This is a genomic window from Paenibacillus sp. 1_12 (assembly GCF_900114475.1).
GTDB lineage: Bacteria > Bacillota > Bacilli > Paenibacillales > NBRC-103111 > Paenibacillus_S.
Genome location: NZ_FOTE01000014.1, coordinates 76,153 through 164,599 on the forward strand (window position 1 = coordinate 76,153; position 88,447 = coordinate 164,599).

Sequence of the window (88,447 nt, forward strand, 5' to 3'; positions counted from 1 at the left end):
GAAGAGCTGCAGATGAAGCCAGCGGTTGAATCGATCCAACGCGAGTCGGAAGGTGGAGAGCTCGAGGAAGAAGAACTGCAGATGAAACCTGCTGGTGATGGTTTTGATGTGACGCCTTCCATTGAGCAGCGTATACAGGCCAAAAGCGGCAGCGGTTCGAAAATGGATGGAAATACCTTATCAGGCATGGAGCAGGCTTTTGGGGCTGATTTTGGGGATGTTTCGATCCATAATGATTCAGAATCAGGTGATATTAGCAAATCGATTGGAGCTCAGGCATTTACACAGGGCAAAGACGTATTTTTTGCAAACGGGAAGTATGACCCCGGCAGTCAAAGCGGCCAGGAATTGTTGGCTCACGAGCTGACGCATGTCGTTCAACAAACGGGTGGGAGCAAATCGTAATGGATGAAATATAAAGCTTGGCCAATAAATCATACCCAAGCAATAAGCAAAGGGCGCTTTTGAGTTAACTACGGTCGTTAACTCAAAAGCGCCTATTTGAGCATTAATAAATGTTTCACAAAGCTGAACTACCCTTATCTCGAAAGAAAAAAGTTTCCTCCTATACACGGATGTATCTTTGTCGTGTGGGCTCCGATCAAGAGCTTTTCTTGATTGAAGTCTAACGTAGACTTGTGCAATATCGACTTCCTTCCAGCAGCTTTTGTTCCGTAGACGAGTAGCGAGTTGGCTGAATGCCAGCACTAGTAAGGGTTCGTCTCCTATTGCTGTGGATATGAATTCATCGATGACGATTGTGCTTGCGTATTCGTTTGGGACGCTTGAATTAATCCGTTCATTTGCTGAATCGTTTGGTCAATTCGCTGTTGAGTTTCAGAAAGACGTCTTTTTTGGGCATCGAGCTGGATATCGATTTGGGATTGAGCTTTCTGTAGATCGTCTTGAACTTGCATCAACTGTTGTTGGGTTTGCCTGATTTGCTGTGTGAAATTACTTAAACCTGATGAGGTTAACGCTTGCTGTGCTTGCTGTGCCTGCTGCATCTGCTGCATTTGCTGGTCCTGTAAAAATTGCTGATAAGATGGATTCATTGGAGCCATGAATGGCAACCTCCCTGTAAAGTACTGTTTGTTTACCTGAATCTGCTTCTAGTGACAATTCGCTCTAATAGGTTGTGATAAAAGAATGTACTTTATACAAGCAGAGTAGTTAAGATTGTTCGTATGTATAAATATGGAGCTTTAGACTTACGAGCTTTGTCGGTTATTGACAATTCAAGAGTCATCTAAGTAGCTAGAGATTTTACATCAGATGCATTCAAATGAAGTAAAGGAGCTTATCCCAAACACGGATAGGCTCCTTTGCTTGTTACCATAACAACGAACATAAGTTAGTCTAATCGATGTCCAGATAGCTTTAGACAGATAGCTGCAGATAAACGTGAGCCACCTTTACAAAAGCGGATGAACCGATAATTGTTATCTACAGCCGCATGGAATTTGTCTGATAGGTGAAACTCGGGGATGGCGTTTTTTTACTGCGCGCCGCCGACAATCGAGACAATCTCTTACACAGCGACCGCGACCACTGCTGAATTGGCTGCATACATTTGCACAGAAGTTATCGCATCTTCTAGTTCTTGTTGTTCCGGCACGTCTTGTCTTATAGTTCATGGCTATCACTCCTCTCTGTATAAATTATGTTATTCATAGGGAGGAGGCGTGGACGATCAACATGATAGGGGTGTCCAAATCTGCTTCGGATTGTTTTTATGGACATTAAATAAAGGCTTACAGGTACTGGTTGTTGCATCATTAAGCTATTATTTTTGCTTAATGTGTCATAAAACTCCAATTGTGGTAATAGGTTTTAAGTTTGTAGTAGATATTCACAAGGATGGGGGTGTACAATGATTGAATTTCGTAATGTAAACAAGCATTATGGAAAATTTCAAGTGTTGAAGGAAATTAACTTATCTATAGAAGCAGGAGAGGTCGTTGTGATTATAGGGCCGTCAGGCTCAGGTAAAAGCACGTTGCTTCGCTGTATCAATCGGCTGGAAACGATCACCGACGGACAATTAATTGTGAATGAAACCCAGTTGCATGACAAACGGGCAGATGTCAATAAGCTGAGACGACATATTGGGATGGTGTTTCAGCATTTTAATCTATATCCCCATATGACCGTTATTGATAATATAACGCTCGCACCGATCAAGGTGACAGGAGTCAGCAAGCAGGAAGCATTGCAAACGGCAATGCATTACTTGGACAAAGTGGGTATACCTGAGAAGGCGAATTCATTTCCATCTCAGTTATCCGGGGGTCAGCAGCAGCGGGTCGCTATTGCGAGAGGACTTGCCATGAAACCGCAAATTATGTTGTTTGACGAGCCTACCTCCGCTTTGGATCCTGAGATGATTGGGGAAGTATTGGATGTTATGAAAGGTCTGGTTCATGAAGGGATGACGATGGTTGTAGTTACCCATGAGATGGGATTCGCTCGTGAAGTAGCAGATCGAGTCGTATTCATGGACCAAGGGCAGATTGTGGAGGAAGCATCACCGAACGAATTTTTCTCCAATCCTCAGGAAGAACGGGCGCAGCTCTTCCTAAGTCGATTACTCCAACATCACTAACGAAATAAGGGGGATTATGGAATGATGATGAAAAAGAGCTGGATGACGTTTACATTAATGCTTGGTTTGGCCGGTATGGTGATTACAGGCTGTGGAACGAAGACGGATATTCCAACAAATCAAGGCTCGACTCCGACTGCACCGACTGCGCCGGCTGGCGAATCTAAAGCAACAGGAAGCAAAACATTGGATGACATTCAAAAACGCGGGAAGCTGGTCGTTGGCGTCAAATATGATACGAAGCTGTTTGGTTTGAAGGACCCCGGAAGCGGCAAAGTGGAAGGTTTTGATATTGATATTGCCAAAGCATTAGCCAAAAAGATTCTCGGTGACGAGACGAAGCTGGAGCTTAAGGAAGTGACCTCGAAGACACGAATTCCTCTGTTGAAAAACGGTGACATCGATATGATTATCGCAACCATGACGATTACCGAGGAGCGTAAGCAGGAGGTAGAGTTTTCCGATGTTTATTTTAAAGCGGGACAATCGCTCTTGGTCAAAAAGGGCAGTCCGATTCAAAGTGTGGCAGATGTGAAAAAAGGCGTGAAGGTGCTGGCGGTCAAAGGCTCCACATCTACAGATAATATTAGAGCCAAGTCGCCAGAGGCAACCGTATTGGAATTTGAGAATTATCAGGATGCGTTCACAGCCTTGAAGGCCGGGCAGGGAGATACGCTGACAACCGATAATGCAATTCTATATGGAATGGTGAAGCAGGATCCAAATTACCAGGTAGTGGGCGGGACGTTCACAGATGAGCCGTATGGGATGGCCATTCGAAAAGGCGATACGGGTTACGTTACTTATGTGAATGACTTTCTTAAGGCAATGAAAGCAAGCGGAGACTACGATAAGCTGTATGAGCAGTGGATCGGTGAAAAGCCAAGTAAATAAAGGTTGTTTGGCGATAGGATGAGCGGCCTAAATGGATGGCTGTTCATCCTATTCCATTTCGCTTCAAGGAAGGGGGCTGGACGATGGACAAATTCCTTAGCTTTAGCATTTTGGTAAAGTATTGGGGCATGTACCTGGAAGGCTTTTTGAATACGCTTCAGGTAAGCCTGATAGCCTTGGTTGGCAGCTTTATTCTCGGCACGCTACTTGCCGTTATGCGGATATCTCCGGTGAAGCCACTTAATTGGATCAGTACGGCTTTTGTTGAATTTATCCGTAATATTCCACTCATTCTAATTGTCTTTTTGTTTTTTCTCGGCCCTTCCTCATTGGGTGTTCCGATGAGCGGTTTCGTTGCTGGAACATTGGGCCTTACGATTTACACCGCAGTCTTTATTGCAGAAGCTGTTCGTGCAGGGATTCAGGCAGTCCCAAAGGGGCAGACGGAGGCGGCACGTGCTTCTGGTCTAACCTATGCACAAACGATGCGGTTTATCGTGCTGCCACAGGCAATGAAAATCGTCATTCCTCCGATTGGAAACCAGTTTTTGAATCTGGTTAAAAATTCATCGGTACTTAGTGTCGTCGCAGGCCTGGATTTGATGTATTATGCTGACCTGATCTCTACTAAGACATTTGTGGTGTTCAGTGTTTACATATTTGTTGCCTTATTTTATCTGGTCATTACGATTCCTTTAAGCTTGGGACTCGCTTATGTGGAGCGTAGATTAGCGAAATCCCATTAAATAGATGATGTACGATGGAGGTGAACGCAAATGAACTTTACCGGTGCTTATACTTGGGAGCATGTTCATTTTATGCTTGCAGGGCTTGGAATTACTTTACAAGTAGCGGTTATTGCCATTATATTCAGCTTTATTATTGGCTGTCTCTTAGGGACGATTCGGTACACGAAACTCCCTGTTATTTCTCAGCTGACTGCAGCGGTAGTTGAAATCATCCGTAATTTACCGCTGCTGCTCATCATATTTTTCACTTTCTTTGCTTTGCCGGAGGTTGGAATTAAGCTAAGTGTAATGAATGCGGCGATTGTCGCGTTGACTGTGTTTGAGGCTGCCATGATCTCGGAGATCGTTCGCAGTGGTTTGATTTCGATTGATAAGGGTCAAATCGAGGCGGCCCGTTCGTCAGGTTTAACTTACTTACAAACGCTGCGTTACATCGTATTACCCCAAGCTTTGCGTCGTATGGTGCCTCCGATGGTCAGTCAATTTATCTCATTGTTAAAGGATACGTCGCTAGCCGTCGTGATTTCGCTTGGAGAGCTGATGCATAATGCCCAAATTATTAACGGGCAGGATGTCAATTTCGTAGTTCCGATTTTACTTCTTGCCGCTGTTATGTATTTTATCGTGAACTTTGCACTGTCCCTGCTGGCACGCCGTTTGGAGGCTCGTCAGGTTTGAGAGTGCATTAGCAATAAGCTATCTCCACTCCCACATAATAAAAGAAACAGCCATGGAAGGTTTCTGTGCCCGTAACCAGTGGCTGTTTTTGCTGCATGTCCAAATCAGGCCATATTCCTTAAACCCATGCCCCGCGGCGAAACAGTGGTTCCCGAATTCCATCGGCCGTTTCGCCGTCAATGTCGAGCACAGCAGAGCCGATCATAAAATCGACATGGGTCATGCTGCTGTTGGCCCCGTGAGCCGAGAGTTCCTCCTTACTCATCATCGTACCTTCCTGGATACAGAGCGGATAGGCACTGCCGATAGCCAAGTGGGAGGAAGCATTTTCGTCAAATGCTGTATTGTAGAAAATGACGTTCATCGCAGAAATCGGCGATCCATGAGGAACCAGAGCAATTTCGCCCAGGTAGTGGGAGCCTTCATCGGTTTCAATCAATTGCTTCAGCGTTTCGTAGCCTTCTTCTGCGGTAAAATTGACGATTCTGCCTTTCTCGAAGGTCAGCGAAAAACGGTCAATCAAATTACCGTTTACGTTCAGTGGCATCGTACTGCTCACTGTGCCATGAACTCCCTCTTTTAACGGCAGTGTGAACACTTCCTCGGTCGGCAGATTCGGAACGAAGAAAGCGCCTCGCTCGTTATGAACTCCACCTGCAACCCATTGATGCGATTCGGGAAGCTCGACCGTTAGATCGGTACCGGGAGCTGAGTAAAAAAGCTTTCGGTAATTTTTATTGTTTAAGAAAGCCATACGTTCTTGAAGCTGCCGTATATGTTCCCCCCAAGCGCTAATCGGATCCTCGCGGTCCAGACGTGTGGCTTGAAAGATATATCCCCACAATTTATTTATGGCTTCATCTGTCGGCAGCTCCGGAAATACTTTGGAAGCCCACGACGGCGTTGGGACCGAGACGATCGACCAGCTGACTTTACCCGCTTGAAGGAATGTACGATATTCCTTCATTTCATTCATCTGTGTTTTACTGGCCAACGCAATCTTGCCGGGATCGATATCCTTTAGCAGCTCGGGATTCGGAGCATATACCGTTAAGAACGCCGCGTCCTGACGGGCCATTTCGGCAAAGCCCTCCGCTTTCCAGGTTGGAAATTGCTGAAAGGACTCATCCCGTGCATGCAAAAAGCGGATCCGCCGCAGCGCCTCGTCATCCCATTCCACCAAGACCTGCCATACTCCCGCCTGATAGGCTTTTTGTGCGATTGTCCTTACAAAATCAACTGCTGCAATCGGGGCGAAAACAACGAGTGTCTGCCCCTCGTGTATATTTAAGCCTACCTTTATAGCTAATTCAGCATACTTTTCCAGCTGAGCTCTAAAATCTCTCATTCTCAATCAACCTCCTCAGGACCAACCAAACGCTATACCTAATTATACGGTATGTGGCGCTGCAATTACGAATCCAACAACGGCATACGATCTGGAGAGCGTCTATTCTGCATGAGATCAGGAGTGTCTACCACTACTAATAAATGGTAATATAGAAGTAGAATCAGAGTGTCAAGTTGAATCTGCCGCATATCCATTGAGGGGGAGTAGCATGATTGGCAATGTACATAAAGCATTATGGGTGTGCTCTAGCGGTGCGCCTATATTAATCGCTTTTTCGGCTGCTTGGTTATTGGGAAAATCGACATATACGATTCCAGTTATCTTTCTGTCGGTCGCTGTATTGCTCATTGTACTGGCATTGATTTCATTCTATGCGATGGAAAACAGATTGGCTGTGATAGCGGTCAGAGTGAAGAAAGTCACACCCAATGATAAAATCATGATCCAATATGCGCTTTCCTATGTATTGCCGTTCACCAGTATCGTATGGGATAAAATCAATCCTTTTATGTCGCTCATCGTTTCGGCTGTCGTGTTAATGGTACTTCTTCTTGCTCATTCGCCAACCGCAAATCCGCTGCTGTATGGTATGGGATATCACTTTTATGAGGTGGAGACTGAGAATGGAATTGGCAGCTATACGGTCATATCCAAAAGGGCTATTCGCAATAAAGATGAGCTGACAACGGTCATTCGGATTACAGAATACTTATTGCTTGATCGATCGGGGGGAAGATGAATGTTTGAAAGTCAGTCTCTTTTTGTTATGCTCCAGCAGGAGGATGAATCACTACAGGTTTATCGAATCGAGACCACACAGCAGGCTCAAAAGGAAATTGGAACATTATTGAGCAAAGCTGCCTCTGTTTTCGTTAACCATAAGCAGCCGATCACTTTCGACGGCGGCTACAAGCCTGAGCTAGATGAAATGCTCGTAATTCCTGGATTCAAGCTATGTCCGCAAATTGTACAGGCCTTGAGAGACCCTATCGGAGTAGCGGCATTCATTCCTGATTCGAAGCAGCAGCCAGTGATCAAAGCTATTTTTACGGGCAGGTATTCCAACCTTAATGGGAAAGAGCAGCTTGTGGTTGCATTTCAAAAATTCCGCAAGGAGCAGTACATCACAACGAGGAAAGGCATTAGTCTGTTTCATAGTCAAGATACTTTTACAGTCGAGGAACGGTTCGGTATTTGTATTTCGGATGTTGTAGATTGTGTCGTTGTCAACGATGAGCTTCGCTTCTCATCCTTCTTCTTCGCCCGCCAGGTGTTTGACCTTTCCGAATATTTTCGAGAAGCCACAGATACAGATGTGGAGAGCTTTATGAATCACTCGAAAATTAACGTGGAAGACGCCAGCATCTTTAAAATAAACGCGGATTCCTGGGTGCGGCGGAAAATCGCCGTCATTGATGAATCCCGCATTCTCGACAAGTATAAGGTGACAGAAATTAAACATAAAGCACAAGCGTTTGGGTTGACCATCACCGCTGTTAAAAATAAAATTCATTTCCCCAACGATAAAAAAGAACTGAAAAATATTTTAAAATTTTTGGATGACGAAATTTATAAAGGTGTGTTCTCTGAACAAATTTTACAAACAAACTCTAAGCGTAAAGCTGAAATTTAACATTCAATCGATTCAACCTTCAATCCTTTGCATTCAAAATAATGTCAATTGCACGGGTTCTGCACATTCAGCGGTTTTATCAGGAGTCATAGCTGCTTTGGATGAGGTCGGAGTGAATTTATGATTGTTCAGCTTATGCTTCAGAAGCCAGGTATCAATCTTGCGCATAATCGGATCGCGGTAAGAGGAAGGCGCGTAGGCAGAGCTGTGATATAGCTGTGCGTAACGCTCGGCCAGCTGCGGATAATGCTGCCGAAGGGTTTGAAAGAACCATACCTTGACTGAAGAAGTGCTTAGTCGCAAATAAGAAGGCATGATGAACTGCGCCCCTGCTCGTGCTGCTGCAGCAATCAGCTCTTGTAATTCTGTCTCATCGTCGGTTATATAGGGCAGGATCGGAGCGACGAAAACGCCAGTGGGTATTCCCTCGGAAGACAGTCTCTCGACCGTTTGCAGGCGCTTGACAGGAGACGGAGTTGACGGCTCAAACTGCCGCCAGATCGTGTTGCTCTGGGTGCTGATACTTATGTTAATGGAAATAATGGGAAGCTTACGCAGCAGATCAAGATCTCTTAGGATTAAAGGAGAGCGTGTAGTAATCGATACAGGAATTTGAAACTCAGCCAATACCTCGAGACAGCCGCGAGTCAGCATGGCCTTGCTTTCGATTTGCTGATAAGGATCAGTAGCCGTGCCGATAGCAATCGGCTCCCATTCGACAGCTCGTTTGCTGCCGCGCAGGCGTTTTTCAATTTGTGCTCTGAGCACAGCTGGGGCATCTGATTTCATGAAAATATGGTTCTGAAACGTGTCATCTGCCGCAATGCCAAGGAAGGAGTGGGTCGAGCGCGCATAGCAAAAGCTGCAGCCATGCTGGCAGCCGCGATACGGATTAATGGACCAGTCGAATGGCATAGACGGAGCTTTAACCGGATTGAGTATGGTTTTGGCCTGAAGCGGCTCATAACGGACTTTGGAAGGTTCGGTTGTAGACATTTTAGAGAATCACCTCTATAAAAGGGAATGTATGTTCTTGTTTTATCCTAACAGACAGCATCTGGGAAAGCAAGTCTGCAAGAATATACTCATGGACCCTGCGGGAAGAGGCAGGCACGCTCCAATATGGTATACTGGGGCCATGGTATATTCGTAAATGACGGAGGTAACAAGGTAGAATGGAATTTACCAAGGTGTTCTTTATTAATATTTGTATACTCACCACGCTCGCCTATATGGCGATGCTTGTTCATAAATATGTGCTTGCAGAAGCCTCGGGATCTTTAAAATATGGACTGTCTGTGCTGGCAGCAATTGGAGCCGGCTGGGCAACGATGATCTTTGGACTTAATATCGGGCAAGATACAATATTCGATTTGCGATTTATGCCTCTCATTATATGCACGTTGGCTTACTCCCAGCCTATAACGCTGCTGATCATTGGAGCCGGGATTGGAGCTGCCAGACTATCTTTCGGATTAAGCGAAGCAGCCTGGGCTGGTTTCTGGAACATTCTCATATTAGGTTTACTATGTATGCTGATGAATATTATGATGAAACGGGTATGTTGGAGCTACCTAACGAAGATGATGATCGTGATTATTACCGTAAATGTGGTGTATTGTATCAATATCGGGATGCTAGGTGTGATTCCGGCATTTCAGTATTTCTCGGTTACGTTTCCGTTGACGTTTCCAGTCAGCTTGCTGCTAAGCTTTTTTTTCGCGTTTATGCTGTATGATTTTCAAGTTGAAAGACGCAGAGTCGTAGATATTCAAGTCGCAAATTCGTCGCTTCAAAGACAGACAGACGAATTGTTACAGACGCGTTTGGATGTTGAGCATAAGGCGAAGCAACTGCTGCTGGCATCCCAATACAAATCGGAGTTTTTGGTGAATATGTCCCATGAGCTGCGAACGCCATTGAATAGCATTATTTCATTATCCCAGATGATTCGTGATGAAGAGAAGCGCAAAGAGGAGCATGAAACCGCTGATTACGCCGAGATCATTAATGGCTCTGGACAGGAACTGCTGCAGCTGATCGATGATATTCTGGATTTGTCTAAGGTTGAAGCCGGCCGGATGGAGATAATGGCTGAGGATGTTATCGTCAGTGAAATTGCGTATGTGCTGCAGTTCCATTTCCGCCATATTGCCGAGCAAAAGGGACTGGATTTTACGATTTACATGGCACCCGATGTCCCGGCAGTCATTCGTACAGATGCACTACGACTGCAGCAAATTCTTCGAAACCTGTTGTCCAATGCCTTTAAATTTACGGCCGTAGGTCGTGTGCTGCTCGATATCCGCAAGGCGGTATGTTCGAATGATGATACTGCCGGAGAATGGATTGCTTTTACGGTTTGTGATACAGGGATTGGGATCAAGGAAAGCGTGCAAGCAGCGATTTTTGAAGCATTCCAGCAGGCAGACGGTTCTATCAGCCGTAAGTATGGAGGAACCGGATTAGGATTGTCGATCAGCCGCGCGATGACAGAACTGCTAGGAGGCAGTTTAAGCGTAGACAGTAGGGAGAGTGAAGGAAGCGCCTTTACTTTATATTTACCTATCCGTGGAGATCAATAAGAAACGGTTTCAATCTGCGATATACTTAAAGTAAAACAGACTCTATTTCACGCAAATAGGGTCTGTTTGCTTGTGGGAAGAGAAAGAGATCCCGCTTTTTTACGCAACTGGTAGCTATGAAATATCCGTATATGTGTGGGGAGCTAACCGTATAATTGTACCAAATCATCCGATACTGAACAGGTGGAGGTGGTTTGGCTATGGCGTTTTTAATAGGAGCAGCAGTCATTGTGATCCCAATATTTATGTTCTCGACAGTCAAATGGAATCGTGGCTACGGAGTTGGGCTTAGCTTCGATATGCTGGCTATCGTCAGTGGCTGGGTGATCGGGATTATGGCCGCAGTAAACATTTATGAAATTAATCGTGATCAAGAAGTGATGATGACGACAATCCATAAGCTGTTTGCCGATGAGCGCTTTCTGGCGAGCGGCGCTTATCTGGGCAGTTATATCATGTATAGACTGATCGAGGTTGCCTGGGAATCGTATCAGGATATGAAGCTGCGCCGCAGCTCATAGAGAGCCGGGAGCCAAGGAGTTAGGGAAGTAAAATATGTAAAAGGCACCGGAGACGTTCATCATCTGCGGTGCCTTCTTATGCTGCTCCAAGCTGCTTATTGCATAAAGGGCTTCTTTTCCTTTTGCTCATAGGGCATTGCATCGGGTTGAGTCTGGAGAATCCATTGATCATAGGAGTCTTTAAATACATCGCAGGTGAACTCATAAACGACAGATTCGGCAGGTGAGATCGTAACCCCGTAGGTCGTTTTGATAGCCTTGGAAACGGTGAAGCCAGCTTCGAATTTGATTTTGGCGGAGCTGTTGTCACTGCTCATCACGATATCCTTAATGATCATATCGTTCTTTTTGATTCCATCACCAGCTGTAAGGGTAACGACGCGTTGAACGAAGCTGCTGCTTTGTGTGACACTTTCAATCAGCTTTCGGATCCTCTTTTGCGGTGTGCTATCAAAGCTGATTTGCACCGAGCGTTCGGTTTCATCCCAAGCCACATCAGCTCCTGCGGCTTCACTGACAAATCGCAAGGGCATGAAGGTGCTGCCGCCCTGTATAACCGGAGACACCTCAAGAAGGTAAGTCGTTTTATTCACGATTGCGGTTGCTTTATTAATGGTTAACATAATGGTGAGTCCACCCTTGGTTGCTGTTGCCATCTGCTTGTCCATATCCCAAGATACGGTGTAACCAAGCTTTTCGAATAAGGCACGCATGGGCACCATGGTATTACCCTGTAAAATAAAAGGCTGCTGCTCCCATTGCTGCTTTTCCTGCGATATATAGATGGGTATCTGCGGGTTGTTCTGGGCACTAGCCGTTAAGGGTGTAAGCAGCATCATGTACAGACATAGACCCATAGATATCCAATGTAAGCTTTTTAACCTAAGCATCTCGATATTCCTCCTGACTGAAACTATAAGTAGTACGATTCGGCTTATGCACGGTTACCTTTAAGCTCCTGTTGGGCATTTTGTAGAGCTTGGATGATCTCGGCCAACTCCTGTTCGCTCCAGTGAAATGTTATATAACTTGGGACGAACCCGCCGCTGCTCACCTCAAGCATAGCCACTTGCTTATCATCGTCCACAATTAGCGATAACTGCTCGCTCTCATAAATTGGTTTCCATGCCATCGTGCATTTCCTCCCGTACACCTAATTTATACATCTAAACACAATTCGACACAAGCGACACAAATCCTTTTGGTTTAAATAGACATTATACGGATGAGAGCGGGAATGGTTTCCCTTTTCGCTGAATTTTTGGTATCTTGGGAGTAGCGGCTTTGTATGGAACTGTACCATTTGGGGAGGAGATAGGCAGGATGGAAGGGTTGGACAGGCATCATTCTAAAGAAGGAACGCCGCTCATATCTGTCATTATTCCAACGTATAATCGAGCAGATTACGTTAGTGAGCTGGTGGAGTCCTTGTGGAGACAGACCTATCGTCATTTGCAAATTATTATCGTGAATGATGCAGGAGAACCGGTTGATTTTCTGCGTACACTCTATCCCGAGCTGGAGTTGAATATCGTCAATATGGAGCGCAATTCCAAGCATGTTCATGCTCGAAACCTTGGTCTTACGCTGGTTCATGGTGAATATATTCTGCTGTGCGACGATGATGATCTGCTGCTGCCAACACATATCGAGCGGATGTTGAAGGAAATTGAAGGCTTTGATATGGTCTATTCGGATGTGGAGATCTTTGATTATATCGTGGAAAAGCGGACACGACGGGCGACAAAACGGTTCGTATTTGCTTATGAGCATGATGTAGCGGCGATGCGCAGGTTCTCAACTTTCGTCTCGTCAGGCTGTTTGTATCGTGCGGCGATGCATGAGCGGTTAGGATGTTTTGATGAAGAGATGTATCATTATTGGGATTGGGATTTCTTTTTAAGAGCGGTTGAGCATTATCGGGTTAAAAGAGTGCCAGTAGCAAGCGCATTGTACGCATTTTCGGAGATAGGCGGCAATATGTCGGGTCAGCATGAGGACATGCGGCCCTATCTGGACAAGCTGTCGGCCAAGCACGGATTAGGCGAGCTTCCAACCAAAAACTTCCTTGTACTATTGGAGGAGCCGGAGGTGCTGAGTCGCAAAGCAAAGACAGAAGTACTGTGGGATGGAGAGCCCATCGTATCCAGACGTGCGCTGCAATCGGTGATATGCGTAGAGGACGGCTTAAAGAGCTTATGAAGCAAGGGGGAACATGATGTGATAGGCACGATGGAGCAGGCGGAAACGCTGCTGAAGACATATTACGGCTACGGTTCCTTCCGTGACGGGCAAAAACAAGTGATTTCCAGTATTCTAAATAAACAGGATACGCTTGGCATTATGCCAACAGGCGGTGGGAAGTCGATCTGCTATCAAGTTCCAGCTATGCTGCTAGAGGGGACAACGATAGTTGTATCCCCGTTGATTTCACTGATGAAGGATCAGGTCGATGGCTTGGACAGCATCGGGGTATCGGCAGCTTACATTAACAGTTCACTTTCGTACGCCCAGGTGGAGACACGTATTCGAAAGGCACGCCTTGGCGAGTACAAGCTGCTATATGTAGCGCCAGAGCGGCTGGAATCGGAACGTTTTATCGAGCTGCTCGCCAATCTGGAGGTGCCGATGGTTGCCATAGATGAGGCGCATTGTGTCTCGCAATGGGGCCATGATTTTCGCCCAAGCTACATGGCAATCAGCCGGCTCGTTACGCTGCTGCCGAAGCGGCCGATTGTCGCTGCCTTTACAGCTACGGCTACGGATCAGGTACGTGAAGACATCGTCAAGCACCTGCAGCTGCGTACGCCCGAAGTGTTCGTGACTGGCTTTGCGCGTGAAAATTTGGCCTTGTCGGTTATCAAAGGCGAGAACAAGCGGGATGTGCTGCTTGGCTATATTCATGAGCATGAGGATGAGGTCGGCATTATTTATGCGGCAACACGCAAGGAAGTTGACAATTTATACGAGCTGCTGCGCAAGCAGCGAATTCCGGTTGGCAAATATCATGCAGGGATGACCGATAAAGAACGAGCCGAGGCTCAGGAGCAATTCCTGTATGATGAAATTCGCGTTATGGTAGCTAGCAACGCATTCGGAATGGGTATCGATAAATCAAACGTACGCTATGTCATCCATTACAATATGCCGAAAAATATGGAGGCTTATTACCAGGAGGCTGGACGTGCGGGACGTGACGGTGAACCGAGCGAGTGCATGCTGCTGTTCAGCCCACAGGACATTCACATTCAGAAGTTTTTGATCGAGCAGTCGATTGGTGATCCGGAGCGGCAGGCTCAGGAGTATCGTCGACTCCAGCAGATGGCGGATTACTGCCACACCTCACAATGCCTGCAGCGTTATATTGTGCGCTATTTCGGTGATGAGGGCGAGGATTGTGGTCGGTGCAGCTCCTGCAGTACCGAACGGCAAATGACGGACATTACGATAGAAGCCCAAAAGATCTTTTCTTGTGTACGGCGGATGAAGGAACGCTTCGGTGCGACTACGGTTGCATCAGTGCTGAAGGGCTCGCGCAATAAGAAAGTATTGGAGATGGGCTTTGATAGCCTGACAACCTATGGACTGCTGAAGGAACGCACGGAAAAAGAAATTGTCGATCTGATCCAGCTGCTTGTAGCTGAGGGCTATTTGCTTATTACCGATGGCAAATTCCCAGTACTCCGTTTACACGCTAAAGCACAAGCAGTCTTGGCAGGCGAGGAGCGGGTTGAGCAAAAAATGCGCATTCGACAGGCTCCTGTGGCCCGCGAGGTCGAGGCTGATCTGTTCGACGAGCTGCGGCAGCTGCGCATGACGATTGCGAAAAGGGAGGGCATCCCACCTTACATCGTATTTCCGGATAGTACACTTCGGGAGATGTGCGGAATCAAACCGACGAATCCGGCAGCTATGCTGAAGATCAAGGGTGTCGGGGAAGCCAAATTTTTCAAATACGGGGCCTACTTCATCGATTTTTTCAAAAGCTATCCAGGATAGCAGGACATTGAATTATAAACGGGATCTATCATCATAATCATAGTAATGAAGTACAATCTTCATCATATTCATATTCAGCGTTTTTAACGGTTATCTTTATATAAGTAAGAAGGTTATCATTCATGATTTGAACGATTATTTTTGTAGAAGGTGAGCTTGTCTATGGCAAAGCAAAAATATTATGTAGTGTGGGAAGGGAAAGTGCCGGGAATTTACGAGACTTGGGCTGAGTGCCAGCAGCAGACGAACGGTTATCCGCAGGCCAAATTCAAGGCCTATGAGAGTGCGGGTGATGCTCAGGCAGCACTTGCCCGAGGCTGGAAGTCTTCGTTTGCAGCGGCCAAAGCTGGGACTGGCGGAGCGGTCAGCTCCAGCAGCAGTACGAAGAAGGCAGGGGCGAAGTCCGCAGCGATTAGTGGGCTACCTCAACAGGTCGTGCTCGACAGTATCTCCGTAGATGTCGGCAGCAAGGGGAATCCAGGTATTGTGGAGTACAAGGGAGTCAGCACAAGAACTGGTGAGGTTATCTTTGAGCATCCGCCGATTGCCAAGGGAACGAATAATCTGGGTGAATTTTTGGCGATTGTCCATGCGTTGGCTTATCTAAAGCAGCGAGGCAGCACGATGACGGTGTACAGCGATTCAATGACAGCGATGAGTTGGATTCGCAAAAAGGCTGTCGCCACAACATTACCACGCGACGCTTCAACCGAGGAAATCTGGACGCTCGTTGACCGTGCGCTTTCTTGGCTGCATACGAATACCTACAGCAATCCGATTCTCAAATGGGATACGAAGGCATGGGGAGAAATTAAAGCCGATTACGGCCGCAAGTAGGGTTGGAAGGTAGAGATACTACGGACGAACTGTACATCATATAATCAGGACCAAAGGGACTGTTCCTCTAGTAGCATTGTCTACTAAGGAAACAGTCCCTTGGTTCGTTACTGATATTATTTATTTGTACTATGCTGCTTATTAGACAGCCTGTCGCTTGGTGTCCCTTTACCCTGATGCTTTTTATTGGCCTCGGCTTTTTTCTGCGTGTCGTGTAACTTCTCTACAAAATCATGCGTGTTCTCCATGAATGATTAAGCCTCCCTTGATTGTAAAATCCATTGTTACTGTATCCCATTGATCTTCAAAACATGCATGGTCCGCAACAAGTAGTCTACATGGGCGATTAACACCTATCTGCCGAGCATTCGCGGAGAATTCTCCGAATCCTGGTATTCATCGCAGCAGTGGATATGGCTTTAGCCTAAAGCCTGTGTACGCAGCGTGATTCTGCCAGCAGCAAGCCGTTGCTATCTGTCACCGCGTTCAATGTGCAAACGCGGCTTTGTATTAGCCGTTGTATCCCTATACATCTCCTGCTCCTGGCTTTCAAGCGGTAGACTGACGAGCTTCCATTCGGTTTGTCCCATTACAGGATCATAGGGGAATTCGTCTCCTCGCTTTAACGTTTCTTCACGCCCCCACTCGTTTTCATAAATGCCGTCGGTCTCCACTTCATGTCCGGAAACCGGCTCCATGCTTTTGTCCTCAGCCATGTTTACCTTATGCCTCCTAAATCATAGTGATTTCGTTCGTTAGTATGCGCGCGTTTCCTGCAGCCTAAACACACTATGCATATTCCGGCGAAACGTTTATAATCAAAAACAGTGATCATCGGACCCGGCAATCCTGAGAGTGGAGCGCTTATTTGAAATGAATAGGGAGAGGATTTATTTTGTTTGTGCAGCAGCTTAGACAAGGTTTCTTTGGCAATGTCCGCAATGATGTATTATCCGGTATTACAGTAGCGCTCGCTTTGATTCCTGAGGCGATTGCTTTCTCCATTATGGCTGGTGTAGACCCGATGGTAGGCCTGTACGCATCCTTTACCATCGCGGTCACGATCTCGATTGTAGGAGGCAGACCCGGTATGATTTCGGCGGCTACCGGAGCTATGGCTTCATTAATGGGGCCGATTATTGTGAAGTATGGTTTGGACTATTTATTCGCGGCAACGGTGCTGACGGGCTTGATCCAGCTAATTCTTGGTGTTTTTAAAGTAGGGCGGTTTATTACCTTTGTTCCACATTCGGTCATTATCGGATTTGTGAATGCATTGGCGATTATTATTTTCATGGCGCAGCTGCCCAATTTTGTCGGAGAGTCGTGGCCAATGTACGCGATGGTAGCAGGGACACTGGCGATCATTTATGTGCTTCCACTTCTAACTAAAGTAGTGCCATCCGCTTTGGTGGCGATTATTGTGATGACGATTGCTGCGATTGTACTGAAACTTGATATTCGTACGGTAGGCGATATGGGTGAAATTCGTCAGGCGCTGCCTTTATTGCATATTCCACAAATTTCGTGGTCTTGGCATACACTGCTGATTCTGCTGCCTTATTCTCTGGCTTTGGCGATTGTTGGATTGACCGAATCGCTGCTGACTGCAACGATCGTCGATGAAATGACCGAAACCGGCAGTGACAAAAACCGCGAAGTTCGTGGACAAGGGATTGCCAATATGATCAATGGATTGTTTGGTGGAATGGCTGGCTGTGCCATGATCGGGCAAACCGTCATTAACATCAAATCGGGTGGCAGGACGCGGCTGTCAACGCTGGTTTCAGGTCTGTTTCTCTTATTCCTGATCCTTGTGCTTGGGGATATTGTGAAGCAAATTCCGATGGCGGCGCTTGTGGGCGTGATGTTCATGGTATCGATCGGAACCTTTGATTGGGGAGCGGTTCGGACTCTCGGGAAAATCCCACGCAGCGATGCGGTGGTGATGGTGCTGACCGTGGCTATCGTCGTAGCTACTTCGAATCTGGCGATTGGCGTCGTCTCGGGCGTGGTGCTTAGCGCGCTCAATTTTGGCTGGAGAATGGCTAAGCTGAACTGTCAAATAATCCTTCGCGATGAGCAAAATCTATTATATCCAGGTGATGTGTATAAGGAGTATGTGATAGGAGGGCCATTGTTTTTTGGTACGATGACCCACTTTATAGAGCTATTCGAGCCGCATACAGACCCGGAGCGTATCGTAATTAACCTTAAGGGTTCGCATATTTGGGATCACTCGGCAGTAACGGCAATCACCAAGGTTAGCGAGAAATATAGGGCTTTGGGCAAAAAAATGACGATCACCGGAATCAACCCGCAGAGCCGCCAATTGATGGAAGCGTATCGAAAAATAGAGATATTATGAACATCCTATTTATACCATTGACAGCTAATAATTGTTGGTGGTAGAGTTAAGACCAAGTAAAAGAGTAGGATTTACAAAAAGAGTAGGATAGGATTTACAAAAGATGTAGGGGGAATTATAGTCATGAATAAAATTAAACAAAGCATAGCCTTACTGCTCGTGCTGATTCTGTCAGTAAGCTTGGCCGCATGCGGAGCCAAACCGGAAGCTAAAGCACCGGATGCTGCGAACGGTACAGCGAGTACAGGTTCTGTTTCATTAGAGAATAAGAAAATTGCATTAATTATGCAGATCAACCTGGGCACGTTCTCGGCTCAATATATAGAAGGCGTTAAAGAGCAGGTCGAAAAGCTGGGCGGTAAAGTAACTGTATATACAGCTGAAGGCGATCTGTCCAAAATGTCCTCCAATCTGGATGCAGCAATCAATCAAAAGATGGATGGTATCCTGATCGACCACGGTACAGCAGAAGCTTTAGAAGCTGGCGTGAAAAAAGCTTTGGAGAAAAAGATTCCGGTTATTGCCTTTGATGCCGACATTAAGCTTCCTGGCGTAACGGTATTAGAGCAAGGCGATCAAAAGATGGCTGAGCTTACGCTCGACAAAATGGGCAAGGATATGGATAACAAAGGAAATATCGTGAAAATCTGGGTGGCCGGCTTCGCGCCAATGGAACGCAGACAAGTTGCTTACAAAGCATTTATGGATAAAAATACAGGAATTAAAGAAGTAGCGGCATTCGGAGCAGCTTCGCAAAATACAGCACTGGATACTCAAGCACAAATGGAAGCTATTCTTAAGAAATACCCGAACAAAGGCGACATTACAGCCGTATGGGCTGCATGGGATGAGTTCGCCAAGGGCGCTGCCCGTGCAATTCAACAAGCGGGACGTAACGAAATCAAGATTTATGGTATCGATATGAGTGACGAGGATTTACAGATGATTCAAGATACGAAGAGCCCATGGGTTGCTTCTGCAGCTGTAGATCCAAAGGATATCGGACGCATTCAAGTACGTTTCTTATATCAAAAGCTGCATGGTGACCAAACACCTGATAAAATCGTGTTAGACCCGGTTTTCGTATCGAGAGACCAATTGCCGGCTTCGCAAATTTCCACAGCACAATTGAGCGAGCATGTTAAAGGCTGGGGCAAGAGCGAGCAAGGCTACACCGATTGGTTGAAGCAGGCTGAAAAGCCTGTAAAGAAATAATAGAATTTACCCAAACAGAGTCTGCTTACAAGCAGACTCGTAAGATATTTAGTATCCCATCGATCTGGATCGATGGGATTTTCCATTGAAATGAGGAGCGTGATGCCAGGATGACGAATTCCATCACCTTATTGCAAATGAGTCACATATCCAAATCGTTTCCCGGAGTGAAGGCGCTGCAGCAGGTCGATTTTGCAGTTCGTGGAGGCGAAATTCATGCACTGCTTGGAGCTAACGGAGCAGGGAAAAGCACATTGATCAAAGTGATGTCCGGTGCATATTTGCCGGATGAGGGCGAGATTGCGATTGATGGCAAACCGCTTGCGATCAGCGGACCAAGCGATGCAATTCAGAGCGGTATTCAATGCGTTTATCAGGAAGTAGATACAGCTCTTGTGCCTAAGCTTACCGTTGCGGAAAATATTATGCTGGACCGGATGACGCACGGCAGTGGCTGGTTAAGCTGGAGGCAGATCGAGCGGGAAGCTGCTCGTATCTTAAGCGACATTGGACTTGCGGTTGATGTGAGAAGGCAGGCGGGTGAGCTGAGCATCGCGCAAAAGCAAATGGTGCTTATAGCTCGTGCATTGGCGCAAAAGGCCAAATTCATCATCTTTGATGAGCCCACAGCACCACTCAGTACGGAGGAAGCCGATCAGCTATTCCGGATTATGGAGCGGCTTAAAGCGGATGGTGTTGGCTGTATTTTTATTTCGCATCGTTTGAATGAAGTGTTCCGAATCAGTGACAAGGTAACCGTGATGCGTGACGGACGGATTATTGCGACACAGCCTGCGGCTGACACGAGCGTAAAGGTTGTAATCGAGCAAATGCTGGGCAGAACTTTTGAAGAGGAATTTCCCAAGGTAGAGGTTCCGATTGGCGGACCACTGCTGGTTGCCAAGGATCTGACTCTGGGAACCAAGGTACGGGGTGTAAATGTATCAGTGCACAGCGGCGAAATTGTCGGGATCGTTGGTTTGGTGGGTGCGGGTAAGACGGAGCTGTCGCGTCTGTTGTTTGGAGCCGATCCGCTCGAGCGGGGAGAAATTGAGTTGAAGGGGAAGCGACTGAAGCTCGGCAGTCCAAACGATGCGGTGCGTGAAGGTATTGCACTGATCCCTGAAGAGCGCCGTAAGCAAGGTATTCTGGTAGAGCAGTCGGTCAAACATAATTTGTCTCTTCCATTGCTTAAGCTGTTCAGCCGCTTCGGGTTTGTTCAGCAATCACAGGAAGCTGCCAATGCGCAGGCGATGATCCAGCAATTGGGCGTGCATCCGCCGAATATGGAGCAGTTGGTGAAGTATTTGAGCGGAGGCAACCAGCAGAAGGTTGCAGTCGGCAAATGGCTGCCTACCGATGCGCAAATTTATATTTTCGATGAGCCGACCAAGGGCGTAGATATTGGAGCCAAAAGCGATATTTTCCGTTTAATAGGTCGTCTTGCGGGGGAAGGTAAAGGGATTATTTATTGCTCCTGCGAAATTTCTGAGATATTAGGAATAGCGGATCGGATTCTCGTTATGAGCTATGGCCAAATCGTAAAAGAGCTGCGTCGGGATGAAGCCACGCAGGAACAAATTTTGTACTACGCAAGCGCTGGGGAGGCTACGTTTCAGTGAAAGATAAATTTCTGGATTACTCATATAAATATGGGGCATTGGTGATTATTGCCCTAGTCATCGTCTTGTTTTCACTCAGCAATGAAAACTTCTTGTCCTATGACAATTTGGCTGATATTTTGCGTTCGATATCGATCGTTACCTTTGTAGCGATAGGTGTGACCTTCTCGCAAATTGTCGATGGCTTCGATCTTTCCGTAGGCTCAACAGTTTCGCTGACGACTGTAGTCGTGGCTTCTATGATGGTATTTTATCAGCTGCCACTCATCGTGGTGTTAACCGTTCCTTTATTGATCGGCATCCTGATCGGTTTGTTGAATGCACTGTTGATTGTTAAGGTTCGCATCCCTGATCTGTTAGCGACGCTCGCGGTCATGTATATTATCGGCGGCGTACACAAGACGTACACCAAGGGATTTTCCATTTATAACAACATGCAATTACCTGACGGTACGAAGGCACCGGGCAAATTCACAGAGTCCTTTCTCTGGATCGGCCAAGGCAAGCTGTTCGGTTTACCCGTCCCCGTGCTGTTGATGATTATTGCGGTTGTGCTTGTGCACATCTTTTTGACCTATACACGCTGGGGACGTCAATTGTATGTAACCGGAGGCAATCAGGAAGCAGCGCGTCTGTCAGGTATTCAGGTCAATCGAGTACGTACCATGGCTTATGTGCTATCGGGTGTATTTGCCGCTATGGGTGGCTTGCTGTTCGCAGCCCGTGTCGGCTCTGGCCAAATTGATGCGGGTGCTCCCGTCCTGATGGAGTCGGTAGCTGCCGTATTCGTCGGATATTCGGTGCTTGGAGCAGGGAAGCCGAATGTGATTGGTACCTTCTTTGGAGCTGTTCTTATCGGAGTGCTGCTGAATGGATTAACGATGCTTAATTTGCCATACTATGCGTTCGATATTATTAAAGGTCTGGTACTCGTACTTGCGCTCGCGATCACATTTATCCATTTAACACGCCGACGCTCTGCGTAATCGGTTATAATGTGATCAGATCACAAATCCGAGCTTTGCTCGATTTGAACAACTAGATCATGCAAACTAACAGGAACAGGCATGATGAACGAGAGGGCATAGACGATATGGCGTTATGGGGGACGATCATTAATGCGGCGGCAATCCTGGTCGGCGGGCTGCTGGGATTGATGCTTAATCGCATGAGTGAAGGCATCCGCAGTACGGTGATGCAGGGGATAGGACTGGCCTTGGTAGTACTGGGTTTGTCTATGACGCTGAAGTCGACAAATTTTTTGCTTATTGTCGGATGTTTGGTGCTCGGCGGGGTACTTGGTGAGCTGCTTCGTGTGGAGCGCAATCTGGAGGCGCTTGGTCGGCAACTGGAGCGTGGGGTTCATACGTTGACCCGCTTGGCCAACCGCCGCTCGATTAACAATGCAGCCAGTGATAAGAGTCGGACATCGGCTGAAGGAATGCCGACAGCAGCAGATGTTAAAATGCACGATGAGCCGCAGGTGCAAGGCAAGATTGCGGTTGGGTTTGTCAACACCACATTGATCTACTGTGTTGGAGCAATGGCGATACTGGGGTCGCTTGACAGCGGGCTGCGCGGACAGCATGATATTTTATATACAAAGGCAATGCTGGATGGCTTTTTAGCGATCATATTTGCATCTACGATGGGCGTTGGCGTGTTATTCTCAGCGATCCCCGTGTTTTTGTATCAGGGTGCGATGGCGCTCACCGCTTCGGGCATCGCCTCCTTTGTCGACAAGGCGATGTTGGATGAGATCATTGTGCAAATGACAGCAGTCGGCGGAGTTTTGATTATGGGTATCGGGATCAATTTGCTGGAGCTGCGCAAAATTAACGTCGCCAACCTGCTGCCCTCTGTGCTCATAGCTGCTTTTGCGGTTCCTCTTGTTCATTGGATATCGAACTGGTAGGATACGGTGACTATCATCGCAGTAATCTAATGCTATAATGTTCTATTATAGAAGATGAAATCATGAATCATACCGCAGCACTGGCAATTGTTGTCGGTGCTTTTTGTAATCGAGCTCCCGACCTTGAATGCCAAGCTGACGGTTCCGGGTATATCACTATTGAAGGGAGAACAGGGTCATGTTTTATTCATTGAAAAATCGCTTGATTGCCTCCTTCGTTGTGCTGCTCGTACTTTCTTTTGGAACCGTTTCCTTTTTGCTGTTCAATGAATCCCGTTCGATTGTCAGATCGTATATTGAATCGTCCGCACTGGAGAAAATGGACGAATACGGCTCCTATATCAATATGGCGCTTAATCAAATCTATGATTTATCTTCCCTTGTCTATAACAATGACCTAACTAAAAATTGGGACATCGCCTTATCCGATCCTTCCCTGTCTCCAGGAGAGAAGATGCTTTACAATCTGGACCTCAGCCGCTTTTTGACCCAGACGACCAACAATTATTCTGGCGTTTCCTCAGTATCGATTTATCGTCCGGAGGGCTTGTGGGTTAGTATCGGCAATCAGGTGGTTGCGGATACAACATTTCTGGATGAGCCCTGGTACAAGGATTTTATGCAGAACGGGAATCATTGGGTATCCGCGCACAGAGATCAGGTCGAATCGAGTCAATCGAAGCCTTATCAGGTAGTGAGCTTGCTGCTGCCCATCGGTACCTTCGAGCCGTCCCTGTACAAAAGCGTGATGAAGGTCAATGTCAGCGTCGATTTTTTTCTGGAGCCGCTCAAGCGGATTCACTTAGGAGACAGCGGCACGATCTTTTTGCTGGATCAAAACGGTCATCCGATTCTGTCACAAAATGAATACGCATCCGATCCCGAAACGATCAGAAACGTAGAAGCTGTCCGGGCTGTACGTGCACGCCAAGGCGTCTTGTATTTACCGAATGATCGGGGTATGAACGATATTGTGGTTTACAAAAAGTTGAATCCATGGCTGCTGGTTGGTGTCGTATCGGAACAGGATTTGTACGCCAAGCTGTACACCCTTCGCAATAGCATCATTCTGTTTACTACTTTGCTGCTGCTTTGTGCGATCCTTGTGGCCACATGGCTTTCACATGGAATTACAAAGCCATTGTCGCGACTCGCCTCAGCGATGCGTTCCGTACAAAAAGGCGATTTTGCCAATGCGGAAAGCCGTATTCCTGCTGATCAGATCGTCCGCAATGAGGTCGGCTACGTCACTTCGACATTTCGCAATATGGTGGCGCAGCTGAGGCATCATATCCAAACCGAGTTTGAGCTGAAGCTGCTTCGCCAGCAGGCCGAATATAAAGCGCTGCTGCTGCAAATCAACCCGCATTTTTTGTTCAATACGTTGGAATTGATGAGCAGCCTGTCCATGCAGCGACGTACCAATGATACCGTTAAAGTGATCGAATCGTTAGGCAAAATGATGCGGTTTTCGCTCCGAATCAGCGAGGATCTGGTTCCGCTGCAGGAGGAATTAACCTACCTGAAGCATTATGTCTCCATCTTGCAAATCCGCTTCGCGGAGCGTCTTCATATTTCAATAGAAGAAGAGGGAAACATGGACAGCAGGCAAATGGTGAAGTTTATTTTGCAGCCATTGGTCGAAAATGCGGTCAAATACAGCTTTCTTCATCAAACGATTGCCAAGGTAGTGATCCGGATTTACAGCGAGTCAGAGCAGGTGCGCCTAATAGTTGAAGATAACGGACCCGGCATAGCTGAGGAATTGATTCAGCGGCTGTATGCGGAATCACTATCCTCCCAGTTCGATCATATCTTGAACACGGGGGCCAGACAGATCGGATTGCGCAATGTGCTTGCGCGCTGCCAGCTCTATTATGGGGGGCGCTTTAGCTTTACAATAGAATCGCCGCAGGGTCAGGGAACCCGAATCGAGCTGATCCTGCCTGTACAGCAACTCATTATGAAGTGAGTTTTACTAAAAAAATTGTAGGAGGTGACCCCTCTCATGTACCGAGTGATGATCGTGGATGATGAGCCGGAAATCCGGCTTGGATTAAAACTGAAGGCGGATTGGGACAGCTTGGGATTGGCGGTTGTCGCCGAGGCCTCCAATGGTATTGAAGCATTGGAACGGTTAGCTGCCGAAGCTATCGATCTGGTTATTACCGATATGAATATGCCCGTGATGAACGGAATTTCTTTTCTGGAAAGCAGCCACGAGCAGTATCCGGGACTCAAGATCATCGTGATTACCGGATACGAGGATTTTCATTATGCCAGAGCGGCAGTACGCAATCAGGCTCGTGATTATTTGCTTAAGCCTGTTGCTCAGGATGAGCTGATGGCTGCTCTGAGCAAGGTGACGCAAGAGCTGAATGAGGAGAGAAGCCTCCAAAATGAGCAGGCAGAGGTGCGTTGGCGGTTATCTCAATATTATATTGAGATGAAGGAGCATTTTATCGTTCATCTGGTCAAGGAGGAGCTTAAGCGAGGGCAGGCGGAGCAGGAACGCGCAGAGCTATTTCTACTACGTGAGTGGAATGAGCGGATTGTCCGCTTCTTGACCGTAGGCTTTAGGGAGCGTAAGACCGGTCCAGTTGGCCCAACGAACCAAGATGACAAACGCACACCGGACAAGCTCCGTCTGCCGTTCGAAATGATTTGTCAAGAGTTTGCCCAGCTTCACACGAGTCAGCCTCAAGTTTTTCGTGACCCCAATTACCCAGGGTTGATGCATTTCATCATTGACCATGATGATGATGCGGCTGCTTCGTTTGTTGAAGAGCTGCGTAACAGCATAGCCGGATATTTATCCTTTGAGCCTTCAATCAGCATCGGGCAGACGACTCGAGGCTTTAACAAGTGGAAGGAAGGTTATATGTCATCTCTGATCGCCTGGAATTTACTCAACAGTGAAATAGGCGGTACAGCCAAGGAATATGGGGATGGCAGACCCGCATTAACCGAGGATGTAGCTAAAATCATTCAAAGGCAGCTGGCCCGTGGCGAATTGGAGCTGTTCACACAGACCGTCCATAAGGAGCTGACGGAAGCTTTTGTCGAATCACAGGTACAGTTCGTCAAGCTGGTGCTTCAGCTCTATTTATTGCTTGACTCCATGGCCTATACGGCGGGAGTGCAGCTGGATACAGGCGAGCAGCTGTGGGTAAGACCAGATATGGTGCTGGCGTTGGACACAATAGACAAAGCACAAAGTTTTCTAGCCCATTTGGGTGAGAAAATCGATCATAAAACGAAGGCTGATATGGAAGACCCGGAGCAATCGATGATACAGGCTGCTTTGCAGTTTATCGACAGCAATTATATGTACGAGATTAATTTGACGATGCTTGCCGATCGGTTCAGCTATAATTCCTCCTATTTCTCGGAGCTGTTTAAATCCAAGGTAGGTAAAACCTTCATTCAATATGTGACTGAGGTGCGTATGGCCCAGGCAATGCGGTTGTTGGTGGATACCCCGCTCAGCTTGTGGGATATTGCCGAATTGACGGGTTTTTCCAACGCCAGCTACTTTTCCTCTAAATTTAAACGTATGTATGGGATGACCCCGTCTGACTTTCGCCAAAGTCCACCTGAAAAATTTAATAATGAACTGCCGAAGAAATAGAATTCATAACAAGTCCTCCGGTCTGTATGATAAGGTTATCGTTCTTAACTACACTAGGATCATTTCCATGGATCAGGATTAGGAGGCCACTATGCAATCTTCACGCAAATCACCCCGATACCGACAGAATCGTACAGCATATTTGTTTTTGCTGCCGTGGCTGATCGGTTTTTTCTGTCTGACGCTGGGCCCAATGCTCGGTTCGTTATATTTGTCTTTGACTAAGTACAACCTGCTGTCTTCACCACGTTGGCTGGGATTCGACAATTATGTGCAGATTTTTACGGATGACAGTATGTTTTACCATTCCTTGAAATTAACGTTTCAGTATGTTCTATTCTCGGTTCCGCTGCGGCTCATATTCGCTTTATTGGTAGCAATGGCGCTCAACAAAGGAATTCGGGCACTCGGGATTTACCGGACTGTTTATTACATTCCTTCACTGCTTGGCGGCAGTGTGGCGATCGCGATTGTTTGGCGTAAAATGTTCGACGGTAACGGTCTTTTCAATCACTTTCTCAGCTGGTTCGGGATTGAAGGACCGTCCTGGATTGCTAATCCAAACTTTGTGCTGTATACGATTGTCACGTTGTCTGTATGGCAGTTTGGATCGGCCATGGTCATTTTTTTGGCTGGCTTAAAGCAAATACCTGCCGATCTGTACGAAGCGTCCCAAGTGGATGGTGCCGGCAAAATCCGCCAGTTTTTTCAAATCACGCTGCCACTGCTGTCACCCGTACTGTTTTTCAACCTCGTCATGACGATTATTAATTCATTTCAGGTGTTTACACCGGGCTTTGTGATCGGGGATGGACGCGGCGGGCCGATGGACTCCACGATGTTTTACACCTTGTATTTATATTTAAAGGGTTTTTCCTTTTTCGATATGGGTTATGCGTCCGCACTGGCTTGGATCATGCTGGTCATTATCGGCGGCTTAACGGCAATTGTTTTTGCAACCTCCAGGTACTGGGTGTTTTATGGAGACGGAAAGGAAGAGAAGGGGTGACGATATGACAACCAAAACGATTTATACAAACGGAGTCAAGCATCTCATCATTATTGCGATTGGACTTGTGATGATGTACCCTGTGCTGTGGCTGCTCAGCAGCTCCTTTAAGCCGAATAACCTGATTTTCTCTGACACGACGCTGTGGCCCAAGGAATTTACTTTGACAAACTACATGAATGGCTGGAAAGGACTGCAAGGGATATCGTTTCTTCGCTTCTTCACTAACTCGGCGCAGATTTCCGTCATGTCCGTATTGGGTAATGTGATTACGTGCTCGTTGGCGGCTTTTGCTTTTGCCCGGCTCGATTTCAAATATAAGAAGCTGTGGTTCAGTATGATGCTCGTGACGATCATGCTCCCCTATCACGTTACACTGGTGCCGCAATATATTTTGTACAAAAATTTTGAATGGATCAACACCTATTTGCCGCTGATCGTTCCTAAATGGTTGGCCCACGACTCGTTCTTTATACTGCTTATGGTGCAGTTTATCCGCGGTATTCCTAAGGAGCTCGATGAGAGCGCAACGATAGACGGCTGTGGACAAGGTCAAATATACTGGAAAATCATACTACCGCTTCTGGTACCCGCGCTGATTACGACCGCAATCTTTACGTTCATCTGGACGTGGGATGATTTTTTCAGCCAAATGATTTATTTAAACAACGTCAAGCTGTTCACGGTACAGCTGGGTATCCGCTCACTGTTTGACCCTGCCGGAGAGTCGGATTGGGGTGCGCTGCTGGCGATGTCGGTGCTGTCGCTGATTCCGATTATGACCATCTTCCTTACGTTCCAAAGATACTTTCTGGATGGCATTGCGACCACGGGCATCAAGTAATCATCAAGTAACCCGAAAAAATTAATAGTGAAGTGCCGAAGGAAACCGATTCATCAAGAAAGCGTTATCCTTTATGATCAAGATACAAGCTTCCATCATCATTTAAGGGGGATTACAGAAATGAAAAAAAGTATGTCATTTGCTACTATAGCAGCATTGATGGCCGTCACTTCGGCTTGCGGAGGCAGTACACCGACAGGTGCTGCAGATAGTACGGTTAAGGATGCGGCCAAAAAAGAGCCCGTTGAGCTGCGCATTATGTGGTGGGGAGATCAGAAGCGTGCGGACCGGACGAATGAGGCTCTGCGCAATTTTGAAAAGAAGAATCCGAATATTAAAATTGTTGGCGAATTCGCGCCAAGCACAGGTTATTTCGATAAATTAAACACACAGCTGGCTTCAGGAACGGCGCCGGATGTATTTTTCCTCGGAGGCAATGTCGTCGATTATGCCAATAAGGGCGTATTGCTGGATATCGGTTCTTATGTCGGCAAGGAGCTGAACCTGGCCGATATGGACAAGTCGATGATCGAATACGGTACGATTAAAGGCAAGCTGCTGCACGTATCGGCTGGGGCGAATGCTCGAGGTATTCTTGTGAACACAGAGCTGTTCAAGAAGGCTGGCGTCGAGCTTCCGAAGGATAGCTGGACATGGGATGATTTCAGCCGTATAGCCAAGGAGCTGTCGCAGAAGCTGGGCAAGGATTCCTATGGTACCTATGACTATACGGTTGACGGCATGGACATCTATTTGAAGCAAAACGGCAAGCAGCTGTACGATATGGACGGCGGCAAGCTCGGCTTCGACCAAAAGGATGTCGAGCCGTGGTTCGCTTACTGGGATAAGCTGCGTAAGGAAGGCGGTGTTGTAACCCCTGAGCTGCAGGTGTCCAACCCTCCTGGCGATACGAGCAAGTCGCTAATTGTAACGGGTAAAGTCGCGATGAGCCTTGTTGCGTCCAATGCATTGGGTGCACACCAAAATCTGATCAAGGACAGCCTGACACTGGTACCACTGCCACGCGGTCCCAAAGGCACTGCCGTCATTTTTGAATCCAGCCAAGGGATGTCAGGCTATAACAAAACGAAATATCCGAAGGAAGTTGCGCAGTTGATGAGCTACTGGATCAACGATCCGGAAGCTGCCAAAATCCTCGGCAACGACCGTGGTGTTCCAGTAACAACGCCAATGCGCGATCTGCTGAAGAAAGAGTCGACGCCTATCGACCAGATCATCTACGATTACACGAGCAAGGTGTCGGAGGCGGCCAAGAAAGAACCGGTCAAAGTCAGCTACAACCCTCCGGGCTTTACGGAATATTCCAAGCTGGCGGATACGACTGTTCAGGAAATCGGCTTTGGCAAAAAGGATGTTAAAAAAGCGGTCGACGATTTCTATAACGGTGTTGTGAAAATATTCAATAACAATAAGTAAACTGATTAGCAAGGAATGGGCAGTTACTCGAACATTCGGGTGCTGCCTGTTTTTAATGTACAAGTAAATACGAACAGGAAGAGGCGGGAATGATGAGTGATTCGATCATAGAACGGCTGCGTCAAATCGATACGGACGACAAGGGGGGGGTTTTAAAAAAATCGTCCGATGCGGAAGTACTGGCCGAGTGGGAGCGTTCGGGAGTCCGTTTTGCAGCATCCTCTGCTCGGTTTGAGGGCGTATATGACAACGCTTTACGCAAGCTGTTAGATTGTATCGTGCCAACAGGACAGGGAGGCAGTGATTCCGATCATGGCGCATCTAATGACGCTGCTCATAGTAAAGTGGACCATAGAATTGGGAGTTCATCAAGCAAGGGCAGTAGAAGGCCGATCCTGCACGAGGGCGGCGTTTATCTTGGCTGCTGGCTGGAGAGCACGGGTACGATCAATGCGGAATTATTGTCGAGGTTCATTCCATCGGTATCCGAGGCTTCCTATGAAAGTTTTGCTGATTTCCAGTGCGAGGACGGCCAGCTGCCCTATAAAATAACGGAGCACGGTGCCGCCTACCGGCAAATCCAGATGGTCACGCCGCTCGCTAGAAGCGTCTGGAATCACTACATGCTGAATGGGCGAAGCCAACCATTTCTGCGTAAAATGTACAACGCGATGCAGCGTTTTGACGAATGGCTGACTACGTATCGCAATACGCGGGGAAGCGGCTGCGTAGAAGCTTTTTGCACCTTTGATACGGGACATGATTTATCTCCACGCTTCTGGCATGTTCCCGATACGCCGCATGGAGATGATGCACGTTACTGCAATCCAGACTCGCCGATCCTTCCTTTTCTAGCTCCAGACTTGACAGCCAATGTATATTGTCAGCGTCTCTACTTGCAGCGGATGGCTGAAGAGCTGGGTGAAACCGGTACGGATTGGAAGGCCAAAGCGGAGGAAAGCCTGAACAGCTTATTCAAATATTGCTATGATGAAAAGGATGAATTTTTCTACGATCTCGACCGTAATGACGAGTGGGTCAAGGTACAATCCGATGTGCTGCTGAGAGTCATGGCCTGTGAGGTAGGTGACCGTGATTTCTTCGATAAGATGCTGCGTCGCTATTTATTGAATACGAGCAAATTTTTTGCTAAATACCCGTTTACCTCGCTGTCGATGGATGATCCGCGGTTTGATCCCTCTTCAAGCTATAACAGCTGGGGCGGGACATCGAATTTTTTAAGCTTGATCCGTACCCCGCATGCTTTTGAGCACCATGGACGTTATGTGGAGCTGACATGGGTGATCATTCCGATCCTCTCTGCATTTTTGAATGTGGAACGGTTTGCCCAATGCTTAAGCCCATGGACGGGCGATGAAGGCTACACAGAGACGTATTCGCCGGCGATTTTGTGTCTGCTTGATTATGTAGAACGCTTGAGCGGCATCCTGCCGATGCCAGAAGGCCAGCTGTGGTTTACAGGCTTAGTTCCGTATACGGTTGACCACGGGGAAGAGGTTGCCAATCAAACGGCCTACAGCCGTACGGTGGAAGATAATGATTTTGAGCTGGTGAATACACGCGAGCTAGCGGTTGTTTATCGTAACGGAGAGGCATACTTGCAATTTCCGAATGGCATTCGGGCTGTAACTGACCGCCAGGGCGGTTTGAATTCGATTATCGGGATGTCGGTTCGTACAGTCGAGGGTGAGCTTCGATATGAGGGCAAGGCTTACTCGATCGCGATCAAGGGGAATGAAATACAGCAATTTGCAGATGGAAAATTTACAAGTGTATCGGATCCTGGTGTGGTCATGCCGACCTACAGGTAAGTACTACCAGTAAGGATGAATGCATAGAATTAACGAATGCATAGAAATATAAAGCCACCTCCAAAATCACTTTTATAGTGGTATTGGAGGTGGTTTCGATTTAGAACGTCCACACGTGATTCAGAGGAATAATTTGTTTTAAACATAATTTCCGATGTCCGAATCACCAATTTATGGTATGGTAGATGGACGAATTGAGCACAAGTAAGGAGGAATTGGCGTGACGTTTGTAAAAAAGCTTTCTTGGTTTTTTCAACAGCAGGGGGCTAAATACATAATGGCCATTATACTCATGGCTACGGTGAACCTGTTAAGTATTATTCCGCCCAAAATGATCGGTAACGTCATCGACCAAATCCGTACAGGGGGGCTGACCGAAGCCGAGCTGTACCGAAACGTTATGTTACTGGCAGGTCTGGCAGTCATCATTTATGTCATTGTCTATATATGGATCACCACCTTATTTGGCAATTCAATCCTGCTGGAGAAGCTGCTCAGAGGCAGATTGCTGCAGCATATGACACGGATGTCGCCTTCCTTCTTCCAACGTAATACGACAGGGGAGCTTATGGCACTTGCCACGAATGATGTGCTGGCTATCGGCCAAACAGCGGGTTACGGGGTGATGACGCTGGTCAATACATTGGTTGGAACAGCTGTTGTACTCATAACGATGGTATCGCTGATCAGCTACAAGCTGATGCTGGCCGCTCTTATTCCGCTGCCATTCCTGACGCTTGTCATCAGTATGCTGGGGAAGCGCATGCGTAAGCGGTTCGTTGCGGCGCAAGCCTCTTTCGGACAAATGAATGATCGTGCGCTCGAGTCTATATCGGGGATGCGTGTTATTCGATCCTATGTGCAGGAGGAGCACGATATCGCCAAATTCGATGTGGTTACGAAGGACGTCATGACCAAAAATATGAAGGTCGCCGCAATCAATGCTTTGTTCCATCCGTCCATAGCGACTATTGTTGGATTAAGCTATGCGATTGGGATCGGTTATGGTTCTTATATGGTATTTCATAATCAAATATCGCTTGGACAGCTCGTTTCCTTCAATATATATTTGGGAATGCTGATTTGGCCGATGATTGCGTTCGGTGAATTTATTAATATTTTACAGCGTGGAACGGCATCTGTGGATCGGTTATCGGCAAGCTTTGCTCAAACCGCTGACGTACAGGATCAAGAGCCGGTAATTGCTGTCGAGCAGCCAGGTCGGATTGAACTGCAAGGTTTAAGCTTTCGTTACCCGGGAGCCGCGCATGACAGCTTGAAAGGTATTTCACTGCAGCTTGAACGCGGACAGACGCTTGGGATCGTCGGACGAACCGGCAGCGGGAAAAGCACATTGCTGAAGCAGATGCTTAGACAGTATCCAATTGAGCCGCAAAAGCTGTTGATCTCTGGCATTCCCTTGGAGAGGATTTCACTTTCGCAGGTTCGCGGCTGGATGGGCTACGTGCCGCAGGAGCATCTGCTGCTGTCAAAGCCGATACGAGATAATATCGCCCTTGGCAAGCCGGAAGCATTAGAAGAGGACATTCGCAAGGCTGTCGAAATGGCTTCCTTTACCCAGGATTTGGAGCAGCTGCCGGAAGGCTTGGATACGATTGTTGGCGAGAACGGAGTGATGCTCTCAGGAGGGCAAAAGCAGCGCGTAAGTATCGCGCGTGCTTTGCTGGTAAACCCGGAGATATTAATACTGGATGATTCGCTATCTGCCGTCGATGCACGAACCGAGAGCATGATCCTGAATAATCTTCGCAGGGAACGCTCTGGCAAAACCACGCTCATCGCGACACATCGGCTTTCTGCGGTGATGCATGCCGATTGGATACTTGTACTTGATGATGGGCGAACCATCGAAGAAGGCACGCATGAACAGCTGATGCTGTATGGGGGCTGGTATAAGGAGCAGTTTGACCGCCAACAAATGGAGGCGACATTGGCAGGTTGACTTGTTAAATAAACAACGCGAAGCGTGAAAGGAATGGAATCATGGCATCCCAACAAACGGTAGTTCGAAGGCTGGCTTCCTATGCAATGATTTATAAGATGCGTATTATAGCCGCGCTGCTTGTACTGTGCTGTGCGGTAGGAGCGGAGCTGGGCGGTCCTTTTATTGCAAAAACAATTATTGATAAACATATAAGCAGCGTACAGCTGCCTTGGTACGAAGCAAAGGAATATCCGGCTCTTGCGCTGGCAATGAAGACTGTTAAAATAAACGGTCTTATTTATTACCGCAGTGATTGGCTGCATCCTGACCAGTCAGAAGCAAGGAAGCAAGCGACCCGCTTAGGCTGGAAGGAAGTCCGCTTTATGCAGCTGGAGAGCGGTATGTACCTGATCAACACCGCCGAGCAATTCGAAGGTAATTGGTCGATTCAGCCGAATACGCCAGATCAGGTGAAGGGGGTCGTACCGGAAGCAGAGCAGGTAACCGTGCAGGTAGTCCGTAACGGAGCAGCGCCTGAACTGTACTCAGCACGCAAACTTACTACTTCAGAGGTAGCCGCACTTTATCAATTCGAGGTGAGCCCTGTCCTGGGATGGCTTGGATTATTCATTGCCCTGCTGGTGGTTGCAAGTACGCTGCACTATATTCAGGCGTACACGCTGCAATCTACAGCGCTTCGTATTATTCAGCGAATGCGGATGGATCTGATGCGACATATTCAAAAGATACCGCTGCGTTTTTTTGACAATACGCCGATCGGTCAGGTTGTCTCCCGTGTTGCTAATGATACGGAGGCGATCCGTGATCTTTTTATGAGCTTTATGGCAACGTTCGTGGTTAGTACGATTAATGTTGTTGGCATTTATGTAGCTTTATTTTTACTGAATGTCCAATTGGCGTTGGTTACATTGATATTAATACCGCTCTTTATTGCCGTGATGTGGGTACACTTAAAATTTTCCAAGGGTTATATTGCTATTATGCGTGCTCGATTAAGCGATATGAACGCAATGATCAGCGAATCGATTGCCGTAATGCCGATTATTCAAGCTTTTCGACAAGAGAAGGCACGCTTGAAGGAATTTGAAGTTTTGAATGAAGACCGATACCGCAGCAATCAAAAGCAATTGCGTGTATTTTCATTATCCTCCAGAAATTTCACCGGACTGGTCGGATCGCTATTCACAGCTGGAACCATCTGGTATTTTGGGGGGCAATCGCTGCAGACTGCAATATCTTTTGGCGTGTTTTATGCTTTTATCGATTATCTGGGTCGGTTTTTTCAGCCGATCATCGGAATTTTCGATCAACTGACGAATGCTCAGCGGGCGGTAGTATCTGCAGAAAAAGTATTTTATATCCTTGATCTCGAAGGTGTTGAGCTGGAAAACGCGATGGGGCTAGCCAAGCCTGAGGGACATGTCGCTTTCGATCACGTAACCTTTGCCTACAATGAAGGGGAACCTGTACTGCGGGACATTACATTCGAGGCCAAGAAAGGCGAGACGGTTGCACTTGTTGGCCATACCGGATCAGGCAAAAGCTCCATTATGAACCTGCTGTTGGGCTTTTACGAGCCATCGAGCGGTGAAATTCGAATTGATGGGAACAATATTGCGGGAATATCCAAGCAGGCGCTGCGCAAGCATATGGGTATTGTTCTTCAGGATCCGTTTCTGTTCGCTGGCGATATTAAATTTAATGTAGGCTTGTATAATGAAGCGATTGATGAGCAGAAGGTCAAGCAGGCGTTGGCCGATGTGGGTGCAGCTGGTTTCATCGAAAAACTCCCTGGTGGCTATGATGAGCCGGTAGTTGAGCGCGGCAGTACGCTGTCAGCTGGCCAGAGGCAGCTCATTTCCTTTGCTCGAGCGCTTGCCTTTGATCCCTCGATTCTGATTTTGGATGAAGCGACAGCAAGCATCGATAGTGAAACTGAGGGCTTGATCCAAAAAGCTCTCCAAATCGTTAGTGAAGGCCGAACGACTTTTGTGATTGCGCACCGATTGTCGACGATTCGAAATGCCGATCTGATTCTGGTTTTGAATCATGGTGAAATTGTAGAGCGCGGTAACCATGAGCAGCTGATGGAGCTGCAGGGACGTTATTACCGAATGTATCAGCTGCAAAAAGGCGGGGAGAACAGTCGGGAGGAGAAGCCTCATATTCAGTCAACACCAGCAACTACGAGTCTTCAAGGATAAAGTATCGTTATAAGCGGATAATTCTTGAATTTTGTGCTTTGTGCATGACATTCAGATTAGCCGCTCGGTACAGTGGGTATTAAGAAAGAAGACCTATTTTAGGGTCAATGATCAATGAGAGAAGCTTCACAGTTCAATAGAGAATAGAGGTACACTTATTAAAAAGCATGAGCAGCGGAAAAGACTTTTGCCGTCTGCAGCATGCTTTTTTAGGCCGACCACCTTTCATATGCTTACTTGAGCAAATCCCAGCTTTAGTAAAAATTACGAATTTGTATTGAAGTGTTGGCTTCAAAGGAAAAAAGTGTCGTTTTGCGTCACGTTGTGGAAACAGCTATAGTAAAGAAAAGACGTCAAGCGGGAGGGAAGACGATGAAGGGGAAACGTTTTGAAAATATGAATGGAGTTCGCCACGGCAAGGTTCTTAAGGATTTACGTCAATGGCGTAAGGAGCGTAAGGAAAAAATTAAGGACTTATCTTATATAGTGCCTACCTGTGAACAGAAGGAAGTCGATTTCCTAAGGAGTAACCGGGAGAGTACGACGATAACCTGGATCGGACATTCAACCTTTCTTATTCAAATGGGTGGTATGAACCTGCTGACAGATCCGGTATGGTCGGAGCGAATGGGACTGGAGAAACGACTGGCACCACCAGGCTTACGTATGCAGGAGCTGCCTCGTATCGATGCTGTGCTAATATCACACAGTCATTATGATCATATGGATATGCGTACATTACGCGCGTTCAAGGATACACCTTTATATGTGCCTGAGGGACTGAGCGGCAAGCTGCGGGCTAGAGGGTATGCTCATGTAACCGAGCTGAGCTGGTGGGGTCAAGTACAGCTCGATGGTATCGAGCTGCACTTTGTGCCTGCGCAGCACTGGACGCGCCGGACGCCTTTTGATATTAATCGCTCGCATTGGGGCGGTTGGGTGATTCAGCCGGTGACACGTACAGATGTGGAGCGTGAAGCTGTGTATTTTGCCGGGGACAGCGGCTACTTTCCCGGCTTCCAGCAAATCGGCGAAAGGTATGCGATCCGCTATGCGCTGCTTCCGATTGGAGCTTATGAGCCAGAATGGTTTATGTCCTTGCAGCATGTTTCGCCTGAGCAGGCGATACAAGCTTTCATCGATGTGCAGGCGGAGCAGTTTATCCCTATGCATTATGGAGCCTTTCGATTGGCAGACGATACACCTCGCGAAGCATTAGATCGTTTGTATGCGGAGTGGAGCAGGAGAGAGCTGCCCGTAGAGAAGCTGCGGATACTGAAGCATGGTGAAACGTTAATAAAGCAATAAATAATAGGATACATCAATACGAATGTAAGACGAATAACCCTTCAAATCACTCTATAAGTGAATTAGAGGGTTATTTCGTCTGAAACCAAACCTATGATCGGATCTATTTTTAAGACCTACGAGTCATTTGCTGCCAAACGGAGCCTTCTGCCGCGTGTCCGCCTTCGATGCGCTCTATCGCCATTTTGATCTGCATACGGACCTCAAATTCAGGATCATCTTCGGCTGGACGCAGCGCTGCTAGTGCTTGTTGATCTCCGACTTCGTACAGGAATCGCGCTGCCCGCCAACGAACCAGCTTATTCGGATCCTGCAGTGCTTTCATCATCATAGGAACAGCTCCTGGATCGCCAATATCCGACAGTGTGTCACCTGCTGTACGGCGTACCGAAGCCGTTGAATCTTCAAGTGCAGGCTGCAAATAAGGCAGCACATCCAACATGTCCTTCAGGTCACCTATATAAACAGCTGCTAGACGTCGTATTGATGATTTTTCATCCTTAAGTGCATGCGTCAATAAAGGCAGCGTTTCGACGGATGGTTTTATTTGCTGTAAAGCTGCATAACGCTGCTTCCAATCAGCGGAGGCTAATTGCAGCTGAAGCTCCTCTTTGGAAAGGGTGGCGCGTCCTGCAGAGCTTACAGCTGCCGCACCTTCTACCGTCTTACCACCTTGCTGCTGAGCCTGCTCAATAAGAGATTGAAGGCGGGACTCATCATAAGCCGCATCGATTTCCTGAATAATCTCCTCAAGCACTTCCTTAAGCTCGCCATACCGAATACCCCAATCCTCCAAGGACCGTTCCTTGATCAAATTGGGAGAAGCAGAGGCAGCTTGGATGGCGGCTTCACTAAAGCGTTGTGGCAGTCCAGCCCGCTGCTGCTCCATTCCACTCGTTACTCGAATCTGAAGGGGAATGCCGCGAAAGTGCTGCAGCAGCACCTGAACCTCCCCGAATGAGGAAATGCTGCTTGGATCAGGCGCATCTGCTGCAGGTTGCAGCTTATCCAAGGCTGAGGGGGCACCGCCTAATGCTTCGTGGATTTGTGCCAATATCGGCTGCCAATCTGTGCTTCCAATTCGATCGACAGCTAGAAAGTCGGCAGTGTGATAAACACTTTTGACTCCGTGGATCGCGAACAGCTTGGCGATAAATGATGGAGCTTGATCGATATTTGCTTTGGAATAAGTCGTACGTATACCATCTGGAATACGCTCGTCTAACTGGATTTTCATGGAATTCGGGCTTGGCGTTGGTTCGATGGATACAATGTGCAAATGAATTGCCACCTTTCTATGCAAAAATTAACGGCTTCACCGCCTCGTACAAAAGGGACAAGGCATCATAATGAGTCGGCTCCGCTGAAAACGTATCAATTCTAATATTACAAAAAAAGACCGTTTGCGCATGTCCGCGCAAGCATCGGTCTTTAAGTATGTGCTGTTGAGCCTAGTCCTTATCAACTAGATTACGGTGCAAGTAGTTGTCGTCCAAAGTCTTGGTCAAATCGAATACGGTATGAGCCAAATCGAGATTTTCGAAAATATGCTCGCACTGCTCTTTGTAGGCCATCTCTTCATCGTAATGGGCTGTGGACTTCTCAATGCTGTCTGCGGAATAGCCGCGCAGCTCCTCGCGTTTGATAATGGTTTGCCGATCCGTATAGATGAATATACGAACTGCCTTTCGTCCATAAAGCTTCTTCACGGTATCCGCACCTTGCCGGTTCAGAACCAGATAAATGACCCCATGCGCTTGCAGGGAATTAGCCAGATCCTGCTCCAGAACGCCATACCGATTTCCATCTAATTCAATGACTTCAATAAATTCGTTGTTCTGCTGTGCCTTTGTAAAAGCTTCAGAAGTTACAAAATGATAATCCAGTCCGTCCTCTTCTCCAGATCGGGGTGCTCTTGTTGTGTGCGAAAGAACTTGTTTCATGCCAAGCGTATCTCCCAACATTTGTGCTACGGTTTTGCGACCGGCACCATTGGGGCCTGTAAAAATGAAAATAATATCATGGTCCTTTAATTCGTACATAGAAGCCCCTCCTTGAGTTGAGAAGATCTTGCGTAACCTTTATTTTACATGGTTTCGCTCTCACGGTAAAGGCTTCATTCTGTATTTATGTTCGATAAATCAAGGTTTTAGCGTCCGCTGCGACCTCTTGGTCCGCTTCCTTTGCTGCCTGGACGTGCAGCACGGCTAGCGGGTGCAGAGCCTCTTTTGGCTGAAGCAGATTGTGGATTCCGATCCTGACGTCCACCATTTGGTGCAGCGGAACGATCACTGCCGCGAGCACCCGCAGCTCCACGGCCTGTGCTTGCCTTTGCCCGCTGCTGCGCATCACGTTTGCTTGTCCATTCTCCACCATCGCGTGCAGTTCCTGCAGCTCCGCTATTGGTACGGCCTGCACCAGCACCGTATCGGGATGAGCCTGCTCCGGCACGGCTATTTGTGGATTCAGCACTTTCACGCGCAGGTCTTTCTGAGCGGGCAGCGCCTCCTGATCGGCTGTGTGAACCGTATTCGCGATCACGATTTCGATTCGGAGCTCCGGGTTTACCGAAGATCCCGCCTAAGCCTCTTTCTTCACCGCCACCGCGCACACGTTCGGCATCGCCGCTTGCGTCTCCACGTCGCGCGCCACTCTGCGCTGCACGTGCACCGCTTGCATTTGGCCGCGCTTCGCCACGTGGCGCACGCTCCTCGCCGCTGCGATCGCGCCAGCCGCCTGCATCCGCACCGCGTCCGCCGCCGGCTGCGCCTGGGCGTCCACGCCCGCTTGGCGTGTTGCCGCCGAAGCCGCTGCGGCTTCGGCGCGGCCCATCGCTTGCGCCCGCAGCTCCGCGACGCGCTCCGCCTCGCTCCCCGCGTCCACGCACACCATCGCGCTCCGTTCGCTCTGTGCTCATGCTCACGCGATCCTTATCGCCGCTGCGGACAGCACGGCTGCGCCCGCTGGTTTGCTCCGCGCTCAGCTCGCCGTCAGCATGCATCGTGCGAATCGGCAGCTGTGCGTTAATGCCTTGCTCGATTTCAGCGAGCGTCTTCATATCACGCTGAGTTAGCAGCGTAATCGCCATCCCACGCTGACCCGCCCGTCCGGTCCGACCGATTCGGTGAATATAAGCCTCGGTATCATGCGGCATATCGTAGTTAAATACATGGGTAATGCCTTCCACATCAAGGCCTCGCGAGGCAATATCCGTCACGACCAAAAATTGAATTTTGGCATCACGGAACCTTTTCATCACTTGCTCGCGCTTCCCTTGGGTTAGGTCGCCGTGCAGCTCATCGGATACATAGCCCATTTCCTGCAAAGCCTGATTCAATTCAGCGGCCCTAAGCTTGGTTCGACAGAAAATCATAGCCAAATAAGGACGTAATTCTTCCATTAAATGAACAAGAGCATCCTGTTTTCCGCGATCTGTTGTTTTGATAGCAATTTGCTCGATTTCTGTGAGCGTGATTTGTCTGGATTTGACCTTAACTTCCTGTGGTGATCTCATATAACCTTTGGCGAGATTGCGGATCGGTGTCGGCATCGTTGCGGAGAAAAGCAGAGTTTGTCGTTTAACCGGTGTTTGCATGATGATTTCCTCAACGTCCTTGAGAAAGCCCATATGCAGCATTTGATCGGCTTCATCAAGCACAAGGGTAGATAGCTTGTTCAACTGAACGGTTTCGCGGCGAATATGGTCCAGCAGTCGTCCGGGCGTCGCAATGATCAAATGAATGGTACCAGCGAGCTTTTTCAGCTGTCGTTCGACATCTTGTCCGCCGTAGGCAGCCAGTACATTCATGCCTTTAAGCGGAGCCCATTTTTGCACCTCAGCTGTAATTTGGATAGCCAGCTCGCGTGTTGGCGTCAGAATCATAGCCTGCGTATAATTTTTGACAGGATCGAAATTTTCCAGAATCGGCAGCACAAAAGCTAGAGTCTTACCTGTTCCTGTTTGTGCTTGAGCGATAATGTCCTTACCCGTCAATACAATCGGAATGGCTTCCTTTTGGATGGGCGTCGGTTCTGTATAGCCTTGCTGTGCTAGTGCTTCCGCAACTTCTTCACTAACACCAAGTGCGGTGAACATATTGGATTTCATTGTTTGTTATCTCCTTCATCTATCGGTTCATTCCTTGATCACATCTTGCAACTGCAGGGTATACGTGCAAACAGGCTCACTATTCAAACCACTAATGTGTAAGTATTTCAAGGCGCTTACCTTGCATTCTACAGGAATCGGTAGGAAAAAGAAACCAGCCATCCCCGCAATTCGCGACAAAAACCCCTCTCTGTTTCTTCATATATATTAATGAAGGGAAACTTTGAGGGGCTGTTGACAGGTTTATTGCTCGGACTGGGTCGGAATTGTAGGTTGTGTGCCAAAAATACGTTCAGACAAAGCATCGAATTCCGGCAAATAAGGCTTCAAATCATGACCACTCCAGGCCTCCTGGGCTAATCGGTTTAATTCATTCACGTAGTCACGGTTTGCGGATATATACACGTCAGATACTTGCGGTTGCAGCATGCGGATTTTTTCAGCAATTTTTTGCTTGAACAAATGGGTAATTTGGTCGTGATATCGGACGGTTTCATAATTATTGTTGCCGTTCGTCAGCAGGTTAGGGTCCATGTAATCATTAAATGGTTTTGCCGGATTGTACAAACCCCTTATGGTTCCCGCATTATTCGTTTCAAGCGGACCGCTTTTTGTTCCTGATGCCGTATTATCAATCAAGATAGCGACATAAGCCGTTTTATCAGCCATCATCACGATACAGCTGTTAACGCCATTCATAGCTGCGACCTTATCGGCCAAAGCCTGATTCAATTCCAGTGTGGAATGGTGATGGGATACGATTGAATTTTGCTGCTCAGTCTGATAAGCACGTGTTGTGTTCTGTGGAGCATTTCCAGTCCGGCTTCCATAATTCGTAGCACTGTTCTGATCATAGATGCTGAAGCAGCCGCACAGACCCAGCATGGAGCTGATACAAAGAAAGGTTAGGCCAAGACGCAGGTTTTGCATATGCATAAAGTCCTCCTTGAGCTTATTTACTTATAAAAAGGATGTTCAAAAAGTTACCTTCTTGAACTCGCACTATTGTAGTAGCATTCATCAAAGAAACAGAATTATGCGTGGAAGTTCAAAACAAACCCATGCATAAAATACCTTTAACAAGGGTATAAAATCAGAGAGGCATATTTAGAAAAAAGCGGGCAGCGGCGCAGGTTGAGAACAATTTGTGAACTTCTTCAGATTGATTGACAAAAAAGAGGTACGAATTTATAGTTAATATGGTAAATAGGCTCATTGACAATATGTGACCTTTTGTTCGAAAAATATTTGCTTTAGAGGTGGGATTAATTAGATGAATCGATGGCAGAATCTGTGGCGTTACATCCCTCTTGTCGGGTTAATGTTGCTATTATCGGGCTGTGGGAGCGACACGCTTTCAGCGTTGAAGCCAAGAGGTCCGGTAGCTAGAGATCAGCTGTTTTTGATGGAGCTGAGTCTGGGCATCATGGTCTTGGTAACCGTGGTTGTATTTGCGATTTACATTTATGTGCTCGTACGCTTTCGGAAGAAAAAAGGCGATAAAGATATTATTCCGAAGCAAGTGGAAGGCAGTCACGTTCTAGAAATTATATGGACGGTAGTGCCTATTATTTTGCTGCTCATTCTGGCTGTGCCAACCGTGAGCTACACCGTTAAGCTTGCTGATAATCATATTGGCAACAAGGATGCGGTTCATGTAAAAGTAACGGCGCATCAATTCTGGTGGCAGTTTGAATATCCAGAGTTGGGAATTTCAACAGCACAGGATTTGGTTATTCCAAAAGGTAAGAAAATTGCCTTTGAAATTACTTCCGCAGACGTATTGCATGCCTTCTGGGTGCCTTCACTTGCAGGTAAACAGGATACCAATCCAGGCATGACTAACACGATGTATTTTGAAGCTGATGATGCCGATGTATTTTTGGGTAAGTGTGCGGAGCTCTGTGGAGCGTCACATGCATTGATGGACTTCAAGGTAGTATCGAAGACCGAAGCCGATTTTACCAAATGGGTAGATAAAATGAAAGCTCCTGCTGCAATTTCTGCAGATGCACGGAATGGTGAACAAGTGTTTAAAGATAACTGTCTCGCCTGTCACGCGGTCAGTCCCGAAGGCCTTGGGATGGGACCTAACCTGAACGGTTTTGCATCACGTGAAATGATTGCAGGTGTGTTGGCTCGTAAAGATAAAGATGGTAAAGACGTCAGTGATAAGGCGTTACATGATTGGATTAGTGATCCTCAGTCTGTTAAACCGGGTAATAAAATGCCTGCTTTTGGTCCTACAGGATCGAAACCGCTTCAGGATCAACAGATCAACGATGTTATTAAATATTTGAATGCTCTGAAATAAGGACGATTTTGGTAAAAAGGAGGTAAAATACGTTGGCAAACTCTCATCCAGTAAAGCACTACAGTGGAATTATGGATTGGTTAACTACGGTTGACCACAAAAAGATCGGTATTTTGTATTTAATCGCAGGCGGCTTCTTCTTCTTGCTGGGCGGCTTGGAAGCTATTTTGATCCGGATTCAGCTCGCGTTTCCTAATCAGCATATTTTTGTCGGCGATTCGTTTAATGCTCTGACAACGATGCATGGTACAACCATGATTTTCTTTGCCGCGATGCCGATTATATTTGCATTTATGAATGCGATTGTTCCACTCCAGATTGGAGCACGAGATGTTGCGTTCCCGTTTGTTAATGCACTTGGTTTATGGTTGTTCTTCTTTGGTGGTGTGATGCTGAATGTGAGCTGGTTTCTGGGTGGTGCTCCTACCGCCGGTTGGACAGCTTACGCTCCATTATCAACAATCATTGATACCACTTCCGGTTATCATGGCGTCGACTTTTATGTGCTAGGTCTGCAAATTGCAGGTTTGGGTACACTAATCGGGGGGATTAACTTCCTCGTTACGATCATTAATATGCGTGCACCAGGCATGACTTACATGAGAATGCCGATGTTTACATGGACAGCTTTTATTACTTCCGCTTTGATCCTGTTCGCTTTCCCAGCGATCACGGTTGGTTTGGTTGAGCTGATGTTTGACCGTTTGTTCGGTGGTGCTTTCTTCGAAATTTCCAAGGGTGGGAATTCTGTACTTTGGGAGCATTTGTTCTGGATTTTCGGGCATCCCGAAGTATACATTTTGATTCTTCCTGCTTTCGGAATTATTTCCGAAATCGTCAGTACGTTTTCCAAAAAGCGTCTTTTCGGATACAGCTCCATGGTATTCGCAACAGCGCTGATCGGTTTCCTCGGCTTCATGGTTTGGGTTCACCATATGTTTACAGCGGGTATTGGACCCATCGGTAATGCAATCTTTGCGATTGCGACTATGGCCATTGCTGTACCTACAGGCGTTAAGATCTTTAACTGGCTGTTTACCTTGTGGGGCGGTCAAATTACGTTCTCGACAGCAAATATATTTGCAACAGCATTCATTCCAACCTTCGTTATGGGTGGTGTGACTGGGGTTATGCTAGCCATTCCTCCGGCGGATTATCAGTATCATGATACTTACTTTGTTGTAGCGCATTTCCATTACGTTATCGTTGGTGGACTTGTATTGGGCTTATTTTCAGGTCTTTACTACTGGTGGCCTAAAATGTTCGGTCGCATGCTTAGCGAATCGCTTGGTAAGATTCACTTCTGGACGTTCTTTATCGGGTTCCATCTGACTTTCTTCCCGCAGCATTTCTTAGGGCTTATGGGGATGCCTCGCCGCGTATTTACATACCAGCCTGGCGTAGGGCTTGAAGAAGGTAACCTTGTTAGTACGATTGGTGCTTTCCTGATGGGTATAGGTACTATCGTATTCCTGATCAATGTGATCGTGGCAGCAAGCAAACCGAAAAATGCACCTGCAGATCCTTGGGATGGTCGTACCCTGGAGTGGTCGATTCCTTCACCTGCACCTGAATATAACTTTAAACAAACACCGTTGGTTCGTGGTTTGGATGCATTGTGGAAAGAAAAAATGGCCGGCAACAAGGAAATGACTCCTGCCGAACCAATTGGCTCGATTCATATGCCATCTGCTTCGATCCTGCCTTTAGTGTTCTCGATCGGATTCTTTATTGCAGGTTTTGGTTTTATGTATCACACGTATTCTGTCGCGATTATCGGTGGAGGCATCATGCTGGCTTGTATGTTCCTTCGTTCCGTATATGATGACAAGGGCTTTCATATTGAGCCGGAAGAACTTGAAGATAAGGGGGCTAAGGCATGAGTGCGCATCATGAAGTAGGCGGTGCACTGCCACCTCACGCGGAAACCGCGACATTGGAAGGCAAAAATAAAGTCACAGGCTTTTGGCTCTTCCTTGGCGGAGAGTGCGTATTGTTCGGTACGTTGTTTGCAACGTTCATCGCTTTGCGCAATCAGGTTCCTGACGGTCCTACTGGACAAGAAATTTTCAACCTGACAACGGTTGGAATTTCCACTTTTATTTTGTTAACGAGTTCCTTGACAAGTGTATTTGCAACAATGGCTATGCATCGTAATGATTTGAAAAAGCTGAATTTGTGGATGGCTGTTACCGTATTGCTCGGACTAGGATTCCTTGGTCTAGAAATTTACGAATTCATGGAATATGTTCATGAAGGCCATGTCTTTACGAAGAGTGCATTTGCCACTTCCTTCTATACACTCGTTGGCTTCCATGGAGCGCACGTCGCGTTCGGTGTACTGTGGATCACCTTGTTGATAATATCTTCGTTCAAAAAAGGACTGACAGTCGTAACTGCCCCTAAGTATTACGTTGCCGGACTTTATTGGCACTTTATCGACGTAGTATGGGTATTTATCTTCACCGTAGTGTACTTATTGGGGAAGGTGGGACCGTAAATGAGCAGCCAACAGCATGCAACACCAGCGGCTAAGCGCCATAAAGCGGAAAGCCCTAAGAACCATTACTTGTCTTATATTGTATCGATTCTTTTAACAATGCTGGCCTTTGCCGCTGTACTCTATGGCGGTTTGGACCGTTGGTTTCTTATTCTTTTCCTGGTTGGTCTTGGAATCGTTCAAGCGATTTTCCAGTTAGCCTATTGGATGCACATGAAAGAAAGAGGACACCTGTTTCCAATTGTAGGGATTATTTTTGGATTTATCGTAGCTTTAACTGCAGTAGCGGCAGCCGTATACTGGACTTGGTGGTAAGTAGGGGGAGGCTTTTAGAAATAAAAGCCTCTTCTTCTTTATACTAAGTATGCACTATTTTTCACAAAGTAAGGACAGCAGGAAATTAAGGTAGTGAGAAAGGAGAATCATCATGAACATGGAAGCAATGGGTCATATGGAGCACACGACAGGTAGTAGTATCATGTCAGCAGGTTTTGCTAATCTGTGGAGTCCGGGGTTGCTCCTCATAGTTGTCATCATCGGTTGGCTGTACGGTTTGACTGTAACTCGTTGGCGCCATCGTTTTGCGGATACCGCACCTGTGAAGGGGAGTCAACAAGTATACTTTTATCTGGGGTTGCTGATGTACTACGTGGCAGAGGGGTCTCCTCTCAGCTTGTATTCGCATCTCTACAGCTTTAGCGCTCATATGCTGCAGCAATCGTTTCTTTATTTAATTGTACCTCCACTGCTGCTGTTAGGCTCGCCTGGCTGGCTGCTGCGACCTCTATTGAAACCGAGAGCAATGAAGGCTTTTATGCAGGTTTTCACAGCGCCATTGATTTCTTTGTTCGTGTTCAATATGGTGTTCTCCTTTTATCATATTCCGATCATTATGGATACTTTAATGGCGAACATGCCACTTCACGAGCTGTACAAAGCGATTTTTCTATTGGCCGCTTTCCAGTTGTGGTTTCCTGTGTTTTGTCCGTTGCCCGAATATAATCGCATGTCCGAGCTTAAGAAGATGGGATATATCTTTGTTAACGGTATCTTGTTGACACCGGCTTGTGCATTAATCATATTTGCAGGGTCACCGATGTATCAAGCCTATGCTAACGTTCCTGAGCAGTATTTGTTCATGTCCATTCTTGATGACCAGCAGCTTGGCGGGGTCATTATGAAAATTGTTCAGGAGATTGTGTACGGAATCGCACTTGCGTATACCTTCTTCGGTTGGTATCGGAGAGAACGCAAAATAGAAGCGGAGGAAGATCTGAAGAATGAGTCTTTAGGTCAACATCAACAAGCCCAGCCTTCTATTCAAATGAATCGAGCTTAAATTATGATGGGTTAGGTGGGACTCAGTATGCCTATTTTACCAACGATCAGCACCAGCTTTATTGTGATCAGTGCGATCTTTGTCGCCTGTGGATGGTACCAGATTGTGAAAGGAAATCGTAAGACACATGAAAAGCTGATGGTGTGGGGTGCGGTGTTCGCACTAGCATTTTTTATTATTTATTTATCGAGAACTTTGTTCGTCGGCAATACGAGCTTTGGGGGTCCCGAGTATTTAAAGCTTCCCTATCATTTATTTTTATTTTTTCACATTACCTTGGCTACGACAGGCGGCGTATTCGGTATTGTTACCCTGCTGCTTGCCTACAAGCAAAGATTCGCCAAACATCGCAAAATCGGGCGTTGGACAGCCGTTATTTGGCTTTTAACAGCACCTACAGGTGTAGCCGTATTCATTCTTCTGTATGTGATGTATCCAGGTGGAGATACCAAGCCGATGATCGATGCGATCTTTGGCATATAATAAAAAAGCAGATGGTCGTCCAAAAGATGGACGAGCACCTGCTTTTTTTTTATTTCAGACTTTCAACCGCTGCGCGGCGCTACTAATGAATGAATCAGGTGCTTGTTTCTTAAAGAGCGCTTCCGCCGAATATGAAGCGGTATTCCCAATGTTTGCCTTCGATATTATCGATACGGACTCCACCGGAATCCTTGGAATAGGTATGCAATATTTTACCATCACCTAAATAGATGCCTGCATGTGAAATACGCTGGTTGGCTGTATTGCTTGGATATGCGGATTTGCTTACTCCTTTGTAATCCATGAAAAACATCAGGTCGCCTACCTTCAGGTTTTTCCAATTGGTTGTGGTTTTACCGATTTTACGGACGTAGTCACCCTGCTGTCTGGAGTCGCTTGGCAGCGTGATCTTCGCACCATCTATAAAAGCCTGGCGTACAAAATCAGAGCAGTCGAAAGTACTAGTGTTGGAACGATCGGATCCATACTCATAAGGAGTACCCAAATAGGATTTGCCTGCTTGGATAACACTATTAATAATGTTACCCGTGTTGGTGCTGCCTCCGTTATTATTTCCGCTTCCACTGTTGCCACCACCACTGTTGCTACCGCCGCCGCTGCTGCCGCCCGAAGAGGACACCTTTATGTACTGGCTGCTGGTGGTTACATAACCAGTAACTCCTTTGGAATCACTGACTTTGTACCAAAAATCATTGACAGTGGACAAAATTTTGACTGTTTCTCCAGCTTTCAAAAATCTTATGCTGCTTGAATCCGTTGATGCTCCAGTTCTGAAATTAACGCTGCTGACTATGACGGCCGATGAAGCATCGATGGTGCCGTTGCCACCAGAAGAGGACTCCTTTATGTATTGACTGCTAGTTGATACATAGCCGGTTTCTCCTTTGGAATCACGGACTTGGTACCAGTAGTCATTGATTTTAGATAAAATTTCAACAGTTTCTCCGGCTTTCAAAAATCCTTTGCTGCTTGAATCGACGGACGCTCCAGTTCTGAAGTTAACGCTGCTGACAATGACGGCTGATGAAGCATCGGCTTGGTTGGGGACGAGTAGACCGACGCTTGTTGTGAGAGTAGTGGCTAACAGCAATGTCGCAAGATGTTTTTTCAAAATGTAATACCTCCAGTTGATGTTTTCAAACCTTATGTATATAAACATTCTCAATGCTTATAAGCAAGAGAACGAGGTTTGCGGGGCAATTGATAAAAAAAGCTGTAATTGGCTATCGAAATTGTTGATTTGACATCGAACCCTTTTGAAAGCCACAATGGGATAAGTAGCCAATGGATAGCTATGCTAAAGGACTGCACCGCTTCATAAGCTTCGTGGCTTGTCCATGGATTTGGCGGGGTACCCATTATATCGACGGCTAAATAGCCATAGTTTAGTGGTAATTGTTGCCATGGTTTTCGAAATATTTTATGCATAATCAAAATTTAGCATTGTAACTAAAAAGACACCATGATATGATAGAAAAAACGGTATTTTGAACTAAGTTCATTATAATGAACAAAAGGAGGATTTTATGGCAAATACAAGTATCATTTTACGGGTGGAATTAGCGCATGATCAGGTTTCTTTTGGGGATGTCGCTTCAGTAATTAGTCAGGTAGGTGGGGATGTTACCTCGATTGACGTTATTCGTGTAGGCAAGGAATCTTCGGTTAGGGATATCACAGTAGATGTGCAGGATTCGGTAGAAGCTGAAGTCGTTCAAGCGATTAAAGAACTGAAGGGTATCACACTTATCAATGTATCAGACCGTACCTTTCTTGCTCATCTAGGCGGTAAAATTTCAGTTCAACCGAGTATGCCGATCAAAAATCGCGATGATTTGTCCCGTGTGTATACACCAGGGGTAGCCCGCGTTTGCACCGCTATTCATGAAAATCCGCTTAAGGCTTATTCCTTAACGATAAAAAGAAATACAGTAGCCGTCATAACGGATGGCACAGCTGTTCTGGGACTCGGTGATATTGGGCCGCAGGCTGCAGCTCCGGTGATGGAAGGGAAAGCGATGCTGTTCAAGCAGCTGGCTGGTGTGGATGCGTTCCCGATTTGCTTGGACACGAAGGATACAGAGGAAATTATTCGTACTGTGAAGGCGATCAGTCCTATCTTTGGGGGTATTAATCTGGAGGATATCAGCTCGCCGCGCTGCTTCGAGATTGAATCCCGTCTGGAGGAAGAGCTCGACATTCCGGTATTTCATGATGATCAGCATGGAACTGCTGTAGTTATGATGGCGGGACTCATTAATGCGCTGAAGGTAGTGGACAAGCCGATCGAATCCATACGTGTTGTAGTCAACGGGATTGGGGCTGCTGGTGTATCGGTTTGCAAAATGCTGCTAGCGGCAGGGGTTAAGCGGCTTGTGCCGGTTGATCGTGACGGTGCGATTGTCCGCGGTCAAACTTATGATCAACCTATGTGGCAGTGGCTCGCTGAACAACCGCAGGTTGATGACATTGCGGGAGGCTTGGATCAGGTCATTCATGGTGCTGATGTATTCATTGGGGTGTCTCGTGCCGGATTACTGAAGGTTGAGCATGTGCAGTCAATGGCTCGTGATGCGATCGTGTTTGCACTTGCTAATCCGCAGCCGGAGATCGATCCTGAAATTGCCCAAGCACATGTTCGGGTGCTAGCTACAGGGCGCAGTGATTATCCGAACCAGATCAACAATGTTTTGTGCTTCCCGGGAATTTTTAGAGGGGCATTGGATTGCAGAGCACGCCGAATTCATGAGGAAATGAAGCTGGCTGCTGCGCGTGCCATTGCATCTGTCGTGAGCGAGGATGAGCTGAATGAGCTTTATATTATCCCAAGTATATTTAACGAGCAGGTCGTAACTAATGTTCGTCATGCTGTGATCGAGGCCGCCATTCGTACGGGTGTTGCTCGCAGAATCCCACCTGATTTTCGTTAATAGCTAATGTTGAAATAGACCAAAGCAGCCGGAAACTACCGGCTGCTTTTTTGTGTCTTATAATGGATAAGTGTGACATCAGCACATGCAAAAAAGCAGGCTGCCGAAGCACCTGCCCTTTCATATGAGCTTATAAATGGATTAGTCGGAGTGATGATTAGTAGGCATAGCTTCCGGGGAAGTCAGCTTATCGTAGAACTCAACATATTTATCCTTATCCGCACTTGAACGCAGAGCCATACCAGCACGTGGATGCTCGTTCAATACGCCAGCAACCATGTAAGGGATAATATAGCCCCACTCCACTTTTTCACGCATTGGAATCAAATGTCTTTCGATCAAATCCAATACAGGACGAATCTCGTATCTCGGATTTTTCAGGTAGCTTACCAACAGCTCAGTTGGGCAGTTACCAGCGGCGCGGCCCATACCGAAGACAGAAGCATCTAGAAACTCAACGCCTTTGGAAGCACCTACCAGTGTGTTAGCGAACGCAAGCTGCATATTGTTGTGCATATGAAGACCAAGCTTCTTGTTAGGAAGCAGATTTTGGAATTTGGTCACCATGTAATCGACATCGCGGTTGTCCATGCTGCCGTAGGAATCGACTACATAAACGACATCTACTGGGCTTTTAGCAATATCCTCGAAAGCTTCGGTTAATTCGTTTTCCATAACATGAGAAAGAGCCATAATGTTAATGCTCGTCTCATAGCCATAGCTATTGAACTTATTGACCAGCTCCAGTGCCTTGTCCACATCCTTGATATAAGTAGCTACACGGATCATATCCAAATGGCTTTGCTCGCGCGGCAAAATATCATTCTCATCTACACGACCGATATCGACTAAAGCAGACAGCTTCGTATCGGTTTTGGTTTTGATAACTTCTTTCAGGAAATCCTCATTCAAAAAACGCCAAGGCCCGGCATCTGCACCCTTTAACAGCTTGGCCGAATTTTTATAACCAACTTCCATATATTCAACACCGGCTTCACTTAAGCCCGCATACATATCCTGAACCATTTTTACGCTGAAATCCCAGTTATTGACGAGTCCCCCGTCACGAATCGTGCAATCCAAAATTTTGTGGTTAAGATCCTTTGTCATCTGAATTTGCTCCTTTTCTGTCAGTACTCCGTTAGTCAGACCGCAGCGGTCTGCTTTATCATTCTTTAACGCTTTTTTGCTTTTAAGCGGTAAAGTGAATTTTATATATATAATATGCCATAGTATAAGCATTATTGTCAATAAAAACAATCCGACTTCACAAAGAAGTCGGATTGTTCATACATTCATTATAGGTTCTATGGTGTTTTGATCAGCGTATATTTACCGATCAGAGGCAAAGGCTTTAATTGACCATTCGCTGCATTAATAATACCCAAAATCGTTAATACAAGGGTTCCCAGATTGGCAATAGGCAGCAGAATCCAGCCAATAATCGGTATAGCTCCCAAGACAATATTGCAAGCTAAGCAGACTATCAGCAACAATAAGCCTTGATTTGCATGGTACATGGCGAATCGTGATTGCTTGGCAACGATGAGGGGCAGGAAGAAAATAATGTAGGCAACAATTCCAATAACTTTGTTCTCAGCGGCATCCGCTGGATCAACAGTAAGCTGATTAGATGTTTGATACGGATCTTCGGACTGGGAAGACAATATATCCACCTCTTCTCATAAATGTTGTACACTGTTTGCTACTGTTTTGTAACCATCGTATGCTAGATTGAAACAGCATATGTTCATTTTATTTGGAATATCTTCTTTTTTCAAGGGAAATAATAGCAGGTATGGTTAAAAGCTGCTTTGATCAACAAATGACATATAATTAATGGCTGGCAAGTAGGGACAAACGTTCCGGCAAGTGAGCTTTGGTGAAAAAGATTTGCCTTGGAAAACAAAGTTGTGCTTTACCTATTTTTCGTTGTTAGGGTAACACTGTTTCTCTAGACCCACACAAGAATCGTTTGCTATGATTGAAATATAGATAACGAACATGTTTCATCATGGTCTGGAGGAGAGTCAGAAGTGAACGCATATGATAATCTGAAGCAGGGAGAGAAGGGCGCATGGGTAAGTATTGGTGCGTACATTCTTTTATCCATATTCAAAATCAGCATGGGCTATATTACGGGCTCTAAAGCGCTAACGGCTGACGGTATCAACAACACAACAGATATCATTGTGTCTCTGGCTGTGCTGATTGGTCTGCGCATTTCCCGTAAGCCGCCTGATCACGATCATCCGTATGGTCATATGAGAGCGGAAACGATTGCTTCGCTGGTTGCTTCATTCATTATGTTTGCTGCCGGTATACAGGTTATTATTCAATCTGCGCAAAGCTTGATGTCTTCAGAACGACACGCTCCAGATATGCTCGCAGCATGGGTTGCCCTTTTCTCAGCTGTTTTTATGTGGGGCGTCTATATGTATAACAGTAAGCTCGCCAAACGTATAAACAATCATTCTTTAATGGCCGCGGCAATGGATAACCGTTCAGATGCATTTGTCAGCATAGGAGCAGCGGTTGGTATTATAGGGTCAAGATTCGGTTATCCGATATTGGATGCCATAGCGGCATTTGCCGTCGGTTTGATCATCTGCAAGACAGCATGGAACATATTCTCTGATGCTACGCATGCATTGACAGACGGCTTTGATGATAAACGATTGAAGGTGCTCAAGGAAACTGTACGTGACACTCCCGGTGTGAAAAGCATCAAGGATATTCGGGCAAGAGTCCACGGAAGCAGTGTGCTGCTTGATGTGGTGGTAGAGGTGAGTGCTGAACTGAGCGTAGAGCAAAGTCACCATATAAGCGACGAGATCGAGCAGCGTATGCATCAACAGCATAGTATTGATAATGTGCATGTACACGTGGAACCTTACTCCAATATAAAAGAGGAAAGCTAGTACCTTTTAAGGGCGCCGTTCGGAAATACACAAAGAGCTTCAGCAGGATCCGATCAGATCCGGTTGAAGCTCTTTGTATGTAATACATATATTAAGGAATATATTGCTGTACGATTTTAACAATTTCTCCGTTTGTAATAGTCAAATGGTATGGATATTCATGCAAAACCGTATCTGTGCTCCATATCGTTTTGAATTTGTTTAGGGTTATCGGTTCATTCCAAATAATTTGGTTATCCTCCGGATGACCGGTTCGATCGTATATTTGCATCAGCACGGCTGCATCGCTCTGAATTTCAAAAGTTTGCAGTTTAGTGCTATCATTAATAATATAATAACCGCTGGGTGCACCCATTTGTCCGAATTCAGGCTCTCTTTGTACAAAAACAGCATCAGCCTCTTTACCTTCGTACCATTCGATATTATCAACGACCAAGTAAGTTTTTCCATGATACGTATACATATCCTGAATATAAGCGGGGTGGGTATCGCTGCTTTTGGCAACGGGAACATAGCTGCCATCTGTTTGTGCAGAAGTAAGTCCCGACATGATTAGTGATAATAAAGAGGTAATCAGAATCGTTCGCCACATTTTCTTCATTATTATTCCCCTTTGCACACTGGTTACTTATCATTAACACTAAAATAGGCGAGTTGAAACGTGAAAGCCTTAATCAGAGAGGAATCAGAGCCATGCTTTTTTATGTGATTGCTGCTGTTGTAGTTCTTATAGACCAAGGGTCAAAGCGCTTGATCAGCTTATACATGGAGCTTGGGGAGTCGTTTCCCATCCATCGTCTTTTACAATTCACTTATATTGAAAATGATGGTATGGCACGCGGCTTATTTCCAGGATATGCCCGCTTGTTTGCTTTGGTTGCCATCATATTTGTTGCAGGAATCCTGTATTACCGCAAAAAAGGTGAGCTTCGTGGAACGCTCATGGATATAGGCACTGGATTCCTCGTTGGGGGCGCTATTGGCAACGCGATTGATCGCATCGTGCTGGGCACAGTCACTGATTTTTTGGCATTTGGCTCAGGCCGAGGTGTGATGAATATTGCCGATTTGGCTATCAATATAGGGGTACTCTTTATGATAATAGCGATGATTCAAAATTATGTCTCACAAAAAGTAAAGCCTGAGCATGCGGAGGAGAGCTAGAAATGCGATTAAGCATAAGCGGAGCGACCAAATTATTTTAAAAAAGTGTCAGTATTCGTAAGGTTATTTGGCCGCAGCGAGGCTTATTCACCGAGCTTCTAAATCCTTTGTAAGGACTGTGATGCATGGGTTCCAGCTGTATGTCCTGTAGCAAAGGCAGCCGAAATATTATAGCCTCCCGTGTAACCGTGGATATCTAGAATCTCACCGCAAAAATACAGTCCATTCATTAACTTTGACTCCATAGTTTTCGGATCTAGCTGCTTGAGGTTAATACCTCCTCCTGTAACAAACGCTTCTTCAATAGACAGCGTCCCGTTGGCTTGAATGGGAAAAGCCTTAATAAACTTGCATAGCTCAAGCCATTGCTGTTTGGGGATATTGTCATAAGTCGTATCTTCCTTGAGCTCCGACTTGTGCAGCAAGAGAGGAATAAGCCGTTCAGGCAAAGCAGCCTTTAACACATTTTTGATCGCTTTTTTGGCATCTGTCCGGGCTAAACCTAATGTATAGTCGTAAACCTCTTGAAGAGACTGCTCTGGAAGAAGATCTATCGTTAGTGTAATCGTCGGCGTCCCGAATTGCTTGAGCGCTTTAACAACAAATTGGCTGCAACGTAACACGATGGGTCCGGATATGCCAAAATGCGTAAAGATCATATCGCCCTCATGCTCTATGAGTTTTTTTTCCTTAGGGTTCCACACGGATAATGTGACGTTACGCAAGGAAAGTCCTTGCAGCTCCTTGCTCTTAATGAAAGGATCTTTGGAGGTGATAGGCACCTCGGTAGGAAAAAGCTCGGATATCGAGTGTCCCGCATGCTCCGCCCAAGGGTATCCATCACCGGTTGAGCCTGTATGTGGCACTGATTTGCCGCCTGTAGCCACAATGACGCATGCTGCATGAATGATCGTTCCCGATTGCAGCCGTACACCTGCTGTCCGTCCATCCTTGTAGAGGACCTCTGCAACAGGAGAATTTGTCTGAATATGGACGCCTTGGCGCTTCACCTGATTGATCAGAGCATCGACGACATTTTTAGCCTTATCGGTAACAGGAAACATTCGTCCCCGATCCTCTTCCTTCAGTTTAATACCGAGCCCCTCAAAGAAAGCGATAATTTCCTTGCTGCCAAAATGGGTGAATGCACTATACAAAAAACGCCCGTTACCTGGAATGTTTTTGATCAGTTCATCAATTTCTTTATTATTCGTTACATTGCAGCGTCCGCCACCGGAAATTCCGAGCTTACGCCCCAGCTTGTCACCCTTGTCAATCAATAATACTTTTGCTCCGTTTGCACTTGCCGCAATACTTGCCATAAGACCGGCCGAACCGCCGCCGATAACGATCACATCGAACTTCATGAATCTAATCTCCCTTTAGTTAACAATCTCCGTTGTCTTTTCCATATTCTAATTATGATATATATGATCAGAGCGATTACAGGCAGCCACAACAGCTGTAATCCGTATCGATGCACCAAAAGTGCTAATTGAGGTACATGATCACCAGCTTCATAGCCTATTGTAAAGAAAATCAGTGTCCAGACTAAACCAGTTGAGTAAGAGATGAGCGCATAACGTTGGAAGGACATTTTGTTCAATCCCACAAGATAAGGAATGATATGGCGAACTACCGGTAAAAAGTAACTGATTGCCAAAGCATAAGAACCATAACGGGCCACCAACCGTTCTGACTTTTCTACATATATGGCCAGCTTCTTTTTACGACGCATTCGGTTCAATGCTGGTGTTCCGATCCATCTCCCGATCACATAGCCGAGCGTCAGTCCCGATACTACTCCCAAATAAGTCAGAAGAAAGGCAGGAATCAGCTTGAGCATACCACTTGCGGTCACAGCTCCACCAGTCATCACAATGCCTTCGTCTGGAACTGGCATCCCGATAATCCCCAGCCACAAAGCAAAAAACAATGCCGCATATCCATATTGTCCAATCATCGCTATCAGTGCTTCATAAGTCATACTTAAACTCCGTTTCTCCATTAGGCTCAAATTTAATATACCAATAAAAACCTCTAACAGCAAAAGTGGCAATCACCGGGGTGTATTATTTGTGTAGGTAATTCATAGCAAGGGAACCAATAATCGTACAGCCTGCGGTAGCCCGTCTACGAACATAATAATCGTATGGGAGGACTGCTATGAAATACTTATTTCTCGCGATAAGGACGACGATCTGCTGTATCATCTGGGCTGTGGTTATTCTACAGACGGACAGTTTGCCCTTGCCCAATCAGTTAGGTCCAAATCATAGTGCAGATAATCTGAATAATCATGAGGATAATCTCGTTCTGTCTGCACGAGTGTCTGAGCATGAATCTGGCCGTGATTTTAGCCTAAATCTATCTCGATGGGGAGTTGGAAAGCTGGTATCCGCATCACTGTTTCCCCCATCTGCCGCAACTATCAGCTCATCAAATAAGATTGCTTACTTAACTTTTGACGATGGTCCTTCGAAAAGCACTTCACGTATACTAGATATTTTGGAGGAAAATGGGGTTAAGGCTACCTTTTTTGTTACAGGAAAAACCTCAGATTACAGCAAGCAGATGCTGCATCAAATTGTAGATCAGGGGCATACGCTCGGCAATCACACATATTCGCATGATTATAATCGCATTTATGCCTCGGTCGGGGCGTTTAAAGCTGATGTAGATCGTCTGAACCGGCTATTGGAAGAAACGGTAGGGGTCAAGCCGAATATTTTACGCTATCCTGGAGGGTCGAATAATCATTTAAGCTGGCGTTCTGGTGGGCGTCATATTATGAGTTCTATTACACGAGAGATGTCGGCACTTGGCTATCAGTATTTTGATTGGAATGTGAGCTCAACGGATGCAGCTGCCGTCACACAAAGCAAGGATGCGATTGTTGAATCCGTTAAGGGCAACAGCAGCGGCAAAAAACAAATCATAGTGCTGATGCATGATATGGATGTGAAGACGACTACAGTTGAAGCCTTGCCGGAAATTATTGCCTATTTGAAACAGGAGCGTTACCAATTTGATGTGCTGGGCAAGGATTCTTTCACTTTTCAATTTTTACGACAGGGAAGCAGCTAACAAAAAATTAGAGTCGCGGCGCAAAGAACCTTTGCTTTCCAACCTTGCCGATGTATAATGGAAGATAGAATAGTTTTTATATCATTATGTTGGTAAAGGAGATGAGCTAAAATGTCGATGTCATTTGAATCGTACATGAAAGATATGGTCCAACCGATGAGAGATGATTTAACCCGAATCGGAATTACAGAGCTGCGCACGCCGGAGGAAGTTGTTGAAAACCTCGCAGACGTTAAAGGAACAGCTCTTGTTGTTATCAATTCCGTATGCGGATGTGCAGCTGGTCAATGCAGACCAGGTGTTGCCAAAGCACTTCAAAACGAGGTGAAGCCGGACCATCTGTTCACGGTATTTGCCGGTCAGGATAAAGAAGCAACTGCCAAAGCTCGTGAGTATTTGGCGCCGTATCCTCCATCATCACCATCGATCGCTTTGTTCAAGGATGGACAGCTTGTTCATTTTATTCAACGCCATCAAATTGAGGATCGTTCCGCAGATTTAATTGCCAACGACCTGACAAGCGCTTTTGAAAACTACTGTAAGTAGGAAGCTGTTTACTCGATAAACGCTTCCGATATACGAAGACTCCCCCGGCCTAAGGGTTTCCCTCGGCTGCTGCGGGAGTTTTTTTGTAAAATAGGGTAAGGAGAGGTGGAGAGTCATGAGTTTACAGCAGGAAATAATCGCCAAGCTGGGCGTAAAGCAGACGATTCAAGTCGAGGAGGAAATCCGCAAACGGGTTGATTTTTTGAAGCAATACATAGAGAAGGCAGGTGTCGATGGGCTGCTTATTGCCATTAGTGGAGGCATTGACAGCGCCGTGGCAGCTGGACTGTGTAAGCAGGCAACTGATGAATTAACGGTGGAGAAAGGCAGGGAGTACAGAACCTTAGGCGTGTTTCAGCCTTATGGTGAGCAGTCGGATATCACTGATAGCTATGCGGTAGCTGAAGCGTTTGGATTCACCTATAAAATGGAAACCAATATTGAAGAAACCGTCAATGAAATTGCGCTTGAAGCTGAGTATGGGCTTAAATCAATTGGTATTCATCGTCATATAAGTCGTGCAGGCAAAGGCAACGTAAAGGCAAGAACCCGGATGGTGCTGCAGTATGCATTGGCATTCGATTTAAATTTGCTCGTTGTTGGAACTGATCATGCTTCTGAAGCGATCACCGGATTTTTCACGAAGTATGGAGACGGTGCTGTGGATATTACACCGCTCAGCACGTTGAACAAGCGACAAGTGCGACAACTGGCGGCCGCATTGGGCGTTCCGCAAAGTGTATTGGATAAAGCGCCGACTGCGGGGTTGTGGGAAGGACAGACAGACGAATCGGAGCTTGGCATCACCTATGAAGCCAACAGCGATTACCTTGAGGGCAAAGAAATCGATCCTGCAGCCAAGGATAAGCTGGAGAAGCAGTATCGGAAGACCGAGCATAAGCGAGTGACCATTCCGGGCGTATAAAAGTGCGATGAATAAGCTCTGCTGCACGGCCAAAGGACTCTTACGTTTGCCGTTGTTCAAGGATTTCTTTATTGTGTAATGTCTAATACATATAGCAGTAGAAATTCTTGAACAAAGGTCCTTCATAGAAAGCATGGAAGAAGGTTAAGATTCAATGATTATAGGAATTGGAATTGATTTAGTCGATATCGCCAGAGTGAATAAAATTATGGAAGGCATTGCAGGAGAACGATTTGCTATCCGCGTATTAACGCCAGGCGAGCGGGAGCTGGCTGCCAAGCGGCAAGGACGATTGGCAGAATTTATTGCTGGTCGCTTTGCTGCCAAAGAGGCGGTTAGCAAGGCGCTTGGCTGTGGAATTGGCAAGCAGGTATCTCTGCAGCATATTGAGGTGCTGCCAGATGAACGCGGCAAGCCGATTTGCACGGTAGACAATGAAGCTTTACAGCGGCTGGAGTTGGATCCAGCTCATACAGTCATTCACCTCAGCATTACACATACCCATTCCACGGCAATGGCTTATGTGATGGTTGAGAACAGAGCTGTATAGCTGTAAAGACCCAACAGCGATCAAGTTAAAGAAGCCTGCGCGTTACATAGAGGCTACAGATTTTATACTAACGTTTGGTGGATAGCCACTCTGCCAAGGCCTGTGTTTCCTCGGGCTTCAACTTGCTTCCAAAAGCGGGCATTCCGTTGCCGCCGCCAGTAATTTGCTTTTCAATTTGCTCTTTGCTTAACCGTGCCCCGACTTGCTGCAAATTCGTTTTGGGCCCTACACGTCCTTCAAGGCCGCCGCCGTGACAGGAAAGGCAGCTTTGCTTATAAAGCGATTGAACCTGTTCGGGCGCACCGACCAACCCATCGTTTTGCGAAGCATTTTTTGCACCTCCAAAGGGCTCCTTGCCGCTATTTTGTGTATTGCTGCCGCAGCCAGATACGACACCAAAGGCTAGAAGTATAATAGCTGTTATTATTAATCGGGTCCTTGTATTCATTAGATAGCCCCCTCTGATTGTTTACTTCCTATGTATAGCAACCACCCTAAACCAAGCATACTCAGTCCACCAGCCCCTCCAAGCACAACCGAAGCCAAGCCCAAATATTGAATCGCAACCACAACAGTCAGCACAAACTGCCATATGCCGATATAGAGGATCGGTCTTCCGAGCCACGCCCCTAATTGAGCGAGTGATGCGGCTATAATGAATGATTTCAACAAGGCTATAAAGAATGGATTTGCAGCTTGCACATACCAATGCGTCCAAATGGCTCCTATGATGATGATAATAGACACGGCAGATAGACCTCCAGATATCGTGAATCTGGGTAAGGCACCAAGACGGATCTTTCTCCATAAAACGACAGCACTTGCAGCAAGTGCGATCCATAAAGGCAGCGGCTGCCAAGGATCTACATTCACCCATTGTCCGATAAATTCCAATGTGGAGGCGGTCACGGACTGGAAACCCCAAATTATCAGCCATATGAGATATGGACGTGAGCCTTGAATGTTCTGCCGTATAGCCTGCTTTGAGCTAACGGTTTCAACCGATTTCATCAATCATCACACCTTTTCTATAAATCAATTGCGATCTGCCGATGTAACAAAACGATGCTTTTTGGCATAGTCACGTGGAGATACGCCAGTCACTTTTTTGAAAATGCGGCTGAAATAAAATTCATCCGTGTAACCCACGCTGCTTGCGATCGATTTTAAACGGTAATCGGACAACATTAACAGCTCCTTGGCACGGTCAACACGGAGATGCGTCAAATAATCGATCGGGCTGTAGCCGATATATTTTTTGAATAATCGGGAGTAATGGCTTATACTCAAGCCAGCCATTTGCGCGAGCCCCTCAAGAGTCAAAGGCTCCTGATAATGGCCTACCATATAATCCTGGGTTAACTCTATGGCTGCTGTTGTATTTCCGGCCACCTTTTGCGCGCGGAAATCCTGAATTAATGTCATGAAAAACTCCAACAGCAATATTTTACGACGCATGGCCGTCATATGCCCCCGACGCTTCCATAATATGTCCAATTGCTCGAACAAATAAATAAGCTGGGGTGTGTTGTGTACGGTGTACATGCCCTCCAACGGAAATGGCGACTCTTCGGAGCTTCGGGAAATCCACTGTTCCTTCTCGTCGAAAGTTTCCGTATAATGAAAGCGAAAGAAATAGTATTCCAGTGGCTGCTCGGGATCGGTTTGCCTTTCTACTTCCATACCGGGACTGAAGGAGAAGAACTTACCAGGGTCTGCGGGATAATGGGTTCCATTAATAGTAAAGCTGCCTTTTCCTTTAATAATGAGCCAAATCGAATGATGCCGGATCGTTCGAGGCAGCTGCCGCCATTCAGGACTGCATTTTTGATGGCCGACTAGCAGCAGGGAAATTACTAGTTTGTTCAGTCTGGCAGCCAGTTCACCTGGAGTCAGCATGGGTCCCACTCCTTCATTAAAAGCTGCCATTTATTATACCACAATATGTATCACCAGAAGGAGAACTCATGGACACGACACATAAACAACAATACTTTTCAAATGAGCTGCTGGCCTGGTATCTTCGTCACCGACGTGATTTGCCATGGCGTCGAAGCCGCAACCCTTATTATATCTGGATTTCTGAGGTCATGCTGCAGCAAACGCGCGTAGATACCGTCATCCCTTATTTTCATCGCTTTATCGAACGGTTTCCGACTGTAGAAGCATTGGCTGAAGCACCGGAAGAGGACGTATTGAAGCTGTGGGAAGGTCTTGGCTACTATTCACGGGCGCGTAATTTGCAAGGGGCCGTCAGGGAGGTACATGAACGATATGGAGGTAAAGTTCCTGAGAGTAAAGAAGAAATTTCCTCACTTAAAGGTGTGGGGCCATACACTTCAGGCGCAATTCTGAGTATTGCCTATAATAAGCCGGAGCCTGCTGTTGATGGCAATGTGATGCGGGTATTATCGAGATATTTTTTGATTGAAGAAGATATAATGAAACCAAGCACGAGAGGATTAATGGAAAAGCTGGCGAAGGCATTAATTCCCGAAGGAGCTGCAGGGGATTTTAATCAAGGCTTGATGGAGCTTGGAGCTATGGTTTGTAAGCCGCGTTCACCAAACTGCCTGACATGTCCGGTAATGGAGCATTGTTCAGCACGTGAAGCGGGGATGGAGGAGCAGCTGCCAATTAAGAAAAAAGCGAAGCCCCCTCGTCCTGAGCAGCGGGTAGCGGCGTTAATTATAGGAAGCGGCGATCATGATGGCAAAGTTCTGATTCGTCAGAGGCCACAGGAGGGGCTGCTGGCTCGGATGTGGGAGCTGCCTCATATTGAGGTTCCGTACGCCTATACAGCCTCGATTTCGCCCTCGCCGGAACTCATACCTGAATCGTTCAAGCTGTTGACGGATCAACTGGCGGAGGAAACGATCGGTATTATTCCGGTGCAATGGTACATGCATGCCGAGCATACCTTTAGCCATATTCATTGGAACATGGAAATTATTTCATGCAATTTGGAGCCGGGGGTCATTCCAAGTCAATCTGGTATGCTGCTGCCTTCACATTACCAATGGGTAGAACCATCGACAATGGAAAATTATGCATTCCCGAACGTGTTTTTGAAAATATTGAATGCCTATTTTGCTGCCTGTACCAAGTAATAAGCTATAAGGGGAGAAGTCTTTTCATGGCTTCCATTTTTTTGATGTAGATCATTTTTTTCTCGATCGAAATGATCTGATCCTCCTGCAGCTCCTGCAGCACCTTGGTAACAGATTCCCTGACTGTGCCAGCCAGATTGGCAATCTGCTGGTGAGTCAGCTTCATGTTGATCATCAGCGTTCCTTGTTTAATGATGCCGTGGTCCTGGGCTAGTCTACACACCACTTTGATAATGCGCATCCGGACGTCAAGAAAGGTAAGATCATAAATTTGCTCATTCGCTTTACGAAGTCTCTCCATGGTGACCTCAAGAAGTCTCAGACTTAACTTAGGCGTTTGTTCGAGGAATTGATAAAATTCTGAACGCATCAAAGTGTAGATTTTACAATTTTCCAAAGTTTCGGCTGTTGCGGAACGGGTCAGGCCCTTTTGTATCAGCGACATTTCTCCGAAAAAGTCTCCATCACGGAATAGCGCTAGAATAATTTCCTTTGCATAATCAATCCGGTAAATTTTGACGACACCTGATTGAATAAGGAAAAATTCCTCTCCGAGATCCGCTTCGAAAAATAAAATCGTACCTTTTTTAAAATCACGCTCGACAAACAGAGGGGCGATTATTTCTAGGTCACTAACCGCCAAATCTTGGAATAGGGGTACATTTTGTAACAACGGGATTAAGCTTTTCATGAAAGAATTCATCTCTTTTCCATTCTTAATGAACGAGTGTATCCTCTCCGATACGATAAATCATGATGTGTAGATGACAGAATCATATTATCTCCTTCGGATGATGACTCAACTGCTCGTCCTGCGTAAAGTTCCAAATTCTTACCACAGGCCGCTGCTTGAACGGCGGGTTGATTTTGAATACAATGGCCGGATTGACCGGTGCTTAAACGAACGCTGAGGCCGACTGGATAAATGGCCACCTTATATCGGAAATATTCCACCTTACTCTTATCATACAACGTTCCAGCCTTTGTGGAAAGATTTTCTATATATGATCTAGTGGCAGGAAAGCCAGATAAGTTTGTAGAATGGTTATCCGGTTTTGGCGTCCAGTAATCCGACCCTTAGAGGCAACCAGATGTACGTTTGTAGAGGGTTGTCTAAGTTAGTAGTCACATAAAAAAACCGGAACTGGAGGGTATCCAGTGCCGATTTTTGGTTGCATGGTTATGATTAGACTATTATTTACCGACAGCTGCTGTGTAACGTTTGCCAACTTCATCCCAGTTAACAACGTTCCAGAAAGCTGAAATATAATCAGGACGTTTGTTTTGATATTTCAAGTAGTAAGCATGCTCCCATACATCCAGTCCGAGGATTGGTGTGTTGCCTTCGGAGATAGGGCTGTCTTGGTTAGGCGTGCTGCTTACAACCAATTTACCAGCTGGAGTTACGGAAAGCCAAGCCCAGCCGCTGCCGAAACGAGTAGCGCCAGCTTTAGCAAGATCTTCTTTGAACTTGTCGAATCCGCCAAGCTCTGCATTAATAGCATCAGCTAATGAGCCAGTTGGTGCGCCGCCGCCGTTAGGTCCAATGATTTCCCAGAACAAGGAGTGGTTGGCATGCCCGCCACCGTTGTTACGAACTGCTGCACGAATGCCTTCCGGGATGCTGTCCAAATTCGAAATCAATTCTTCAATGGATTTGGATTGAAGATCAGGATGAGCTTCCAAAGCCGCATTCAGGTTAGTTACATATGCGTTGTGGTGACGATCGTGGTGGATCATCATCGTAGTCTCGTCGATGTGTGGTTCCAAAGCGTTGTTTGCATAAGGAAGAGCTGGTAATTGATGTGCCATTCGTAAATACCTCCTAATAGTTATGTAGATTCCAATTCAATCCTATTATCGCCTATATTCCATATAAAAGCAACATGTATGTATATTAAGTATCCACCATGCTGTTCTCATCGGATTCAGACGCTAAGTCGTATTATTTCGAAAGTCCTACATAATTATCCACCTGGGGAACTATATTATTATCCATTATTTCAATAAATAAAGGTTGAAATGAATGTAAACGCTTTATATACAGCGCTTTCAGCAGATTGTGGATCATTTGTAAAGTTTTTTGGGTATTTTTAAATAAATAAGAAGGAATTTCGCAGGATTTGTCGTATTTTATACCAGATAGAAATAAACAAATCATGCCGTGGGGAGAGTTCCATTGATGCTTGTTCGTTCCTTTCAATTGTCCGACTATGTTTCTGTTACTGAATTATTCAAGCACGTATTAAGCGAAGCCTGTTATGAGGAAACTATGGAAGCTTTTGCAAGGCAACTTTCTTGGGATAGCGAGCTTGTACTGGTAGCTACCCAGAATGAACAAATCGTGGGTGTGATCGTAGGAACGATCGATAATCACAACGGCTATTTTTACCGTATAGCAGTTAGTACGGAATATCAGCGTCGTGGTTTCGGAAAAGCATTAATTGAATCGATGAGACAGCGTTTTGTACAACGTAAAGTCCGCAAGATTATGATTACTGTGGACGTTCATAACGAGATGGTTATACCTGTGTATGAATCAGCTGGTTACCAAGCTGCCGATTTCTCACGTTCGTCACACCGCTTGAGCATCGTAAACGGATAGTCTTTCGTTTCCTTAACAATACGGAGTGTTTATAACGGGCACGGTCTGTTCGCTAACAACGGAGGCTGTGTTTTTTTGTATTGACAAAACTGTTTTCCATTAACCAGATGTGTTATCATTTACGCAGGAACGTGTAGTTTTATGACCACAGACGGATTGTAGATGATCGCTCTACAAGCAGTTCAAAAGCTAGAACCAACCGATATCGTACGAGGCGATTAAAAAAGAGTGGACTCACATCATTCACCTTGGAGAAAGCCTGCTGAAGTCTTCGTTGGTCTTATGTTACATATAGAAGGGTATGGACCTCATGGCGACTTTTTCCACGCATATCATCAAAAGCTTTAAGCATGACGGACACTTGCACCGGATGTGGGTCGAGAATGCTTTGGTACCGGAATCGCTGCATCATGAATCTCACAGAGCGGAATCAATGATGATCCTTATCAATAGTCAGACGAAAATTATTGAAGCTGACGGGAAAGAGTGGGTAAGCCGGATTCCCGGTGTTTCTTTTTTTATCCCTAAGCAATGGTTTAATGTTGTCGCTCTTTTGGAAGAAACGGGTGTACGTTATTATTGTAATGTTGCTTCACCGCCTTATTTGAGCGGCAATGTGATTACATATATCGATTATGACCTGGATGTGATCCGGATGCCGGATGGAGCTGTGCATGTTGTGGATCAGGATGAGTATGAACAGCACAAGCTAATGTATCATTACTCTGCAATTGTAGAGGGAAAAGTGAAGCAGGGACTGAATGATTTATTAAGCCGTATTCAACTGGGGCAAGCGCCTTTTCAGGATGAATGGGTGCATTATTATCACCGAGAGTGGGAAAAGTGGAAAGGTTAAGTAAAGAACGGAGGCGGAGAATGGGCTTCTTTACTACCAAAAAATCGGAAGAACCGCTGCCAGCAGACATGTTGGTCGCCGATCATTCAGCCGGGCTTTTGACAGAGGTATGGAGTTGGACCAAATCTATTCTTATTGCATTATTGATTGTGGCGTTGGTCCATCAATATGGATTTCACCTTTCTACAGTAAAAGGAGCTTCCATGCAGCCTACTCTTGAAGAAAATGAGTTGTTATTTATCAATAAGACCGTTCATTTCCTTGGGAGTCCCAGCCGTGGGGATGTCGTAGTCGTTAAGGAGCCTGAAAGCAGCGAGCCCCAGTCTATATTTCTTGTCAAGCGCGTTGTAGCTGTGGCTGGAGATGAAGTCCGGATTCAGCAGGGAAAGCTGTATGTCAACGGTTTGTTTGCGACGGAGAGCTACACGGATTCACTCATTGAAGATGGTAGTCTGGAGCCTTATACGATACCACAGGGATCGTTGTTTGTAATGGGTGATAACCGTCATCGTCTTGCAAGCTATGATAGCAGGAGCTTTGGAGCTGTGTCTGTAGACAAAATTGAAGGGCGGGCGGAGTTCATTGTGTGGCCTCTGTCCAAGCTCAGAATGTTATAATTCCCAAACGAGGTGATGCAGAACATGACGGAGGCTGTGAACAAAAGTAACCGCATGGACTGGCATCGGTTGAAGCAAGACATGCTTGAGGCTGCTTCCGCGCTCGGTATTGATAAGATTGGGATTTCCAGCGCGGAGCCTTTTGTGGAATTAAAATCGATCCTGCTGCAGCATCGCGCCAAAGGCTATGAATCGGGCTTTGAGGAGAAGGATCTTGATAAACGGACAGAGCCTGCACTCAGCTTGGCAGAACCCCGATCGATCATTTCCATCGCTGTAGCCTACCCATCCAAGCTGTCCAATGCGCCACGCTCGGAGCGGGGTGCATACCGGGGTATCTTTTCACGCTCGGCTTGGGGTCTCGACTATCATCAGGTGCTGCGTAACCGACTGCAGCGGCTAGAGGCCTGGATTCGCGAACGAGTTCCTGAGGCTCGGATGGAAAGTATGGTAGATACAGGAGTCTTGGTAGATCGAGCAGTTGCGGAGCGGGCAGGACTTGGTTTTATCGGGAAGAACTGTTCAGTGATTACTCCCGAATTCGGTTCATGGGTATATTTAGGTGAAATGATTACGAATTTGCCTCTGCCCTTTGATGTACCCGTCACAGAAAGCTGCGGCGACTGTACCCTGTGTATAGATGCCTGTCCAACTGGAGCTTTGGTTGGCCCCGGACAGCTGAATGCCCCTCGCTGTATTTCCTATGTAACCCAAACCAAGGGGCATGTAGAAGATGATGAGATGAAAGAAAAGATCGGAAACCGTCTATATGGCTGCGATACGTGCCAGATTGTGTGCCCGAAGAACAAGGGGAAGAACTGGACGCATCATCCCGAGCTTCAGCCGGATGCAGAACAGGTTAAGCCGCTGCTGCTTCCACTCTTGAAGATGAGCAATCGTGAATTCAAAGAGCGTTTTGGTACAAGCTCTGCTGCGTGGCGCGGCAGGAAGCCTATTCAACGCAATGCAATTTATGCGTTAGGACATTTTAAAGATCAAACAGCTGTGCCCGTTCTTCACGAATTGCTTATGACAGATGAGAGGCCGGAAATCAGAGCTTCCGCTGCATGGGCATTAGGAAGAATCGGAGGCAAGCAGGCCGAAATGGCCATAGAAGAAGCACGTGGCAAAGAACGGCAAGAAACGGTTCTTATGGAGCTGGATAAAGCAATTCAATCCTTCAAGCTATGAAATAATTGATTTCACTATCAGACTACGGTATGGAATTGGAAGGACAGAACATAGGCTTTGTCAAATCAAATATGGACGTGTTACACACGATTTCAACAGCTATTTTGAGCCGTCAACACGTTCGGAACGGAGACCCAATGAGATACGTACACATTGATAATGTAGAGCCAGGGCAGCATTTGGGGAGGACGATTTTTTCCGGTAACGGTGCCGTTTTATTATCGGATGGGGTGCAGCTTACAGTTTATATGATAAATACGCTGAACCGCATAGGGGTTACGATGGTTTATATTAAAGATCCGCTGTTTGAGGATATCGAGATTGTGGATATTGTTTCCGAAGAGACGAAGCGGGCGGTGATGCAGCGGATGGGACAAACCTTTGATTCCATTCGCTCTGGTAAAGACTTCAATACACGTAACATTAACGGAAGCATTGATAATTTGCTGGATGAAATTATGAAAAATAAAGATGTGCTGGTCCAGCTGTCTGATATCCGCACGAAGGATAATGAAATGTATGTTCATGCGCTTAATGTCAGCATGATGTCTGCATTGATCGGAATTCAAATGGAGCTGTCCATGAACCAACTGAGGGAGCTCGTTATCGGTGCGATGCTTCATGATATCGGGAAGGTTGAGTTGATCACGGACGATACGTCCGAGGATTTAAAGAAGCACCACACCTGGCGAGGGTTTGAGATGTTGAAGAACAAACGTGAGCTAAGCCTGCTAATTGCCCATGTTGCTTTTCAGCATCATGAGAAGATGAACGGGAGCGGCTTGCCAAGAGAGATGCAGGGAGATCAAATCCACCTGTATGCACGAATTGTAGCTGTTGCGAACACCTACGATAATCTGCTGTTTGATTCTTCACAGGGTCGGCGTTTGCTGCCGCATGAAGCCTGTGAACATATGATGGTCTTGGCAGGCGAGGAGCTTGACAGGGAGATTGTCATTCAGTTTCTGCGAACGATTTCTGTCTATCCTACCGGTACTTCTGTTAAGCTGTCTTCTAGGGAAACAGGTGTAGTAGTGGGGCAGCACAGAGGGCTTCCAGGACGTCCTGTCGTCAGAGTCGTTAAGTCAGAATCAGGAACGGATCTGGAGGTCATAGAGGTCGATCTTGCCAAGCATACAACCGTATTTATCGATAGTGTGCTGCAGTAAGAAACAGGAAATCCTTTGTGAACATTATTAATAAAAGTGAGTTGTGCCCAATCCTCTTATTTGTTAAGATACAGTAATGATCAATAGTAGTGAGGTGAATGAGCAACGATGTGGAACTATATCATTCCAATAATAACTTTGCTTTTGGGGGGAGTCGGTGGTTTCTTTGCAGGTGTGTATTATTTGCGCAGGCAACTTGAAAAGATGCAGAGCAATCCCGAAATGCTACAGGAAATGGCCAAGAAAATGGGCTACAATCTGGACAAGAAGCAGCTTGGCAAAGCACAGCAAATGATGAAAAATCGGAAATTTCGTCCTTAACCATAGAGAGGTGGAACCGAGTCATGCCAGCCAAAGATTATAGAAATACGAGTGTAATTAATAACCGTGCACTAATCGAAGGGCATGTCCGCGAAATTTTGCGGTTGATTGGTGAAGATGTGGATCGGGAGGGGCTGCAGGAAACACCAGCGAGAGTAACCCGAATGTATGAAGAAATCTTCGCAGGCTATGAGGCGGATTACAAGGATATATTAGGTGTAACCTTTGACGAGAAGCACGAAGAGCTTGTTATTATAAAAGATATCATCTATTACAGTCAGTGTGAGCACCATATGGCGCCATTTTTTGGCAGCATTCATATTGGTTACATTCCCAGCGGGAAAATTGCCGGACTCAGTAAATTTGCCCGATTGGTTGATGCGGTAACCCGCAAGCTTCAGGTACAGGAGCGCATTACGTCCGATTTGGCGAATATTTTGGAAGAGGAATTGGCTCCACATGGCTGTATGGTTGTTGTTGAAGGCGAACACTTGTGTATGTGCTCCAGAGGCGTGAAGAAAACAGGCAGTAAGACAGTAACTTCAGCAGTGCGCGGTACGTTCCGTACGAATGAGGCGCTCCGTTCAGAGTTTTTATCCTTAATCAGGCATTAAACCAATAAACAGGCTAACGTCCCTCTAATGAAGGATGCAAGCCTGTTTTTTTAAGAAAGATCCGCATTTATAGTTTTTGAGCGTTGCAGAACGATACTTATCTCGCAATGAAACGACTGCCCAAACATGGCTGTAGATTCGACGGATGATCTCTGACTCTCAGTGCTTCTTATTATTTTCCACTGTCAGCAGAGAGAATCGGTTGGGCACTCATCCCCTTAAGGAACCCCATCGCCACGGATAGATAGGTTCTTTTTTGTGCTTTGAATATTAGCTCATGCGTATCATTAGGCAGCAGCCACAGCTGTGCGTTGGAGCTGGCAGATTGATTGCGGAAAATGTCCTGAACCATTTCATAAGGGGCACGTTGGTCCTGTTTGCCATGGATAAATAAAATGGGCATCGGATATTGTGCTTCCTTGACCTGAGTATAAGGAATTTGATTCAGACTAACTCCATTAATTAACGGGAAAAATAAATGAACGAGAGCCAGTGAAGGGAACTTCGGCAGGTTCGCTATTTGTTTCATATTGTGATACATCGTTTCAGGCTCCAGAATGAAGGTGCTGTCCAGAATCATCCCGTCAATATCTTTAGTCTGTAGCGCCGCCTGCAGAGCCGTACCTGCCCCCATAGAGAAGCCCCATATATATACGGACTCTGAACCTTTATCTTTGGCATATTTGACGGCACCAAGCAATTCCTGGGACTCGCGAATTCCGCCGGTTGCGCTGATCTTGGGTTGTACATATCCGTAGTCGAACATCAGCACGTTGTAATTTTGCTTATGAAGCTCTTGTGCCAAGCTGTACAAAGGTACCCAGATCTCCTCTCTATTACCGCCGTAGCCATGGGAGAATATAACGGTTTTGCTATGGGAAGAGGGAGCTACTGCTGGGATATACCAGCCTGATAAAATGGTGCTGTCGTTCAAGCTCGGAAATGTAATGTCTTCATAAGCAGCTCCGAACGACAAGCTTGGATTAGAGCGCAATGGATCGATATGGGGCCTTGCCAATGTCCAGGCAATATAGGCGTGGAATGCCATAACCAGACTAAATAAGAGGAGTAGTAAGGAAATGAGTGCAATCAGCACCTGTTTAACTCTTCGTTTAATCTGTATCGGTCGATTGAGAGCGGTTTCTAATTGGGCTGTAGTGATTTGAACGGATGGCAAAGGGTTTGTTTCCATCGAAATCCCTCCTAGTTGACTAAAATAACATGTTGTTGAGAATGCACAGCGGATGGCTATTTGCTTAGATAATAGGATTACGATGATAGGTTAATAGTTAACTCGTAATTCGTACTCATTCATCTTAATACTTCTTATAGTAAGACCGGAATCGGGTATCGTCAATCAACGGGGAGAAATGTAAACATGCTGTAATATACATGTAACAGTAGCAGCCCAGCAATGAATTAAAGTCAATAAACACTTTGCGGTAAATGCGGACTTGAGTTATACTATATGTAACAGGGTTTCACCAAGTGAAACGAAAAATCGGGGGAAATTGTGATGGAGGACGGCAAATTGACTGTGCGTGCGGTTGAGCGCGCTTTGGATATACTGCTTTGCTTTACGGATGAACCTGATCTGAGCTTGACGGAAATTGCCGTCCGCGTTTCTCTGCATAAAAGCACAGTGCATCGCTTATTAGCTTCACTGGAGGGAAAGGGCTTTATATTGCGTGATTTTGCAACGGATAAGTATCGATTGGGCTTTCGTATTTGGGAGCTGTCTGCCAATATGGTGCATAGCGATGATCCTGCAATGATTCTGCTGCCGGATATGGAACGATTGCGTGATCAGTTGGATGAGACGATTAGCCTCTACGTATGTGACGGCTTGGAGCGTGTACGCGTACAGGCGGTTGAGAGCAATCAAGCGATAAGGCGCGTGGCGCCTATTGGTGCAAGGCTGCCTTTGTATGTCGGTGCGTCCAGCAAGATTCTGGTAGCCTTCGCCGATCCACAGCTGCTGGAGTCACTACTGAAAGCTGATAATCTGCCAACGGCAATGGAACGTACTGTATTTCTTCGGCAGCTGGCTGAGGCTAAGGAGCTTGGTTATGCAACTAGTGTCGAAGAACGGGAGCTCGGCACAGCAGCTGTAGCTGTACCTATCTACAATCAGGCACAGCAGCTGGTGGCTTCACTAGCGGTGAGCGGACCTTCCAATCGATTGACATTAGCAAAGATGAAGGAGCACGCTCCTGTATTGATCGAAGCTGCTCGCCGAATGGGCAAGATGCTCAGATGAGTGAATCGCATAAAAGATCCTAACACAGCTTACCGGTCGATCGGGTGGGCTGTGTTATTTTTAAAAACTATCCTAATTCTACGCCTTCAATTAGAGACTTGTGAAATCAATTGAAAAGCCTCATGAACCATTGATTATGGTTTATGAGGCATAAGGATGACGGATCTTGTCCTTCCACTGAATCTATGGCTTATGGGGTAACAGGTTCTGGTTTTTGCTTATCCAGCTTGACGGTAAGTGTAATCGTCCCGCCCTTTTTATTAATGATTGACGTGTTCCTCTGCTGTGTACGGAGTCCAACTGTCTGGACTCCGTTAACATCAATGGTCATGGGGAATAATTCCTGTTTGTACAAGGTGGCTTTACCGCCAATATTCACTATTAGATCGACCATTTCTGTTTTATCTTGGCTAGCCAGATTAATAGTGAGGTATCTATAGTCCTGCGGAATAACGGCTGTGTCAATCTCGCCATCTTTCTTCACGTTCTTAGCCAATGAACCCTGATCGTTACTAGGTCCTTGCAGTTTAAAGTAATCGCGTACCTTGACGGTTGTGGGGTTGGAGCTGCTGCCTTCTGTCGTGCCTCCATAACCACCGTAGCCATTTCCAATAGAGCCTGCTAAGCCGCCGCTGACGCCTTGATCTCCAGTATTGGCTTGCTCAAGGCTAATGTTGGTGTAATCAGGCAGCCAATAATTTTTCTTGAGAAAGTTATATATACGATTTAGGATCGTTACAGCTTCTGCTCTCGTGACTTTGTCCAAAGGACGAAAGTATCCATCCGCGGTTGCCGTCATGATCCCGGAAGCCTGCAGGCTGGCCAAGCTACTTGCCTGGGCATTGGAGAATCCATCTGTTCCAAAACCGCAGTCGACTGCATCTGTTCCGAGAAATAACGAGGGCAAAACCCCATTACTGGTCGTGATCTGTACGTTGACGGTTTCCAATCTTCTATCCGCTTTTACAGCAGCATCATAATCTTCTTTATTTTTATAAAATTTCACAGGAACATCCTTGAGACTGGCTACAACAGAACATACATCATTAGGACTTAAACGTCGATCAATCAAGCGAGTATCAAAAAAAGAATATAGCATGTTAGACAGCTCAAGTCGACTTAGTTCTGTATCAGGCAAGAAAGTAAGCCGTCCGCTCGGATCAACCCCGTACACACCCCATTGGAACGATTGGTTGTAAATCTCCGAAATAGGCTTATAGGCCCAATGTTGAGGAGTTACATCGGAAAATCCATCAATCTTTTGTTGTCCTGACGCAGTCAAATTAGGTCGGTACGTATTAAATAGCTTGTAAATCATTTGGGTCCATTCCGCTTTGGTAATCGTCTTATCCGGTCGGAAAGTACCATCCGTATAACCGGTCAGCACCTGTTTTTCTGCCATTACATAAATCGAGCTCACAGCCCATGCCTTCTGTTGCATATCGATATCGCTGAAGGAAACCTCGGCTTTTGCGGAAGGTCCGGGCACTATCAAAGCAACAGCCAATAGTAAGACAATCGACTTCATCTTTTTAACATATGTACCTATCATTCTTCAAACCTCCAATCTCATCCCTTATATCATCGGTATTACGTGTGTAAAAGTTGATATTTACGAGTAAATTGAACCGATTTCCACCTGTCTATAAGGTTGAGCACGATTGAAGCGCTGAAAATCGCTCTATATGGAACTTTTTTCAGTGATCATTAAAAAAAACTCGCCATCAAGCCGATATAATAATCATAGTCTAGTGGAGAAATTCTGTTTTAGGCAAATAATGCTAGTGGGGTTTAAGAATAGGGCGGTGGTTGTGAAGAGAGTGTAAGAAAGTTTGGGCCAAATCATAATTCATAATTAAGGAGCGATTGCATTGAAATACTTGAAACACATGAAGAAAATAATAAATATAACGCTAATGCTGGCTTTGTTGGTATCGATAATTCCGTTGCCTAACGCTATTGCTGCAACATCTGCAAATTTCTTCCTTCCCGACGATGCAAAATTGCGTGAAACTGGAAATATGGACATTACTACAACAGCTATTCCACCTTCACTTACAGCACCTGGTAATTTAAATCGTAATACTGCAAAAATCTCCAATGCCAGCACAATCTCCATTGCAGGTACGTTCCAACAGGTAACTGGAACTACATTGTCAGTTACGGTTGAACAAATTACCTCGATTAATGGAAGTGCTTGGACGCCTCAAGTAGGCAGAATCTTCAATACGTCCGTGGGTGCTACGAACAACCGTTTTCAGGTAGCCAACGTACAGTTATTTCCTGGTTATAACCGGGTAACCTTTACTGGTGCACAGGGCGCAAGCAATAAATCCGATGTGTTCTATGTGCTATATGATTCCGCTCCGCTCATTAATAAATTGCAAATTACAGCAGGCGGTAGCTATGACTTGAATGAAAGTGCAGATCTGGTTCTGACCTCAAACTCTGCGTACATTCAAGGGGAAGCAAGTAATGCTAAAACGGTTACTGTGAACGGGCAAAATGCGACTGTATTACCTAATGGACTATTTTACTCTCCAGCGATTACTCTAACACCAGGGCTGAACAAGTTTGCTATTGTCTTAGCGAATGATACGGATTCTGTTAGCGTAAAGCGTCAAGTGTATTACTATGATAGCACCAAACCGTTTAATGGAGTCGATGTTACACTCGGAACCGAAACTCAATCCATTATTAATCAAACAGTAACACCTACTTTTACAGGTGCAGGAACTACAGCAGAGCTAAGATTGGATTTCCTGGTTCCTTATCAGTCAACAAAATTTGATAATGGACATGCTGACATTTTTATAAATGGTGATAAGGTTAAGATTAAAAGTATACTCGCACCAATACCGACAGATCCTTTAATAGAAGTAGTAAATGAGACCGTCATTAATAACACATACGGCACTCCAGCATACAAAAAGGTAATTCTAACGACAGAGCCTTATAACTTACAAAAATCTGGCGTAGTTGTAAACCCCACACAGAATGTGTTCATCAGTGTCGATTATCCGAAGAATGATCCACTTAACCCTCAAATGGTACCTTCTCCTTCAGGAGGAACATTTACGTACAAATTGGCAGCGAATCAAACCTTGGTGAAGAATGTAACTATATTGACTGGATATGATGGTATCTCTGCTATCGATGATAATACACCAAGTGCGCCTTTTGATGGCTCACAGGTATCAGGACCGGAATTCTATGTGCTGGTAGATGCCTCAAAGCCAATAGCGCCTGTTGTTGCACCGACTGCAGATAATCTAAGAGTCAATATTCAGCCTGCAGGCACTGCCACACTGGGTGTTGAACAGCTAACAGATCTAACTGATCCGGCTGCACCTACAGGTCCTGCTATCACGGGGACAAAGAGTGGGCAGCAGCTTTATAAAATTACCGGATTACCTGAAGGTGCTCAAACACTTGCATTTTCTGTACTTAATGGACCTGTTACCTTTACAGGTAAAATCACATACGTATCCAAAATTTATGTAGATCTGGAGAACCTCTATGACGAACAGGTTTTTCCGATAAACTCCATTTCGGGCGGGCAAAAAGTAGTATTAAAAGGTAAGCTTCTTGGTTTCGGTGTTAATAAAATCAATGAACAATTGATTATTAATAATGTACCAAGTTCTGCATTGACCACATCGATACCATTTACACTTAGTACGATGAACGCAGACGGATCATATGATTTTGGACCCATCGACTTGCCGATTGATGTATCTGGGCCCCTTTTCACTGGGCGCAACACGATTAAGATATTGGTTGATTATAGCGATCCTACCGTACCAGGAGGAATTCTGCGTAAATATGTTAAAACAGTCACCTTCTATGTAGTAGACAGCAACACGCCTACTATTAAAGACGTTCGACCGCTCACGCCACCATCTGCTTCAGTTGGACATGTGAACAATTTAGGCAGTACGAATGCATCAGATTATTTGCCTGCTTCACCAGAGTTTACTTTTAATAATTCTTTAAATATATATACAACGACACTGTCTAAATTCGACTTATACATTAACGGTTCCGGTGCGGACGCGGTGACCGTTAGAGACGGATCGACATCGCCAATCTTTATTGCAGACCCCACCGCACCGTTTACAACATTGCCGGGAACTGCTGGAATCTATGAATCGGCGGACTTCAGCGGTAATAGAAGTGATTTCAGGATTCGACTGAATAATGTTGTCATCACAGCAGGTTCACCACGCGTTTACACTATCGATTTTACTAATGCCAGTGGAGCGAAGGTAACGCAAACTCTTACCGTTCAGAGCCAAAGTGTTCCATATACGGTGCTTGCACCTAAGGCCAATACGGGCAATGCGATCATTGTAAATAGAAACTTTGTATTGTTTGATGTAGAGGCTGTTGGAGCCACTGACGTACAAATTAATGGGAAGTCTGCTACATTACGATCGGATATTCCTAATCGTTATGTATATACTCTGACCGGCTTGAAAGGTGATACGGAAAATAAAATATCATTAGTAGTCAAAGGTAAGACTGCAGACGCTAAAGAAACAATTACAGTAAAGTATGTAACCAACCCGGCTGTTGGTTCGATGTTCATGGAGCCGATGGGGACTAAGCACACTGTATTCAATAAAATGGTTCAGCTTTCTTTCCCTAAAGGAAACGCGCTTAGGCGTGTTGTTGATGGGAAGATTGAACCTCAAGTTAATCTGTTGTTCGGAATAGCTGATCCTAAGAATGGTAATACGGATTTGGTTAACGACTATAATCAAGTCGTTGGTACTGAAATTGATTATCGAACAGCAAATACTAGCGCAGAACCAAAAACAAAGATTCAGCAGTCTACTATTCAAATTGTAGCTCCGTTATTGACCCAATTTGCGAATGGGTTTGGAAGTCATTTCACTCAGATTTCTGATTATTATTGGATTTCTGCAGGACTTGGGGAGAAAGGTAAGGTAGGTGAAACTGCATACAAACCAGCAACCGGCGGTTTACCACCTTATTCAGCAGAAGCGGTCGATTATATGTATACACGCTACGACACAAGCAGATTAGTAGCACCAAGCGACCGTGGAACCTTGACTTTAAAATACAATGCAGATGTTGTTGATCAAGCTGCTCCAGAAGTTACCGTTTATTATTTAGGAAATGACGGGATCTGGAAAAATCTTGGTGGAGAGGTTAATGTTAAGGCGAGTACGATAACAGTGCCTTTTGACAATTTTGGTTACTACGTGGTAGGCAAACTGAAATACGGCTATGAAGATATATCTAACCATCAATGGGCGCGTAATATTTTGCAGTCTCTGTTAGCTAAAGGTTATATGGCTGCGCTCCGCAGTAATGAATTCGGAACTTCTGATTTTGTGAGTAGAGGCGAATTTGCATCCTTGCTTGTTCGTGCTTTAGGAATGAGAATTAACGCTGAGGGGCAAGGTAGCTTTATCGATGTGCCGTTAAATTACAATGCCAATGCCGTTACTTGGACTTCTGCGGAAATCGAAACGGCTGCTCGAGCAGGTATTGTTCAAGGCCTTAATGATCAGGTATTCGGGGTCAATAATGATTTAACTCGTCAGGACGCAGCGGTTATGATCTCACGTGCATTGAATGTGAAGCTTGCGGTCAATGATGACAAGTTATTAGCCAAGATTGAGAAAGCTTTTTCCGATAGCGATAGCATTAACATCTACGCTCGACCTGCAATTGATGCATTAAACTCGGCAGGTATCATGGTCGGTAGTAATGTTATTTCTCCGATTCCAACGAAAAACAAACCGCTTGTTAACTTTAACCCTTTGTCCAGAATGACAAGAGCTGAAGCTGGACAAGTTGCTGTACGTCTATTGCAAAAATATCTGAAGGCTCTGCCAGCCAACCTATAGGGAAAGCTGCGTTGAGTATGTAGCCATAAATAACTGCAATAAAGGAATCAAACAAAAGGCTGTCCCCAGTAGATATTTACTTAAGGGACAGCTTTTTTGTTTGGTTCAGTTCGATTAATTATTGATGTAAACAGATTTAATGAATAAGAGGCTGGCCCTTTGAAGTATTACACTTCGGGCACAGCCTCTTATCTATACAGTCGTTCCTTAGGACGATAATACTTGTATACTTATTCCGCGATCATTTGGCGCAGTACAGTTTGCAGAATACCGCCATTACGATAGTAATCGATATCAACCGAGCTATCCAAACGGACAACCACTTCAAAGCTGAAGTTGGTTCCGTCTTGACGGGTAGCGGTCACCGTTACATCTTGGCCTGGCTGCACATTGTTGTTCAAGCCAGTAATATCAAAGGTTTCAGTACCTGTAATACCAAGTGCACTCCAACCATGACCTGCTTTGAATTGAAGAGGAAGCACGCCCATACCTACCAAGTTAGAGCGGTGAATACGCTCAAAGCTTTCAGCAATTACAGCTTTTACGCCTAATAGGAATGTACCCTTAGCCGCCCAGTCACGGGAGCTGCCTGTACCGTATTCTTTACCTGCAATTACGACAAGATTCGTGTCTTGATCTTGATACTTCATGGAAGCATCATAAATCGATTCGACTTCTCCTGTTGGAAGGTAGGTCGTAACGCCGCCTTCGGTTCCAGGTGCTACCTGATTACGAATCCGGATATTAGCGAACGTTCCGCGCATCATGACTTCATGGTGTCCGCGGCGTGATCCGTAGGAGTTGAAATCTTCTTTCTTTACGCCATGCTCCATCAAGAACTTACCAGCAGGGCTGTCAGCCTTAATGTTACCGGCAGGAGAGATATGGTCAGTTGTTACCGAATCGCCAAGCAGTGCCAAAGTTTTTGCTCCGTGGATATCAGCCATATCGGCGATACCATCACCCAAACGTTCGAAGAATGGAGGGTTTGCGATATAAGTCGATTTTTCATCCCACTCATACAGATCGCCTTCCGGCACTTCAATCGCATTCCAACGCTCATTGGCACGGAATACATTGGAGTATTTTTCGCGGTAAATGCTTGGGCTCATTGCCGTTGCAATAGCTTCTTGAATCTCTGCGTTGGAAGGCCAAATATCTTTTAAATAAACAGGTTGATTCGCTTGGTCGTAACCGATAGGATCATTAGCCAAATCAATGTTCACTGTTCCAGCCAAGGCGTAGGCAACAACTAACGGCGGAGATGCCAAATAGTTGGCTTTGACTTGAGCATGTACACGACCTTCAAAGTTCCGGTTACCGGATAACACGGCAGCTACTGTCATATCATTATCCGTGATTGCCTGACTCACTTCATCTGGCAAAGGACCGGAGTTTCCGATACAGGTGGCACAGCCGTAACCTGCAACGAAGAAGCCAAGAGCTTCAAGGGATTCCAGCAAACCTGCATTTCTTAAATAATCAGTTACAACCAGTGAACCTGGAGTCAAGCTGCTTTTAACGTAAGCAGGCTTTCTTAGGCCGCGGGCAACTGCTTTTTTGGCAACCAATCCAGCACCGAGCATAACGCTTGGGTTGGAAGTGTTGGTGCAGCTAGTGATAGCGGCAATAACAACAGCGCCTGTGCCCATTTTGCTAACATCGCCATTGGCATGCTGCACATCAATAACTTCTTCGATTTTGGCGTCACTTAAGCCGTAGCCGCCTTTTTCGATTGGTGTGCGGACAATATCATGGAATGCTTGTTTCATGGAAGTTAATTCAACACGATCCTGTGGACGTTTCGGGCCAGCCAAGCTTGGTACGACGGCTGACATATCCAGTTCAATAACATCACTGAAGGTTGGGTCCGGCGTATCATCAGTACGGAACATGCCTTGTGCTTTATAGTAAGCCTCAACCAGAGCGATTTGATCATCCTCACGGCCTGTTCCTCTTAAATAATTAAGCGACTCGGAGTCAACAGGGAAAAATCCTACAGTTGCGCCGTACTCTGGAGCCATATTGGCAACTGTTGCACGGTCAGCCAGACTAATATTGCTAAGACCAGGTCCATAAAATTCAACGAATTTACCGACTACTCCTTTTTTGCGAAGCATTTGGGTAACGGTAAGAGCCAAATCAGTAGCGGTCGAACCTTCTGGAAGATTGCCGGTTAATTTAAAACCAATAACCTCAGGTGTGACAAAATATAAAGGTTGTCCAAGCATACCTGCTTCAGCCTCGATGCCGCCAACTCCCCAGCCTACGATACCAAGACCATTGATCATCGTTGTATGGGAATCCGTACCTACCAGCGAATCTGGATATACTTCGGTTTCGCCATCAACGACTTTAGTTGCCGCTACGGAAGCCAGATACTCCAGGTTAACCTGATGGACGATACCTGTAGCAGGTGGAACAGCACGGAAATTGTCAAATGCAGTTTGTGCCCAGCGAAGGAAACGATAGCGTTCTTCATTACGCTCGAATTCGATATTCATATTCGTTTCGAGAGCATCCTTGGTGCCAAAAGCATCAACCATAACCGAGTGGTCAATTACTAAATCAACAGGTACAAGTGGATTGATCTGCTTCGGATTTCCGCCTGCAAGCTTAACAGTATCTCTCATAGCAGCCAGATCGACAACGACAGGAACGCCTGTGAAATCCTGCAAAACAATACGTGCTGGGATAAAAGGAATTTCTTTGTCGTTTCTTTCCTCAGTCCAGGTTGCGATTTGTTTTACGTGTTCTGCTGTGATAGCTCTGCCGTCAAACTGACGAACAGCTGCTTCCAGAAGCACCTTAATCGAGAAAGGCAGCGCGGAGATGTTGCCGTGTCCTTGTTCTTGAAGTCCAGGTAAGCTGTAGTAATGGTACGTCTTTCCATTAACCTCGAGAGGCTTGCGGACGGAGTATTGATCTTTTTTTGTCATGTGTGAATGTCCTCCTTTGAATGATAAGTCTGTAGTTCAGGATGAGCCATTTTCCAAAACAACTTCTGTTTCATAGAATGAAACAAGATTTCATAATTGTTATATGTTAAGTATACATGCTGCGGAAGGCTACGTAAAGGTTAAATTGAATCATTATAAGACGTGTTCCTTCATATATTGGAATCATTAAGAAGTATGCTTGAGCTTGTCCTGACTGTTATACAAATTGGATGAAAATCGGTCATTTGATATCAATGGAGGTAGACCGCATGTCATGGAAAATGATGCTTTATGAATATGTTCATCATAAAAACCAAATGAATCTGGATTATTCAATTGAGCCGCTGCTCCCATTTGTCACCGATATTCCATTCCTGCAAGCACAAATCAAGCGTTTGGCACGAACCTCGCAAAACGATCAGGATCGGCGCTATTCCCCTGTAAAAAACGAAACAAGACTTAAGATTATGCAAACGAATGAACAGCCTACATATGTGACCGCAGAAATCAGACTTAGGCAGTCCATGGTCGGAATCATTGGAGTGACAGAGCTTGAAGAGCAGCGGTTGGAAAGTGAGCAGCTGACCTTTGAGGAGCAAGAAGGAAAATGGGTGATTATTAATATTCAATCTACTAGTAATGAGCTGCTTGAGCCTTCACAGCGGGTGGTTATGAATCCTTCATCAGCATCAGTCTCCCCTAACGACGATCAAGGGTCAGTGAGACTATCCTCGATGCCGTTTTTAAATTATGAAGTTCTTCCTTATTTGGAGCCGGGACCTAGAAAAATATACTACGATCGTCATAAATCAGTTCAGTATGCCGAGCAATGGTGGGATCAAGCGAATCCGGCCTACCTGGAGTTTGAAGTAGACTGTAGTAACTATATATCCCAATGCCTCTTTGCAGGTGAAGCCCCGATGCACTATACTGGAAAAAGGGATTCTGGCTGGTGGTATAAAGGACGCCATAACAGTCAGGAGCTATGGAGCTTCAGCTGGGCTGTAGCACAGAGCCTCCAAGGATATATGACATCGAATGATCATGGACTGCGGGCGAAAGAAGTCCATAAGGCCGAATTACTTGAGTTGGGAGATGTCATTAGCTACGATTGGAATGGTGACGGACGTTATCGCCACAGCGCGATTGTGACTGCTAAAGATGCCAATGGAATGCCCTTGGTCAATGCACATACGACAAATAGCAAGCATAGATACTGGAGCTACAAAGATTCGTATGCTTGGACTGAACGGACAAAGTATCGGTTTCTGCATGTGGTCGACCAAGACTAATAGTTCGACATGCTCTTAGCTTACGGGAATTAGTAAGTTACTATTCACATCTAACAATTCATTTTCGGAGGTTATTATGAACGACAAAATTCGCATTGGCTTAATTTACGGAGGAAAGTCTGGAGAGCATGAAGTGTCGCTTCAAACCGCGCTTGCCGTAACAGCAGCCATTGACATGAGTAAATATGAAATCATACCTTTTTACATAACCAAACAAGGCGAATGGCGTTCAGGCTTGCAGCTGCAAGGGCCGCCGGAGCATATTGCGGAGCTTCAATTTGAACAGGCTGCTAACCCTGATAAAGCATTTTCCATTCAGCCGATCTTTAATTCGCTGCAGCATGCAGGTTCGAGTGCGGCTAATGATGCGGACTCAATAAAACAAATTGATGTCGTTTTACCTTTATTACATGGTACTTTCGGAGAAGATGGTACGATTCAGGGCTTATTGGAAATGGCGAATATCGCTTACGTAGGTGCAGGTGTTCTGGCTTCGTCGGTCGGTATGGACAAGGTCATGATGAAAAGGGTTTTTGAGCAGGAAGGCTTGCCGCAATGTATATTCCGTCACTTTACAAGAACACAATGGGAGAAGGACAATGCTTACTTTGTCATGGAGATTGAAGTGGCTATCGGCTATCCTTGCTTTGTTAAACCAGCCAATCTCGGGTCAAGTGTAGGAATTAGCAAAGCCAAAAATCGTGAGGAGCTGATCGAAGCTATTCATAGTGCCTTCCTATATGACCGTAAAGTCATTGTAGAAGAGAATGTGAATGCTCGTGAGGTCGAGGTGGCGATTCTGGGTAATGATGAGCCTGAAGCTTCTGTGGTGGGCGAAGTAGTTTCCTCCAACGAGTTTTACGATTATAAAGCCAAATATGTAGATGGCACTTCCTCCATGATCATACCAGCTGAAATTTCCGAAGAGCTGTCTGATCGAATTAGAGAGCTTGCGGTACGTGCGTACCAGGCAGTGGACGGATCTGGGTTATCCCGAATTGACTTCTTTGTAAGAAGAGAAGACAATCACATATTCATTAATGAAATAAATACGATGCCCGGATTTACGCCTTTCAGCATGTATCCTTTGCTATGGAAGGAAACCGGCAAGCCTTATGCTCAATTGCTGGATGAACTGATTGTGCTCGCACTAAAGCGTCATCAAGACAAGCAGCGGCTGCAATATTCGTTTGAGGTATAAATGGAAATTAGCTTAGCAATACATGTCTCTTATGATGATTAACAAATTAAAGGTGAGAGAAAGGGGTATATCAATGGGGTTTCAAACTGAGTTCAATTCCGTATGCAAGTTTAAATCCGAGCAGGAGCTCTATGAATTGTTGGAGTATGGCCGGAGTAAAATGGTTAAAAGCGGATTTCGTGTGTTCCCTACAGGTCAAATGGTTATTGCATACAGCTTGGATAACAAAGCGGTTGCCATTGTCAAAATTTTGGTGTCGATCGCCGAAATTAATTTTCAAGGGGAAGAAATAACCCAAGTGGAGATGGAGCTTGTTCGCCGATTGACAGATGAAGAAGCACGTATTCAGACGGCATTGGCTGATGAAATGTTTTTTAGTATTGCTTCAAAATGATAAATGAATAAGGTAAAGCTGAATCACATCGAACAGTCTGCGCAGATAACAGCCGCAGGTTGTTCTTTTTTTTGTAATCATGATTGGATAAAGTCTTTCTTTATAGAGCTTGTCTTTAAAGGGTATCCTATCGTATATCTGAAAACTGGAGCTGATTTGCTACTATGATCGTACGTCTTGGTTATGTCGCGATGTCCATGCAGGTATCTAATGCGTCTCCTTCCAAAACAATGACAGTCACCAGCTTTGATAAATTGAATAATCGGGCTGCAGCTGTACGCAAGCTGGAGCGTATAGCTATGGAGAATATACACAACACGCTGCGCATTCTTAAGCATAATCGGGCTCACGATATAGAATTGTTTCGCTGCTCCTCCAAGCTGATCCCTCTACGTGGGCATGAGATGCTGAATGACTGGGATCCGATGAAGGTGCTCACAGAAGCTTTTGCAGAACTCGGCAGCTATGCTATCCAAAATGAGATGAGACTCAGCTTTCATCCTGATCATTTTACCGTTCTAAGTACTCCGCGTGCAGAAGTGCTTTCAAGCTCGCTTAGGGATCTGGAATCCCACGTCACCATGCTGGAGGCGATGGGGCTGGATGAGTCAGCCAAATGCAACATCCATATAGGAGGCATGTACGGAGACAAAAAGGCGGCTTCACAGCGTTTTATTGATCGTTTCAAGGCATTGCCGGAGCGGATACGCAATCGAATGACACTTGAAAACGACGATAAAACATTTACTGCGTCCGAGACATTGGACGTATGCGAATTAACGAATACACCAATGGTACTCGATATTCATCATCATGAAGTGAATCATGAGGAAGACAAGACGGATTGTGCGGAACTGTGGCCGCGTATTCTGCAAACATGGACAGGGCAGACCGAACAAGGAAGTGATCAGGAGCTTCCGCCCAAAATTCATGTATCCAGTCCGAAAAGTGAAAAAGATGCACGAAGTCATGCTGACTATATAGATCCCGGTCCATTATTGACATTTTTACGATCCGTTGCCCCGGAAACGCCAAGATTGGATGTAATGATTGAAGCCAAAAAGAAAGATGATGCTTTATTCCAATTAATGAAGGATGTCAGTACAGATGCTGGATTAAAGGTTTTAAGCCAAGCCTCCTTCCGGGTGTGAGTGCGAACTTGACCCTAAAGAGACTTTCAAAGGAAAAAGTTGTTTATTGCTTGAATATTTTGTTCAAATGAAGTAACTTGAGAAAGGAGTGATAACGAACGTATTACAATGTGGAGAGGGGAATTTTTTAGTATGAGTGGACTTTTATCCGGTAAAAATATACTTGTTATGGGTGTTGCCAATGATCGCAGCATCGCATGGGCTATCGCCCAATCCTTATCTGCACAAGGAGCAACGCTTGCATTTACGTTTGAGAACGAGCGTGTGGAGGAAAGAGTCCGTAAGTTGGCAGATACGCTACCCAATACAACGGTTTTACCTTGTAATGTAACGGTTGATGCAGAAATCGATACGTTGGCAGCGATCGTCAAAGAACAATTTGGCGTGCTGCATGGTTTGGTACATAGTATCGCATTTGCCAAAACGGAAGAGCTGGAAGGGTTATTTGTAGATACTTCCCGTGAAGGCTATGCATTGGCTCAAGATATTAGCGCCTATTCATTGGTAGCTGTTGCGCAAAGGATGTACCCGTTGATGACCGAGGGCGGCAGCATAATGACCATGACTTATCTTGGTGCGGAACGTGCGATGAAAAATTACAATGTAATGGGTGTTGCCAAAGCAGCCCTGGAAGCTAGTGTTCGTTACTTGGCTAATGATCTTGGACAGTTCAATGTACGTGTGAATGCTATTTCTGCGGGTCCAATTCGTACATTGGCAGCTAAAGGCATCAAGGATTTTAACTCGATTCTTCGCAGTGTTGAGGAAAAAGCTCCGATGCGCCGTACGACCGAGGTTGCCGAAGTGGGCGATACGGCAATGTTCTTGATGAGCCACTTGTCCCGCGGGATCACTGGAGAAGTTATTTATGTAGACAACGGTTATCATATTGTTGGAGTATAATTCAAAATGATAAGTAAATAGTATGGATAAAACACCAAAGCTGTTGAATATGCAACAGCTTTTTTGTTGCTCTTTAATCCAAGCGATCGAAATGTAATAATCATATAATAGGTTTATATTTCAAATGTTGGATAATATTTTCATCCATGGAGGGTCACAATTGGGAAGCATTGTGAAACTTTATGGCATTTAAAGCGTATATTCACTATACTAACTAGTAGTTGTAACGCTACTATAAAATTTTTTTTGAAAAAGGGCTGATTGAAATGTCTAACGAAGGAAATAACTCCTTCTCGGTAGGAAGTAAGAGCTTTACCGCTGTAGCCATTAATACGGCCTCTAAGGCAGGCGAATGGGTCCAAAGCAAATTGGGAGACTTCAACAGCTTGAATACCAAATATTCTTCTCATGATCTAGTTACTGAAGTAGATAAAGGCGCGGAGAAGATGATCCGCAATTTGATTCAAACGCATTTCCCAAACCATTCGATTCTTGGTGAAGAAGGAGTTGAACCAGGGCCGGCTGCTTCGGTCCAAGCGTTAAAGGATGTAAGTGAGGCTGAATACCTCTGGATCGTCGATCCTTTGGACGGTACAACGAACTTTGTTCATGGTTTTCCGTTCTTCAGTGTTTCGATCGCACTGGCATACAAAGGTGAGGTCATCGTGGGTGTGGTTTATAATCCCATTCATAATGAATTGTTCGTAGCCGAGAAAGGTAAGGGCGCCTATCTTAGAGGCAAAAGGATGCAGGTATCCACGGAGAGCAAGCTTATCGACAGTCTTGTGGCAACCGGATTGCCAGCTGACCGAGAAGGTGCGCTGCCTGTCAATCTGCGAGGCTTGAATGCCTTATCTCCAAAGGTCAGAAACATCCGTGTTGCAGGATCAGCTGCATTGCATATGGCCTATGTTGCTGCTGGTCGCTTGAGCGGATTTTGGGAGATCGGGTTGAATTCGTGGGATATGGCAGCTGGGGCTCTGCTTATTAAAGAATCCGGTGGTTCGATAACGGATACAGAAGGTAATCCCTACACATTAAATGTACGCAATGTGCTTGCATCCAATGGTTTGATACACGATCAGCTTCAAACGGAGCTTCGTGGCGCTAACGCGGTTTCTATTGAAGTCTAACATCTGATTACTTCTAAACAACCTCCTACTTATCCATAACTTTGGATCGGGGAGGTTGTTGTTTTATGATCCATAGAGGAATTGTATTTGATTTTTAATACGGCGTTGCACAAGAGATAGGTGCGTTGTAGACCTCTCTACAACAGCTATAGAGCAGGGTATTTAGTATCGAAAAAGTTTATTTGATTTATTGCTTGACTTCTCATATTGTCGTATGATATATTACTTCTCGCCGCTAAAAACGGTGTAAGTGTTACAAAGGTTTTGATTTGATTGCAAAAATTAAATTAAAAAATAACACTTGCATAAATAACTAGCAGTGTGGTATAGTATAAAAGTTGCCGATAAAAATAAACGATGAAAATTGTTAAAGAAACGACAACTCATAATGTATGTAATACCAATTACAAAATGAAATTTGTCCTTTGAAAACTGAATCAACGAGTGAGTAAAATAGCAGTACAAGAGAATGCAAATTCTCGCCAGCAAGACGAATGAGTGCAATTCAAGTTCTACCTTAATGGAGAGTTTGATCCTGGCTCAGGACGAACGCTGGCGGCGTGCCTAATACATGCAAGTCGAGCGGATTGTTCCTTCGGGAACAGTTAGCGGCGGACGGGTGAGTAACACGTAGGCAACCTGCCTGCAGGATCGGGATAACTACCGGAAACGGTAGCTAAGACCGGATAAGTGATTTTGACGCATGTTGAGATCAAGA

At 45.8% G+C, this 88,447-nt stretch carries 80 protein-coding genes and 1 rRNA gene; 56 read left to right on the forward strand and 25 right to left on the reverse strand.

What is annotated here, in order from left to right; all coding sequences use genetic code 11:
• On the forward strand, positions 1-405 hold a 405-nt coding region (locus BM210_RS24895), incomplete at its 5' end, for an eCIS core domain-containing protein (protein WP_177237986.1).
• A gap of 320 nt (positions 406-725) precedes the next feature.
• Here BM210_RS24895 and BM210_RS24900 read toward each other — a convergent pair.
• A complete protein-coding gene (locus tag BM210_RS24900) occupies positions 726-1,064 on the reverse strand; it encodes a hypothetical protein (protein ID WP_091174715.1) in 339 nt (112 codons plus the stop codon).
• A gap of 809 nt (positions 1,065-1,873) precedes the next feature.
• Between BM210_RS24900 and BM210_RS24910 the strand changes: the two genes are divergently transcribed.
• From BM210_RS24910 to BM210_RS24925, 4 genes are all read left to right on the forward strand, one after another.
• Positions 1,874-2,605 carry an amino acid ABC transporter ATP-binding protein gene (locus tag BM210_RS24910; protein ID WP_091174719.1) on the forward strand — a complete coding sequence of 244 codons (732 nt, stop codon included), beginning with the start codon at positions 1,874-1,876 and terminating at the stop codon, positions 2,603-2,605.
• Between the two features lie 24 nt (positions 2,606-2,629).
• Positions 2,630-3,499 (forward strand): transporter substrate-binding domain-containing protein, encoded by an 870-nt coding sequence (locus BM210_RS24915; protein ID WP_091174842.1) that lies wholly within the window; start codon positions 2,630-2,632, stop codon positions 3,497-3,499.
• A gap of 83 nt (positions 3,500-3,582) precedes the next feature.
• Positions 3,583-4,245 carry an amino acid ABC transporter permease gene (locus BM210_RS24920; RefSeq protein WP_091174843.1) on the forward strand — a complete coding sequence of 221 codons (663 nt, stop codon included), beginning with the start codon at positions 3,583-3,585 and terminating at the stop codon, positions 4,243-4,245.
• A gap of 30 nt (positions 4,246-4,275) precedes the next feature.
• Positions 4,276-4,926 (forward strand): amino acid ABC transporter permease, encoded by a 651-nt coding sequence (locus BM210_RS24925; protein WP_091174720.1) that lies wholly within the window; start codon positions 4,276-4,278, stop codon positions 4,924-4,926.
• Positions 4,927-5,044: 118 nt separating this feature from the next.
• Here BM210_RS24925 and BM210_RS24930 read toward each other — a convergent pair whose 3' ends face one another.
• The gene (locus BM210_RS24930) at positions 5,045-6,274 is read right to left on the reverse strand and encodes an aminopeptidase (RefSeq protein ID WP_091174722.1); all 1,230 of its coding nucleotides are present in this window, start codon (positions 6,272-6,274) and stop codon (positions 5,045-5,047) included.
• A 211-nt stretch (positions 6,275-6,485) separates the two neighbouring features.
• Between BM210_RS24930 and BM210_RS24935 the strand changes: the two genes are divergently transcribed.
• Together BM210_RS24935 and BM210_RS24940 are read left to right on the forward strand one after the other, a co-directional pair.
• Complete coding sequence (locus BM210_RS24935) at positions 6,486-7,016, forward strand: hypothetical protein (protein WP_091174724.1); 531 nt, start codon at positions 6,486-6,488, stop codon at positions 7,014-7,016.
• Positions 7,017-7,910, forward strand: a complete 894-nt coding sequence (locus BM210_RS24940; RefSeq protein ID WP_091174726.1) for a Kiwa anti-phage protein KwaB-like domain-containing protein — start codon at positions 7,017-7,019, stop codon at positions 7,908-7,910. It begins immediately after the preceding gene.
• 33 nt (positions 7,911-7,943) lie between these two features.
• Here the strand turns inward: BM210_RS24940 and BM210_RS24945 are convergent, their stop codons facing one another.
• Positions 7,944-8,906, reverse strand: coding sequence for an SPL family radical SAM protein (locus tag BM210_RS24945; RefSeq protein WP_091174727.1), 963 nt, complete (start codon positions 8,904-8,906; stop codon positions 7,944-7,946).
• A gap of 179 nt (positions 8,907-9,085) precedes the next feature.
• On the opposite strand from BM210_RS24945, the gene BM210_RS24950 reads away from it, so the two are divergent.
• Together BM210_RS24950 and BM210_RS24955 are read left to right on the forward strand one after the other, a co-directional pair.
• On the forward strand, positions 9,086-10,495 hold the full coding sequence (locus tag BM210_RS24950) for an ATP-binding protein (RefSeq protein WP_091174729.1): 1,410 nt from the start codon (positions 9,086-9,088) through the stop codon (positions 10,493-10,495).
• Between the two features lie 200 nt (positions 10,496-10,695).
• Positions 10,696-11,016: a hypothetical protein gene (locus tag BM210_RS24955; RefSeq protein WP_091174731.1), complete on the forward strand. Its 321-nt coding sequence runs from the start codon at positions 10,696-10,698 to the stop codon at positions 11,014-11,016.
• A 95-nt stretch (positions 11,017-11,111) separates the two neighbouring features.
• Here BM210_RS24955 and BM210_RS24960 read toward each other — a convergent pair whose 3' ends face one another.
• A complete protein-coding gene (locus BM210_RS24960) occupies positions 11,112-11,906 on the reverse strand; it encodes a copper amine oxidase N-terminal domain-containing protein (protein WP_091174732.1) in 795 nt (264 codons plus the stop codon).
• 44 nt (positions 11,907-11,950) lie between these two features.
• On the reverse strand, positions 11,951-12,148 hold the full coding sequence (locus BM210_RS24965) for a hypothetical protein (protein ID WP_091174734.1): 198 nt from the start codon (positions 12,146-12,148) through the stop codon (positions 11,951-11,953).
• 191 nt (positions 12,149-12,339) lie between these two features.
• Between BM210_RS24965 and BM210_RS24970 the strand changes: the two genes are divergently transcribed.
• The 3 genes from BM210_RS24970 (at position 12,340) to rnhA (ending at position 15,852) form a co-directional block, all read left to right on the forward strand.
• Positions 12,340-13,218: a glycosyltransferase family 2 protein gene (locus tag BM210_RS24970; protein ID WP_091174735.1), complete on the forward strand. Its 879-nt coding sequence runs from the start codon at positions 12,340-12,342 to the stop codon at positions 13,216-13,218.
• 30 nt (positions 13,219-13,248) lie between these two features.
• Entirely contained in the window at positions 13,249-15,015 is a 1,767-nt protein-coding gene (gene recQ / locus BM210_RS24975) for a DNA helicase RecQ (protein ID WP_091174845.1), read from the forward strand.
• A 162-nt stretch (positions 15,016-15,177) separates the two neighbouring features.
• A complete protein-coding gene (rnhA, locus tag BM210_RS24980; protein ID WP_091174737.1) occupies positions 15,178-15,852 on the forward strand; it encodes a ribonuclease H in 675 nt (224 codons plus the stop codon).
• Between the two features lie 116 nt (positions 15,853-15,968).
• Here the strand turns inward: rnhA and BM210_RS24985 are convergent, their stop codons facing one another.
• Both BM210_RS24985 and BM210_RS24990 read right to left on the reverse strand, forming a co-directional pair.
• Entirely contained in the window at positions 15,969-16,100 is a 132-nt protein-coding gene (locus BM210_RS24985; protein ID WP_091174739.1) for a DUF4023 domain-containing protein, read from the reverse strand.
• 222 nt (positions 16,101-16,322) lie between these two features.
• Positions 16,323-16,568 carry a hypothetical protein gene (locus BM210_RS24990; RefSeq protein ID WP_091174741.1) on the reverse strand — a complete coding sequence of 82 codons (246 nt, stop codon included), beginning with the start codon at positions 16,566-16,568 and terminating at the stop codon, positions 16,323-16,325.
• Between the two features lie 179 nt (positions 16,569-16,747).
• On the opposite strand from BM210_RS24990, the gene BM210_RS24995 reads away from it, so the two are divergent.
• The 14 genes from BM210_RS24995 (at position 16,748) to BM210_RS25060 (ending at position 37,203) form a co-directional block, all read left to right on the forward strand.
• Positions 16,748-18,220, forward strand: coding sequence for a SulP family inorganic anion transporter (locus BM210_RS24995; protein ID WP_091174742.1), 1,473 nt, complete (start codon positions 16,748-16,750; stop codon positions 18,218-18,220).
• Between the two features lie 123 nt (positions 18,221-18,343).
• Positions 18,344-19,435: a sugar ABC transporter substrate-binding protein gene (locus BM210_RS25000; protein ID WP_091174744.1), complete on the forward strand. Its 1,092-nt coding sequence runs from the start codon at positions 18,344-18,346 to the stop codon at positions 19,433-19,435.
• A 110-nt stretch (positions 19,436-19,545) separates the two neighbouring features.
• Entirely contained in the window at positions 19,546-21,057 is a 1,512-nt protein-coding gene (locus tag BM210_RS25005) for a sugar ABC transporter ATP-binding protein (RefSeq protein WP_256224000.1), read from the forward strand.
• A complete protein-coding gene (locus BM210_RS25010) occupies positions 21,054-22,043 on the forward strand; it encodes an ABC transporter permease (protein ID WP_091174745.1) in 990 nt (329 codons plus the stop codon). The genes BM210_RS25005 and BM210_RS25010 overlap by 4 nt, the downstream gene beginning before the upstream one ends.
• A 107-nt stretch (positions 22,044-22,150) precedes the next feature.
• Complete coding sequence (locus BM210_RS25015; RefSeq protein WP_091174746.1) at positions 22,151-22,972, forward strand: DUF554 domain-containing protein; 822 nt, start codon at positions 22,151-22,153, stop codon at positions 22,970-22,972.
• Between the two features lie 178 nt (positions 22,973-23,150).
• Positions 23,151-24,944 (forward strand): cache domain-containing sensor histidine kinase, encoded by a 1,794-nt coding sequence (locus tag BM210_RS25020; RefSeq protein WP_091174748.1) that lies wholly within the window; start codon positions 23,151-23,153, stop codon positions 24,942-24,944.
• A gap of 36 nt (positions 24,945-24,980) precedes the next feature.
• Entirely contained in the window at positions 24,981-26,603 is a 1,623-nt protein-coding gene (locus BM210_RS25025) for a response regulator transcription factor (RefSeq protein ID WP_091174749.1), read from the forward strand.
• A 91-nt stretch (positions 26,604-26,694) separates the two neighbouring features.
• Positions 26,695-27,612 (forward strand): carbohydrate ABC transporter permease, encoded by a 918-nt coding sequence (locus BM210_RS25030; RefSeq protein ID WP_091174750.1) that lies wholly within the window; start codon positions 26,695-26,697, stop codon positions 27,610-27,612.
• A 4-nt stretch (positions 27,613-27,616) separates the two neighbouring features.
• Complete coding sequence (locus BM210_RS25035; protein ID WP_091174752.1) at positions 27,617-28,456, forward strand: carbohydrate ABC transporter permease; 840 nt, start codon at positions 27,617-27,619, stop codon at positions 28,454-28,456.
• Positions 28,457-28,576: 120 nt separating this feature from the next.
• The gene (locus tag BM210_RS25040; protein WP_091174754.1) at positions 28,577-29,893 is read left to right on the forward strand and encodes an ABC transporter substrate-binding protein; all 1,317 of its coding nucleotides are present in this window, start codon (positions 28,577-28,579) and stop codon (positions 29,891-29,893) included.
• 92 nt (positions 29,894-29,985) lie between these two features.
• Positions 29,986-31,725 (forward strand): MGH1-like glycoside hydrolase domain-containing protein, encoded by a 1,740-nt coding sequence (locus BM210_RS25045; RefSeq protein ID WP_091174756.1) that lies wholly within the window; start codon positions 29,986-29,988, stop codon positions 31,723-31,725.
• Between the two features lie 220 nt (positions 31,726-31,945).
• Complete coding sequence (locus tag BM210_RS25050; protein ID WP_091174757.1) at positions 31,946-33,688, forward strand: ABC transporter ATP-binding protein; 1,743 nt, start codon at positions 31,946-31,948, stop codon at positions 33,686-33,688.
• Positions 33,689-33,729: 41 nt separating this feature from the next.
• A complete protein-coding gene (locus tag BM210_RS25055; protein WP_091174759.1) occupies positions 33,730-35,895 on the forward strand; it encodes an ABC transporter ATP-binding protein in 2,166 nt (721 codons plus the stop codon).
• 372 nt (positions 35,896-36,267) lie between these two features.
• Complete coding sequence (locus tag BM210_RS25060; protein WP_091174760.1) at positions 36,268-37,203, forward strand: MBL fold metallo-hydrolase; 936 nt, start codon at positions 36,268-36,270, stop codon at positions 37,201-37,203.
• Between the two features lie 109 nt (positions 37,204-37,312).
• Here the strand turns inward: BM210_RS25060 and BM210_RS25065 are convergent, their stop codons facing one another.
• From BM210_RS25065 to BM210_RS25080, 4 genes are all read right to left on the reverse strand, one after another.
• Positions 37,313-38,482, reverse strand: a complete 1,170-nt coding sequence (locus tag BM210_RS25065) for a conserved virulence factor C family protein (protein ID WP_091174762.1) — start codon at positions 38,480-38,482, stop codon at positions 37,313-37,315.
• Positions 38,483-38,654: 172 nt separating this feature from the next.
• The gene (locus BM210_RS25070) at positions 38,655-39,245 is read right to left on the reverse strand and encodes a guanylate kinase (protein WP_091174764.1); all 591 of its coding nucleotides are present in this window, start codon (positions 39,243-39,245) and stop codon (positions 38,655-38,657) included.
• A gap of 107 nt (positions 39,246-39,352) precedes the next feature.
• The gene (locus tag BM210_RS25075; RefSeq protein ID WP_091174766.1) at positions 39,353-41,311 is read right to left on the reverse strand and encodes a DEAD/DEAH box helicase; all 1,959 of its coding nucleotides are present in this window, start codon (positions 41,309-41,311) and stop codon (positions 39,353-39,355) included.
• Between the two features lie 243 nt (positions 41,312-41,554).
• Entirely contained in the window at positions 41,555-42,247 is a 693-nt protein-coding gene (locus BM210_RS25080; RefSeq protein WP_256224001.1) for a YhcN/YlaJ family sporulation lipoprotein, read from the reverse strand.
• Between the two features lie 337 nt (positions 42,248-42,584).
• Between BM210_RS25080 and coxB the strand changes: the two genes are divergently transcribed.
• The 6 genes from coxB (at position 42,585) to BM210_RS25110 (ending at position 47,947) form a co-directional block, all read left to right on the forward strand.
• A complete protein-coding gene (gene coxB, locus BM210_RS25085; RefSeq protein WP_091174768.1) occupies positions 42,585-43,625 on the forward strand; it encodes a cytochrome c oxidase subunit II in 1,041 nt (346 codons plus the stop codon).
• A gap of 32 nt (positions 43,626-43,657) precedes the next feature.
• Entirely contained in the window at positions 43,658-45,508 is a 1,851-nt protein-coding gene (ctaD, locus tag BM210_RS25090) for a cytochrome c oxidase subunit I (protein WP_091174769.1), read from the forward strand.
• Positions 45,505-46,125 (forward strand): cytochrome (ubi)quinol oxidase subunit III, encoded by a 621-nt coding sequence (locus BM210_RS25095; RefSeq protein WP_091174771.1) that lies wholly within the window; start codon positions 45,505-45,507, stop codon positions 46,123-46,125. The genes ctaD and BM210_RS25095 overlap by 4 nt, the downstream gene beginning before the upstream one ends.
• Positions 46,126-46,440 (forward strand): cytochrome C oxidase subunit IV family protein, encoded by a 315-nt coding sequence (locus BM210_RS25100; protein ID WP_091174773.1) that lies wholly within the window; start codon positions 46,126-46,128, stop codon positions 46,438-46,440.
• A gap of 112 nt (positions 46,441-46,552) precedes the next feature.
• Positions 46,553-47,464 carry a cytochrome c oxidase assembly protein gene (locus BM210_RS25105; RefSeq protein WP_256224002.1) on the forward strand — a complete coding sequence of 304 codons (912 nt, stop codon included), beginning with the start codon at positions 46,553-46,555 and terminating at the stop codon, positions 47,462-47,464.
• A gap of 27 nt (positions 47,465-47,491) precedes the next feature.
• On the forward strand, positions 47,492-47,947 hold the full coding sequence (locus BM210_RS25110) for a DUF420 domain-containing protein (RefSeq protein ID WP_091174775.1): 456 nt from the start codon (positions 47,492-47,494) through the stop codon (positions 47,945-47,947).
• A gap of 109 nt (positions 47,948-48,056) precedes the next feature.
• Here BM210_RS25110 and BM210_RS25115 read toward each other — a convergent pair whose 3' ends face one another.
• Entirely contained in the window at positions 48,057-49,079 is a 1,023-nt protein-coding gene (locus BM210_RS25115) for a C40 family peptidase (RefSeq protein ID WP_256224003.1), read from the reverse strand.
• 415 nt (positions 49,080-49,494) lie between these two features.
• Between BM210_RS25115 and BM210_RS25120 the strand changes: the two genes are divergently transcribed.
• Complete coding sequence (locus tag BM210_RS25120) at positions 49,495-50,898, forward strand: NAD-dependent malic enzyme (protein ID WP_091174778.1); 1,404 nt, start codon at positions 49,495-49,497, stop codon at positions 50,896-50,898.
• A 141-nt stretch (positions 50,899-51,039) separates the two neighbouring features.
• On the opposite strand, the gene BM210_RS25125 is transcribed toward BM210_RS25120, so the two are convergent.
• On the reverse strand, positions 51,040-52,008 hold the full coding sequence (locus BM210_RS25125; RefSeq protein ID WP_091174779.1) for an aldolase catalytic domain-containing protein: 969 nt from the start codon (positions 52,006-52,008) through the stop codon (positions 51,040-51,042).
• Between the two features lie 197 nt (positions 52,009-52,205).
• Entirely contained in the window at positions 52,206-52,565 is a 360-nt protein-coding gene (locus BM210_RS25130; RefSeq protein ID WP_091174781.1) for a DUF4870 domain-containing protein, read from the reverse strand.
• 369 nt (positions 52,566-52,934) lie between these two features.
• Here BM210_RS25130 and BM210_RS25135 point away from each other — a divergent pair, with 369 nt between their 5' ends.
• Positions 52,935-53,819 carry a cation diffusion facilitator family transporter gene (locus tag BM210_RS25135; protein ID WP_091174782.1) on the forward strand — a complete coding sequence of 295 codons (885 nt, stop codon included), beginning with the start codon at positions 52,935-52,937 and terminating at the stop codon, positions 53,817-53,819.
• A gap of 91 nt (positions 53,820-53,910) precedes the next feature.
• On the opposite strand, the gene BM210_RS25140 is transcribed toward BM210_RS25135, so the two are convergent.
• Positions 53,911-54,420 carry a hypothetical protein gene (locus tag BM210_RS25140; protein ID WP_091174784.1) on the reverse strand — a complete coding sequence of 170 codons (510 nt, stop codon included), beginning with the start codon at positions 54,418-54,420 and terminating at the stop codon, positions 53,911-53,913.
• Positions 54,421-54,512: 92 nt separating this feature from the next.
• Here BM210_RS25140 and lspA point away from each other — a divergent pair, with 92 nt between their 5' ends.
• Complete coding sequence (gene lspA / locus BM210_RS25145; RefSeq protein WP_091174785.1) at positions 54,513-54,983, forward strand: signal peptidase II; 471 nt, start codon at positions 54,513-54,515, stop codon at positions 54,981-54,983.
• A gap of 98 nt (positions 54,984-55,081) precedes the next feature.
• On the opposite strand, the gene BM210_RS25150 is transcribed toward lspA, so the two are convergent.
• A complete protein-coding gene (locus BM210_RS25150; RefSeq protein ID WP_091174787.1) occupies positions 55,082-56,350 on the reverse strand; it encodes a BaiN/RdsA family NAD(P)/FAD-dependent oxidoreductase in 1,269 nt (422 codons plus the stop codon).
• A complete protein-coding gene (locus tag BM210_RS25155) occupies positions 56,347-56,970 on the reverse strand; it encodes a DedA family protein (RefSeq protein WP_091174789.1) in 624 nt (207 codons plus the stop codon). Before BM210_RS25155 ends, BM210_RS25150 begins: the two co-directional genes overlap by 4 nt.
• A gap of 179 nt (positions 56,971-57,149) precedes the next feature.
• On the opposite strand from BM210_RS25155, the gene BM210_RS25160 reads away from it, so the two are divergent.
• The 4 genes from BM210_RS25160 (at position 57,150) to acpS (ending at position 60,091) form a co-directional block, all read left to right on the forward strand.
• A complete protein-coding gene (locus BM210_RS25160; protein ID WP_091174791.1) occupies positions 57,150-58,070 on the forward strand; it encodes a polysaccharide deacetylase family protein in 921 nt (306 codons plus the stop codon).
• A 111-nt stretch (positions 58,071-58,181) separates the two neighbouring features.
• Positions 58,182-58,616, forward strand: a complete 435-nt coding sequence (locus tag BM210_RS25165; protein WP_076230329.1) for a BrxA/BrxB family bacilliredoxin — start codon at positions 58,182-58,184, stop codon at positions 58,614-58,616.
• A gap of 115 nt (positions 58,617-58,731) precedes the next feature.
• Complete coding sequence (gene nadE / locus BM210_RS25170; protein WP_091174793.1) at positions 58,732-59,541, forward strand: ammonia-dependent NAD(+) synthetase; 810 nt, start codon at positions 58,732-58,734, stop codon at positions 59,539-59,541.
• A gap of 154 nt (positions 59,542-59,695) precedes the next feature.
• Positions 59,696-60,091, forward strand: a complete 396-nt coding sequence (gene acpS, locus BM210_RS25175; RefSeq protein WP_091174794.1) for a holo-ACP synthase — start codon at positions 59,696-59,698, stop codon at positions 60,089-60,091.
• Positions 60,092-60,158: 67 nt separating this feature from the next.
• On the opposite strand, the gene BM210_RS25180 is transcribed toward acpS, so the two are convergent.
• Genes BM210_RS25180 through BM210_RS25190 form a run of 3 tightly spaced genes read right to left on the reverse strand, consistent with a single transcriptional unit; the run spans position 60,159 to position 61,990 of the window.
• The gene (locus tag BM210_RS25180) at positions 60,159-60,539 is read right to left on the reverse strand and encodes a c-type cytochrome (RefSeq protein WP_091174795.1); all 381 of its coding nucleotides are present in this window, start codon (positions 60,537-60,539) and stop codon (positions 60,159-60,161) included.
• Entirely contained in the window at positions 60,539-61,102 is a 564-nt protein-coding gene (locus BM210_RS25185) for a hypothetical protein (protein WP_091174797.1), read from the reverse strand. The genes BM210_RS25180 and BM210_RS25185 overlap by 1 nt, the downstream gene beginning before the upstream one ends.
• 24 nt (positions 61,103-61,126) lie before the next feature.
• Positions 61,127-61,990 carry an AraC family transcriptional regulator gene (locus BM210_RS25190; protein ID WP_076230325.1) on the reverse strand — a complete coding sequence of 288 codons (864 nt, stop codon included), beginning with the start codon at positions 61,988-61,990 and terminating at the stop codon, positions 61,127-61,129.
• A gap of 68 nt (positions 61,991-62,058) precedes the next feature.
• Between BM210_RS25190 and mutY the strand changes: the two genes are divergently transcribed.
• Positions 62,059-63,201 (forward strand): A/G-specific adenine glycosylase, encoded by a 1,143-nt coding sequence (gene mutY / locus BM210_RS25195; protein WP_091174799.1) that lies wholly within the window; start codon positions 62,059-62,061, stop codon positions 63,199-63,201.
• 4 nt (positions 63,202-63,205) lie between these two features.
• Here the strand turns inward: mutY and BM210_RS25200 are convergent, their stop codons facing one another.
• Positions 63,206-63,892, reverse strand: a complete 687-nt coding sequence (locus tag BM210_RS25200; RefSeq protein ID WP_091174801.1) for a Crp/Fnr family transcriptional regulator — start codon at positions 63,890-63,892, stop codon at positions 63,206-63,208.
• A 503-nt stretch (positions 63,893-64,395) separates the two neighbouring features.
• Positions 64,396-65,013: a superoxide dismutase gene (locus BM210_RS25205; protein ID WP_091174802.1), complete on the reverse strand. Its 618-nt coding sequence runs from the start codon at positions 65,011-65,013 to the stop codon at positions 64,396-64,398.
• A gap of 370 nt (positions 65,014-65,383) precedes the next feature.
• On the opposite strand from BM210_RS25205, the gene BM210_RS25210 reads away from it, so the two are divergent.
• The 7 genes from BM210_RS25210 to folE all read left to right on the forward strand — a co-directional run bounded on the left by BM210_RS25210 (position 65,384) and on the right by folE (position 70,574).
• A complete protein-coding gene (locus BM210_RS25210) occupies positions 65,384-65,806 on the forward strand; it encodes a GNAT family N-acetyltransferase (protein WP_091174804.1) in 423 nt (140 codons plus the stop codon).
• A gap of 310 nt (positions 65,807-66,116) precedes the next feature.
• The gene (locus BM210_RS25215; protein WP_091174805.1) at positions 66,117-66,662 is read left to right on the forward strand and encodes a DUF402 domain-containing protein; all 546 of its coding nucleotides are present in this window, start codon (positions 66,117-66,119) and stop codon (positions 66,660-66,662) included.
• A 20-nt stretch (positions 66,663-66,682) separates the two neighbouring features.
• Positions 66,683-67,279, forward strand: a complete 597-nt coding sequence (lepB, locus tag BM210_RS25220) for a signal peptidase I (RefSeq protein WP_256224007.1) — start codon at positions 66,683-66,685, stop codon at positions 67,277-67,279.
• 24 nt (positions 67,280-67,303) lie between these two features.
• Positions 67,304-68,470, forward strand: coding sequence for a tRNA epoxyqueuosine(34) reductase QueG (gene queG, locus BM210_RS25225; RefSeq protein ID WP_091174807.1), 1,167 nt, complete (start codon positions 67,304-67,306; stop codon positions 68,468-68,470).
• 137 nt (positions 68,471-68,607) lie between these two features.
• The gene (locus BM210_RS25230) at positions 68,608-69,639 is read left to right on the forward strand and encodes an HD-GYP domain-containing protein (protein WP_091174809.1); all 1,032 of its coding nucleotides are present in this window, start codon (positions 68,608-68,610) and stop codon (positions 69,637-69,639) included.
• Positions 69,640-69,747: 108 nt separating this feature from the next.
• The gene (locus BM210_RS25235) at positions 69,748-69,960 is read left to right on the forward strand and encodes a YneF family protein (protein WP_091174811.1); all 213 of its coding nucleotides are present in this window, start codon (positions 69,748-69,750) and stop codon (positions 69,958-69,960) included.
• Between the two features lie 23 nt (positions 69,961-69,983).
• Positions 69,984-70,574, forward strand: coding sequence for a GTP cyclohydrolase I FolE (gene folE / locus BM210_RS25240; RefSeq protein WP_091174813.1), 591 nt, complete (start codon positions 69,984-69,986; stop codon positions 70,572-70,574).
• Positions 70,575-70,746: 172 nt separating this feature from the next.
• On the opposite strand, the gene BM210_RS25245 is transcribed toward folE, so the two are convergent.
• On the reverse strand, positions 70,747-71,766 hold the full coding sequence (locus tag BM210_RS25245) for an alpha/beta hydrolase (RefSeq protein WP_091174815.1): 1,020 nt from the start codon (positions 71,764-71,766) through the stop codon (positions 70,747-70,749).
• 324 nt (positions 71,767-72,090) lie between these two features.
• Here BM210_RS25245 and BM210_RS25250 point away from each other — a divergent pair, with 324 nt between their 5' ends.
• Positions 72,091-72,834 (forward strand): IclR family transcriptional regulator, encoded by a 744-nt coding sequence (locus tag BM210_RS25250; RefSeq protein WP_091174817.1) that lies wholly within the window; start codon positions 72,091-72,093, stop codon positions 72,832-72,834.
• Between the two features lie 190 nt (positions 72,835-73,024).
• Here the strand turns inward: BM210_RS25250 and BM210_RS25255 are convergent, their stop codons facing one another.
• Complete coding sequence (locus BM210_RS25255) at positions 73,025-74,386, reverse strand: S-layer homology domain-containing protein (RefSeq protein ID WP_091174819.1); 1,362 nt, start codon at positions 74,384-74,386, stop codon at positions 73,025-73,027.
• Between the two features lie 319 nt (positions 74,387-74,705).
• Here BM210_RS25255 and BM210_RS25260 point away from each other — a divergent pair, with 319 nt between their 5' ends.
• Positions 74,706-78,716 (forward strand): S-layer homology domain-containing protein, encoded by a 4,011-nt coding sequence (locus BM210_RS25260; protein WP_091174821.1) that lies wholly within the window; start codon positions 74,706-74,708, stop codon positions 78,714-78,716.
• Between the two features lie 230 nt (positions 78,717-78,946).
• Here BM210_RS25260 and acnA read toward each other — a convergent pair whose 3' ends face one another.
• Positions 78,947-81,655: an aconitate hydratase AcnA gene (gene acnA, locus BM210_RS25265; RefSeq protein WP_091174823.1), complete on the reverse strand. Its 2,709-nt coding sequence runs from the start codon at positions 81,653-81,655 to the stop codon at positions 78,947-78,949.
• Between the two features lie 269 nt (positions 81,656-81,924).
• Between acnA and BM210_RS25270 the strand changes: the two genes are divergently transcribed.
• The 7 genes from BM210_RS25270 to BM210_RS25300 all read left to right on the forward strand — a co-directional run.
• Positions 81,925-82,947 (forward strand): amidase domain-containing protein, encoded by a 1,023-nt coding sequence (locus BM210_RS25270; protein ID WP_091174825.1) that lies wholly within the window; start codon positions 81,925-81,927, stop codon positions 82,945-82,947.
• Positions 82,948-83,023: 76 nt separating this feature from the next.
• Positions 83,024-84,148 (forward strand): D-alanine--D-alanine ligase, encoded by a 1,125-nt coding sequence (locus BM210_RS25275; protein WP_091174827.1) that lies wholly within the window; start codon positions 83,024-83,026, stop codon positions 84,146-84,148.
• Between the two features lie 73 nt (positions 84,149-84,221).
• Positions 84,222-84,542 (forward strand): hypothetical protein, encoded by a 321-nt coding sequence (locus tag BM210_RS25280; protein WP_091174829.1) that lies wholly within the window; start codon positions 84,222-84,224, stop codon positions 84,540-84,542.
• Between the two features lie 164 nt (positions 84,543-84,706).
• Complete coding sequence (uvsE, locus tag BM210_RS25285) at positions 84,707-85,693, forward strand: UV DNA damage repair endonuclease UvsE (RefSeq protein ID WP_091174831.1); 987 nt, start codon at positions 84,707-84,709, stop codon at positions 85,691-85,693.
• A gap of 132 nt (positions 85,694-85,825) precedes the next feature.
• The gene (gene fabI, locus BM210_RS25290; protein ID WP_091174833.1) at positions 85,826-86,596 is read left to right on the forward strand and encodes an enoyl-ACP reductase FabI; all 771 of its coding nucleotides are present in this window, start codon (positions 85,826-85,828) and stop codon (positions 86,594-86,596) included.
• Between the two features lie 266 nt (positions 86,597-86,862).
• The gene (locus tag BM210_RS25295) at positions 86,863-87,729 is read left to right on the forward strand and encodes an inositol monophosphatase family protein (protein ID WP_091174835.1); all 867 of its coding nucleotides are present in this window, start codon (positions 86,863-86,865) and stop codon (positions 87,727-87,729) included.
• 517 nt (positions 87,730-88,246) lie between these two features.
• Positions 88,247-88,447: ribosomal RNA gene (locus tag BM210_RS25300) — 16S ribosomal RNA — on the forward strand; the annotation flags it as partial.

What these genes read in the sequence shown, in the direction of transcription:
- BM210_RS24940 (WP_091174726.1), top strand. Translation starts at nt 7,017, where the DNA reads ATGTTTGAAAGTCAGTCTCTTTTTGTTATGCTCCAGCAGGAGGATGAA.
- lspA (WP_091174785.1), top strand. Translation starts at nt 54,513, where the DNA reads ATGCTTTTTTATGTGATTGCTGCTGTTGTAGTTCTTATAGACCAAGGG.
- BM210_RS25140 (WP_091174784.1), bottom strand. Translation starts at nt 54,420, where the DNA reads ATGAAGAAAATGTGGCGAACGATTCTGATTACCTCTTTATTATCACTA.
- BM210_RS25105 (WP_256224002.1), top strand. Translation starts at nt 46,553, where the DNA reads ATGAACATGGAAGCAATGGGTCATATGGAGCACACGACAGGTAGTAGT.
- BM210_RS25235 (WP_091174811.1), top strand. Translation starts at nt 69,748, where the DNA reads ATGTGGAACTATATCATTCCAATAATAACTTTGCTTTTGGGGGGAGTC.
- BM210_RS25245 (WP_091174815.1), bottom strand. Translation starts at nt 71,766, where the DNA reads ATGGAAACAAACCCTTTGCCATCCGTTCAAATCACTACAGCCCAATTA.
- BM210_RS24925 (WP_091174720.1), top strand. Translation starts at nt 4,276, where the DNA reads ATGAACTTTACCGGTGCTTATACTTGGGAGCATGTTCATTTTATGCTT.
- BM210_RS25280 (WP_091174829.1), top strand. Translation starts at nt 84,222, where the DNA reads ATGGGGTTTCAAACTGAGTTCAATTCCGTATGCAAGTTTAAATCCGAG.
- BM210_RS25185 (WP_091174797.1), bottom strand. Translation starts at nt 61,102, where the DNA reads ATGAAATCGGTTGAAACCGTTAGCTCAAAGCAGGCTATACGGCAGAAC.
- BM210_RS25000 (WP_091174744.1), top strand. Translation starts at nt 18,344, where the DNA reads ATGAATAAAATTAAACAAAGCATAGCCTTACTGCTCGTGCTGATTCTG.
- BM210_RS25100 (WP_091174773.1), top strand. Translation starts at nt 46,126, where the DNA reads ATGAGCAGCCAACAGCATGCAACACCAGCGGCTAAGCGCCATAAAGCG.
- acnA (WP_091174823.1), bottom strand. Translation starts at nt 81,655, where the DNA reads ATGACAAAAAAAGATCAATACTCCGTCCGCAAGCCTCTCGAGGTTAAT.
- acpS (WP_091174794.1), top strand. Translation starts at nt 59,696, where the DNA reads ATGATTATAGGAATTGGAATTGATTTAGTCGATATCGCCAGAGTGAAT.
- BM210_RS24985 (WP_091174739.1), bottom strand. Translation starts at nt 16,100, where the DNA reads ATGGAGAACACGCATGATTTTGTAGAGAAGTTACACGACACGCAGAAA.
- BM210_RS24950 (WP_091174729.1), top strand. Translation starts at nt 9,086, where the DNA reads ATGGAATTTACCAAGGTGTTCTTTATTAATATTTGTATACTCACCACG.
- nadE (WP_091174793.1), top strand. Translation starts at nt 58,732, where the DNA reads ATGAGTTTACAGCAGGAAATAATCGCCAAGCTGGGCGTAAAGCAGACG.
- rnhA (WP_091174737.1), top strand. Translation starts at nt 15,178, where the DNA reads ATGGCAAAGCAAAAATATTATGTAGTGTGGGAAGGGAAAGTGCCGGGA.
- BM210_RS24930 (WP_091174722.1), bottom strand. Translation starts at nt 6,274, where the DNA reads ATGAGAGATTTTAGAGCTCAGCTGGAAAAGTATGCTGAATTAGCTATA.
- BM210_RS24945 (WP_091174727.1), bottom strand. Translation starts at nt 8,906, where the DNA reads ATGTCTACAACCGAACCTTCCAAAGTCCGTTATGAGCCGCTTCAGGCC.
- BM210_RS25055 (WP_091174759.1), top strand. Translation starts at nt 33,730, where the DNA reads ATGGCATCCCAACAAACGGTAGTTCGAAGGCTGGCTTCCTATGCAATG.
- recQ (WP_091174845.1), top strand. Translation starts at nt 13,249, where the DNA reads ATGGAGCAGGCGGAAACGCTGCTGAAGACATATTACGGCTACGGTTCC.
- BM210_RS25030 (WP_091174750.1), top strand. Translation starts at nt 26,695, where the DNA reads ATGCAATCTTCACGCAAATCACCCCGATACCGACAGAATCGTACAGCA.
- BM210_RS25035 (WP_091174752.1), top strand. Translation starts at nt 27,617, where the DNA reads ATGACAACCAAAACGATTTATACAAACGGAGTCAAGCATCTCATCATT.
- BM210_RS25230 (WP_091174809.1), top strand. Translation starts at nt 68,608, where the DNA reads ATGAGATACGTACACATTGATAATGTAGAGCCAGGGCAGCATTTGGGG.
- BM210_RS25275 (WP_091174827.1), top strand. Translation starts at nt 83,024, where the DNA reads ATGAACGACAAAATTCGCATTGGCTTAATTTACGGAGGAAAGTCTGGA.
- BM210_RS25165 (WP_076230329.1), top strand. Translation starts at nt 58,182, where the DNA reads ATGTCGATGTCATTTGAATCGTACATGAAAGATATGGTCCAACCGATG.
- BM210_RS25005 (WP_256224000.1), top strand. Translation starts at nt 19,546, where the DNA reads ATGACGAATTCCATCACCTTATTGCAAATGAGTCACATATCCAAATCG.
- BM210_RS25070 (WP_091174764.1), bottom strand. Translation starts at nt 39,245, where the DNA reads ATGTACGAATTAAAGGACCATGATATTATTTTCATTTTTACAGGCCCC.
- BM210_RS25095 (WP_091174771.1), top strand. Translation starts at nt 45,505, where the DNA reads ATGAGTGCGCATCATGAAGTAGGCGGTGCACTGCCACCTCACGCGGAA.
- BM210_RS24915 (WP_091174842.1), top strand. Translation starts at nt 2,630, where the DNA reads ATGATGAAAAAGAGCTGGATGACGTTTACATTAATGCTTGGTTTGGCC.
- coxB (WP_091174768.1), top strand. Translation starts at nt 42,585, where the DNA reads ATGAATCGATGGCAGAATCTGTGGCGTTACATCCCTCTTGTCGGGTTA.
- BM210_RS25270 (WP_091174825.1), top strand. Translation starts at nt 81,925, where the DNA reads ATGTCATGGAAAATGATGCTTTATGAATATGTTCATCATAAAAACCAA.
- BM210_RS25150 (WP_091174787.1), bottom strand. Translation starts at nt 56,350, where the DNA reads ATGAAGTTCGATGTGATCGTTATCGGCGGCGGTTCGGCCGGTCTTATG.
- BM210_RS25110 (WP_091174775.1), top strand. Translation starts at nt 47,492, where the DNA reads ATGCCTATTTTACCAACGATCAGCACCAGCTTTATTGTGATCAGTGCG.
- BM210_RS25160 (WP_091174791.1), top strand. Translation starts at nt 57,150, where the DNA reads ATGAAATACTTATTTCTCGCGATAAGGACGACGATCTGCTGTATCATC.
- BM210_RS25190 (WP_076230325.1), bottom strand. Translation starts at nt 61,990, where the DNA reads ATGCTGACTCCAGGTGAACTGGCTGCCAGACTGAACAAACTAGTAATT.
- BM210_RS25250 (WP_091174817.1), top strand. Translation starts at nt 72,091, where the DNA reads ATGGAGGACGGCAAATTGACTGTGCGTGCGGTTGAGCGCGCTTTGGAT.
- BM210_RS25120 (WP_091174778.1), top strand. Translation starts at nt 49,495, where the DNA reads ATGGCAAATACAAGTATCATTTTACGGGTGGAATTAGCGCATGATCAG.
- BM210_RS25040 (WP_091174754.1), top strand. Translation starts at nt 28,577, where the DNA reads ATGAAAAAAAGTATGTCATTTGCTACTATAGCAGCATTGATGGCCGTC.
- BM210_RS25045 (WP_091174756.1), top strand. Translation starts at nt 29,986, where the DNA reads ATGAGTGATTCGATCATAGAACGGCTGCGTCAAATCGATACGGACGAC.
- mutY (WP_091174799.1), top strand. Translation starts at nt 62,059, where the DNA reads ATGGACACGACACATAAACAACAATACTTTTCAAATGAGCTGCTGGCC.
- BM210_RS25180 (WP_091174795.1), bottom strand. Translation starts at nt 60,539, where the DNA reads ATGAATACAAGGACCCGATTAATAATAACAGCTATTATACTTCTAGCC.
- BM210_RS24910 (WP_091174719.1), top strand. Translation starts at nt 1,874, where the DNA reads ATGATTGAATTTCGTAATGTAAACAAGCATTATGGAAAATTTCAAGTG.
- queG (WP_091174807.1), top strand. Translation starts at nt 67,304, where the DNA reads ATGACGGAGGCTGTGAACAAAAGTAACCGCATGGACTGGCATCGGTTG.
- BM210_RS25080 (WP_256224001.1), bottom strand. Translation starts at nt 42,247, where the DNA reads ATGCATATGCAAAACCTGCGTCTTGGCCTAACCTTTCTTTGTATCAGC.
- BM210_RS25295 (WP_091174835.1), top strand. Translation starts at nt 86,863, where the DNA reads ATGTCTAACGAAGGAAATAACTCCTTCTCGGTAGGAAGTAAGAGCTTT.
- BM210_RS24990 (WP_091174741.1), bottom strand. Translation starts at nt 16,568, where the DNA reads ATGGCTGAGGACAAAAGCATGGAGCCGGTTTCCGGACATGAAGTGGAG.
- BM210_RS25255 (WP_091174819.1), bottom strand. Translation starts at nt 74,386, where the DNA reads ATGATAGGTACATATGTTAAAAAGATGAAGTCGATTGTCTTACTATTG.
- BM210_RS25210 (WP_091174804.1), top strand. Translation starts at nt 65,384, where the DNA reads ATGCTTGTTCGTTCCTTTCAATTGTCCGACTATGTTTCTGTTACTGAA.
- BM210_RS25125 (WP_091174779.1), bottom strand. Translation starts at nt 52,008, where the DNA reads ATGACAAAGGATCTTAACCACAAAATTTTGGATTGCACGATTCGTGAC.
- BM210_RS24955 (WP_091174731.1), top strand. Translation starts at nt 10,696, where the DNA reads ATGGCGTTTTTAATAGGAGCAGCAGTCATTGTGATCCCAATATTTATG.
- BM210_RS25020 (WP_091174748.1), top strand. Translation starts at nt 23,151, where the DNA reads ATGTTTTATTCATTGAAAAATCGCTTGATTGCCTCCTTCGTTGTGCTG.
- BM210_RS25200 (WP_091174801.1), bottom strand. Translation starts at nt 63,892, where the DNA reads ATGAAAAGCTTAATCCCGTTGTTACAAAATGTACCCCTATTCCAAGAT.
- BM210_RS25025 (WP_091174749.1), top strand. Translation starts at nt 24,981, where the DNA reads ATGTACCGAGTGATGATCGTGGATGATGAGCCGGAAATCCGGCTTGGA.
- BM210_RS25155 (WP_091174789.1), bottom strand. Translation starts at nt 56,970, where the DNA reads ATGACTTATGAAGCACTGATAGCGATGATTGGACAATATGGATATGCG.
- BM210_RS25075 (WP_091174766.1), bottom strand. Translation starts at nt 41,311, where the DNA reads ATGAAATCCAATATGTTCACCGCACTTGGTGTTAGTGAAGAAGTTGCG.
- uvsE (WP_091174831.1), top strand. Translation starts at nt 84,707, where the DNA reads ATGATCGTACGTCTTGGTTATGTCGCGATGTCCATGCAGGTATCTAAT.
- BM210_RS24935 (WP_091174724.1), top strand. Translation starts at nt 6,486, where the DNA reads ATGATTGGCAATGTACATAAAGCATTATGGGTGTGCTCTAGCGGTGCG.
- fabI (WP_091174833.1), top strand. Translation starts at nt 85,826, where the DNA reads ATGAGTGGACTTTTATCCGGTAAAAATATACTTGTTATGGGTGTTGCC.
- BM210_RS24965 (WP_091174734.1), bottom strand. Translation starts at nt 12,148, where the DNA reads ATGGCATGGAAACCAATTTATGAGAGCGAGCAGTTATCGCTAATTGTG.
- lepB (WP_256224007.1), top strand. Translation starts at nt 66,683, where the DNA reads ATGGGCTTCTTTACTACCAAAAAATCGGAAGAACCGCTGCCAGCAGAC.
- BM210_RS24960 (WP_091174732.1), bottom strand. Translation starts at nt 11,906, where the DNA reads ATGCTTAGGTTAAAAAGCTTACATTGGATATCTATGGGTCTATGTCTG.
- BM210_RS25205 (WP_091174802.1), bottom strand. Translation starts at nt 65,013, where the DNA reads ATGGCACATCAATTACCAGCTCTTCCTTATGCAAACAACGCTTTGGAA.
- BM210_RS25060 (WP_091174760.1), top strand. Translation starts at nt 36,268, where the DNA reads ATGAAGGGGAAACGTTTTGAAAATATGAATGGAGTTCGCCACGGCAAG.
- BM210_RS24900 (WP_091174715.1), bottom strand. Translation starts at nt 1,064, where the DNA reads ATGGCTCCAATGAATCCATCTTATCAGCAATTTTTACAGGACCAGCAA.
- BM210_RS25015 (WP_091174746.1), top strand. Translation starts at nt 22,151, where the DNA reads ATGGCGTTATGGGGGACGATCATTAATGCGGCGGCAATCCTGGTCGGC.
- BM210_RS25215 (WP_091174805.1), top strand. Translation starts at nt 66,117, where the DNA reads ATGGCGACTTTTTCCACGCATATCATCAAAAGCTTTAAGCATGACGGA.
- folE (WP_091174813.1), top strand. Translation starts at nt 69,984, where the DNA reads ATGCCAGCCAAAGATTATAGAAATACGAGTGTAATTAATAACCGTGCA.
- BM210_RS24970 (WP_091174735.1), top strand. Translation starts at nt 12,340, where the DNA reads ATGGAAGGGTTGGACAGGCATCATTCTAAAGAAGGAACGCCGCTCATA.
- BM210_RS24920 (WP_091174843.1), top strand. Translation starts at nt 3,583, where the DNA reads ATGGACAAATTCCTTAGCTTTAGCATTTTGGTAAAGTATTGGGGCATG.